Source organism: Nonomuraea salmonea, from assembly GCF_042428605.1.
GTDB classification, from domain to species: domain Bacteria; phylum Actinomycetota; class Actinomycetes; order Streptosporangiales; family Streptosporangiaceae; genus Nonomuraea; species Nonomuraea salmonea.
The window spans coordinates 112,451-223,715 of the sequence record NZ_JBHMCF010000034.1; the positions used below are offsets into that span (position 1 = coordinate 112,451).

The window sequence follows — 111,265 nt, forward strand, 5'->3', positions numbered from 1 at the left end:
CCGAGCCTGGAGAAGATCATCGCGCTCAAGCCCGACCTGATCGTCTCGGCGAAGGTCAGGCACGAGGCTCTGTACGACCGGCTCTCGAAGATCGCCCCCACGGTGTTCAGCGAGACGACCGGGGCCATCTGGAAGGACAACCTCCGGCTCATGGGCCAGGCCCTGGGCAAGGAGGACCTCGCCGAGACGCGGATCAAGGCGTACGAGGAGCGCGCCGCCACGATCGGCGAGGAGATCAAGGAGAAGGAGGGCGAGCTGCCCACCATCTCGATCGTGCGCTTCGCCGGCGAGCCCACGACCCGCCTGTACGTCGAGAACTCCTACTCGGGCCTGGTCATGAAGGACGTCGGCTTCCCGCGCCCCGAGGGCCAGCCCACCGCCCAGGACGCCATCGCGGTGAACGTCAGCCAGGAACGCATCAGCGACCTCGACGCCGACCACATCTTCGTGGCGACCTACCCCGACCCGGCCTCCGACGGGCCGAAGGAGAAGTTCACCACCAACCCGCTGTGGGCCAAGCTCAAGGGGAAGAAGCACGAGGTCAGCGACCTCACCTGGATGACCGCGGTGGGCATCCAGGGGGCGCAGGCGATGCTGGACGACGTTGCCGAACTGTTCGGCGTCGACGCTAGCCGTTGATGAACCGGCGCAGCTCCTCAAGGTGTGGCTCGATGTCCATGCCCTGGGAGGCCAGCCAGCCGGGGTTGCCGTAGGTGCCCTTGTAGCGGTCGCCGCTGTCGCACACCAGCGTCACGATGCTGCCCTGCTCGCCGGCCGCCCGCATCTCCTCGATGAGCTGCACGCAGGCCGCCATGTTGGTGCCGGTGGAGCCGCCGACGTCGAGCCCGGTCACCTCGCGGGTCCAGTGCATGGCGGCGATCGAGCGGGCGTCCGGCACTGCGATCATCCGGTCGATGACCGTGGGGAGGAACGACGGCTCCACCCGGGGCCGTCCGATGCCCTCGATGCGCGAGCCGGGGGCCGTGACCGTGGTGTCGCCGGAGACCCAGCTCGGGTAGAACGCCGAGCCCTCGGGATCGACGACGGCCAGGCGGGTGGGGTGGCGGCGGTAGCGGATGTAGCGGCCGATGGTCGAGGAGGTGCCGCCGGTGCCGGCGCCCACCACGATCCAGGACGGCTCGGGGTGGGGCTCCATGGACATCTGTGAATAGATCGATTCAGCGATGTTGTTGTTGCCCCGCCAGTCGGTGGCCCGTTCGGCGTAGGTGAACTGATCCATGAAGTGGCCGCCGGTCTCGGCGGCCAGACGGTGAGATTCGTCATAGATCGCACCCGGATCGTCAACCAAATGACATTTCCCGCCGTAGAACTCTATGAGGTGACACTTCTCCGGCGACGTGGAGGCGGGCATGACCGCGATGAACGGAAGACCGAGCAACCGGGCGAAGTACGCCTCGCTGACGGCGGTGGACCCGCTCGACGCCTCGACGATCGTGGTGGTGGGACCGATCCAGCCGTTGGCCAGGCCGTACAGGAAGAGGGAGCGGGCCAGCCGGTGCTTCAGTGAACCGGTAGGGTGCACCGACTCGTCTTTAAGATAAAGGTTTACGCCCCACTGCGGGGGCAGCGGAAAGACGTGCAGATGTGTGTCGCAACTACGGTTGGCGTCGGCCTCGACCTTGCGTATGGCCTCAGCCACCCAGTGGCGTGTACCCGTCTCATGCCGGTCCACGAATCTCATGGCCATACGCTATCCCATGTGAGACTCGCCACTATTCCTGTGGAATTGGGTGGGTAGTGTTATGATAATGAGACTTGTCCGGCCGTGGACGTGACCACGCACGCCGCGAGCAGATGGACGTAACCCCTACTGACCACAGGCGGACCTCGCTAACGCGCCCCTTACCAGGGTCTTGCGATGATGGAACCGCCGTCAGGCGGCTTGTGCCGAAACGGGGGATAGCGCAAGGGGGAATGAATTGATCACCATGACCGATGAGCAGCGACAGGATTGGTTCGAGCGGGACGTCGTGCCCGTGACGTCGCAGCTGTTCGCCTCCGCCATGCGCCTGACCCGCAACACCGCGGACGCGGAGGACCTGGTGCAGGAGACGGTGGCGAAGGCGTACACGTCGTACCACCAGTTCCGCGAGGGCACCAACCTCAAGGCCTGGCTGCACCGCATCCTCACCAACAACTTCATCAACGACTACCGCAAGAAGCAGCGCTCGCCCAAGCTGTCCGCCGCCGAGGACATCGAGGACTGGCAGCTGCACGCCGCCGAGTCGCACAGCTCCACCGGTCTGCGGTCGGCCGAGACCGAGGCGCTCGACCGGCTGCCCGACAACGTCGTCATGAACGCCCTGCGCTCCCTCCCCGAGGACTTCCGCGTGGCCGTCTACCTGGCCGACGTCGAGGGCTTCGCGTACAAGGAGATCGCCGAGCGCATGGGCACGCCCATCGGCACCGTGATGTCGCGGCTGCACCGCGGCCGCCGCCAGCTTCGGGGGATGCTGGAGGAGTACGCCCGCGAGGAGGGCGCCGTGCGCCTGCCCGCGCAGCGGGCCGCCTGACTCACCTCTCCGTCCTCAGATGGAGGCGGACCCGTAACAGACCGTCCTCCGCGCGCAGATCCACCAAGTCGCACAACTGCCTGCTGATCCAGAGCCCGTATCCCCGAGGGGATTCGGGCTCTGGTGGTATGTAGCCGGGCAACGGGTCGTCCAGCGCGCCTCCCGGGTCGGCGATCTCGCAGATCAGCTCGCCCTCACGCAGCCACATCGCGACCGTGCCGTGGCCGGCGCCGTGCTCGACGCTGTTGGCGGCGATCTCGGAGACGCTGATCACCAGCGAGGTGATGAGGTCGTGGTCCATGCCCGCCGCCCTGGCGTAGTCGCCGACGCTCTGGCGCAGGCGTTTCAGCTCGCGTCCCGTGAAGCGGACGATCCGGGCGTCGGGTGCGGGTGCGGGCAGGGGCGCGTGGTCGTCGTCGAACGCCAGGTCCTGAGGGTGGACGAAGCGGGTGCTCGTCACCTCGCCGTCGGACCCGAGCAGCACCGGGTGGATGACCGGGCCGTACTCCACGACGGGCTCGGGGACCCGGCGCACGTCGTACGGGCACATCACGATCGCGGGCGCGCGGTGCAGGGCGGCGTTGAGCACCGAGTCGCACCGGATCAGCTCTCTGACGTCGCGCTCGCTCCTGTCCGTCCAGGCCGGCTCGCCGATCACCAGCGTGGGCCGGCCGCGGGTGTAGTCGTGATAGGCGGCCAGCATCCGGTACGGATGGGCGTACCAGGCGGCGGGGGCGCGGCTGTCGATGCGGCCGGCGTCGGGCCCGAGCGCCGCGGCCAGCAGGCCGAGCTTGGCGGCGCCGGTGACGACCAGCACGCGCCTGCCTTCGTCCAGCGCGGAACGCACGCGCGGCACGGTCAGAGTCACGAAGGACTCCTCCGAGTCGTACGGCACCGCGACGTGCTTCAACGACCCACCATCGGAACGTGCCCGGTCAGGGCGCACGGGCGAAACGTAACAAGGCTAGAGGTGCTGTGCAACGGCTATGAGCGCCACCGCGGCCAGTGCGCAGACCACGCCGGTGATCTGGACGGTGCGCAACCGCTCGCCGAGCACCCGGTTGGCGAGCAGCAGCGTGCTGGCGGGATAGAGCGAGACGAGCACCGCGACCAGGCTGAGCAGGCCGTCGCGCTGGGCGAGCAGATAGAGCACGTTGGCCGCCATGTCGAGCACGCCGGCCGCCGCGATGACGCCCAGCGAGCCCGGCACCGGCCTGAGCCCGCGCCTGGTCAGCAGGGCCAGCAGGGCGACGACCGACACCGACGACAGGCGGGCGCCGACCAGCGGCCACATGCCGGCGTCGTCGGGCGCCATGGCGAGCAGGATGAAGAAGCCGCCGAAGCCCGCGCCGGCGGCCAGCGAGATCAGCACCGAGCGCGGCGTGACCTTCCCGCCGCCCGAGCCGTCCTGGCTGACCAGCAGCACCGCGCCGAGCGCGATCACCACGCCGGCCAGCGCCCACGGGCCGGGACGGTCGCCGGTGGCCAGGCCGAACACGACCGGCAGCGCGGCCGAGGTGACCGCGGTCGTGGGGGCCACCACGGACATCACGCCGGTGGCCAGCGCCCGGTAGAACAGCACCAGCCCGGCCGCCCCCGCGAGGCCGGAGGCGAGGCCCCAGGAGAGCGCCTGGGCGCTGTACGTGCCGGGCAGCAGCGGCAGCAGGGCGAGGACCAGCGCCAGACCCGCCGTCTGGGAGAGCACGACGACGGAGAGCACCTGCGAGCGCCGGGTGGCCAGGCCGCCGAAGAAGTCGGCGGTGCCGTAGACGATGGCGCAGGCCGTTGCCAGGATGACGGTCACCAGAGGGAGTCCTCTCTGTTGCACTAATAGTGCAACGTACAGAGTACAGTGCGCTGCACGAGACATTCACTACACTGCACTGACATGGAAGACCCCGAGCTGATCACCCAGGCCATCGCCAACAACGTGCGCGCCCAGCGGGCCCACCGCGGGCTCACCCTCGACGCGCTGGCCGCCAGGTCGGGCGTGAGCCGGGGCATGCTCGTCCAGGTCGAGCAGGGCCGTACCAACCCCAGCGTGTCCACCCTCACCCGCATCGCCTCCGCGCTCGGCGTCACCGTGGCCCGGCTGGTGGAGGTCGCCGACGTCCCCATGGTGCGGGTCGTCCAGAAGAGCGACGTGGTCACCTTCGACCAGGGCGACGTCCAGGCGCGGCTGCTGGTCGGCGCCGACATGCCGCTGATCCTGGAGCTGTGGGACTGGCGCCTCGCCCCCGGCGAGCACCACGACGGCGACGCCCATCCGCCCGGCACCCGCGAGATGCTCACCGTCCTGCAGGGCGAGCTGACGCTGATCGTGGCCGGCAAGAGCCACGTGGTCGGCGAGGACGCCGCCGTGCTCTTCACCGCCGACCGCCCCCACCGCTACGCCAACCAGGGCGATGCGGCCCTCAGGTTCGTCATGGCCGTGGCCGAGCCGCGCGCCGCGAACGACGCCTGAGATCCCTGATCAATAAGCGCGAAAGCCCTCCGGATGACCCGGTGGAGTTTCATGATTACTCCATGCTTTGGACGGCTGAGGCCCGTGGCTGGGTACATCCCCAGTGTGCGCCGACCGTGCTCCGCGGCCCGGTGGGCGCGACGTCGGCAGGGGGTGACGTGTGAGTGAGGCTCGAGCGGCGACGGAGAAGCTCCAGGCGGAGCTTCATGGCCTGGGCGTCACCAGCGCTTACGAGGTGGGGGACGGCGAGACCATCTCGGTGTGGATAGGGCTGGTCGTACGTTATAGAGATGGTTTTTACCGTTGGCAGGAAGGACCGGTGAAACGTCGGCATCTGGGTACGGATCCGCTTGGATGTGCCATGCGCGTGGCGCGCCGCTTCCAGGAATTGCAGGCCGATATCCCACTCTGGTGGGACGACCTGGCCAGGGAACTGCGGGGGGTGCCGGTCCAGGACTATCCATAGGCCCCCGCATGCGGCGTTCCGGGGGGAAGCATGCGCGTTTGGGCCTTGCCGCTGGCCCTGCTCGCGCTGGCCGTCTGCGTCACCCACGCGGTGCCGCGACGCCAGCACCAGCACATGAAGGTCACACCCATCAAGCCCGCCACCATTGATCCCGTGACGTTCGCCAAAAGGCTGGTGTCGATGCAGGCGGGCTGGCCGCGCAGCCGGAACTTCGACTGCTCCAAGCTCAAGTGCGTGGCACTCACCTTCGACGACGGGCCGGGCGAGCACACCTGGCGGCTGCTCGACCTGCTGCGCAGCCGTGACGTCAGAGCCACCTTCTTCGTCATCGGCCAGATGGTGGCGGCCGACAAGGGCGGCCACACCGTACGCCGCATCGTGGACGACGGTCACGAGATCGGCAACCACTCCTGGAGCCATCCGCCGCTCGCCGAGCTGCCGCCGCACCGGGTCAAGCAGGAGCTGCGGCACACCGAGCACATCGTGCGGCAGCTCACCGGGGTGCGGATGCGGGTGATGCGGCCGCCGTACGGGTCGACCGACGAGCAGGTCGCGGCCGAGACCAGGCGCGAGGGCCTGGCCCAGATCCTGTGGAACCTCGACACCCTCGACTGGCGTGACCGCGTCACCGAGACCGTCGCCAAACGGGCGTCGCACGCCAAGCCCGGCTCGATCGTGCTGCTGCACGACATTCACCGCACCACCGTGGACGCCATGCCGAAGGTGCTCGACACCCTCGCGAGGAGGGGCTTCACCTTCGTCACCGTCTCGGAGCTGTACGGCAGGACACCGTCACCGGGGAAGATGTACACCGAACGCTGAGTTGTCGGTGCCGCATGGCACCCTTGACCTCATGGGATTCACCGGCTTCCCCGACGAGGCGTTCCTGTTCTACGAGGGGCTCGAGGCTGACAACTCCAAGACCTACTTCGCCCAGCACAAGCAGCTCTACGAGGAGGCCGTACGCGCGCCCATGCTGGCGCTGGCCGACGAGCTGGGCCCGGAGTTCGGTGAGGTCCACCTGTTCCGGCCCTACCGCGACGTGCGCTTCGCCAAGGACAAGTCGCCCTACAAGACCCACCAGGGCGCCTTCGTCGGCCTGATGCCCGGCATCGGCTACTACGTCGAGCTGAGCGCGGCCGGCATCTTCGCCGCGGGCGGCGTCTACACCGGCGCGTCCGACCAGGTGGCCCGCTATCGCGCCGCGGTCGACGAAGACGTCTCGGGCAAGCCGCTGGCGGCGCTCACCGAGCGGCTGGTGACCGCGGGCTACGAGCTGATGGGCGACCGCCTCAAGACCAGGCCCAGGGGCTTCGACGACGACCATCCGCGCATCGGCCTGCTGCGCCACCGCTCGATCTACGCCGGGGTGCGGTGGGAGCCGGAGCCGTGGGTGCACACGCCCGAGGTGCGTGCGCGGGTCGAGCGCTCGTGGCGCGCCTTCGGGCCGCTGGTGGAGTGGCTGTGCACGCACGTACGCGGGAGCGAGCTGTCCCGCCGCTGAAGGGTCAGCGGGGAGCGGTGATGGTCACCTGGTCGCCTTTCAGTATCCGGTCCACGGTCTGACCGGCGGCCGACGACGCGGCGGTCGTGCCGGCGGCCAGCACCAGGGCCAGCGCGGGGGCGGCGAGGCTGCGCACACTGCGCAGCGTGCGCACCCGCGCCCACGGCTCGCCCGCCAGGTGCATGATCCGCCACTCCCAGAACAACCCGAGGCCGACGCAGACCAGCATCACCTGGCCCACCACGATCCCCACCACCTGCATCTTGTCGAAGGCGCCGATGTCGGGCTCGGCCAGCGTCGGCAGATAGCCCGACAGCTCGGTGAGCAGCGCGGCGGCGGCCAGGTGCAGGGCCTTGGTCATGGGCTGGGTGCCGCGTACGCGCGGGTAGAAGTAGCCGTACAGGAAGCCGAACGCCGGCAGGGTGAGCAGATAGCGGCTGTCGAAGACGAAGCTGGTCAGGTCGGCGCCCTCCGGCCAGCCGTACACGATGGCGAAGGGCAGGCTGAGCAGCAGGCTGACGGTGAACGCGGGCACCGCGTTGTGCCAGGGCGGGCAGCCGGCCGAGGTGGCGAACGCGGTCTCGGGGTGTCTCCCGTGCTCGTTCATGGCCCCCTCCAGGGCGCTGCGCTGCTGCTCGAACGCGGGGATCGACAGCTCGCCCGCGCCGATGCGGGTGCGTCCCGTGCGATAGAGCTCCTGCTCGGAGACCAGCAGCAGCCGCCGGTGCAGCGCGGCCCTGACGAGCCGGCGGTGCTCGTCCTGGTCGGCGGGCTCGGGTACGGCCGGGCACGGGCCGGTGAGCAGCCAGCGGGCGGTGGCCCAGGCGACGAGCGAGGTGATCGCGAGCAGCGGCAGCGGCACGTCGATGTCGGCCAGCGTGATGCTGCCGCCCGGCGTGATGTAGAGCACCATCAGCACCGCGATCATGGTGGACTCGGCCACCGGGTCACCGACGGCCGAGCCCTGCCTGCCGAGCCGCCACAGCCGCAGCACCAGCATCACGAACCCGAGCAGCAGCAGGCCCAGCACGCCGCGCACGATCGGGGTGAGCACGAGGCTGCCGATCCGCGGCTCGGGTTGCGAGACGGCGAGGCTCCACGACCCGGCGTCCAGCCACTCGGTGGGCCAGCCCTGCACGAGCAGGCTGATGAGCACGGCCCCGACGACGACCTGGCGGCTCCACCGCTTGGTCGCCACGGCCATCGCCGCCACCGGGATCATCGCCCAGCCGAGTGCCAGCACCAGCCGGATGCTGTCGGGCGGGTAGACCCCGCCGAGCAGCGCGCGCAGCCACAACGCCAGCGCCAGCAGCCCGATCGCGGCTTCGGCCGACAGCATCGCCAGCCGGATTATCACCGGCCGCACCCCGAGGTCCACGCTGAACGCGACCGCCGAGCCGGCCGCCGCGAGCGCCGCCACCGCGCCGCCGGCCAGCAGGGCCTGCCCGGGGAGCTGGCCGTGCAGCCACGACCAGCTCAGCATGCCGAGCCCGATCAGCACGCCCGCGCCGGTGATCACGAGCAGGTCGCGGGTGGTCCACGGCGGGCTGGTCGGGATCACCCGGCCGGCGTGCCGCAGCGCGAGCAGGGGCACGGCGACGAAGAGGATCACGTACGCGAGTGCCGACCAGTCCTCGGCGGCCAGCGGGATCAGCAGCGCGGGCGCGGCCAGCGCCAGCCCGGCGCCCAGCTCCCTGTTGTGGATGCGCGACCACCAGCCCTCGCCCAGCGAGCGCAGCAGCACCGCGGCCAGCGCGATCGCGGTCAGCACGCCGAGCGCGGTGGCCCACGAGAAGTCGTCGGGCGCGGCCACGTCGGCGAAGCCGTACGAGGCGGGCGCCAGCGTCATGCTCACCGGGTAGGCCCCGACGGTGAACGCCAGCCGCTCCCGCCGCTCCTGCTCCGGCGTGATGCCTTCCAGCCGCAGCACGGCCCACTCGCCGGGCAGCACCGCGATGGAGCGGCCCGTGACGATGAGGGGGAACGCGTTCGGCGCCGCGAAGTGCAGCCTCAGCAGCGCGTCGGTGCCGAGCTGGCGCAGCAGCGTCACGGTGAACGTGGCGGTGGTGCCCCGCTGGTCCGAGCCGAGCAGCGGCGCGAGGCGGGTGGTGGGCGCGAGGGCGGCTCCGTCCACCTTGATCGCGCCGAACGCGGCGTCGGTGACCTGCTGCAACGTCGCAGGGAAGCCGGCGCCGTGGCGCAGCGTCTCGATGAGCGGGTCGTCGCGGACCATCGTGAGCCGGTGCACGACGGTCACCTTCACCTGCCGCTGGCGGGGGTCGATGCGCCCTTCGGGCACCTCGTTCAGGTCGGCCTCGGCGGCCGCGGCGATCGTGACCTCGGTCGCGGCCGTACGTGCCCAGCCCACCTCGGGGTCGGCGCGGGCGGCGGCGGCCACCCATGGGTTGGGCGCCGCGGTGCCCTGGGGCGGTGCGGGCCCCGCTACGGGTCTGGCTGCCACGGTGCACCACACGATCGCCCCGAACGACACCAGAGCCAGCCCGAACGCGATAGCAGTCCGGAGCTTTCCCACAAATGGATGATTCTCCGGCGAACGCGAATGTTCTATGTCATGTGGTCACGGTGTGATTACAGCTGTTCCCATGACAACATTTCTTGACGACGCGACCCGGAAGGGCGTTTTCATCGCAGGTGGCCGAGCCGCCACGTTGACTGCCGTCACTAACCAGCAAGCCGCGCTTTGCCGGCATAAAGCAAACGAAACGCGGCTTGCAGGGAATCGTGCGTCAGGCGCGCTTGGCGCGGGCCGCGGCCCGGCCGCGCGTGGCGGCGTCGAGCACGACCTTGCGGATGCGTACGTGGTCGGGCGTTATCTCCACGCACTCGTCCTCGCGGATGAACTCCAGCGCCTGCTCCAGCGACAACACCCGCGGCGGAATCACCTTCTCCGTCTCCTCGCTCGTGGAGGAGCGCATGTTGGTGAGCTTCTTCTCCTTGGTGATGTTGACGTCCATGTCGTCGGAGCGGGAGTTCTCGCCGATGATCATGCCCTCGTAGACCTCGGTGCCGGGCGAGACGAACAGCGTGCCGCGCTCCTGGAGGTTGAGCATCGCGAACGCGGTGACCGGGCCCGACCTGTCGGCGACCAGCGAGCCGTTGTTGCGGGTGCGCAGCTCGCCGAACCACGGCTCGTAGGAGTCGAACACGTGGTGCACCAGGCCCGTGCCACGGGTCTCGGTGAGGAACTCGGTGCGGAAGCCGATCAGCCCGCGGGCCGGCACCACGAACTCCATGCGGATCCAGCCGGTGCCGTGGTTGGTCATGTGCTCCATGCGGCCCTTGCGCACGGCCAGCAGCTGGGTGACCGCGCCCAGGTATTCCTCGGGGCAGTCGACCGTCAGCCGCTCGACCGGCTCGTGCACCTTGCCGTCGATGACCTTGGTGACCACCTGCGGCTTGCCGACCGTCAGCTCGTAGCCCTCGCGGCGCATCTGCTCGACCAGGATGGCCAGCGCCAGCTCGCCGCGGCCCTGCACCTCCCAGGCGTCGGGGCGGTCGGTGGGCAGCACGCGCAGTGAGACGTTGCCGACCAGCTCCTTCTCCAGCCGGTCCTTCACCATGCGGGCGGTCACCTTCGAGCCCTTGACCTTGCCGACCAGCGGCGAGGTGTTGGTGCCGATGGTCATCGAGATGGCCGGCTCGTCGACGGTGATCAGCGGCAGCGGGCGCGGGTCGTCGGGGTCGGCCAGCGTCTCGCCGATCATGATCTCGGGGATGCCGGCGATCGCGATGATGTCGCCGGGGCCCGCCTCCTCGGCCGGCTTGCGCTCCAGCGCCTGCGTCATCAGCAGCTCGGTGATCTTCACCCGCTGGATCGACCCGTCGGTGCGGCACCACGCCACCTGCTGGCCCTTGCGCATGACCCCCTGGTGGATGCGGCACAGCGCGATGCGGCCGAGGTAGGAGGAGGCGTCGAGGTTGGTGACGTGGGCCTGCAGCGGCGCGCTCGGGTCGTAGGTGGGCGCCGGGATCGTCGACTTGATGATGTCGAACAGCGGCTCGAGGTCCTCGGAGTCGGGCATGCCGCCGTCGTCGGGACGCTCCATCGAGGCCCGCCCGGCCTTGGCCGAGGCGTAGACGATCGGGAAGTCGATCTGCTCCTCGGTGGCGTCGAGGTCCATGAACAGCTCGTAGACCTCGTCGACGACCTCTTTGATGCGGGCGTCGGGCCGGTCGACCTTGTTGATGCACAGGATGACCGGCATCTTCGCGGCCAGCGCCTTGCGCAGCACGAACCGCGTCTGCGGCAGCGGCCCCTCGGACGCGTCGACCAGCAGCACCACCCCGTCGACCATCGACAGCCCCCGCTCGACCTCGCCGCCGAAGTCGGCGTGGCCCGGCGTGTCGATGATGTTGATGGTCATGCCGCCGTGCTGGACGGCGGTGTTCTTCGCGAGAATGGTGATGCCCTTCTCGCGCTCGAGGTCGTTGGAGTCCATGACGCGGTCGTCGACGTCCTGGTTGGCGCGGAAGGCCCCGGACTGCCAGAGCATGGCGTCGACCAGCGTGGTCTTGCCATGGTCGACGTGCGCGATGATCGCGATGTTCCGCAGGTCGTCGCGGCTGTTCAAAGGCATGATGACGTCTCGCTCTGTGTCGTGGGGGCGGCCGCGCGAAGTCGCGACCTCATAAGTCTAGTTGATCCCCTCGGCTGGCAGGCGCGAGCCGGGAACCTCCGCGACGGCCCGCGACTACATAGCGGCCTGCACAATCCTGCGCATGGCAAGTGCGGCCCGGATCCCTAGATTGGCGGCATGACCTGGACAGAGCTCGTGATGGCGGCGGCACCGATGCAGGGCGATCAGCCGGCGGTGAGCGACGTCAGGACCGGCGAGGTGCTGTCCTACGCGGCCTTCTCCAGACGGGTGACCAGAGCGGCGGCCGGGCTGCAGGCGCAGGGCCTGCGTTACGGCGAGCGGGTGCTCGTCGACGTCCCGCTGGGCGCGGCCCTGCCGGTGGCGGTGCACGCGGTGGCCTGGGCGGGCGGCATCGCCGTGCTCGGCAGCCACGGCGAGTCGCGCATCTCGATCACCTACGACCGCTACGACCCGGCCGCGGTCAAGGCCGACCTCGTCTTCTCCTTCCGTCCCGTCCCGGGGGCCCGGCCGTTCAGCGAGCTGGTGGGGCCGGCGGCGGTCGAGTTCGGCCCGCTGGCCGGGCCCGCGCTCACGCTCGACGGCTCCCGGCTGCTCGACAACGCCGAGCTGGCGACCGACCTGCGCAGGCTCGCCACCCGTCTGGTCGTCGGCAAGGACGACGTGCTGATCAGCGCGGTCAGCGAGCCGTTCCGCGGCCTGCGCACGATCGATTTAGCGATGACGGCGGGCGCCCACGTCGTGGTCGCCCACGAGCCGAGCCTGGTGGGCTGCCGGGTGCTGGCGCAGGAACGGCGGGCCACGGTGGTCGTCGCCCCCTACGACCTGGCCAGGAGGCTGCTGGGCGACCCCACCCTGCGGGTCGTCGACGAAAGGGCGGTCGTCAGTTCGCTTGGCCTGTGAAAAGTGCGACACTGTGCGAGAGTGTGATCCTTCCGCGACGCAGGGTGAGCACATGCCAGATTCCCCCCAGCACAACCTGCCGGTCGAGCCCAACCGGTTCGTCGGACGTGAGCGTGACCTCGACGACCTGCGCGAGCTGATCGGCGAGACGCGCGTGGTGACGCTGTGCGGGGTGGGCGGCATCGGCAAGACCCGGCTGGCCCTGCGGGTCGCGGCCGGGCTCGTGCCGTCCTTCCCCGGTGGCGTCTGGCTGGTCGAGCTGGCCAGGATCGCCCGGCCCGAGCTGGTCGAGCGGGAGATCGCCCAGGTGCTCGGCGTGGCGGAGGAGCAGGGCGCCCCGCTCCTCGACACCGTCACCGCCCGGCTGCGCGACCAGCGCTGCCTGCTGCTGCTCGACAACTGCGAGCACCTCGTCGACAGGTCGGCGCAGGTCGCGGCGGCGCTGGTGTCGGCCTGCCCGTCGCTGCGCGTGCTGGCCACCAGCAGAGAGCCGCTGCGCATCGCCAGCGAGCTGATCTGGCGGGTGCCGCCGCTCGACGTGCCGGAGGAGGCCACCGCCGACGCCGAGTCCGTGCGGCTGTTCCTCGACCGGGCGGCGGCGGCCGGCACCCGGCTGGGGCCCGAGAGCCTGCCCGACGTGGTGCGCCTGTGCCGGGCGCTCGACGGGCTGCCGCTGGCGATCGAGCTGGCCGCGGCCCGTACGACCGTGCTGAGCCCCGCCCGCATCGCGGGCCGCCTCGACGACCGCTTCTCGCTGCTGACCACCGGCGGGCGCACGGCCCCCGCCCGGCAGCGCACGCTGCTCGCGACCGTCGAGTGGAGCTACGACCTGCTCTCGCCCGGGGAGCAGGTGCTGCTGCGGCGGCTGTCGGTGTTCGCCGGCGACTTCGACCTGGAGCTGGCCGAGCGGGTGTGCGCGGCGCCGCCCATCGCGGCCGACGAGATCCTCGACCTGCTCGGCGGCCTGGTGGACAAGTCACTGGTGCTCTGCGACGGCGCCCGCGGCCGCTACTGGATGCTGGAGACCATCAAGCGGTACGCGCTCGAACGCCTCGACCGGGCGGGCGAGCGCGGCGCGCTGCGCGAGCGGCACCTGCACGTGCTCTGCGACCTGATGGAGCGCCACTTCGCCGTCGAGATGGTGGAGCCCAGGCAGCCGTGGTCGCGCAGGCTGGCGGCGGCCAGGGCGAGCCGCGGCCTGATGGACGACCAGCGGCTGGCGCTCGACTGGGCCGCCGAGTCCAGCAACGTGGTCATGGGGCTGCGGCTGTGCCGCACGAGCACGGGCCTGCTGCCGCTGGGCGGCAACGTGACGGAGATCGTCGGCTGGGTCGAGCGGCTGCTCTCGCTCGACCCCGGTGACGTGCCGGCCGAGGAGGTCGCCCACTCGCAGGCGTACCTCGCCTATGGTCTCGAAGCGCGCGACGAGCTGAGCAGGTCGCTGGAGATGGCCGGGCGCAGCCTGGCCGGGCTGCCTCCCGACCAGGTGTTCCCGCGCTGCGTCATGCACAGCCTCATGGTCGTGGTGCTGCTGCGCATGGGGCGGGCGGAGGCGGCGCTGCACCACGCCGAGGAGGGCCTCGCGCTGGCCATCCGCTCGGGCGACACATGGAACCAGGCGGCGGGCCTCGCGGGGCTGTCGGCGGTGGCGCTGGTCCGCGGCCGGCTGCGCGAGGCGCAGCGGCTCGGCGAGGACGCGCTGGCGCGGGCGCGCGAGCACGGCCACCGCTGGATCATGGCGCGCACCGCCGCCCAGCTCGGCTCCGTGGCCGAGGCCAGGGGCGACCTGGTGACCGCCAAGAAGCAGTACGAGCGGGCCGTGCCGTGGCTGCGCGAGCTGGGCGGCGACCTGGAGCTGGCGCGCTGCCTGGCCAGGATCGGCCGGGTGGCGGCGCTGCTGCACGAGTTCGGCGTGGCCCGCGAGCGGCTGGCCGCCAGTCTCGCCCTGGGCCGGGCGACCGGGCAGCGCCAGGGGGTGGCCCGTTGCCTGGTGGGGCTGTCGGTGCTGGCCGAGTGCGAGGGCGACCTGGAGGGCGCGGTGCTGGCGGCAGCGGCGGCGGCCGTCCTGCGCGAGTCGATCGGCCAGCACGCGGCCACGAGGAGGATCGAAGAGCTGCTCGGCCGGGCGAGGACGAAGCTGGGCGAGGGCCGCACCACCGCGTTGTGGTCGCGGGGGCGGGCGACGCGCCCGTACGACGCGGCGCGCCACGTGCTGGAGGGCGCGCGGCCACCGGCGGCGGCGCCCGCGCCGGCCGAGCCGGTCAGGCGCTCGCTGCTGACCGCCCGCGAGCTGGAGATCGCCGGCCTGCTCACCCGGGGTCTGTCCAACCGGGCGATCGCCGAGGAGCTGGTGATCAGCCCGGCCACGGTGGCCCGCCACATCGCCAACATCATGGAGAAACTGGGCTACACCTCGCGGGCGCAGATCGCGGTGTGGGCGGCGGAACAGCCCAGGTCCGCCCAGTAACGGAGCGGCCGCTTCTGCATACGGATCTGCATATTCCGCCCCATGTGTGCACAGGTCACCCTCCTTACGGTGTTCCCCATGGATGAGCGCATCGTGATGGTGGATTCCGGCACCGGCCTGAAGCTCACCGAGGAGCAGCTGGACGAGCGGTCCGCGGTCGCGGCCGTCCAGCTGCGGCGCAGCGGGGTGCGCGCGGGTGACACCGTGCTCATCTGCCTGCCGGTCGGGCCCGACCTGCTGGTGGCGACCGATGCGGTGATCGCCGCGGGCGGCGTGGTGTGGCCGCTGCCCGCCCATCTCGACGCGGCCGAGCTGCGCCGGCGCATCCTGGACAGCGGCGCCCGGGTGATGATCTCCAACGTCCGCGAGGCGCTCGACGCGGCCGAGGAGTCGCGGGTGCGGATCGTGGTGAGCATGGCCGATCTGGTGCCGCGGCACCCCTGAGCTGGAGGGTCGCGCGAGGACCGGGGGGCGGCGAATCTAAGCTCGTGTCATGCCGTTCGCGCCCAGCTTCCCCGTCATGCTCAGAACCGAGGACGGCGTCCGCATCGACGCCGCGCACACCCCCTCTATCAGCACCGATCTCGGCATCGTCGTGGCGCACGGCTTCACCGGCTCGTGGCGGGAGCGCAGCGCCCGCCGCATCGTCCACGTGCTGAGCCGCTACGGCGGCGTGGTGGCCTTCGACTTCAGGGGCCACGGCCGCTCCGGCGGCGAGACCACGGTCGGCGACCTGGAGATCCTCGACGTGGAGGCGGCGGTCAGGCACGCCAGGGTGATCGGCTACCGGCGGGTCGCGGTGGTGGGCTTCTCCATGGGCGCGGCGGTGGCCGTGCGGCACGCGGGGCTGCGCGGCGGCGTGGACGCGGTGGTCGCGGTGAGCGGCCCGGCCCGCTGGTACTACCGGGGCACCCGGCCGATGCGGCAGGTGCACTGGGCGATCGAGCAGCCGGTCGGCCGGTGGGCGGCCAGGGTGGCCAAGCGCACCCGCATCGCGCGCGGGCAGTGGGACCCGATCCCGATGCCGCCGCACGAGGCGGCCGGGCTCATCTCGCCGGTGCCGCTGCTGATCGTGCACGGCGACGCCGACCACTTCTTCCCGCTGGATCACGCCCAGCAGCTGTACGCGGGCGCCAAGGAGCCGAAGGAGCTGTGGGTGGAGCCCGGCTTCGGGCACGCGGAGTCGGCGGCGACCCCCGATCTCATCCGCCGGATCGGCAAGTGGCTGACAACTCACCCTTCCTGAGTAATACCCGTCATCCTGCGGCGTACGGATGGAAACCGCCGGGAGAAAGTCTCCGGGGGAGCAAAGTGTCGTTGCTCTTGCCGTGGGACATACTGCTGTGGTCGGTCCGTAGCGGTCGCGTCACGCATGGTGCTCCGCCGCCGGCGGGACCTAGCGTCGCGGGGGCGCGCTAGGTCCGCCCGAGAGGGGCCTCCGGGGGGGAGGCCCCTCTCAGGCACGGCCTCAGCCCAGGCGGGCGATCGTCTTGTACTCCAGGTAGCCGTTGAGCCCCTCGGGACCCAGCTCGCGGCCTATGCCGCTGGCCTTGTAGCCCCCGAAGGGGGCGTTGGTCTCCAGCATGAAGCAGTTCACCCCGTACGTCCCCGTACGCACCTGGCGGGCCACCTCCATGCCGTGCTCGGAGTCGGCCGTCCACACCGTGCCGGCCAGGCCGTAGTCGCTGTCGTTGGCGATGCGTACGGCGTCGGCCTCGTCCTCGTACGGGATGACCGCGAGCACCGGCCCGAAGATCTCCTCCCTGGCGATGCGCATGTCGTTGGAGACGCCGGCGAAGACGGTGGGGGAGACGTACCAGCCCTTGTCGCGCGGCCGGTCGAGGCCGCCGACGACGACCTTGGCGCCCTCCTCCATGCCGATCCTGATGTAGCCCTCGACGCGGTCCTGCTGCCGTTTGGCGACGAGCGGGCCGATGCCGGTGGCGGGGTCGGCGGGGTCGCCGACGGGCTGCGAGGTGACCATGCCGGCGATGGCGTCCACGACCTCGTCGTAGCGCTGCCGGGAGGCGAGGATGCGGGTCTGGGCCACGCACGCCTGTCCGTTGTTCATCAGCGAGGCCATCGACAGGAAGCCCATGCTGGCGTTCAGGTCGGCGTCGTCGAGGATGATCGCGGCGGATTTGCCGCCCAGCTCCAGGCTGACCCGCTTGAGCTGCTCGCCGCAGATGGCGGCGATGCGCCGGCCCGCGGCGGTGGAGCCGGTGAAGGCGACCTTGTCCACGCCGGGGTGCGAGACGAGGTGCTCGCCGGCCTCGCGGCCGGCCGCCACGATGTTGAGCACGCCGGCCGGCACCCCGGCCTCGGCCGCCCACTCGGCCAGCAGGTACGCGTCGAGCGGCGTCTCGGGCGCGGGCTTGAGCACGATCGTGCACCCGGCGAGCAGCGCGGGCGCGACCTTGGTCATGGTGACGAACTGGGGCACGTTCCACGGCACCACGGCCGCCACGACGCCGACGGGCTCCCTGCGCACGGTGATCGGCCCGAAGATGCCGGGCCGCTGCTCCTCCTGCTCGAACGTCTTGCCCAGCTCGGCGTAGAACTGCAGCATGCCGAGCGGCTGCGGCGCCTGGGCGAGGTTGGAGAAGGTGATCGGCGAGCCCATCTCCTCGGTGATGAGCTGGGCCATCTCGCCCTGCCGCTCGTTGTAGATCGCGGCCAGCCGGCCGATCACCTCGGCCCGCTCGGCGAACGTCATGCGCGGCCACGGCCCGTGGTCGAACGCCTGGCGGGCGGCGGCGACGGCGCGGTCCATGTCCTGGGGGGTGCCGTCGGGCACCCGGCCGACGACCTCCTCGGTGTGGGGGGAGATGACGTCGATCGTCCCGGTGCCCGCTGGGGCCACCCATTCGCCCCCGATGAACAGCGTGTCGTGCTGGCGCATGACGTGGACCTCCTGCTTGACCGAATGCTTGCTTGCTCCAGGTGTGCCTCAAGGTGACCGAACCATGTTCTGTCCGTGCACGCAAGAGGGGCGCGGCGCGGGGCCGCACCCCTCGATGGGCTCTAGCGCGAGGGGCCGAGCAGGTGCCGCATGGACCTCTTGAGCAGGTCCGTACCCGCCGCCTGACCGGTCACGCTCTCCACGCCGAAGCCGAGGTAGACGGTGTCCTCCGTGGTGATGCCGCCGCCCTCCTCGAAGACCTGGTCCGTACGGAACCAGTCGTTGATCGACGGCGAGGTGCCCTCGGGCGGCGCGCCCACCGCCCAGCCGCCGAGGTCGCTCTCGAACGAGGTCGTCATGGCCGCCGCGCCGTCCAGGGTCACCGTGACGTCGTCGAGGAAGACGCCCGCGCCCTGGGTGGCCCAGTCGCTGATGTACGAGATCGACACCTCGACCTGCCTGCCCGCGTACGGGGTCAGGTCGACGCGCCACTGCTGCCAGCCCGCCGAGTTGCCCGACGCCGCGTGCCAGGCGCCCGAGCTGCCGGTCGGCTCGCAGTCCACGCCCTGGTAGCGCTGCGTGAACGGGTGGATCGTGCGCCAGCCGCCACTGTTCTCGACCAGGCAGCTGTCGCCGGCCTCCTGGGTGGTGTGACCGTTGGCGTCCGGCAGCGTGGTCCAGTCGTCGCCGCCCGCCGTCCTGGCCTCGACGGTCAGGAAGTCCCAGTGGAACTCGGTGTCGTACGACGTCCAGAACGACAGCTCACCACTGGTCCTGCCGGTGAGGTCGATCGTCCTGGTCAGCCGCTTCCAGGAGACGTCCGCGATGCCGCTGTAGACGTCCCAGGAGCCGGTGTGCGGGTCGAACGGACCACCTGGCCTGCCCCACTTCACCGGGGCCGAGCCGGCGAACCTGGGGAACCGCGCGGCGGGCAGCACCGCGGAGGTGGCCACGAACGAGTTGGTGTGGGTCTGTTCCAGCGTGGCGGCGAAGCCGTCGAACGCGCCGCCCACCCCGGTCAGCGGGTACGGCTGCCCGGTCGCCTGGTCGGTGCCCGCGTCGTCGAAGAACACGTACGCGCCCAGCCAGTACTGCTGGAAGTCGTTGAACACCGGGATGCAGGGCGGGTCGTCCGGCACCGTGCACTCCGGGTTGCCCGGCTGGTCGGGCTCGTAGTAGTAGGAGCCGTTGAAGTTGGCCGCGTACGACGGGTACTTCCCGGCGTGCAGCAGCTTGCCGCCCTCGTTGAGGTAGTCGCGCACGGCCAGCTCGGTGTCCACGCCGGCCTTCGACGTGGTGCCCGGCACCTGGCCCTCCGACCTCGGGATGATGTCGTCGCCGGTCTCCCAGACCACCGCCTTGTAGTGGCTGAGCACGCCGAGCGGGTGCGGGGCCTGGCGGCCCATCTTGTCCATGTCGTACACGTCGGTGCTGTAGCCGGCGGCCTGGAGGGCTGCGGTGTAGACGCCGGCGTATCTGGCCTCGGCGCCCTCCTGGGCGGGGCTGGGGCCGGTGACGTCCTCGGCGGCGAGCACCAGCACCTTGCCGCCGATGTCGGAGGCGACCGTGTAGGTGAAGCCGCCGCTCTTCCTGCCGATCGAGGTGAACCAGACCTTCACCTTGTCGCCCGGCTTGGTGCCGGTGATCGTGCCGCGCAGGCGGTGGTAGTAGCGGTCGTAGCCCTTGCCGTACCGCTCGCCGCCCTTCCACTCCTTGGTCGGGACGGTCTTCGTGCGGCCGTTGCCGACCTGGTAGTTGAGGAGGACCGGGCCGAGCTTGCGCTTGGCGTTGACCTGGACGACCTGGCTCCTGCCGTGGCTGACCTCGAACGGGTCGAGCACGAAGTCGGGCGTCCTGTTGCCCAGGTGGGTGACCGGCTCGACGGGGTTGACCGCCGACTTCGCGACGTCGAGCGCGAACGGCAGGTTCTTCTCGAACTCGGCCTGTACCAGCGCCTCGTCGTCGGGGAAGACGAAGCCGCAGCCGTCGCAGCCCTCGTTCAGCTCGGGCGTCCACGACAGCGTCCCGTACTTGGCGTGGGCGTGGTCGTTGGTGTCGCCGTTGGTGGTGTAGAGCTCGGCGCCCAGGTCGGGGTCGAAGCCGGGGACGGCCGGCCGGGCGTCGTCGCCGGTCAGCGCCTCGTAGATGGGGTTGTCCGCGGTCTCCGTGGCGATCTGGAAGCCGCTCGGGTAGAGCAGCAGCGGCCCGTAGGAGTGGTAGTTGAGCTGCGTCTCGAACCCGATCCGGCGCAGCAGGCCGTCCATGGCCCTGGTCTCGGGCTCGCTGGCCGGTCCCGCGCCGCGGTAGGTCTCGCTGCTCGGGATGCTCGACGAGCCCTCCTCGTCGTAGTGGAAGTTCGTCGGGAAGTTGCGGTTGGGGTCGACGCCGTCGCCCGTCGTGATCTGGCCGTCGCCGTTCACGTCGCGCAGGTTCTTGCGCCACAGGCGGTTGCCCTCGGTGAAGGTGAAGTCGTAGCCGTCGGGGTTGGCGACGGGGACGAACCACAGCTCGACCCTGTTGAGCAGGTCGCGCAGCTTCGACTTGTTCGCGACCACGTACTTGAGCAGCCGCATGTCGACCTCGGTCGCGATCCACTCGCGGGCGTGCTGGGTGGCCGAGTAGAGCGTCGAGGGCTTGAGGCCGTCGGGCAGCAATCGGGCTCCCGTGGTGACCTTGGCGGCGAGGATGTCCTGGCCGCGCAGGGTCTTGCCGATCGACTGGACCTTGACGACGTCCTTGTGGGCCTGGGCGATGGCCTTGAGCTGGTCGGCGATGCCGCCGCGCTCGGAGTAGGACCGGAAGACGGTGTGGCCGCCGGCGGCCTGCGCCCGCGCGGCCTCCAGCTGGGTCTGGCCCTGAGCGTTGCGCACGGGCTCGGGGCGGTGGCCGAGCTTGGCCAGGGCGTCCAGGTCCGTACGGTCGGCGGTCAGCTCGATGTGCTCCTTGCCGTCCGCGTTCTCCTGCTGGACGACGTCGAAGCCCTTCTCTCTGAGTTGCTGCGCGGTGCCCGGCGGGCTGTCGAGCTCGTAGAGCTCGATGCGGTCGCGGGGCGGCAGGGGGGCCACGGCCGCGTGCGCGGGCGGTGTGACCACCACGACGGACGTGCCCAGGCCGAGGGTGACGGCCGCGGTGAGCTTCAGTAATCGAGACACGGTCTGCCCCTTCGCAGAGACGGGAATCGATCGCCATCTCAGACCTTTGGAGCGCTCCCGGGAAGGCCCAACTTTTAGGTCGGGCTTATGTCGGACAAAAGCCAAAAAACCCCATCAAAGGTGCAGCAGTTCGGTCGTTCGGATGACAGGAATCAAGATCATCTTCTATAGTTTCGGTCCGTCTATGAGGGGAGGGGACGGGTGTGAGAATCTGGCGGCTCGCCGTTCTCGTCGCCGTGCTCGCCGGGCTGCTCGGACTCCCCACCCCGCCTTCCGCCGCAGCCGATCCCTCACCCGCTGAGCTGCGCAGGCTCACCAAGCAGGCGGCCCAGCTCGAAAAGCTCTACCGCGGCCAGCTCCAGAGCCTGGAGGACATCAAGCTCCAGGTGAAGCGCGCCAGCGCCACGTCCGGCACGCTGCAGGCCCAGCTCAAGGCCGCCCAGGAGGAGGTCAGCCGGATCGCCCAGACCTCCTACATGGTCGGGCCACTCGACGGCCTCCAGCTCATCACGCCGTCCGGCGACCCGTACAAGGTGCTCGGGCAGGCGGCGAACATGGCGTACATGGCCAACGAGCGGGCCAGGCGCGTCGAGAGCATCAAGAAGCTCATCGAGAAGTCCAAGCAGGCCAAGCTCAACGCCAACAAGAAGGTCGAGAAGATGGCCAAGGAGATCAAGCGGCTCCAGGCCAAGCGCACCGACATCGAGAAGCTGCTCGCCAAATATGGCTTCCAGCAGCCCGGCGGCGCCGAGGGCCTGACCCAGCGCATGATCCAGGTCCGCGCGGAGATCATGGCCAACTTCCCCATGAAGTACGGCGTCGGCTGCCTGCGCCCCGGCGACCCCGGCGAACACGGCAAGGGCCGGGCCTGCGACTTCATGATGTCCAGAGGCGGCACCATGGCCGCCGGCTCCGACGCGGCCAACGGCGACGCGCTGGCCGCCTGGCTGATCAAGAACGGCGCCCGCATCGGCGTCATGTACATCATCTGGAAGCAGCGCTACTACGACATCCGCTCAGGCGGCGGCTGGGACCCGATGTCCAACCGCGGCGGCGTGACGGCCAACCACTACGACCACGTTCACGTGTCGGTGTTCTGAGCCCGCAGGAAGTCCCGGTACCAGTGGTACGAGCGCTTCGGCGTGCGCCGCTGCGTCGCGTGGTCCACGTGCACGAGGCCGAAGCGCTGGTGGTAGCCCTCGGCCCACTCGAAGTTGTCGATCAGCGACCAGACGAAGTAGCCGCGCACGTCCACGCCCTCGTCCATGGCCCGGCGCAGCGCGGCGATGTGACCGTCGAGGAAGGCGATCCGGCCGGCGTCGTCGATCGTGCCGTCCGGGCCGGGGACGTCGGGCTGCGAGCAGCCGTTCTCGGTGACGAGGATCGGCGGGAGCGCGGCGCCGTAGCGTGACTTCAGGCCGGTGAGCAGCTCGCGCAGGCCGTCGGGGACGACCGGCCAGCCGAAGGCGGTCGTGGGGTGGCCGGTGATGCCCGCGTCGGTGAACGGCAGGCCCTCGTCCGTGGGGGCGGCGATGCGGGTGGGGTTGTAGTAGTTGACGCCCAGCGCGTCGATGGGGGCCGAGACGGTCTCCAGGTCGCCGTCCCTGACGAAGTCGAGGTCGCCGGTGTAGGCCGACAGGTCGGGGTAGGCGCCGGTCAGCACCGGGTCGGTGAACAGGCGGTTGTGCAGGATGTCGTACGCCTCGGCGGCCCGTACGTCCTGCTCCCGCGACGAGGCGGGCCAGACCGGGGTGCAGTTGTTGGTCAGCGCCACCTGGCGCGCGCCGGCCGCCCTGAGCGCCGCCACCGCGCGGCCGTGGGCGAGCAACTGGTGGTGCGCGGCGGGCAGGGCGCCGGTCATCAGGGCGTGGCCGGGGGCGTGCAGACCCATGGCGTAGCCGAAGGCCATGTGCACGAACGGCTCGTTGAGCGTGATCCACAGCGGCACCCGGTCGGCGAGGCGGGCGGCGACGACGCCGGCGTAGTCGGCGAACAGCTCCGCCACGTCGCGGTTCAGCCAGCCGCCCCGGTCCTCCAGGGCCTGCGGCAGGTCCCAGTGGAACAGCGTCGGCACCGGTTGCACGCCCGCCGCCAGCAGCGCGTCCACCAGCCGGTCGTAGAAGTCGAGGCCCCGCCCGTTGACCTGGCCCGCGCCGTCGGGCAGCACGCGCGGCCAGGCGATCGAGAAGCGGTAGGCGTTGACGCCGAGGTCCGCCATGAGCGCGACGTCCTCGCGCCAGCGGTGGTAGTGGTCGCAGGCCACGTCGCCGGTGTGCCCGTCGCGGGTGCGGCCCGGCTCGCGGGCGAAGGTGTCCCAGATGGAGGGGCCCCTGCCGTCCTCGCCGGTCGCGCCCTCGATCTGATAGGCCGCCGTGGCCGTACCCCACAGAAACATCCCTGGGCCTCCACTGCTACCCGAGTGGGGCTCATGTTATCTGAGGTCGGAGATCCTGACTCGGCCTCACCGGAATACGTCAGGATGGGGACATGACCAGTACCTTGCGCCGCCGCCCCGCCCAGCGCCGGAGCGTCGAGCGCGTCGAACGCATGCTCGACGAGTGCGCGCTGCTGCTCGACGAGGTCGGCTACGACGCGCTGACCACCAAGGAGGTCGCCCGCCGCGCCGAGGTGCCGATCGGCACCTTCTACCAGTTCTTCCACGACAAGCAGGGCCTGGTGCGTGCGCTGGCGCGACGCAACCTGGAGGCGTTCCTCCAGCGCGTCGTCCAGCGCATCCAGGAGACCGGCCCAGGCCACTGGACCGACCTCGTCGACCTGGCCATCGACGTGTTCGTGGACATGAAACGCACCACGCCCGGGTTCGGGGTCGTCGACTTCGGCGAGGTGCTGCTCACCCCGGGCGGGCCCGCCGTCGGGGGCAGCAAGCGGGCGCTCGACGAGACCCAGGAGAACGGCGTCGTGGTGGCCGAGCGCCTGCGCGACCTGATGCTCGGCCTCCTCCACGCCCCCGCGGGCCCGGGGCTCGACCGGGCCCTGCTCGTCGCCATCGAGGCCACCGACGCGGTGCTCAAGCTGGCCTTCAGAGCCGACCCGGCCGGCGACCCCGGCCTGATCGCCGAGTGCAAGCAGCTCGTCCGCCGCTACCTCACCGACCACCTGCCCTCATGAGCCGGCAGGAGAGCTAGCAGGCCGCGTCCAGGCGGGCGCGCAGCTCCGCGTCCAGCGTGAGCCGCGCCCCGCCGATCGCCTCCTCCAGCTGCTCCATCGTGGAGACCCCGACGATGGGCACCACGCCGCCGCCGATCAGCCAGGCCAGCACCACCTGGTTCGGGGTGGCGCCCAGCTCGCCCGCCACCTCGCGCAGCGCGGCCAGCCGCCGCGTCGTGCCGGGGTGGTGGTAGATGTCGGGGATCGGCCGGTCCTGCCGCGTGTACGCCCCGAACATCAGCGTGTTGTACGCCCACAACGTGATCCCGGACTCGGCGGCCAGGTAGTCGAGCGTGTCGTCGTTCACCAGCCGGTGACCGGACTCGGCCGGCCTGGCGCCCGGCCGCGGCCGCAGGTAGGTGTGGCGGAGCTGCAGATAGGTGTACGGCGTCCAGCCGTGCCCCGCCGAGATGTTCCTGGCCCGCTCCAGCCGCCAGGCGGCCATGTTGCTCGCCCCGATCGCCCGCGCCTTCCCGGCCCGTACGACCGCGTCGAACGCCCCCAGCGTCTCCTCCAGCGGCGTGTCCCGGTCGTCCACGTGCGCCCAGTACACGTCGATCCGGTCCGTCCCGAGGCGCTGCAGGCTGCCCTCCACCCCCTTGGCGACCACCTCGGCCGACAAGCCCTCGGCCGAGTCGAGCGTCACGTCGCCCGGCACGGTCGGCCGCGCCCCCACCTTCGTGCTGATCACCATCTCGTCGCGGGTGCCGCGCGCGGCCAGCCACGCGCCGATGGCCAGCTCGCTCTCGTCGCCCGAGCAGCCCTCCACCCAGAACGGGTAGTTGTTGGCCGTGTCGATCCTGGTGCCGCCGGCCTCGTGGTAGCGGTCGAGGATGGCGAAGGTCTCGTCCATGCCGACGGACGTGCCGAACGGAATGGTGCCCAATGCGATGTCCATGGCCCATGACTGTGGAAGCTGGAGTGCACTCCATGTCAACAGCGCCCTTATCCGGTTGACCTGGAGTGCACTCCAGGTGGGATCCTGATACCCGTGAGCGTGTACACCCCCGCGGAGGTCGTCGAAGAGACCGGCTTCAGCATCGACACCCTCCGCTACTACGAGAAGATCGGCCTGCTCGAACGCGTCGATCGCAACGCGGCGGGCCAGCGCAGGTTCAGCGAAGAGGACATCGGCTGGCTCGGCATGCTCCGGTGCCTGCGCGACACCGGCATGCCCATCGCCACGATGCTGCGCTTCGCCGAGCTCGTCCGCGCCGGCGACCACACCATCCCCGAGCGCATCGAGCTGCTGGAGGAGCACGACCGCACGGTGCAGGCGCAGATCGGCAACCTCGTCGAGCGCCAGCGCTACATCCACCACAAGATTTCCTACTACCGCAGCGTCCTCTAGCTCCCGCTTTGCGGGGCGGTTGGTACACCTCGAACCATGGCCGGTTCGAGGGCGAGGTGGATCAACGTGCCCCTGGCCCGCGTAGCCATGCTGTGCGCGGTGATGCTGTTCGTGCTGCTCGCGCACATCACGCTGGTGCAGTCGTTCGGCTCGCGCGTGCTCGACGCCGACCCCAGGAACGAGCGCACGCTGATCCTCAGGTACGCCCACCCGCGCGGCGACATCCGCACCTACGACGGCACCACCATCGCCACCAGCCGCCCCACCACCGGCGGCCCCTACCGCTACCAGCGGGTCTACCCCTTCGGCGAGCGGTACGCGGCCGTCACGGGGCACGTGTCGCTGCGCCGGGCGACCGGCGTCGAGCAGGCCCAGGAGGCCGTGCTGACCGGCGACGACCCCAGGGTCAAGGTGCGCTCGATGGTCAGCGCGGGCAGCGGGGCGGGCGCCCACGTCCGGCTGACGATCAGGGACCGCGTGCAGCGGGCCGCCCACGACGGGCTCGCCGCCGCGGGGGTGCCCGGCGCGGCGGTCGCCATCCACCCGGCGACCGGCGCCGTGCTGGCGCTGGCCAGCCATCCGACGTACGACCCCAACGCGCTGGCCACCTTCGACCGGCTCAGGCTCGCGCTGACCTCGCGGCGGCTGCGCGAGTCGCCCGATCGGCCGCTGCTCAACCGGGCGCTCAACCGGCTCTATCCGCTCGGGGCCACGTTCAAGCTGGTGACCGCCGCGGCGGCGCTGGCCTCCGGCGAGTACACGCCGACGGCCCTGGTGGACGCGCCGCCCCGGCTGCGGCTGCCCGGCTCGTCCGCGTACGTCCGCGACACCGGCTGCGGCTCCGCCCACCCGACGCTCGTGTACGCCTTCCAGTCGCCCTGCGACACCGCCTTCGCAGGCATCGGGCTGCGGCTGGGGCACGACCTGCTGCGGGACCAGGCGGAGGCGTTCGGCTTCAACGCGGGCGTGCTGCGGATCCCGCTGGCCGCGACCGGCAGCCGCTACCCGGTCACCGCCGACAGGTCGCAGACCGCGCTCGCGGCCATCGGGCGGTACGAGACCCTGGCCACGCCGCTCATGGTGGCCATGCTGTCGGCGGCGGTGGCCAACGACGGGGTGCTGATGCGGCCGTACCTGGTGGAGGACGTCCGGCTCCCCGACCGGTCGGTGGTGAGCCGGGCGGCGCCCGCGCCGTACCGCACGGTGATGTCCCCGGCGCTGGCCCGCTACCTCGCGGCCATGATGGCGACCACCCCCCGCCGCGGCGGCACCCGGTCGGCGGCCCCCGGCGTCCGCGCGGCGATGACGAGCGTCCCCCTCACGGAGGACCACGCCCTGGTCACGGCCTTCGCCCCCGCCGGCGCCCCGGAGGTCGCGGTAGGCGTCGTCCTGGAACGCCCCGGCCCTCAGGCCACCGCCGTCACCACGATCGCCCGCTCGATCATCCAGGCCGCCCTCTCCTGACCGCGGCGTCCGCTCTTGGGGTGGGCGGGGCCCTGGGCGCGAACCGTAGTTGGTGTCACACTCACAGTGATGCTGCGAACCGCCGACCCCAGCAACCTGCCGGCCGAGCCCAATCCTTTCGTGGGCCGGGAGTCCGATCTCGACGAGCTCGTCCATCTGCTCGGTGTCTCCCGGTGCGTGACCCTGTGCGGGGCGGGCGGGATCGGCAAGACGCGGCTGGCGCTGCGGCTGGCCTCCCGCCTGGGCACCGCACATCCGGCGACTCGATCCGGGGGCGTCTGCCTGATCGAGCTGGCCGATCTCGACAAGGGGGAGCTGCGCGGGCACGTGGCGGCGGCGCTCGGGATCGCCGGCGACCTCGCGGAGACGATCGGCGACCGCCGGCTGCTCCTGCTGCTCGACAACTGCGAGCCGGTGATCGGGGAGTGCGCGGAGCTGTGCAGGGACCTGCTGAGCGCCTGCAAGGGGCTGACCGTGCTGGCCACCAGCCGTGAGCCGCTGCGCGTCCCTGGCGAGACCGTGTGGCGGGTGCCGCCGCTGTCCGTCAGCAGGCCGGACGGCGGTGAGAGCGAGGCGGTGCGGCTGTTCGTGACGAGGGCGACGGCGGCGCGGCCCGAGTTCGAGCTGACCGACGAGACCAGGCCGCTGGCCGAGAAGCTGTGCCGGGCGCTCGACGGGCTGCCGCTGGCGATCGAGCTGGCCGCCGCCATGGTCAGGGTCCTGTCCGTACGCCAGCTCGTCGAGCGCCTCGACGACCGGTTCAGACTGCTGGCGGGCGGCGCGCGCACGGCCCCTGCCCGCCACCGCACACTCAGGGCGGCGGTCGACTGGAGCTACCGGCTGCTCAGTTCCCAGGAGCGCCTGCTGCTGCGCAGGACCGCCGTCTTCCGCTCGTCCTGGACCCTCGACCTGGCCGAGTGGGTCTGCGCGGGCCCGGGGCTGGCCGAGGAGGAGGTGCTGGCGCGGCTGTGCGACCTGGTGGACAAGTCGCTGGTCGTCCTCGACGGCGAGATCGCCGGGCAGGCCCGCTACCGCCTGCTGGAGACCGTCCGCGAATACGCGCTCGAGCAGCTGGCCGAGTCGGGCGAGGAGGCCGAGCTGCGCGGGCGGCACCTGGCCGCGCTGGCGAGGCTGGGGGAGCGGTTCAAGCACGCGCTGGCCCCGGGCGTACGCACGTCGTGGCCGGTGGTCGAGCGCTTCATCAACCTGTTCGACGGCCTCAAGGCGGAGGTGGGCGCGGCCTGCGACTGGTCGATCGCGACCGGTGCGGCGCGGACGACGCTCGCCCTGCTGGCCGACACCCGCTACCTGCTGATCGGCAGTGGCAGGAAGCTCGACATGGCCGAGCGGCTCGACCGGCTGCTCGCCCTCGACGACGCGCAGGTGCCGGAGGCGCTGCGCGGCCAGGCCACGATCCTGCGCGGCGAGCTGGCGCTGGCGGCGGGCGACGTCGAGCCGGCGCTGCGGCACGTACGGGCGGGTCACGAGCAGTGCGCGGCGGCCGGCGACGAGTACGGCGAGACGATAGGGGCGATCGTGCTGTCCCAGCTCACCGGCGACCAGGCCCTGCTGGACCGCGCCCTTGAGCTGACCGGACGCTCGGGCGACCTGGTGCTGGAGTCGCTGGCCAAGGCCGTCAGAGCGCGCTCGGGGCTGCACCACGGGCGGCTGAAGGAGGCCAGGCGGGACTTCCGCGACGTGCTGAGCGTCCACGAGGAGCTGGACAACCACTACGGGCAGAGCCTGGCGCACATCGGCCTGGCCCAGGTGGCGCGGCGCTCCGGCGACCTCGCGGCGGCCAGGCGGCACTACGACGCGGGGCTGCGCCTGCTGCGCCACATCGACGCCCGCCAGCACATCGTGAGCTGCCTGGCCGGCCTCGGCAGGGTGGCGCTGGACGAGGGCGACCTGACCGAGGCGCGGGCCAGGCTGACGGAGGCGCTGACGCTCAGCCGCGACGCCGGCCTGCGCGCGGGCATCGCGCGGCGGCTGGAGGCGTGGGCGGTGCTGGTGGCGGCGGAGGGCGACCACCGGCGGGCGGTGCTGCTGGCGGCGGCCGCGGTGACGCTGGGCGGGCGGCAGCCGGACGCGCGTACCGAGGACGTGCTGCGACCGGCCCGCGACCGGCTGGGCGAGGCCGTGGTCGGCGTGCTGTGGGCCGAGGGCGCCGCCATGACGGCCGAGCAGGCGGTGGCCTGCGCGCTCGACGGCGAGCTGCCCGAGCCGCCGGCCCGTCCCGTCGTGCCGGTCAGCCGCGACAGCAGGCTCACGGCCAGGGAGCGGGAGATCGCCGAGCTGGTCGCGCGCGGGCTGAGCAACAGGGCGATCGCCGAGGAGCTGGTGATCAGTCCGGCGACCGTCGCCAGGCACGTCGCCAACATGCTCGCGAAGCTGGGCTTCTCCACACGTACACAGATCGCCGCATGGGTGATCGGCGGCCGGTGACGTCTCTACACATCCCGGCGCCCGTCGGCTTACATCGTCGAATGGCCATGTCAGCGCATGTGCGGGGGCATTGTGCACGCCTACCGTTCTTCGTGTGATCGGCCGTGCCGCGCGATCCCCGTCTCATCCCAACGGGGAGCCGCGCAGCCGTTCGGTCGATGACGTCACGCACCCACACGGGGAGCGGCCTTCTCGGAGGGGTGGGGGCCGGGCCCCGGGCGCGTGACAGCGGGCCCGGGTCGCGCAGGGCTCGGGCCCGCCCACACGTTCCTCCCCATCGCCGAATGCACATCCGCCTACATAGATCGGTGGATGCTCGCCCGCCTGACCCCGCCGTACGTTGGCGGGCATGAGACCCACCGCCCCGGCCACCGGCACCGTGATCCACGAAGTGTTCCGCCGGGCCTACGAGCGTGGCGACCGGCCCGCGCTGGTCGACCTGCGGGGCGGTCACGTCTACGGCTACCGGCGGCTGGTGACCGAGGTGACCAGGGCCGCCTCGGGGCTCGTGCGCAGGGGCGCCCGGCGTGACCAGGTGGTGGGCGTACATGTCTCCACGGCGGGGGCGCAGACGCTGGCGGTGCACACCGTGGTGGCCGCGGGCGGGGTGGCGGCGCCGGTCGAGGCGGGGGCGGGGGCGTACGAGCTGGCCGAGCGGCTGCGCGAGTGCGACGCCCGCGCTCTGATCACCACGCCTGACCTGGCCGAGTCGGCGATCCAGGCGGCCGAGCTGTCGCGGGTGCGTCAGATCTACTCGCTGGGCCGCGCGCTCGACACGATCGACTTCCGCTGCCTGCTCACGCTGGAGCCGACCGCGCTGCCCGCGCTCGACGCGGCGAGCCAGCCCGCGCTGCTGCTGGCCGACGGCCGCCGCCTGTCCCACGCGGAGCTGCTGGCCCGGATGGCGGAGCTCGATGTGCGCCTTCACCTGGCCGAGTCCGACGTGGTGCTGACCACGTGGCGGCCCGACGGCGGCTGCGACCTGCTCGCCCTGGTGGCGCTCGGGGTGTCGAAGGGCGCTCTGGTGGTGGCGGCGGGCGGCGGTGACCTGGCGGGCACCCGGCACGACTTCGGCGTCACCGTGCTCGCGGGCCCTGGCGGCACGATGGAGCGCGTCTGACGGCCCGAATATGCGGAGCTGTTACCGCCCATCCCTTGACGAGGCGCGGCACGAAGTGGGTTGATAGCCACACGTTGACAACGTTGTCAAGTGTCAAACCTTCGGGGGGATCGAAGGGATGGTGTGGGCATGCGACGGTGGTTAGCAGCCGTATCGATCACGATGGTCAGCGTGCTGGGTCTGGCGGCCTGCGGAGGCGACGGCGGCGGACAGACGGCGCAGACACCCGCGGCGGAAGGCGGCGGGAAACAGCAGGTTGAGGTCTTCTCCTGGTGGACAGGGCCGGGTGAGGCCGACGGCCTGCAGGCGATGAAGAAGATCTTCGAGGAGAAGAACCCGAACTACACCTTCTTCGACGCCGCGGTGGCGGGCGGCTCCGGCGACAAGGCCAAGGCGCTGCTGCAGTCGAAGCTCCAGGCCAGCACGCCGCCCGACACGTTCCAGGGTCACGCGGGCGCCGAGCTGCAGGGCTACATCAAGGCCGGCAACCTGGAGGACCTGACCCCGCTCTACGACGAGCTGAAGCTGAAGGACGTCTTCCCCGAGCAGCTCGTGGAGCAGATCAGCGTCGACGGCAAGATCTACTCCGTGCCGGTGAACATCCACCGCTCGAACGTCCTGTGGTTCAACCCGGCCGTGCTGAAGGAGGCCGGTGTCGCGGGCGCGCCCAAGACGATCGAGGAGTTCGTCGCGGCGCTGGAGAAGGTCAAGGCCAAGGGCAAGATCCCGCTGTCCATCGGGTCGGAGTGGACGGTCACCCACCTGCTGGAAAGCGTGCTGCTCGGCACGCTCGGCGCCGACGCCTACAACGCGCTGTTCAAGCCGGGCGCCGACTGGAACAGCCCGCAGGTGACGACCGCCCTGCAGAGCTTCGCCAAGATCATGGAGTACGCGGGCGACCCGCAGGACGACTGGCAGCCGGCCGCCAAGCAGGTGGCCGACGGCGAGGCGGCGTTCAACATCATGGGCGACTGGGCCTACGGCTACTTCCACAACCCGCCGGAGGGCGGCCTCGGCAAGACGTCGAAGACGGACTTCGACTGGGCGCCGTCGCCCGGCACCGAGGGCACGTACCTGTGGCTGTCCGACAGCTTCACGCTCCCCAAGGGCGCGAAGAACCGCGAGGGCGCCACGGCGTGGCTGAAGGTGGCCGCCAGCAAGGAGGGCCAGGACGCCTTCAACCCGAAGAAGGGCTCCATCCCCGCCCGCAAGGACGCCGACCAGTCGCTCTACACCGACTACCTGGCGGACGCGCTGAAGGACTGGTCGAGCAACAAGCTCGCCGGCTCCATCCAGCACGGCGTGGCGGTGAACCAGCCCTGGCTGGCCGCGATCAACGAGGCGGTCGGCCTGTTCATCGGCACCAAGGACGTCAAGGCGCTGCAGCAGGCGCTGGCCGACGCGGCCACGGCCAACGCGCAGTAACAGCCGCTCGACAACGGCACGGTGCGGCGGGCCCGGATCGCGGGCCCGCCGCACCCGTGGGAGGTCATTCTTGTGAGGCGGGCACGCTCGTGGCTGCCCGGGCTCCTCCTCGTGACACCGTCGATCATCCTGATCGGCGTCTTCGTGTACGGCATGCTGGGCTGGAACTTCCGCCTGGCGATGACCGACAAGCACGATGAGGTGTCCGAGGGGAAGTTCGTGGGGCTGCAGAACTTCGTGGACATCTGGGACCAGCCCCGCTGGCACCTTTCCGTGAACCACGCGATCGTCTTCACGATCGTCTTCGTGCTGGGGGCGCTGCTGCTCGGCTGGCTCCTGGCGTTCCTGATGGAGAAGGGGATCAGGGGCGAGGGCACGTTCCGCGCGATCTACCTGTTCCCGATGGCGATCTCGTTCGTCGCGACCGGCATCGTGTGGCGGTGGCTGATGAACTCCGGGACGGGGGAGCGGGCGGTCGGTCTGAACCGGCTGTTCGACTGGATCGGGCTGCCGCAGTGGCAGTGGTTCCGTGACCCCGACTGGGGGATGGCCGCGATGGCGCTGCCAGCGATCTGGCAGATGTCCGGATATATCATGGCGCTTTTCCTGGCCGGGTTCCGCGGCGTCCCCGAGGAGCTGCGCGAGGCCGCCCGCGTGGACGGCTGCAACGAGTGGGGCGTCTACCGGCACGTGGTGCTGCCCATGCTCAGGCCGGTCACGCTCTCGGCGCTGATCATCCTCGGGCACATCTCGCTCAAGGTCTTCGACCTGATCGTGGCGGTGTCCGGCAAGCAGATCATCACGGACGTGCCCGCGGTGTTCATGTGGGTCGCGGTCTTCGACTCGCACGACCCGGCCAAGGGGGCCACGATCGCGTCCTACATCGTGCTCAGCGTGGCGATCTTCGTGATCCCGTACCTGATCTGGTCGGTGCGTAAGGAGAGGCGTTCATGACGGCGGTGGCCGGGCGCAGGGCGACGGGCTTCCAGTACGCGCGGCTCGTCGTGCTGATCCTGTTCGTCCTGATCTTCCTCATCCCGATCTACGTCCTGCTGGTCACCAGCTTCAAGCCGCTCACCGAGGCCGACCCCGGGCAGGCGTGGAACCTGCCGCAGACGTGGACGACCGAGGCATGGCGGGTGGCCTGGGAGAAGCTGGCCCCCGGCCTGTGGAACAGCGTGCTGCTCGCGGTGCCAGGATCGCTGCTGTCGTGCGCGCTCGGCTCCATGAACGGCTACGTGCTGTCCAAATGGCGCTTCCCCGGGGCCGACGTGCTGTTCACGCTGTTCCTGTTCGGCATGTTCATCCCCTACCAGGGCGTGATGATCCCGCTCGTGCAGCTCCTCGTCGGGCTCAACGACCTCACCGGGCTCCAGGGCGTCTTCTACGGCGGCATCCCCGGCCTGGTGCTGGCGCACGTCGTGTACGGCATCCCGATCTGCACGCTGATCTTCCGCAACTACTACGTGACGATCCCCGACGAGCTGATCGAGGCGTCACGGGTGGACGGGGCCGGCATGCTGCGGGCGTACTGGTCGGTCATCCTGCCGGTGTCGGGGCCCGCGATCGCCGTGGTGATCATCTGGCAGTTCACCTCGATGTGGAACGACTTCCTGTTCGCGGTGTTCCTCACCGGGCCGACGAGCTGGCCCACGACCGTGATGCTGAACAACATCGCGGGCGCGCAGGCCACCCCGTACAGCCAGCAGATGGCCGCCGCCATCCTGGCGTCGATCCCGACGATGCTGATCTACGTGCTGCTCGGCCGGTTCTTCATGCGCGGGCTCATGGCGGGCGCACTCAAGGGTTAGCTCGGATTGGCGAGGTGGGCGACGGGCTCGCCGCGTACGTAGCGGGCCACGTCGGCGGCCACGATCGCGGCCGCCTTCATCGCCGTCTCCTTGCTGGCCCCGGCCAGGTGCGGGGTCATCACCAGGTTCGGCGTCGTGAGCAGGCGTGAGCCCGGCGGGATCGGCTCGTCGGGGAAGACGTCGCACGCGGCGCCGAACAGGTGGCCGGAGTCGAGCGCGTCGCACAGCGCGTCGTAGTCGAGCAGCGCGCCCCTCGCGCAGTTGACCAGCACCGAGCCGGCCGGCATGGCGGCGATCTCGGCCTTGCCGATCATCCCGGTGGTCTCGGGGGTGGCGCGGGCGTGCAGGGAGACGAACAGCGAGCGTTCGAGCAGCTCGGGCAGGCCGACGTTGCCGGGCACGTCCACGTAGGGGTCGTGGACGAGCACGGTCGCGCCGAACCCTTCGAGCATGCGGGCCACCCTGCTGCCGATCGCGCCGTAGCCGACCAGGCCGACCGTGTTGCCCTCCAGCTCGGGCCCGACCCGGTCGTAGGTGTAGTAGTCGCCCCGCCACACCCCGGCGGCCAGCTCAGCGTGGGTCTGCGGGATGCGCCGGGTGGCGGCGAGCAGCATGGCGAGCGTGTGCTCGGCGGTGGCCACCGCGTTGCGGCCCGGCGCGAACGTCACCTTCACCCCGGCCTCGGACGCCGCCTCCAGGTTGGCGTTGACCGGACCTCCCCTGCTCACGCAGAACAGCCGCAGCTCCGGCGAGGCGTCCAGGACCCGCTTGGTCAGCGGCGCCATCTGGGTGACGCACACCTCCACCCCGCGCAGCGCCTCGATCAGCTCGTCCTCCACGTCGGACGCCTCGTCCACCTCGCCCACCCGGCCGAACGGCTCGACCGGCCAGGGCAGCGTCAGCTCGCGGACGTCCAGCTCACCGGGCACCGCGCTCTTCAGCGCGTCGATGAGCAGGCTGTTCCTGACGAAGTGGTCGCCTGCGGCAAGGACTTTGAGTGTCAACGAACGGCTCCAATCGGGGAGTTGTACTGCAGCATCGCCACCCGTCCCGTACGGGCGTCGCACAGGCGCAGCTCGGTCAGTGCGCAGTTGTCGAGCCGGGGGAACAACCGCCGGTACTCGCCGAGCGGCACTCCCAGCAGCCCGCACAGGGCGAGCCTGATGGCGGTCGTGTGCGCGACCACCAGCACTCGGCCTCCGGAGTGCGCGGCGGCGATGTCGTCGAGCGCGGCGGTGAAGCGGCCCGCGGCCTCGTACGGGTCCTCGCCACCCGGCAGCGGGTTCCCGGCCGGGTCGGCCTCGAACGCGGCCCTGGCCTCGGGGAATCGGGCCTTCATCTCGGCCGAGGTGAGCCCTTCGCCCTGACCGAAGTCCAGCTCGCGCAGCCGCTCGTCGGTCCGCACGGGCAGTCCGGCCTGGTCGGCGGCGGCCTGGGCGGTGATCCTGGCCCGGCTCAGCGTGGACGCCCACACGGCGGTGAGTCCCGCTCCCGCCGCCCAGGACGCCAGCTCGGCGGCCTGTTCGCGGCCGCGTGGGGTCAGCTCGACGTCGCTGATCCCGGCGTAGCGGTTCTCGGCGTGCCAGACGGTCTCGCCGTGGCGGACGAGAACGAGGTCGGTCATCGGGTGGTCCTCTCACGGGCGTGTGCGGCGGCCCGGCCGTCGAGCCAGCCGCGTTGTTCGAGCTCGGCCACGAACCGCAGGTACGGCCCGCGCACGCCGGCGTCCGACGGCTCGACGACGGCGCTCGTCCTGATCATGGCGGCCGGGTCGCCGCCCGCCAGGACGGCCATGCCCAGGGCGGGCTCGGCGTTCTCGCGCAGCGTCACCGGGCGTTCCAGCACGTCGGCGCGCAGTCGTGTCCAGTAGGCGCTCCTGGTGGCGCCGCCGGTCAGGATGATCTCCCCGTCCACGGGCGCGCCGAGCAGGTCGAGGTAGTCGAAGCAGAGCCGCTCGACGAAGGCCGCGCCGAGCAGGATGGCGGCGTAGCGCTCGACGTCGTCGGCCGGCTCCCCGAGCGTGAAGCCCTCGGCGGCGGGCGCCGCGAACGGGAAGCGCTCGCCCCGCGACACCAGCGGATACGTGACGACCGGCGGCAGGCGGCGGCCGTACCGCTCGGCGGCCCGCCGGCTGAGCGCGTCGAGGTCGGCGCCCGGCAGGTCGCGGGAGAGCACGCCGGCGCCCGTGCTTGAGGCGCCGCCGGGCAGCCAGGAGCCGTCGGGCGCGCGGTGGGAGTAGACCACGCCGAGCGGGTCGTGGATCAGCTCCTTGGTGACGCCCTTGAGCACCAGCGTCGTGCCGATCACCGAGTTCCAGCTGCCCGGCTGCCGGGCGCCCGCGCCGAGCTGGGCGGCGCAGCCGTCGGTGGTGCCGGCGATCACCGGGGTGCCCTCGGGCAGGCCGGTCTCCTCCGCCGCCGCCGCGCACACCGTGCCGAGCCGGGCGCCGGGGCGTACGACGGCGGGCAGCATGCCCTCGGGCACGCCCAGCACGTCGAACACGTCGGAAGGCCAGCGCTCGTCGATCAGGTCCACGCCGGTCTTGAGCGCGTTGCTCAGGTCGGTGGCCACCTCGTGGCCGACCAGGCGGCGGTTGACGAAGTCGCTCTGGTGGGCGGCGCGGGCGCCTGGAGGGGCGTCGCGCAGCAGCCACAGCAGCTTCGGCAGGGCCCAGTTCGGCTGCATGCGGCGGTAGCCGAGCCGTTCCCACACCGCGGCGCCCGCCTCGTTGGCGCGGGTGGCGTCGGCGCGGCGGTCGTCGTACATGAGGGCGGGCGTCACGGCGCGGCCCTCGGCGTCGGTCAGCAGGATCGTTCCAGAGGTGGCGTCCACGGCGACGCCTTCGACCCGCTCACCGGCGGGCACGCCGCGCAGCGCCTCGCGGGTGGCCGCGGCCAGCTCCCGCCACCACTGCTCGGGGTCCTGCTCGTGCCGCGGCCCGTCGCGGTGGCTGGTCAGCGGGCGGCTGCCGGTGCCGAGCACCCGGCCGTCGCCCGCCACGGCCAGCGCGCGCACGCTCTGGGTTCCGAGGTCGATGCCGATCCACACGCTCATGTACGGTCCCTCAGCTCGGCCAGCAGCGGCCAGTTCTCGGCGGTGCCGCCGCGCAGGGTCAGGAAGGCGGCGAAGAGGTCGTCGTAGAGTGCCCTGCGGCCGGGGCCGGGCTCGACGGCCTGGCGCAGCCGTACGTGCTGCGTTGCCGCCTCGGCGACCGACGGCGCCCCGCCCGTGGCCGCCATCCCCACCAGCGCCGCCCCGCGCGCGCCCACCTCGGTGTCGGTGGAGCGGCGCACCGGCAGCCCGGTGACGTCGGCGATGAGCTGCAGCCAGACCGCGCTGTTCGCGCCGCCGCCGCACACCCGCAGCTCGGTCGGCGCCGCCCCGGTCGCCGCCAGGCAGTCGCGGATCACCATGGTCAGCCCCTCGAGCACGGCCCGCGCGACGTGGCCCCTGCCGTGCTCGAACGACATGCCGAGCAGCGCGCCCCTGGCCAGCGGGTCGGAGAACGGCGCCCGCTCACCGGCCGGCGACAGGTACGGCAGGAACGCCAGCCCGCCCGCGCCCGGCTCGCTCGTCATGGCCAGCTCGCCCAGCTCGTCGGGGGCCGACAGCCCCAGCAGGCGGCACGTCCACTGCACCACCTCGGTGCCCGCGAACGTGGGGAAGGCCCGCAGGTAGCCGCCGGGCAGGGCGATCGTGATGCCGGTCGGCGGGCCGTCGAGGTCGGGCGCGGCGGCGATGACCTCGGTGCACAGCGTGGTGCCGAGGATGCCGCACGCCTGCCCTGGGCGGACCGCGCCGGAGCCGAGTGCCGTGGCGGCGATGTCGTACGGGGCCATGACCACCGGCGTGCCCGGCGCGAGCCCCAGCGTCTCGGCGGCCCGCGCGGTGAGCCCGGCGACCGGCGTCGGCCTGATCGGCGGCAGCAGCCGCTCGGCCCACTCCAGGCCGAACAGGCGCAGCAGCTCGGGCGAGTACGCCCGTTCCCGCAGGTCCATGAACGGTGCCGAGGCGTCGGACTCGTCGGCGGCGATCTCCCCGGTCATCCGGGAGAAGATCCAGCCGCCGCAGGTCAGCATGGCGCTGGAGCGGCCGAGGCGATCGGGGTCGTGGGCGCGCAGCCAGGTGAGGATGGCGTGCGGCAGCCCGGACGCGGCCGACGAGCCGTTGCGGCGGAACGCGGTCTCGGCCAGGCCGTCGCGCGTCCAGGCGGCCACGGCTGCGGCGGCCCTGGCGTCGTTCCACAGGATGGCGGGGCCGGTGGGCTCGCCCGCGGCGTCGACCAGCCAGCAGCCGTCGCCCTGGGCGGTGACCGCGACGAACTCGGCCCCACCCGTCTGGGCGGCGACCTCGCGCACGGTCTCGGCCACCGCGTCCCAGACGGCGTGCATGTCCTGCTCGGTGTGGCCGGGCGCGGGCCTGGTGACCACGGTCGCGCGGCGGGCCACGGCCGCCTCGGCGCCGGCGTCGTCGTACCCGACGGCCTTGATGACCGTGGTGCCGGCGTCCACGCAGATGATCGCCATCATGCCCTGCCGTGCGAGGTCCTGGACCGGCGCGAGACCGAGTCGACGATCACGGCGAGCAGCAGCACCGCGCCGGTCACCACGAACCGGATCGAGGAGTCGAGGTTGAGCAGTGTCAGGCCGCTGGAGATGGACTGGATGACGATGATGCCGAGCAGCGCGCCGAACGCGGTGCCGCGCCCGCCGAACAGGCTGGTGCCGCCGATCACCGCCGCGGCGATCGCGTTGAGGTTGACGTCGCCCGCGCCGCTGCTCTGGTTGGCCGCCGCCAGCCTGGCCGCGGCGAGGATGCCGCCGACCGCGGCGAACGTCGAGCAGAGCACGAACACCGAGGTGTAGACGGCCCGGACGTTGATGCCGGCGCGGCGTGCGGCCTCGACGTTGCCGCCGACGGCGTACACGGATCTGCCCCACTTCGTCCGTGACAGCAGGTAGTGCATGATCAGCACCAGCGCCACGAAGAAGACGAACATCCAGCCCACGCCGCGCGTCTGCCCGAGGTACCAGACCACGAACGCGAGCACCGCGAGCAGCGCCACGCTCCGCACGACCAGCGTCGTCGTGCTGCGGGCCGACAGCCCGGCCTTGCGCCGCTGCCTGGCGTGCAGGTAGCCGCCGGCGAACAGCCAGCCGGCCGCGATCACCGCGAACGTGTACGAGAGCCACGCGGGCACGAAGTCGAGCTGCGCGAAGTTCACCAGGCCCGAGTCGAACGGCAGGTTGATCGACCCCTTGGTGCCCAGCACGTAGAGCTGGAAGCCGAGGAAGGCGAGCAGCCCGGCCAGCGTGATGACGAAGCTGGGCACCCCGAACCGGTTGAACAGCTGCCCGTACACCCAGCCGATGACCGCGCCCATGAGCACCGACGCGGCGATCGCCACCCACACGGGCAGGCCCTGGCCGACGAAGAGCACCGCGAGCACCGCGCCCGACAGGCCGCTGACCGAGCCGACGGACAGGTCGATCTGGCCGACGAGCAGCACGCACACGATGCCGAGCGCGATGACGCCGACGGCGGCCGACTCCAGCGTGAGGTTCACCAGGTTCGCGCTGGACAGGAAGATCGGGTTGAGCGCCTGGAAGACCGACCAGATGACGATCAGGCCCACCACGACGGGGATGACGCCGAGGTCGCCGCCGCGGGCCCGCTCCACCACGTCGGAGAGCGCGCCCCGCAGGCCCTCGCTCTGCCGCAGCCGCTCGTCCTGGCGGTCGGTGGTCACGGCGGTCATGACACCTGTCCTCCTTGTGCTCCCTGGCCGCGCTGGGCCCGGCGGGACACCGCGTTGTCGGTGGCGCCGGTGATGGCCGAGATGATGTCCTCGGTGGTGACCTCGTCCACGGCGAACACGCCGTTGTTGCGGCCGAGCCGCAGCACCGCGACGGTGTCGGCGACGGCCTTCACGTCGGCCATGTTGTGGCTGATCATGATCACGCCGAGGCCGTTCTCGCGCAGCCGCTCGACCAGGTTGAGCACCTCGGCGGTCTGGGCCACGCCGAGCGCGGCCGTGGGCTCGTCCAGGATGATCACCTTGGGGTCGCCGAGCAGCGACCGCGCGATGGCGACGGTCTGCCGCTGGCCGCCCGACAGGGCCGCGACCGGCACCCGCACGCTCGGGATCTTGGCCGAGAGCTGGCGCAGCAGCTCCCACGAGCGGGTCTCCATGGCCACGTCGTTGAGCCGCAGCGGGCGGATCTCCTGGCCGAGGAAGAGGTTCTGGATGACGTTGAGGTTCTCGCACAGCGCGAGGTCCTGGAAGACCGTGGCGATGCCGAGCCGGTGCGCGGCGGCCGGGGTGGGGATGTGCACCTCGCGGCCCTCGAACGTGATCGTGCCCGCGTCCGGCGGGTGCACCCCCGACAGGATCTTGACCAGCGTGGACTTGCCCGCGCCGTTGTCGCCGACGACCGCCACGACCTGGCCGGCGTCCACGTCGAGCTCGATGTCGGTGAGCGCGGCGACCGCGCCGAACGTCTTGCTGATCCCCCGGAGGGACAGAACGCTCATCACTTGATTCCGAGCTCGTCGCAGCCCTTGGCGTACTCGCCGGTGCACACCTCGGACGCCTTCATGATGCCGCTGTCGAACAGCACCTCCTTGACGTTCTCCTTGGTGACGACCGTGGGGACGAACAGCTCGGACGGTGTGTCGTACAGCGTGGTCTTGCCGGCGGGCTTCTTGCCCTGCATGAACTCCCAGGCCACGTTCGCCGACGCCTCGGCCACGATCTTGATGGGCTTGGAGATCGTGTTGTACTGGTCACCGTTGATGATGCGCTGGGCGGCGGCGATCTCGGCGTCGTTGCCGGTGACCGGCGGCACCTTCACGCCGGCGGCCTTGAACGCGGCGATCGCGCCGCCGCCGGTGCCGTCGTTGGCCGCGACCACGCCGACGATCTGGTCCTTGAACTGGGTGATCTGGCCGCTGACCCAGGTCTGGGCCTTCTCCGGCTGCCAGTCGGGGGTGTCGTACTCGGCCAGCAGCTTGAAGCCGCTGGGGTCGACCGCGCTGTGGATGCCCTTCTTGATCAGCCCGGCCGCCGCGTCGGTGGGGGAGCCGTTGACCTGGAGGATGCCGCCCTCGGCCTTCTCCTCCTTGAGGTGGTCGACGAGGGACTGCGCGATCAGCTGGCCGATCTTCTCGTTGTCGAACGAGATGTAGTAGTCGGCGGGGGTGGCCGGGATGGGCCGGTCGTAGGCGATGATCGGCACCTGCTGCGACTGCGCCGACTTGACGATGGTGGCCGCGGCGGCGGAGTCGACCGGGTCGATCACGATGGCCTTGACGCCCTGCGCGAGCGCGGAGTTGGCCTGTTGCTGCTGCTTGGAGGCGTCGGAGTCGGCGTTCTGGTAGATGACCTCGCAGGTCGGGCAGAGCTGCTTCATCTTCGCCTCGAACAGCGGCTTGTCCTGCAGCTCGTAGCGCGTGGACGCGAGGTCGGGCATGAGGAAGGCGACCTTGGCGTTCTGCGGGTCGCCGCCTCCCCCGGTGTCCCCGCCGGTCGAGCCGGCGCCGGAGCCGCAGGCGGCCAGCACGGAGGCGGCGAGCACGGCCGCCGCGGCGAACGCGGAGGTCCGCATCTGAGCTCTGTTCACGGGTTGTTACCTCACTTACGCCAGGTTTCTGAACGCACGCCGTCCCCGAGACAGGGACGCCCGCGCAGGAGCGCACAGCCTGTGGTGCGGCTCACGTTAGCGCGCTGTCAGAAACTTTGTCCAGCAAAGATGTTCAGAGCTGGTGGGCGGCGGCGACGAGCCCTTCCGCCGTGGGCGTGTCCGTGACGAGCTGGTTGAAGTAGCCGCCCCTGGCGCCGGCCACGATCGAGAGCACCTTCTCGGCTCCGACCGCGACCGCGATCGTGTGCGGGATGCGCCGCAGGTCCTCCTGCTCGGCCGCGACCAGCCGCTCGCTGCCCGGGTACGTCACCGGAGCCCCGTCGCGGTCGTAGATCCGCATGCACACGTCGCCCACCGCCTGGCGCAGGCTGTCGGCGTCGCGGGGCATGAGCGAGGGCACCATCTGCCGCATCAGCGGCGCGGAGCCGACGCCGACGAGCGCGCACTTGGCCCGCCCCCACAGGTCCATCACCCGGCGCACCGACGGTTCGTGCTGCAGCGAGTAGAACAGCTCGGGGCCCGGCAGGGCGGGCGCGTAGAGGTAGGCGGGCACGCCGCCGACGCGTTCGGCCAGGATGCGGGTGGTCTCGTTGGTCTGGTACCAGGGCTGCGGCTCCTCCTGGCCGCCCACCGCGGGGGCGATGGTCACGCCGGGATGGCGGCCGAGGTCCTCGCGGGCGCACTCGTAGACGGTGGTGCCGGAGGAGACCAGCACGACGTCGCCCGACACCAGCCCGGCACCGGCCAGCGCACGGGCCACGCCGGGCGCGAGCCAGGGGCCGAGGGCCGGGCCGTTGGCCTTGGGCACCAGGTGGACGCGGTCGAGGCCGAGCGCCTCTGCCACCTCGGCGGCCAGCGGGCCGTCCGCCAGCGCGGCCGGGCGGTGCACCCTGATCTCGACGATGCCCTGCCTGCGGGCCTCGGTGAGCAGCCGGCTCACGGTGGCCCTGCTGACGCCGAGCCGCTTGGCGATGTCGCCCTGGGTGGCGTCCTCCAGGTAGTACTGCTGGGCCGCGGTGTACATCAGCTCCTGGGGAAATCTGGCCTGCGCCTCGGGTGCGACGTCGGCGGCATTCATGCACGCGCTCCTCGGTGAACAGATTTGCAGAACTGATGCGCAACCACTATAGCCACGTGCTTCCTGCACGTCCCGGGGGACAGGCTAGCCGCCGATCAGGGCGTCGCCGAGCGGGGTGCGCGCGTACACGACACTGCGGCCGGTGCGGGTGCCCGCGATCAGGCCCGCGCCGCGCAGCGCCGCCACGTGCTCGCCGACCGTGCCGACGCTCTGCCCGAGCAGCGCGGCGAGCTGCGTGGTCGTCGCCGGCTCGGCCAGCTCGGCGAGGATGCGGGCCCTGCTGCGGCCGATCAGCGCCGCCAGCCGCCGGTCGGGCGCGGCGGGAACGGCGGCGATGCCCCTGGCCGGATAGACCAGCGCGTACGGCCAGCCCTCCTCCAGGTACGCCCCCACGCTCTCCATGAACGCCGACGGCAGGAACAGCAGCCCCCTGCCGCCCAGCCGCCGTTCCTCGCCTTGCATGCTGCGCAGCTTCACCTCGATCCGCCCGCCCCGCCAGCGCACCTGCTGCGGGCTCAGGTCCTCAAGGGCCGCCTGCCACCCGTACGCCGCGAGGCGCCCCGCCCGGTAGGCCACGTCCCGCTGGAGCACCGCCCGCAGCCGCGGCCACTCGTGCACCAGGATCTCCGACCACAGCGCCTCGTACGCCCGCGCGACCAGCGCCACCACGTCGGGCCCGAACAGCAGCACCCTGACCCAGGGCGCCACCGGGGGCCGCACGGCCAGCACCCGCTCGATGTCCGCGTGCGCCCGGGCCACCGGCGTGGCCCGCACGGCGGCCAGCTCCGCCTCGAACGGCACGTCCACGGCCGTCGGCGGCGGGGCGATGAAGTCGACGTTCGCACTGCCCTTGTTGCCGGTGATCGCGCCGGCCGCGCGGAGGGCGGGCAGCTCCCGCGTCAGCCGCAGGTACGTCTCCCGCCATCGCGCCACCCACGCCTGGTGGGGGCCCGCCCGGTAGTGTCCGGCCAGCACCCACTGCGCGTGCATGGTCTCGATCAGCGGCGAGATGGCGAACCTGCTGGCCATCACGTCCTGCGGGCCCACTGCGATCGCCACCACCTTTCGGTTATATCCGAAGAAGTCGCCCGGGGCTCGGGGCGGGCCGCAGCATCGTGACCGTGAAGGGTGCGACGTTCGGCGAGGTGTTCGCCGTCAAGGAGTTCCGGGTGCTGTTCGGCAGCTTCGCGCTGCTGATCGCCGGTGACTCGATCAAGATGCTGGCCCTGTCCGTGCTCGTCTACGCCAGGACGGGATCCGCCGGGCTGTCGGCGGCGGCGTACATGGCGGGGTGGCTGCCGTACATCTTCGGCGGGCTCTTCCTGCTCTCCCTGGCCGACCGGCTGCCGGCGCGGGCCCTGATGATCGCCGGCGAGCTGCTCAGGGCCGTCACCTGCCTGCTGCTCGCCTACGCCGGGCTGCCCGTGTGGGCGATGCTGGCGCTGGTCGTCGGGTCCGGGCTGCTGTCGCCGGTGTTCTTCGCGGCGCGGGCCGCGATGCTGCCCGAGGTGCTGCCAGGCGACGCGTTCGTGCTCGGGCGCTCGCTGCTCAACGTGGCCTCGGCGAGCGCGCAGGTCGTCGGGCTGGCCGCGGGTGGCACGTTCCTCGCCGTCGCGGGGCCCTCCGGGGCGCTCGCCGTCACCGCCGGGCTGTCCGTCGTGGCGGCTCTCGTCCTGCGGTACGGGCTGCCGTACACGCCGGCGCGCAAGGCCGGTGAGTCGGGCGCGGTCCGCCAGACGCTGCGGGTCAACCGGCGGCTGCTGGCCGATCGCCGGGTACGGGGACTGCTGCTGGCCGGGTGGCTGCCGTGCGTGTGCATGGCGGGGGCGGAGGCCATGGTGGTGCCGTACCTCGGCGGGCAGGGGCAGGCCGGGATGGTGCTCGCGGCGGCGGCCGTCGGCATGGCGGCGGGGGAGTTCGCTGTGGGCCGGTTCGCGGCGCCCGCCCTGCGTGAGCGGCTGTCGTTCCCGCTCGCCGTGCTGATCGCGGTGCCGTGGATCGCCTTCGCCCTTCAGCCCGGCATCGGGTGGGCGGCGCTGCTCGCCGCGCTCGGGGCGGCGGGGCTGTCCTACCAGCTCGGGCTGCAGCGGCGGTTCGTGGACGCGGTGCCGGAGGAGGCGCGCGGGCAGGCGTTCGGGCTGCAGTCGGCCGGGCTGATGACCGGGCAGGCGGCCGGCGCGGCGCTGATCGGCGCCCTCGGCGAGGTGGTCGCCCCCGGGTACGCCATGGCCGCGTCGGGGGTGGCCGGGGTGCTGGTCGCGCTCGCGCTGGTCCGCGTGCTCCGCCCGCCGGCCGTCCCCGTCGCCGTCCCGTCGCCTTGAGAGGGAAGCTCCCCCCGATTCAAGGGGGAAGCTCGCCCGAGCCGCGCACGATCAGGCGTACCGGCAGCTCGACGTGCTCGGAGTGGCCCGTGTCGCCGCCCAGGCGGCGGAACAGCAGCTCGGCGGCCACCCGCCCCATCCAGGCGGGCTCCTGCGCCACCACGGTCACCCCTGGGTCGAGCAGGTCGGCCAGCTCGAAGTCGTCGAACCCGACCAGCGCCACCCGCCGCCGCTCCAGCGCCCGCAGCGTCGTCACCGTGTAGCGGCCGTTGCCGGTGAACAGCGCCGTCGGGGGCTCGTCCAGGGCGAACATCCGCTCCAGATCCGCATGCACCGCCTCGGCCGACGGCGCCCGCATGGCCACCAGCCGCTCGTCGTACAGCTCGCCCAGCTCGTCCCGGTAGCCGCGCAGCCGCTCGGCGGCGGTGAAGATGGCCGGGTCGTCACCGAGGAAGGCGATCCTGCGGTGCCCGTGCGCCATCAGGTGACGTACGGCCTGCCGCGCCCCGCCCGCGTTGTCGGCCAGCACGGTGTCCACGTCGAGCCCCGCGCCAGGCGGCCGGTCGGCGAACACCACCGGCGTCCCCGCCTCCAGCTCGGGTCGCAGGTAGGTGTGGTCGTCACCGGCCGGCACCACGATCAGCCCGTCCACCCGCCGCGCGCAGAACGTCTCGACCAGCTCGCGCTCCCTGCCCGGCTCCTCGCCTGACGAGCCGCTGAGCAGCAGGCAGCCGTGCTCGATCACGACGTCCTCCACCGCCCTGCTCAGCCCCGAGTAGAACGGGTCGGCCACGTCCTCGATGACCAGCCCGATCGTGGCGGTCCTGCCCCTGCGCAGCACGCGCGCGCTCTCGTTGCGGCTGTAGCCGAGCCGCTCGATGGCCGCCCGCACCCGCTCCGCGGTCGCCGGGTGGACGCCTGGCTCGCCGTTCACGACCCGCGAGACGGTCTTGAGCGCCACGCCGGCCGCCGAGGCGACGTCCTTCATCGTCGGTCTCACGCCTGGATCATTTCCTACTCGGGAGGGGCGGACAACGTTGTCAAGCGCTTATGCGAGAGTGGTCGTCTATGTCGCTGAGATCCGCCTTGCTCGTGGCCGGGGTCGCCCTGGCCGCGCTCAACCTGCGCCCGGCCATCGCGGGCGTCTCCCCGCTGCTCGACGAGATCATGGGGGACGTGGGTCTCAGCCCGGCGGGCGGCGGCGCCATCACCACGGTCATGGTGGTCTGCCTGGGCGTGTTCGGGCCGGTCACGCCGCTGCTGGCGCGCCGGATCGGCCTCGACCGCACGCTGCTCGCCGGCCTGCTCGTCATCGCGGCGGGCGTCGCCGTACGCGGCCTCGGCGGCGCCCCGCTGCTCTACCTCGGCTCCGCCCTGGCCGCGACGGCCATCGCCGTCATGAACGTCTCCATGCCCGGCGTCGTCAAGCAGCACTTCCCCGACCGGGTCAACCTCATGACCGGCGTCTACGTCTCCTGCGTGGTCGCCGGCGCCGCGCTCTCCTCCGCGCTGGTGATCCCGATCGAGCACGGCACCGGGTTCTCCTGGCGCGGCGTCACGGCGCTGCTGGCCGTGCCCGCGCTGCTGGCGGCGCTGCTCTGGCTGCCGCAGGCGCTGCGCAGACCGGAGGCGGCCGCCAACGGCCCCCGCCCCTTCGGCGCCGTCCTGCGCAGCCGCGTCACCTGGTACGTCACCGCCCTCATGGGCCTGCAGTCCCTCACCTTCTACGTGATGCTGGCCTGGCTGCCCACGATCTTCCTGGAGGCCGGGCTGCCCGCCGACCAGGCCGGATACCTGCTCAGCCTGACGAACCTGGTGCAGGTCGGCACCTCGCTCGCGGTGCCCGTGCTGGCGGGCCGGCGCGCCTCGCAGGTCCCGTACGTGGTGGGCGCGTGCCTGCTGACCGTGCTCGGCTACCTGGGCGTGCTGCTGGCCCCCACGACGCTGCCATGGGCGTGGATGATCGTGCTGGGCGTCGGCCAGGGCGCCGCGTTCGCGCTGGCCCTGCTGATCATCGCGCTGCGCCCCGCCGACCCGGCGGCGGTGACCGCGCTGTCGGCCGTCGCCCAGTCCGTCGGCTACGTGGTGGCGGCGCTGGGCCCGCTGCTGTTCGGCTTCCTGCGGGAGGTGTCGGGCGGCTGGACGGTGCCGCTGACCGTCGGACTCGGCGTGCTGGTGGTGCAGCTCGTGGCCGGTTGGCTGGCCGGCCGCCCTGCTACGTTGGAGACACGATGACTTCCACGAAAGGCCTCGCGTGCTGACCGACACCCTTCGTCGGCTGGCGGACGAGCGCGGCGGGGTGCTCGGGGTGGTGCCCGAGCTCGTCATCGAGCCCGACGAGTCGTGGACCCCGGTCACCGAGCTGGTGCGCGAGCCGTACACGCCGCTGGCGCGGCTGGTGGACGACACCGCCGCGCGCTGGAACGCCCCGCGCCACGTCGGCGCGGCGCTGTTCTGGAAGACCTACGGCTACTGGCACGCGCTGCCCATGGCGCTCGGGTGGGCGCTCGACGGGCGGGTGCCGGTCATGCCGTTCGGGGAGACGTACGTCAAGGTGTCGGACGCCGGGGTGACGCTGGCCGCCACGAGCGTGCGGTGGGAGACCGGCGAAGGCGCCATCCGGGAGGCGCTGGAGGAGTCGCAGCGCCCGCTGGTCGCGGCGATCGGCGCGCTGGCCAAGGTGGGGGAGCGCACGCTGTGGGGCTCGACGGCCGAGGCGTTCGCCCACCCGCTGACCTCGATCGTGGCGGGCGACTACATGGAGCTGCTGCGCCGCATCGGGCCGCCGCTCGACGGGCTCATCGAGCCCGCCGGCGACGGCTACTTCCGCAGGACCTGCTGTCTGTGGATCACCCTGCCCGACGTCGAACCCTGCGCGAGCTGCTGCGTGCTCCTGCCCGCCGCGCGGGCCCGCGCGTCCTCAGGCCACTGATCCGACCGGTTGCGCGGCGGCGGGCTCGTCGATGGGACGCAGCTCGTCGGCGTAGCTGACCGAGACGCGGCGCATGACGCCCGTGCGGTCGATGGAGTACTGGCCGAGCCGCCACAGCGGCGGCGAGTACGCGTGGATGGACACGCTCTGGTCCACCGCGCCGGTCAGCCGGTGGATGTGGTCGGGACCGAACGAGAACGACCGACCCTCCGTCACCACCGTCTCCAGGTGCTCGCCGCCGATGCGCGGGTTGCATTCGAGGAGCGCGCCCTGCACCACGTGCACCGCCCCTGAGGAGGTGTCGTGGTCGTGCCAGCCCGTGTCGTCCTCGGGACGCCAGCACAGCAGCCAGACGTCCACGTAGGCGTCGCGGTAGAGGGAGGCGTAGTGGCGCCCGCCGTCGGCGGGGAAGTCCACCTGGTCGCGCCACTCCTCCGGATGGGCGGCCAGCTCGTTCACCAGGTCGCGCAACTCACGCCGGTCGAGAGTGCGCTCGGGGAGGCCGGCACAGGTGCCCCCGTCCTGGATCTGGTCAGTGCTCACGTACGAGTCTCCTTTCTGTTCAGCAGACGACGGGGGTTGACGACCCGGACGGCGTGACCGGCGGCCGCGCCGAGCCCGGGGTCGGGTGCGGTGGCGTAGGGGGCGTCGGATCCGTTGACCACGACGTCGATGCCGAGCTCGCGGACGATCGCGTCGATCGCGCGCGGGCCGTAGGAGGAGGTCTCCACGAAGAAGTCGCGGTCGACCTGGCCGCGCCCGCCGCCGCCCCTGGCGATCAGGCGCTCGGAGTGCAGCGGCGCGAGGCCGGCGAGCAGCGCGAAGCAGACCCGCAGCCGCGGGTGCCGGGGCCGGACGACCGCGTGGAAGTGGTGCCACGCGGCGTGCATCTGCTGGACGTACGGCACCAGCGCGGGCCACCACGGCGGCGTGCCGGGAGCCGGCGCGGCCGGGCCTGGGTGCACGAACAGCGGCAGGTCTCTGGCGGTCAGCACTTCCAGCAGCCGGTCGTCGGGGACGGCGGTGGCCGGGATCTGCAGGCCGGCGAAGCCGCGGTCGAGGTCCTTGGCCAGGCGGCCGGGGTCGAGCTCGCTGTGGCAGGTGGCGGCCCACGCGCCGAACGGCTCGCCCAGCGCGAGCGCGCCGTCGTGGTAGGCGTCGATCAGCGGCCAGGCGTCCTCGGGCGGCAGGAACTCGATGCCGAGCGGGCTCGACAGCGACACCAGGGCCAGCTCCAGGCCGGTCGTGTCGCGCCGTTCGTGGTCGGCCGGGTTCACCTCGTACGGCGGCTCGCCGTCGAGGATCAGCGTCCAGCCGTCGAGGTACGGCGGGCTCGTACGGGCGCGCAGGGCATCGATGAACGCCGGTGTCCACAGGTGCTGGTGCACGTCGATGCTCATCGTCCGCGGCCCTCCTTCCGCTATTTCCTACTCACAATACATGTAAACCGTCCGGCCTGCGCAACCGGTGGAGTGAACCGTTTCAGTGATACGGTTCAGTGAACCGCTTCACCAGAGGGCTGTCAATGGGCGCCCCCGCCACAAGACCGACAAGCGCTGGCGGGAAAACGGCTTCTGTCGGTGACACGCAATAGGCTGGCCTAATGCCTCGGAAGAGAGCCACGATCCGTGAGGTGGCACAGGCCACGGGTCTGTCACCGGCGGCCGTCTCCTACGCGCTGCGCGGCCTCCAGGTGTCGGAGGAGACCATGGAGCGGGTCCGCGCCGCCGCCGCCGAGCTCGGCTACGAGGCCGACCCCATCGCCAGAGCCCTGGCCAGCGGGCGCACCGGCATGATCGGCCTGCTCTGCGGCTCGCTGGAGGACCTGTGGCAGCAGTCGCTGGCCGTGGGCATCAGCAGGGGCCTGCGGGAGAAAGACCGCTACGCCCTGATCCTCGACGCGGTCGGCGACCCCGCCCGCGAGCGCGCCCTGGGCCGGCAGCTGCGCGACCAGCGCGTCGATGGCATGATCGTGCAGCCCGTCGATCCCGCCGCCGCGTTCTGGGCCGAGCTGTGCGAGTCGGTGCCGGTGGTGGCCATCGGCGACTCCATCGCCGGCACGGCGGGCGAGGTCGTCTTCGACAACCGGCGCGGCGTCACGCTCGCCCTTGAGCACCTGCGCGCCCTCGGCCACCGCCGCATCGCCGTGCTCACGCCCACCCGGCCCAGCACGCCAGACCGGCCCGCCGACGTCCACGTCACGGCCGAGGCCGAGCGGCTCGGGCTCGACATCGAGCTCACCACCGCGCCCCACGACCTGGCCGGCGCCACCGCGACCGCCCACCGCGTGCTGTCGGGCGAGCAGCCGAGCGCCGTCTTCTGCTTCAGCGACTCCATCGCCTACGGCGTCTACGCGGCGGCGGCCGACCTCGGGCTGTCGATCCCCGGTGACGTGTCCGTCATGGGCTACGACGACCATCCGATGTCGGGCCTGCTCAGCCCGGGACTCACCACCGTCGACTGGGACATCGACGGCATCGTCAGGGCCGCCGTGCGGCTCATCTCGGCGGCGGCCGACGGCGGCGCGCGCCGGCGGCGCGTCGTCCAGAAGCCGACGCTGCGCGAGCGCGGCTCGGTGGCTCAGCGCTCCTGACGTTCAGGCTCCTGACGTTCAGGCTCCCGTCAGGGCCCGGCGCGACTCCTCCAGGTCCGCGGTGAGCGGGCGGTCGGGAGCGGGGGCGTCGAGCGCGCGAGCGGCGGCCGTACGCTCGCAGGCCAGCACGATCTCCAGCGGCTCAAGGCAGCGCAGGGTGTGGCGGGCCGCCTGGGTGGCGAACCCGGCGTGATCCTCGGCGCCGCGCGAGACCACCGCCGTGCCCGTCGTCACCGGCTGGGCGAGATGGCGCAGCTCGGCGACGGCGTCCTGGGCGACGTACTCCAGGATCAGCATGCCCGACGCGCCGGGACGGTCGGCGAGGAAGGGCAGCCGGCCGGTGTAGGCCGGGTCCATGAGCGTGGCCAGGCGGGCGGCGCTGAGCTGCGCCGCCTGCACGAGCGCCGGGCGCAGCGCGTCCAGCGCCAGCGCCACGGGCGCGGAGTGGAAGTTGCCGTTGTGCCAGGCGAGTGAGCCGGCGAAGAGCGGGTTCTCGGCGGCGGCGTTGAGGTCGGTCTCGATCGCGGTGACCGCCCTGCCGAGCGCGTCCACGGCGGCGCCGTGCACCTGGGCGAAGGCGCGGAAACCGTACGGGTCCTGGACGCGGGTGCTCGGCTCGTGCGACACCAGCCCGCGCAGCGCCGCGGCGACCGCCGCCTGGCCGGGATGCGGGCGCGCCTCCTGCACGACGGCGGCCAGCGGCTCGGCCGAGGCGTCCACGGCGGCGAACGACATGGCGGCCACCCCGATGGCGGCCTCCATGAGCGTGCGCAGGCGGTGCACCGCGAGGGCGGCGTCGGCCAGCGTGGCCGCGCCCGAGCTGATGAACGGCAGCGCGTCGCTGGAGGCGAGCGGGTAGCGCGGTGGTTCCTCGTCCGCCGGCTCCGCGCTGTCCCAGGGCAGCTCGCCGAGCAGGCAGAGCGCCGTCGTGGACAGCGCGGTCAGATCACCGGTGCCGATCGCCCCGTACGTGCGCAGCGGCGGCGTGAAGCCGTGGTTGATCGCGTACGCCAGCGCCTCGCACACCCCCGGGTCCACGCCCGAGCCGCCCGCGAGCAGCTGGTTGAGCCGCACCACCAGCATCGCCCTGGCCCGGCCAGGATCGACGCGCGGACCCGCGCCGCACGCGTGGCTGCGCAGCAGGTCGAGGCCGCCGCCCTCCAGCAGGACGTCCCGGTTCGCGCCCACGCCCGTGCTCCTGCCGTACACCGGCCTGGTCAGCTCCTGGGCGGTGGCCCACGCGGCCCGGGCCCGATCGAGGGAGACGATCGCGACCCGGGCTCCTCCGTAGGCGGCCTCGTGCACCCGCGCGCACGTCAGGCCGGCACCGTCGAGCTCCATGAACGTGGGGATCAGTCTCCGTCGGGGATGAACGCGCTGAGCACCCAGCTCACCACGCTGACGATGATCGCGCCCCAGAAGGCGGCCGGGTAGAAGTTGTCGACATGGAAGGGGATGCCGAGCTCGCCCGCGATCCAGCTCGTCAGCAGCAGCATCGCCGCGTTGATGATGAGCAGGAACAGGCCTAGTGTCAGGACGATGATCGCGCAGCCGAGCGCCTTCACGATCGGCTTGACGATGGCGTTGACGACACCGAAGATCAACGCCACCAGGAGCAGGACGCCCCAGTATCGGGCCGAGTTCGTGGGGGCGTCGACGGAGATGCCGTCGAGGAACTGGATGGCCACCCACAGCGCCACTGCCGCTGCGAGCGTTCTGATGATGAATCTCACGCTGCTTGATCCTCCCACTTGAGATCAGTGCTCGATAGGGGCGCCGTCAGAACGATGCCCGCCGATCACTTTCCGTAGTCGCCGGGTGGTCACCGGTTATCGCCGGACGACGCGGGGAAGAGGCGTGCAGGGGAGGAACCGACATGGACACGAACGGGCTCGAGTCGTTGCCGGCCGCCGAATTGCACGATCGGGCGGTGCGCTACGCCGTACGCCACGGGGACCTGGGGTTCCTATGGGAGTTGCTGAAAGTGATCCCGGCCGCCGAGGCCGCCAGCGGACACTCGACGGAGTCCGCCAACGACCTCAGCCAGGTCTCCGCGCTGCTCAGCGACGCCCTCGCGGCGGGCGAGGGCAAGCTGGGCGAAGCGCTGCGCCCGGTCTACCTCGACTATCTGCGCAAACATCCTGACGCCTGAACGCGTGGGAGGTGCGGCTCAGCCGGCGAGGCGTTCCCTCGGGCCGCCGTACGTCGCGAAGCCCGGCGTGGTGAGCTCCTGGCCGTCGTGCAGCACGATCAGCGTCTCGTACGGACCCTTCCCGGCCAGCTCGGTCGCGTAGCGGCGGGCCCGCACGGGGCCCATGGCGTACATGGCGGTGGCGTACGCGTCGGCGAGCCCCAGGTCGGGGCCGATGACCGTGACCGCCCCCAGCGCGTCGCGCACCTCGCCGGTGTGCGGGTCGACCACGCGGGACCCGCCCGAGGTGGCGATGCCGAGATCGTGGGCCCGCACCATCCTGCGGACCTCGCCCGTACGCGGGTCACGCACCGGCACCCGCCAGCGCCTGCCCGGAGCGGCCGAGCCGCGCACCCGCACGTCGTAGCCCGCCGTGATGCGGTGGTCACCCGCGCCCGCCTGCACCAGCGCGCGCGACAGGCGCTCCAGCGCCCAGCCCTTGACGTAGCCGGAGGGGTCGGTGACGCCGTTGATGCGGGCGTCGAACCAGCCGCCGGTGGCCTCGCTCAGCTCCTCGCAGCGGTGCAGCACCTCGATCAGCTCGGGGACCTGCTTGATGGTGCCGCCCCTGTTGAGGCGGCTGATCTGGCTGTCCTCCTTGCCGGGGCTGAAGGTGTCCTCGACCCAGCGCAGCCAGGCGAACGCGTCGTCCAGCAGCGGGGTCAGCTCGCGAGCGGGAAGGGGGGTGCGGATGTCGATGGTGACCGGCCGGCCCATGACCGTCTCGACCCGGCTGCTGCCGGGGAACGCCGTCGGGGCTTCTGCAATATGGGAAGTCGTGTCGGACTCGGTGACCTTGGAAGTCGTCACGGACCCGGTGACATTGGAAGTCGTCACGGACCCGGTGACCTTGGAAGTCGTCATCTTGCCTCCTTGTCCGTCGCCCACGTTGTCAGATCGCTCGTATGCTCAGCCTAAGCCTTGAGCTCAGATCTGAAATGAACCTGTGACCTGGGCACCGCCAGGCGGGACAGCGCGCCACCGACGTACCGCTGGAAGCGGCGCGGACCGGCCACCACCACCTCGCGCTCGGCGATGTCGGGGACCTCGCGCCCGAGCCCGGACGCGCTCACCCGCTCCTTGACGCGCGGATCGTGCTCGGCGCCCACCACGAGGATGACGCCGTGGCGAGACTGCAGCTCGCGCAGCTCGTCGGTGACCCGCTCGGTCCGATAGACCGCGACGGTGTCCGGCTCGCCGGCCAGGCGCTCGCCCAGCTCGCGGGGGTCGAGGCCGGTCGCGATGAGCAGGATCGGCCGCCTGGGGCCGGGGACGCGGTGGCTCAGGACGGCCGTCACGGCGGCGGCCGCGTACAGGAGCAGGGAGGCCACCCGGGCGAAGCCCGTGGCCTGGGTGGTGACGCTGAACTGGTGGGCCACCAGCAGCGCGCCCGCGAGATAGCCGCCGAGCCGCAGGCGCTGCCTGGCCTCCTCGGTGGGGAGGTGGTCGGTGGCCACGACGGTGAGGAAGCCGACCGCGACGAGCAGCGCCGCGGCGGTGTAGGCAGGAGCCGGCGGATGGCCGGAACCCGGATGGATCGCCCCGAACTCGGCGACCGCGACGCCGCTCCAGAAGAGGATCGGCCCCTGATGAGCATTCGCCTCGCTAGCCATGTCATCAACCTTGCGGATCGAACATGAAAGCATTCTGAGTAGGGTCTAGAAACATGGCTAACGTGCGCGTGGAGCGGACTGAAGAGGGCGGATTCCGGGCGACCAACGCCCGCGGCGCCGAGGTGTCGATAGGCGGCGGAGACCAGGAGGGCGTGTTCACTCCGGTCGAGCTGCTGCTGGCGGCGGTGGGCGGGTGCAACATCGTGACCGTCGAGCCGCTCACCGCCAAGCGCGGTCACCGGCTCGTGCGCCTGGCGATGACCGTCGAGTCGGAGAAGATCGAGCCCAACAAGCTGGGGTCGGTGACGGTCACGTACGACGTCGAGCTCCCGTCGGAGGAGGCCGGCGAGGTGTTCGAGGCGGTCGCCCACCGGGTGCACGAGAAGTACTGCACGGTGAGCAGATCACTGCAGGACGGCACCGAAGTTCGGTTGGAGCTTCCGTAGGTGGATTAAACAGATATTCGACCCCGTTATGACGCGACCGTTGCATTCGTCTCGGTAGCGTAGGAGCAGGTCAGGAGCACTGGCGACTGACCACGAGGACCTTCACCGATGCGAGCGCGGAGGGGGACCGCGGTTCGCAAAGTGCGGGACCGCCGGCGTTTTTGGGGGAAAGCGCCGGCCTGGACCGCAACCGATCGGGCCGGGCAGATTTGGGGGAACTGCCCGGCCCGATCCATGCGTAAGCTCCGATGAGTGAAGAAAGTTCTCATCGACTGCGACCCGGGCATAGACGACGCACTCGCCCTCGCGCTGGCCGCCGGCTCGGCGGACGACATCGACCTGGTGGGCATCACCACCGTCGGCGGGAACGTCGACGTGGAGTTCACCACCGCCAACGCCCTCGCCCTGCGCGAGTTCCTGCGGCTCGGCGACGTGCCGGTGACGCCCGGCAGCGCGGGCGCCCTGCTGCGGCGCACGGTCAGGGCCACCGACGTGCACGGGCCGACCGGGCTCGGCGACGTGGTGCTGCCCGCCCCCTCGCGGGGGCCGTCGGAGGGGCACGCGGTCGACTTCATCGTGGAGACGCTGCGGGCCGCGCCCGGCGAGATCACGCTGGTCGCGGTCGGGCCGCTGACGAACATCGCTCTCGCCGTACGCCGCGAGCCCCGCATCGTCGAGTGGGCCCGCGACTTCGTCATCATGGGCGGCTCGTACACCCGTGGCAACCACAACCCGGCCGCCGAGTTCAACATGCTGGCCGACCCCGAGGCCGCCGCGATCGTGTTCGAGGCCGGGTGGACGGTCAAGATGTTCGGCCTGGACGTCACGCTGACCGCCGCCGTGACCTCGCAGGTGCTCGACCGGATGCGCCCGCTCGGCCGGCTGTCGGACCTGCTGGTGCCGGCCGCCCAGTACTACGGGGTGGTCTCGGCCGAGGGCGGCCCGGCGATCCACGACGCCGTCGCGGTGGCGTACGTGCTGCGCCCGAGCCTGTTCACCTGCGTGCCCGCCGTGGTGAAGGTGGAGACGGCAGGGGAGTACACCAGGGGCATGACGGTCACCGACTTCCGCGTCGACGCACGCCAGGCGAACGCCCTGGTGGCCACGGCGATGGACGTCCCGGCCTTCTGGGACCTGGTGCTGGGGACGTACGAGAAGCTCTCGGCCCGCCTGACGTAGGGAAGAGCGCCTGGGCGGCGCGGACACTGTCTGGCGGCTGATACAGTTATCCCTGTTGCGCCGCTAGCTCAGTTGGTCAGAGCAGCTGACTCTTAATCAGCGGGTCCGGGGTTCGAGTCCCTGGCGGCGCACCACGGAGAAACCCCAGTTCAGTGCGCTGAGCTGGGGTTTCTTGGTTCTCGGAGCGGCTCGGGCGAGGTCGATCCACCTGCTGCGCAGGCCGAGCACATCGTCGCCGTCCACTTCCTACGTCGACACCATCAACCTCAACCCACAGGCTCGGCCGCGACCGACGCGGTGGAAACCTTCAAGGGCTGGGCTTGGTCGGCCTCGGCGGTTTGTGCGTTGCCGTGAAGCGGCTCCCAGCCGGGCTGTGGCTCGCGGATCACGTTCCGCAGCGGGCCGCCGGGGCCTTCTTGACGGGAGGACAGGCGGTGTTTCAGATCACGCAGCCGTCCTTGCCGAGGTTGTGGAGTCCGGCCGTGCTCTCCGCCATCCGCCGGTAGACAGGACATCGGGTGAAGTCGTCTGCGGTGCACTGCATCAGGTGCTCGATCAGCGCCTTGGAGGCCGATATCTCCTGTAGCCGGCGTTCCAGTTCCGCGTGGTGCTGCTGGAGGAGGGCCTGGCGCTCGACCTGTCCGGAGACGCTGAGGATCTCCCGGATTTGCTCCAAGCTCATCCCCGCTGCCTTGGCGCGAACGATCGTCAGGACGCGGACGACGTGGTCGCGGGTGTAGCGGCGGCGGCCGTTGACTCTGGTGGCGGGGGCCAGAAGACCCATGGCCTCCCAGTGGCGCAGGACATGTGGGGCGAGGTTGAACTGCTCCGCGAGTTCCCCGATCCGCATCCAGTCACTTGACTTCATGTTGACATTAACTTGCAGACTTGCCTTCACGTCAAGCGATCGCGCTTTATGGAGGCAAGAGATGTTCGACGTCGTCATTGTCGGGGGAGGCCCGGCCGGCATGGCCGCCGCGCTGGCCCTGGGACGGGTTCACCGGACGGTGCTACTGGTCGACGCCGGAGAAGGCCGCAACATCGCCGCCGAGAACGTACACAACTTCCTCACCCGGGACGGCACGCCACCCGCCGAGTTGCGCAAGCTCGGCCGCGAGGAACTGGCCGGATACCCGGCGCTACAGACAAGGACGGGGACGGTCACCGACGTCCGCGTGCTGGACGGGAACGACTTCCGACTGGACCTGTCCGGAGGTGAAACGGCGCAGGCACGGCGGCTGCTGTTGGCCACCGGGCTGACCGATGAGCTTCCCGGCCCGCGCGGGGTGCAAGCGCTGTGGGGCCGTTCCGCCTTCCACTGCCCCTACTGCCACGGCTACGAATGCACCGGCCAGCAGGTCGCCGTGCTCGGCACGGACCCGGCCCGAGTACGGCTGGCGCTGCAGCTGAGCCGGTTCGCCGCCGACGTCACACTCTGCACCGGCGGCTGGCCGCTCGATCCCGCGGCGCAGGCCACGCTGGACAGGCACGGTATCGGCGTGCGTTGCGAGGCCGTCGCCCGCCTGGAGGGCACGGACGGACGGCTGGAACAGATCGTGTTCGAGACCGGCCCATCCCTGGCCCGAGACGCGGTGTTCGTCGTCAGCGTGCCGCGCCAGCGCTCCGACCTCGCCGCCCGCCTGGGCTGCGCGACCTTCGCCGACGGGTGCGTGGAGGTGAACGAGTTCGGCCAGACCAGTGTGCCCGGCGTGTACGCCGCAGGTGACATGGCGCGCCGGGCCAGCATGCCGGTGCCGATGGCCGCGGTCATCGCCGCGGCTGCCGGCGGCACCCTCGCCGCAGCGGTCATCGACCAGGACCTGCTGAGCGCCGACTTCGACCTGCCCAGCCCGTTCGCGCAGGCAAGGGGCTGATCACGGTGTCCGCGGATCTCACGCAGACCGCCACCGGCCTCCCGTCGAAGGACGGCAGCAATGTGCCGCTCGCCACGGCCGGCCTGCTGATCGGCATGCTGCTGTCGGTGCTGGACCAGACGGTGGTGGCCATCGCCCTGCCCGACATCGCCGCCGACCTGGGCGGCATGGAGGCGATCGGCTGGGTCGTCACCTCGTACGTGCTGGCCTCGACCGCGACCGGAGCCCTGTACGGCCGCCTCAGCGACCGGTTCGGCCGACGTACGGTGTTCCTCACCGCGGTCGCCGTCTTCGTCGCCGGCTCCGCACTGTGCGGCCTGACCCAGACGATGCCCCAGCTGATCGCGGCCAGGACCGTGCAGGGCATAGGCGCAGGAGCGCTGTTCGTGCTGCCCACGATCGCGCTGTCCGAGCTGTACCCACCCCGCCTGCGCAGCCGGATCCAGGGTTTCACCGGCGGCGTCTTCGCTCTCGCCAGCGTGGGCGGCCCGCTCGCCGGCGGCGCGATCACCGACGCCTGGGGCTGGCGCTGGATCTTCTACATCAACCTGCCGCTCGGCCTGCTCGCCATGGCGCTGGTGGCGTTCGCGCTGCGGCTGCCCAGGACCGGCGGGGACGGCAGGATCGACTTCGCCGGGGCCGTGCTGATCGCCGGCGCGACCGTGAGCCTGCTGCTGGTGGCCGAATGGGGCGGCCGCACGTACGCGTGGAACTCCGGCGTCATCCTCACACTGATCGCTGCCCTGGTAGTGCTGGGAGCGCTGTTCGTGTGGCGGGAACGACGCGCGGCCAACCCGCTGCTGCCGCTACGGCTGTTCGCCGACCCCACCTTGCGCGTCGCGCTGCCCGCCACCGCGCTGCTCGGCGCGCTGCTCGGCGGATCGATCGTCTACCTGCCCACCTACCTGCAGGCCACCTACGGCATGGGAGCCACCCAGGCGGGGCTGGCGCTCAACCCGTACGTCCTGACGTTCATGGTGGTCTCCTCGCTGGCCGGCGCCCGCATCGGCGCCAGCGGCCGGTTCAAGCCCTACCTGCTCGCCGGCTCACTGATCGCGGTCCTGGGATTCGCCCTGCTCAGCCTGCTTCAGCCCGACACCCCCTACGCCCTGCTCGCCGTAGAGATCGGCGTGCTCGGCGTCGGCTTCGGGCTGCTGATGCAGAACCTCGTGGTGGTCGCGCAGAACGCCGTCTCCGCTGCGGACCTGGCCGCCACCACCTCCGCCGCGGTGTCCGTCCGCGGCCTGGGTCTCTCGCTCGGCGTGGCCCTCTTCGGCAGCCTCCTCACCCGCGAACTCCAAGGGCAGGCCCCGGCCCCCCAGGCGACCGCCGGTGCCATCCCGGACGTGTTGTTCTGGGGCGCGCCAGCCGGCCTCGTCCTGGTGGCGTTGCTGGCGCTGCTGCCCCGAACCGTCAACCGCCCCAAGGCACGAGAGGCAACGGCATGAGCACCGACAGACAGACCGTCGTGATCGAGGGATACAAGACCATACGCACTCTGCTGACCGATGCCAGGCTGTCCAGTGCACCCCCTGACGGCCAGGCGGGTTTCGGCGGCCGGCACATGCTCAACACCGACCCCCCGGACCACACCAGACTCCGCAAACTCGCGCAGAAGGCCTTCACCGCACGGCAGGTGGCCGCCCTCCGGCCGCGCATCCAGCAGATCACCGACGCGCTGATCGCCGGCATCTGCCCCCAGGGAAAGGCGGACCTGATCGGCGACGTGGCCTTCCCCCTGGCCACCACCGTCATCTGCGAGCTTCTCGGCGTGCCGGCGACCGGCCGCACCACGTTCAGCGACTGGTTCACCGCCGCCCTCACCCCGGCCGAGGCCCCAGACGCGGACGTCATCGTGGGCCGGGCGCTCAAAACGCTCAACGACTACATCCAGACGCTGATCGACACCAAACGAGGCTCAGGCGAGGACACCGGCGGCGACCTGCTGACCGCCCTCATCCACGCCAGAGACGGCGATGACGCGCTGAGCGAGGAAGAACTCGTGGCCACGGTGTTCCTGCTGCTCGGGGCCGGACACGAGACCACCGTCAACCTGATCGGCAACGCCATGCTGGCGCTGCTCGCCAACCCCGACGAGTACCGGTTCCTGCGGGACCGGCCCGACCTGCTGCCCTCCGCCGTCGAGGAGTTCCTGCGCCTGGACGGGCCGGTCCAGCATGCCACTCCCCGCATCGCACTCGAAGACATCAACATCGACGGCATGACGATCCCTGCGGGTAGCCGGGTCATCTTGAAGATCGCCGCAGCGAACCGGGACCCGGAGATCTTCGCCGAACCCCACCGTCTCATCCTTGACCGGACGGGCCCCACTCACCTGGCGTTCGGGCACGGCATCCACCATTGCCTGGGCGCTCCGCTCGGCCGTCTCGAGGCACGCATCGCCATCAACACCATGCTCACGCGGCTGCCCGACCTCCAATTGACCGGTCCGACCGTCGGCCTGCACTGGAAGCCAGGCGACTTCCTACGCGGCCTCACGACGCTACCCGTACGATTCACCCCCATGTAGAAATGGCGGTGGCGCCGGCCGGACACGAATCGGTCGGCACCCAGCGGCGGTATTCCTGTCGCAGGCAAGATCGCGCTCCGGCCGGCGCGCACCGCCCGCTCGCGGCGGTGGCGTCATCCCCAAGGAGATGCTGCCTGTCGCGGACCAGCCGCGGCACGTGGCACACGTCAGTACGTGGTGGCATTCTGGGGCACAGAGAAACTTCAGATCAGCACGCTGAGCTGGGGTTTTCGGTTGGGAGGTTCTCGGGCGGTGCCGAGACGGCCCCTTGGTCGCTCGCCGGTTGCTCGGAGGCCATCCGGGCGAACGGGCCGCCGGCACTGGCCCGGCCTGGGTGGAGGAGAGGCGAAGAGCCGGTTGCGGCCATGCCGAGGCAGGCGTCGGCTGCAGGCACCTGCAGCCGACGCTGCAACTTTTCCCTCTCCCAGCCGGGCGAACGAGGCCGACATTCTTGGACGCATGGAACGACTCGACGTCATCGACACCTGCGTCAAGATGGCCTGGCATGCCGACCAGCGGCAGTGGGCCGAGCTGGCCGAGGTGTTCGCGGACCAGGTGACCCTCGACTATACGAGCCTTGACGGGGGCGAGCCGGCCACGCTCACCCCGGCGCAGATCGTCGGCGGCTGGCAGGCCGTGCTCGGCGGCTACGCGGCCACCCAGCACCTGCTGAGCCACCCCTTGGTCGTCGTCGACGGCGACACCGCGTTGTGCACCGCCCCCTTCCAGGCCACCCATCGCAAGAGCGATGACACCTCGTGGACGCTGGGCGGCACGTACCGCTTCGAGCTGGCGCGCACCGGCAGCGGCTGGCGGATCACCGCGGTCGTGATGACCGCGGCCTGGAACGACGGCCTGCGGTGAGGACGGGTCCCGTCATCGCCGGTACGGCGGTGGCCGTCCTCGTCGTCGTCGGCGTCGCAGCCGTGGCCGGCAGCGACTTCCTGCGCGCGGGTGCCGCCGGCTCCGCCCAATCTCCGGCCGCGCCGGCCGCCTCACCCGGTCGGCCGGACCCGGCCGCCTCACCCGGTCGGCCGGACCCGGCCGCCTCACCCGGTCGGCCGGACCCGGCCGCCTCACCCGGCCGGTCGGACCCGGCGGAACGGCGTGAGCTGAACCCGGCGGCGCGGCGTTACCTGGACGCGGTGGCCGCGCGGGACGCCGACGCGCTGGCCGCCGCCTTCGCGCCCGACGGCCTGGTCGTCGACGTCGGCCGGGAGATCCGCGGCCGCGACGCCATCCGCCGATGGGCGGCCGACGAGGTCATCGGCGGCGTGTACGAGCTGCTCGGCAGCACGCCGCGCGCGGGCGGGGTGAGCATGCTGGTCCGCTTCCAGCCCGGAGGCGTGGGCGGCTTCCGCGCGAACTACCACTTCGACATCACCGATGGATTGATCACCCAAGCGACCTTGGAGTACGCGTGAACGTGAGTTTCGACAGCGACGGCGTCACCCTGGCCGGCAACCTGTTCCTGCCCGAAGGGGTGGAACGGGCTCCGGGCGTGGTGGTGGCGGGCACCTGGACCAGCGTCAAGGAGCTGATGGCCGACCGTTACGCGCAGCGCCTGGCCGAGCGCGGCTTCGCGGCGCTGTCGTTCGACTTCACCGGCTTCGGCGCCTCAGGCGGTGAGCCGCGGGAGGTGGAGAACCCGGCACGCAAGGTCCGCGACATCCGCCACGCGGCCGGTTTCCTGACCGCCCACCCGGCGGTCGAGGGCGACGGGGTGGGTGCTCTGGGCATCTGCGCGGCGGCGATGTACATGGCCGACGCCGCCGCGCACGATCCCCGCGTCACCTCGCTGGCGCTGGTGGCGCCCTGGCTGCATGACGCCGCCATCTGCGAGGCCGCCTACGGGGGCGCGGCGGCGGTGGCCGAGAAGATCAAGGCCGGGCGGGAAGCCCGTTCACGCTACGACGAGACCGGTGAGATCGACTACGTGCCGGTGGTCAGCGCCACGGACCCGCGGGCGGCCATGCCGTACGCCATCGACTTCTACCTCGATCCCGCCCGCGGCGGCATCCCGGCCTGGCCCAACCGGTTCGCGGTGATGGCGTGGCCGGACTGGCTCACCTACGACTCCATCGCATTGGCCTCGCGGATCACCCAGCCCACCCTGCTCGTGCACAGCCAGGACGCCGCGATCCCCGACGGTGCGCGCCGCTTCCACACCGGGCTGGCCGGGCCCAAGGACATCCTGTGGACCCAGGGCACCCAGTTCGACTTCTACGACCAGGAACCGCAGGTGACGGTCTCGGCCGACACCGTGGCCGCGCACTTCCGCAGGACGCTGCGATGATCTTCGTCACCGGAGCCACCGGCAACGTCGGCCGTGAGGTGCTCGCCCAGCTCACCGCGGCCGGCGTCCCGGTGCGCGGCCTGTCGCGGACCGCCGGGGCCGACCTGGACGACCCCGCCTCGCTGCGTCCCGCGCTGGAAGGGGTGCGGGCGGTGTTCCTGCTACCGGGCTATCGCGACATGCGCGGGCTGGCCGCCGAGTTCGCCGCCGCCGGGGTCGAGCGGGTGGTGCTGCTGTCCAGCCAGGCCGCCGTGGCCACCGACTCCGCCAACGCCGTCTCGGCCTACATGATCGACTCCGAGACGGCCGTCCGCGAGTCCGGTCTGGCCTGGACGTTCCTGAGGCCGGCCGCCTTCATGTCCAACACCCTGCGCTGGCTGCCCCAACTGCGAGCGGGCGACGTCGTGAGCGACGCCTTCGGCGACGTGCCGATCGCCAGTATCGACCCGGCCGACATCGCGGCGGTGGCCGTCAAGGCGCTGCTGGAGCCGGCACACGAGGGACGCGCCTACTCCCTCAGCGGTCCCGAGGCCCTGCTACCCGCCGAGCGCCTCCATATCCTCGGTCGGGCACTCGACCGCGATCTGCGCTTCGAGGCGCTGACCGACGAGGAAGCCTGGACGCGGATGAGCGCCACCACACCGATCGCATACGTGCAGGCGTTCTTCAGCTTCTACCGCGGCCACATCATCGACGAGACCACCGTCCACCCCACCGTGGAGAACCTCACCGGCCGCCCGCCCCGCACCTTCACACAGTGGGCTACCACCCACGCCCCCGCATTCAGAGCGCAACCTTCGTGATCAGGACGCTCGCCGGACGGCCGCTGCCGTCATCATCGCCCCACCCGGTACGGCAGGCGTCTCGGCCACCACGTCCGGCAGCGCACACATCGACAACCCGGCACCCGGCCGCTTCCACGAAGCCCTGGGGCCGGCCCTGATCACGGCCGGCCCCGCCCCTACAGCCAGCCACGTTCCTTGGCGCGCAGGGCCGCCTGGAAGCGGGTGGCCGCGTCCAGGCGGGCCATCAGCTCCGCCACGTGCGCGCGGAACTTGCGCACCGACACGCTGATCGACCGGGCGGCGGCCTCGTCGTTGTCGTGCCGGGTCAGCGCGTGCAGGACCTGCTGCTCGATCGGTGACAGCGGCAGGTCATCCAGGTCACGGGCTCGCGCCCACATGCCGTCGAAGACGTCCGCCAGCATCATCACCACGCCCGGCTGCCGGATCTGCAGCGCCCCCGCACTCGCCCGTGCGGGGTCGGCCTGGACGAAGGCGATCGTGCGGTTGACGATGGCCAGGTGCCGCACCGGCTCGGTGGTCACCCGGTGCAGGTCGCCCAGGGCGTGCAAGGTCCGCGCGTGCGACTCCTCGTCCCGGTTCTCCAAGGTGTCCGCGGGGAACAGGGTGCGACTGCGTAACCCGCGCGCCAGCAGCCGTCGGAACGGCCGGTCGTCGTAGCCGGGCGAGGCGTTGATGGCGCTGATCTTCAGGTGCGCGAACTCGCCGGGGTCGGCGGCCAGCATCGTACGCATGCGACGGGTGACAGCCGCGCCCTCAGGGATGTGCTCGACCAGTTGGACCGGCCGGCCGCTACGGTGCTCCTCCGTCAGCTCGGTGAGCACGTCCCAGGCGAGGGTCAGCTCAGTGAGCTGGCGCTGTGTCTGCTCGATGCGCCGCCGTACCAGTACGTCGATTGCGGCGGCCGGAGGGAGCGCGGTCAGCGTGCCGTCCACCAGCTCAAGCGAACGCAGCTCCGCCAGCACCAGCCGCACGCCGGGCATCACCAGCTCGGCCCCGGCCGCCTCTGGGTCCGCACGGGGATGGCGCAGCAGGTAGCGATAGAGACGCTCCTGCTCGGCGGTCAACCCCAGGCTCGCCATGCTCATCGTCACTCCGGATCTCGTACGCGTGCCCCCTCGCGGCCACGAGGTCTGTCATGCGTTCGCATATTGCTTGTTCAGCTGCGTTCGGGCAGGCCGGCCAGTGGGAGTGTCGGCGGTTCGTGCTCACCGTTCGGCCGTCGGCGCGGTGGCGAGCCGTGCGGTTGTCGCGGTGAGCCACAGCAGGCCCAGCGCCGCCCCCGTGGAGAAGGCCAGCACGCTGGTCGCGGATCCGGCGAAGCCGGCCAGGACCGCCAACGGAACGATCCGACAGGCCGCCGCCCAGCCGCGTCGGCCCTGGCCCGAGAAGCGGCGGGCCAGCACGAAGAACGCCGCGCACAGCGCCAGGTAGCCGACCATGCCGCCGAGCATGTGGACGATGCCGCTGGTGCTGATTGAGACGCCGGGGCCTTCAGGGGCGTCGGTGGGGAAGCCCGCGCCAGGGTCAGCGGGGAACACCGCGCTGACCAGGAACGAGGTCCCGAACACCGCGATGAGCCTGGGCGCCCAGGTGCTGCCGGGCCCGCCGTCCAGCGTCCGCCGCATCCCCATCGCGCCGGCGATGATCAGCGCTGCGGTGAGTACGAAGCTGGTCTCCTGGATCCAGCCCAGATCACCGAGGCTGAGCTGGCTGATGGCGTTGCGGGTGAAGTCGAAGCCGTCGCGGAACACGCCCTGAAGGACGCCGACCGTGAGGAACAGGGGACCCGCGGCGATACCGCACGCGAGCAAGAGGCGGGCTGCCGGACGAGTTGTCCGCGCGGGACGGATGGGGGCGGCTGAGGACGGGATCGTGTGCGTCATGAGGGCTACGTGCTCCATGGATTACGGGCGGGCCGGTCCGGCCGGCTGGCCGAACGAGCAGTAAGCTTGTCTTTTGCAAGTACAGTTTGTCAACTGAAGTTCCATGGAGATCGTGCGGCATGATGGCTCGTGAGTACGGACGGTCCCTGGCGGCGCACCACGGAAAGCCCCAGCTCAGCACACTGAGCTGGGGCTTTTGCTGTGGAGATCTCGCCGGTGCGGGCTGTGCTGTGCTCTCGCCTCTTCGTCCGTCAGGCCGGGCGTTCGTCGACGCCCACTGCGCCGACGCCGCTGGTGAAGATGCCGCCGCAGTAGCCCTGGGACTGGCCCGATGCGCCGGGGGTGAGGCGGACCCATTCGCCGACCACGTCGGGGGCGCGGCCGCAGACCACCACGGCGCGGAAGATCCAGGTGCCGCCCGTCGGGTTGGAGCAGGAGGCGATGCCGAGGTCGCGGTCGTTCTCGTGGACGAAGGTGTGGCAGTTGAGGTGAGTGGCCGCGGCGGCCGGTGACGCGGTGAGTCCCGTCGTCAGCAGTGCGAGCGCGCCGGCCGCCGCCATCCACATCCTTTTGGACATTGCCCCTCCTGGACGAACGATCGAACGTTACTTTGCGTAGTCGATCGTAAGCGAAGGGTCGTCTCCTGCCTAGCGGTAATAGCCCTCGACGGGGATGCGGGCCTCGTCGTACAGGGCGGGGCCGGAGGCGGGCGGGTCGGTGAAGGCGGTGCCCGGGGGCTTGAGGCCGTCGAGCTGCTCGCCCGACAGGGCGTAGACCACCCGGCCGAGGCCCGAGCGGGCGATGGCGCCGGCGCACATGCCACAGGGCTGGCAGCTGGTGAACATCGTGGTGGCCGCGGCCGTCCCGGGGTCGAGCTCGCGGGCGGCCCAGCGGGCCAGCTTCAGCTCGGGGTGGGCGGTGATGTCGTGGTCGGTCAGCGAGCTGTTGCGCTCTTCGGCCAGGATCGTGCCGTCGGCGGCGGCCAGCAGCGAGCCGAACGGCGGGTTGCCGCCCTCCCGTGCCTCGGCGGCCAGCTCGATCGCGCGGCGCAGCAGGCGCTCCTCGTCAGGTGTCACCATGACCAGCTCCTCATCGGTATGTCGGGGTCACCGCAGCCTCTCATGCCACCGCTACGACTCCTGGAGGCGGCGGATCATGGCCTGCTTGGCGGCGGCGAACTCGTCGTCCGTCAGCACGCCCGACTGGTGGAGCCGGCCCAGCTCGGCCAGGCGGCGCAGCACCGCGTCGTGGACGTCGTCGTCGGGGGCCGGCGCGGGCGGCAGCTCGGGCAGCTCGCGGGGCAGGCGGGCCAGGACGGCCGCGGCCACCAGCGCGGTGGTGCCGCCGAAGCGCTGCACGCTCCACGCCACACACCGCGGGTCCTTCTGCGGCGGCAGGGACGGCCCGCCGCCCTTGACCCGGAAGCGCAGCGTGCCGTAGCCCATGCCGGACTGCGGCTTCCACTCCACGCTCGCCACGTCGGTCAGCGGGAACTCCTGCGTGCCCATCTTCTCTTTGTCGCTGCTCGCCCAGCCGGTCCACTCGAGGCGGATGCGCTCGCCGTCGAAGAACACCTGGCCGTCGCCGGCCGTTGCGGTGATGGGGACGTCGGGGACGCGCAGGAGGTAGGCGTCGCAGGGGCCGCTGGGCGTCTCGAAGACCCGCAGGGTGTCGCGGACCTCGTCGGCGAAGTACTCGGCCGCGCCGGCCCGCGCCTTGGGCACGGCCAGCCGGTACGGATCGGCCGGCGCCGCCAGCGCCCCCGCCACCACGTCGGACAGCGCGTCGGCCCCCTTGCGCAGCCGCAACCGGAGGTGGCCGCCCTTGCGCCCTGGCTCGAACGCCGCTCCCGCGATGGCCTCCAGCGGCACCTCGACCTCGCCGAGCGTCCTGCGCAGTTCATCGACGCGTTTGTCGCTGCCAGGGACGATCCGCAGTAATTCCCCATTGAACGTCCACTGCCCGTCGGGCACCGCGATCTCGGCCATATTCTCACCCTAGGACACGCTCGCGGCACGATCACAGACGAAGGAGCGGGATGGAGATCTTCACGAGCTGGCCGTCCTGGGCGCACGCGGAGGGCCCGCTGGCCGCGGCGCTCCCGGAGCGCACCGTGGACGCCCTGCGTGACGCGGTCGCCTTCGCCCGGCGCCGGCACGGGGTGCAGCAGCGGCCCACGGGGCGGCCGTACCTCGAGCATCTGCTGGAGGCGCTGGAGGTGGCGGTGCGCGGCGCGGGGCTGAGCGACAGGGACGTGCTGGTGTCGATCGTGCTGCACGACGTCCTGGAGGACACGCCCTGCACCGAGGCGGAGGTGGCGCGCAGGTTCGGGCCCGAGGTGGGAGCGCTGGTGCGGTGGGTGACGAAGCCGCCGGGCGGCGCGAAGGCCGACTATCTCGCCTCGCTGGTGAAGGCGCCGCCCAAGGCCGTGCTGGTCAAGCTGGCCGACCGGGTGAGCAACGTGCAGGAGTTGCAGCGGATGCCGTGGCGGTTCCAGCGGCGCTACTACCTGGAGACGGTGGCGTACGTCATGCCGCTGGCGGGGGCGCATCCGTGGTTCGCGCAGTGGTTCGGCGACTGGCGCGGGCGGTGGCGGCGGGTGGAGCGCTGGCCGGCCTGACGCGCGGGCAGCGGGCCCCCGCACCGAGGGCCCGCTCGCACCTGGTGAGCTACGACTCCGCGTGCACCGCCCGCTCGTCGGGCACGCAGTGGGTCATCTTCAGGTTCTCGACGTCGCGAGGGCCGTTCCTGCCCAGCTTGGCGAGCCGGTTGCGGTCCTCGTCGGTGAGGTCCTGGCTCTGCAGCGGCTCCAGGTGGGCCACGTCGTCCGGCGTGATGCCGAGGCCCTCGCCGACGCGCAGGCCGAGGTCGTCCTCGGCGAGCAGGAAGTGCCAGACCATGCGCTCCTGGATGGCGCGGTCGCACTGCTTGAGGTTGGTGACGAAGTTGCGGACGAGGTCGTCGCGCTCCCACTCCTCCATGAGCAGATACCGCTGCCCGGCCTGCGTGTAGTCGTTGGTCCGCGGGATCCGCTTGCGGGTCAGCCGGCCGGAGACGACCGGGCCCACCTCGTCGGGGTGCGGATAGTGCGCCTCGCGCAGCCCGTCGCGCAGTGACGGCTCGTAGTTGATGTGCGGGTCCTCGCCGCCGGTGTCCACGAAGTACGTCATCTGGCCGTCGCGCTGGTTGGTCCGGCACTCGGCCCTGGTCTGGTTGACCGGGAGCTGCAGGTAGTTCGGCCCGACCCGGTAGCGCTGGGTGTCGCTGTAGGAGAACGTCCGGCCGATGAGCATCTTGTCGTCGGAGAAGTCGAGGCCGTCCACCAGCACGCCGGTGCCGAACGCGGACTGCTCGTTCTCGGCGAACTGGTTGTCCACGTTGCGGTTCAGCACCATGCGGCCGACGGGCAGCGCGGGGAACTCGTTCTCCGGCCAGACCTTCGTGTCGTCGAGCGGGTCGAAGTCCAGCTCGGCGTGCTCGTCGTCGGTCATGATCTGCACGAGCAGCTCCCACTCGGGGAACTCGCCGCGCTCGATCGCGTCGTGCAGGTCCTTGGTGGCGTGGCCGAGGTCGTGCGCCTGGACGGCGGCGGCGTCGGCCTCGGTCATGCTGCGTACGCCCTGCTTGGGCATCCAGTGGTACTTGACCAGCCGCGACTCGCCCTGCGCGTTGACCCACTTGTAGGTGTTCACCCCGAAGCCCTGCATGTGCCGGTAGTCGGCCGGGATGCCGCGCGGGCTGAACAGGTTGACGAGCATGTGCAGGCTCTCCGGCGTCTGCGACATGAAGTCGAAGATCCGGTTCGGGTCCTGGCGGAACGTCACGGGATCCGGCTTGAGCGCGTGGATCACGTCGGGGAACTTGATGGCGTCCCTGATGAAGAAGACGGCCAGGTTGTTGCCCACGAGGTCCCAGTTGCCGTCCTCGGTGTAGAACTTGACGGCGAAGCCGCGCGGGTCGCGGGCCGTCTCGGCGGAGTCACGGCCGCCGATCACCGTGGAGAAGCGCACGGCCACGTCGGTGCGCTTGCCCTCTTCCTGGAAGAGCTTGGCCCTGGTGTAGCGGGCGATGGGTTCGTCGCCGATCTTCCCGTACGACTCGAAGTAGCCGTAGCTGAGCGTGCCCCTCGCGTGCACGACGCGCTCGGGGATGCGTTCGCGGTCGAAGTGGCTGATCTTCTCCAGGAACTGGTAGTTCTCCAGCGTCGCCGGGCCGCGCGGGCCGACCGTCCGCTGGTTCTGGTTGTCGTAGACCGGATGCCCCTGCCGGTTGGTGAGGATGGGGCGCTGGTCTTCCGGCTGTGAGCCTTGGCCCGAAACGTCGGTCATCGTGCCGTTTCCTTCCCCGTTGCGTAGTCCAGTCCGCCTGCCCGCGAGGCAGGGACGAAAACAGGGGAGGATCGGCTAGGCGCGGCGACTGCCGGGCGGCACGACCTGGAGCGCCGTCTCCAGCGCGGTCGCCTCCTCGGGAGTGAGCCGTTCGAGGAAGTGGACCAGCGTGGCGGCCTGGTTGCCGCTGGCCGCCAGGGCGTGGCGCATCAGCTCGGCGGTGTAGGCCTCTTTGGTGGCGATCGGCTCGTACACGTAGGCCCGCCCGACCGGCTCGCGCCGCAGCAGGCCCTTGGTGTGCAGCTTGTCCATCACGGTCATGACCGTGGTGTAGGCGATCTCGCGCTCCTTGCGGAGGTCTTCGAGCACGTCGCGGACGGAGGCGGGCCTGCGGTAGGCCCACATCCTGTCCATGATCGTGGACTCGAGGTCTCCCAGGGGGCGTCTCATGCCCCACATGTTAAGGCTTGGTCACGTACGCACTAACGACTCACACCGTCCGCCGGCTTGCGGAGCAGGTCGAGGTCGGACCGGCGGGGCAGGCTCTCCCAGTCGCCCTGCGAGGTGACCGCGAACGCCCCCGCCGCGCACGCCGTGGCCAGCCGGTCGGCGGGCTTGGCCCCGGCCAGCCAGTCGGCCAGCCAGCCCGCCGCGAACGCGTCGCCCGCGCCGACCGAGTCGACCTCGGTCACCTGGTACGGCTCCGCCCGCAGCACCGCCCCGCCGGACAGCTCCATAGCCCCTTCGGCACCGAACTTGATCAGCACGTGCTTCGGCCCCCGGCCCGCCAGCTCGGCGGCCAGCTCATCGGCGCCCTCGACGTCGGCGATCAGCCGGCCCTCGGCCTCGGTGGCGAACAGCACGTCCACCTCGCCGATCACCTCGCGCAGCCACACCCCGGCCTCCTCGGGACTCCACAACGCCCGCCGGTAGTTGACGTCCAGCGAGATCGGCACCCCGGCGTCCCTGGCGACGGCCATGGCGTGGCGTACGGCCTCGCGCGCCGACGCCGACAGGGCGGGAGTGATCGCGGAGACGTGCAGGATTCTGGCCGACCTGATGAGGGCGGGGTCGAGGTCGCCGGCGCGCAGCCGCGAGCCCGCGCTGTCCCTGCGGTAGTAGCGCACGTCGATGAGGTCGGCGGTGCGCCTGCCCTTGATCATCAGCCCGGTGGGCGCGTCGGGATCGGGGATGGCCCGCACGTCGACGCCCTCGCCGGCGAGCGTGAACCTGATCAGGTCGCCGAACTCGTCGGCGCCCACCCGGCCCACCCACGTGGCCGCGTGACCGAGCCGGGACACGCCGATCGCGACGTTCGACTCCGCGCCGCCCAAGCCGAGGTCGAAGTCGCGGGCGAAGCGCAGTGGCCCCGTGCGGCGCGCCGCGAACAGCGCCATGGTCTCACCGAAGGTCACCAGCTCAGTCATCGGATCGTGCTCCCCAGCCCTTCCTCGAACCAGCGCCGGCGCCGGCGCGCCCCCCACCCTAGCGGGGCGCGCCTTCCCTGTTCCGAGGGGTCAGCTCTGGGGGCGCTCGCCCAGTTCGTCGGTCCAGCCGGACTCCTCGAAGGTCACCTTCGTGGTGTCCTCGCCCTGCTCCGCCACCGAGTACTCCAGCAGCTCCGCCGTGTCCTCATCCACGACCAGCCGGAACTCGTAGCCGTCGTCGCCATCCACCTCCAGGCCGACACCCTCGCGGCCGGCGGCGTCCTCGACCTCGCCGGCCGAGCGGATGCCCGGCTGGTCGGCGAGGATGCGGAAGATCGCGGCGCGGGTGCCGGGGGTGGTCGGGGCGGTCATCAGGTCGACGGTGGTCTGCCACAGGTAGAGGTCGAACTCCTTGCCGTCCTCGGGCAAGCGCTTGAACTGCGCCTTCAGCTGGGCGGCCAGCGCCTTCTTCGACTGGGGGAGGTCGCCGACGTTCTGCATGGTGATGTCCATGTTCTCGATGGACAGCGGCCTGGGCAGGGTGTCGTCGACGTTCTCAGGGCGGTCCTGGAGGAGCTTGGGCGAGCCCTCCTTGCGCCAGGCGGCCTCGTCCTGCGGCGTGGGGAAGACGACCTCGCGGTCGGTGCGCCTGGTGCGGTGGGTGCCGCCCGCCTTCTTGGGCCGCCAGCGCTCCTCGGACTCGACGACGTACGCCTTGAACGGGGGGCCGTCGGGGTAGACGCGCTCGCGCAGGTCCGCCAGTTTCTTGTTGTACTTCTCGTTGATCGCGATCAGCTCGTCGTCCTCGGCGCCGGTTCTGTCGATCTCGGCCTGCTCCTGGCGCTGGAGCTTGCTCACCCCGTCCCAGAACTCCTTGGGCCAGTAGCCGGTGGGGGAGGTCGTGCGCTGGCGGACGTACCAGTAGGCGCCGGACGTGGGCCGCTCGCGCAGCGCGGTGTCGGCGGCGGCGAGCAGGAAGGCGCGGGCGTCGATCCTGGTGGCCGGCGACGCCCCCGGGCCGCCGGACGGGACCTGCCGGGCGGCCGGGGTATTCAAGGGCGGCGTGCCGGCGGGCGGGGCGGCCGGGGGCGGAGTGACGACGAGCACGCCGGTCGCGACGACGGCGGCGCCCGCGGCGATCGCGACGACGGCGGCGCCCGCGGCGATCGCGCCGGCCGCCGGCAGGAACACGGGACGGCGGGCCGGGCGCCGGTCGTCGGCGAACGCGCGGGCCAGGTCTGCGCCGCGGCGCCGCTCGTAGCTGTCCTCGGCGAGTTCGTCGAGCTTGTCGGGCTTGAGCCGGGCGAACGTACGATCGGTCATGTTCTCCCCCTATGAATGGTCTTGCGCACGTCAGCTCTCCTCGGCGAATCGGCTGCGCGGCGGTCGTGCCGGAGGTGGCGCTGGTGACCGGGCGGCCTGGCGGCTGAGGGCGCCGCTGAGCCGCTTGCGCGCCCGGTGCAGCCGGACGTTGAACGTCCGCGCCGAGCAGCCCAGGACGGTCGCTGCCTGGTCGGGCGTCAGGCCGTACCAGGTGGCCAGGATCATCGCCTCCACGTCCTTCTCCGGAAGGGCGCGCAGGGCGGAGACGGCCTGCTCCCGGTCCACCACGTGCTCGGCGACGTCCCAGGCGAGGTGCTCGTGCTCGCTGGTCAGCGCCGCGATCCGCTCGACCAGGTCCTGCCGCCGGTGCCGTACCTGACGTTGCTTGGCGAGTTTGTTGCGGGCGACGCCTAGCAGCCAGGGCAGCACCTGCTCGGGCAGCTCGTCGAGCCGCCGCCAGGCCACGAGGAACGTCTCGCTGCACACGTCCTCCGCCACGGTCTGCTCGACGCGGAGCAGCACGTAGCCCAGCACGTTCCGGTAGTACCGGTCGTACAGCGCGGTGAATCGCTCTTTGGGATCGTCCACACCCAGTAGTCCCGGCGGCGGTCTCTCGATTACCACGGGACGCGAAAATTTCTCAGTGACCGGCGAGGAGTGCCGCGGTCTCCTGCTGCTCCGGCACGCCGATGCCGGTGAACAGGGCGTGGGCCTGCGACCAGAGGCGGGCCGCGCGGCCGTCGTCGCCCGCCCTGCTGCGGGCGTGCCCGAGCGTGGTCAGGGCGCGGGCGTGCTGCAGCGGCTGTCCCGACCTGCGGGCGTGCCGCAGCGCCCGCTCGCACTCACGTACGCACGACTCGGTGTCGCCGGACGCGAGGTGGCCGGCGGCGCGCAGGATGTGCGCGCGGGGCAGGTCGAGCGGGTTGGCGGTGCGCGCCAGCTCCAGCGCGTGGCCCGCGTCCAGCATGGCGTCGGCGTGCCTGCCCTGGCGCAGCCGGACCTCCGCGCGTTCCAGCAGCACCTGGTCGAGGTCGGTGCCGGTGTCCTCGGCGAGCCTGGCCGCCGCGTCGAGACGCGCCAGCGCGGCCTCCATCCGGCCGAGCCCGGTCTCGGCGGCGGCGGCGCCGGCGAGCGAGGCGATCTGGCAGCGCCGGTTCTCGACCTCCTGCGCGAGGCCGAGCGCGCGGGCGAAGGCGTCGATCGCGCGTACGTGGTCGCCGGCGTCGCGGTGCACCCAGCCGTACGTCTCGTACGTGACCGCCTCGGCGTAGAGCAGGCCCGCCCCCTGGGCCAGGGCCAGCGCCTCGTCCAGGTGGCCGAGCGCGTCGGCGAACCTGGCCTGCCGTTGCCGGACCAGCGCCAGGTTGACCAGTGTCAGCGTCCGCAGGTGCGCGTTCTCGGGCTCGCCCGTGAGCGCGAGGCAGGCCAGCAGCGACTCCTCCGCCTGGTCGAGGTGGGCGAGCTTGAGGTGGGCCGAGGCCAGGTTGTTGAGCACCCGCGCCTCGCCGCGTACCAGGCCGAGCGAGCGGTTGATCTCCGCCGCCCGCCGGTAGAGCGGGATGGCCCGGCGCGGCTCGCCGAGCTGCTTGCGCGCCACGCCGAGTGCCTGCAGCACCGCCGCCTCCTGCTGCGGCCAGTCCGTGCGGCGGCACAGCTCCTGCGCCCGCCCGAGGTAGCCGAGCGCGCCCTTGAGGTCGGCGACGAGCAGGCGGGCCCGGCCGATCGAGTGGCACATCGCCGCCTGCCCGCGCAGGTCGCCGGCGCGTTCCGCGGCGGCGAGCGCGGTCTCGGCCAGGCGCAGCCACTCCACGCGGCTGCGCCGGTACTGCAGCAGCACGTCGGTCAGCGCCTCGACCAGCAGCCAGGCGTACGGCGGCGTGCCGGAGGCGATCACCCCGGCCAGGTTGTCCCACTCGACGTCCAGCCAGGCGAGCGCCTCCTCCCGCCCGGCGAAGGCCACGGGTTCGCCGCCGGGCGTCTCTGGCACCTCGAAGCCGGCCGCCGTGAGCGCCCCCGCGGCCGTGCGCAGGTAGTGGTCGTACAGGCGCCGGAGAGCGGCCTCCCGGTCGGCGGCGGCGTCCTCGGCGAGGCCGAGCTGGGCCGCGTACTCCCACACCAGGTCGTGCGCGGCGAACCGGTCGTGGCCGACCTCCTCGATCAGGTGGATGCGCGCCGCCATGCCGAGCAGCACCGCCGCCTGCTCACGCGTGGTGCCCGCCAGCGCGGCGACCGCCGCGGCCGACACGCCGGCCCCCTGCGCCAGGCCGAGCAGGCGGAACACCCGCTGCGCCGGCGCGGGCAGCGCCCGGTACGACAGGTCGAGCGCCGCCCGCACCGCCACGCTCTCGTCGCCGTCCACCCGCAGGCGCACCAGCCGCCCCCGGTCGGCGAGCTCGCGCACGTAGTCGCCGATCCTGCGGTGTTCGTGGTCGCCGATCCAGGACATGGCGATGGACAGCGCGAGCGGCAGGCGGCCGCAGAGCGCCACCAGCTCCCGCGACGCCTCCGACTCGCGCGACAGCCGCTCCTCGCCGACGCCCGCCGAGATCAGCCGCAGCGCCTCGTCCTGCTCCAGCACGCCGAGCGTGACGCGTTCGACGCCGTCCAGGGCGACCAGGCCGCCCAGCCGGTTCCTGCTGGTGATGACGACGCGGCAGCCGGGGTCGCCGGGCAGCAGCGGGCGTACCTGGTCGGGCTCCGCGACGTCGTCCAGCACCAGCAGCACGCGCCGGCCGGCGAGCAGCGAGCGGTAGAGCGCGACCTGCGCGTCCAGCTCGACGGGGATGTCCTTGGCCGCCTGGCCCAGCCCCTGCAGCAGCAGCGGCAGCGCCTCGGCGGGCGTCATCGGCGCGCGCCGGTCGAAGCCCCGCAGGTCGAGGAAGAGCTGCCCGTCGGGGAACCGGTCCGCCCGCCGGTGCGCCCACCGCAGCGCCAGCGCCGTCTTGCCGACGCCCGCCGGCCCGGCCACGAGCGTCACCCGGCCGTCGTCCATGCGCCGCAGCTCCGCCTCGCGGCCGACGAAGTGGCCGGTGACGGGCGGGAGCTGGCGGGGGACCGGCGCGGCGGGCTCGTCCGCCGGCTCTCCTGGCGGCTCTTCCGGCGGAGCGGCCTCGGCGGTCTCGGCCAGCAGGCGCTGGTGCAGCGACTGCAGGTCCTTGCCCGGTTCCACGCCGAGCTCGCGGACGAGCCGGTCGCGGAACTCCCGGTAGACGCGCAGCGCCTCGGGCAGGCGTCCGTCGCGGTGCAGCGCCAGCATGAGCAGCCCGTACGGCCGCTCCCGCAGCGGCTGCTCGGCCACCAGCCTGGTCAGCCCGGCCACGACCGCCTGATGGCGCCCCAGCTCCAGCTGGGCCTGCGCGCGGCCCTCGATCGCCTGGATGCGCAGCTCGTCGAGCCGGTGCCGCTCCGCCTCCGCGACGGGCCCGCCCAGATCCGGGTACGGGTCGCCGCGCCACAGCTCGAGCGCCCTGTCGTACGCGGCGACGGCCTCCTCGGGCTCCGCGCCGCCCGCCTGCCCGACCAGGGCGCCGAACGCGTCGGCGTCCACCTCGACGGCGCCCTCGGGGATCAGGTAACCGGGACTCCGGGTGACGATCGCCGCGCCGAGCGCCCTGCGCAGCTCCGTGACCAGCGCCCGCACCCGGGGGGCCGCAGACGGCGGCGGCTCGGCGCCCCAGAGCCGCTCGGCCAGCCGCTCCACCGAGACCACGCACCCGGCGTCGAGCAGCAGGGCGGCGAGCAAGGCGCGCTGCCGGCCCGTCAGACGCACCGCCTCGCCGTCCACGACGGCCTCCAGGGGACCGAGGAGGAGGACGCGGACAGCCTTACGCACAACCGCAGACGCTAGTGCAGTGCCCATTGAGGGATCAATCGGACCCACCGCCGTTCGTTGCGGGATCCATGCGGCGTCCATACAGCCTCCATGCGGCCGGCTGTCAATGTCTGTCCAGCACTCCCGTCAAGATTGGGCGCTGTACAACCGATGAGGCCGCGACTGAAGACCCTCGCCCGCGAGCGCGTCGGGCACGAGCTCAGACTCGTGTACGACCCCCGCGACCGGCTGGTCCTCACCGACCCTGACGGGACGGTGGAGAAACTCCTCGACCTCCTGGAAGAGGGCGGCAGGACGGTCGAGGAACTCGCCGCCGAGCTGTCCCTGCCGGTCTCCGACGTCTCCGCCGCCGTCAAGGCCCTGGACGCGGAGCGGCTGCTGGAGGACGGCGACCACCTCGGCCTGCTCGGCCAGGAAGACGCCGAGCGCCACTTCAGCAACCTGGCCTTCTTCGAGTCGTTCGGCACCCTGGACCGCAGCCGCGAGGACGTGCTGCGCCGGCTGCGCGAGTCGCACGTGCTGGTGCTCGGCACCGGCGGCCTCAACTCCAACACCATCCCCCACCTCGCCGGGCTCGGCGTCGGCAAGATGACCCTGCTCGACCGCGACACCGTGGACCCGCGCAACTTCGCCCGCCAGTACCTCTACCGGTGGGACGACGTCGGCGCGCGCAAGGTGGAGCGCGCCGCCGACTGGGTGCGCGCGTTCGACCCCTCCATCGAGGTCGAGACCGTCGACATGGGCGTGGAGAGCCCCGAGCAGCTCGACGAGCTCGTCGGCCGCACCCGCCCCGACGTGGTGGCCTCCGGCATCGACCGGCCGACCCAGATCGACCTGTGGGTGAACGCGGCCTGCGTGCGGCACGGGGTGCCGTTCGTGCGGGGCGGCATGTGGGTCACCTCGGGGACCGTGTGGTCCGTCCAGCCGGGCGTCAGCGCCTGCCGGGCCTGCGTGCCGCCGAGCGCCGACCCCGACACGCCCGACCTCGCCGCGATCCGCCTCTACCGGGACGGGCCCCGCCCGAACCGCGGCATCGGGCCCGTCGCCGGGCTGCTCGGCGCGTACGGGGCGTTCGAGGTCCTGCGCTACCTCACCGGTTTCGAGCCGCCGGCCTACGCGGGCCGGCCGCTCATCATCGACTTCGCGGGCGGGTGCGCCACCAGTCGCACCGAATGGACCCGCGATCCCGGCTGTGAAGTGTGCGGAGGGAGGTGACCCATGAAGATCGAGATCGTGCGCATCGAGAACACCCGTCTGACCGTCGACGCGGACCCGGGTTCCGACAGCTGAAGTATCGGGGCCGCGCCTCTCTCCGGTGTGCGGCGCGGCCCCCCACTCACGTTCTGAGGTGGTGAAGACCGATGACCGCGGCCACGGACGCCGGCCTGCGCGAGCGAGCCGCGCGGCTGACCGTCACCTTCGACGGCGAGGCCTGGGTGCTGGGCCGGCCGGACCTGGGAGTGTTCGTCGCGGTGCCGGAACCAGGCGCGATCTTCATCACCACCCTGCAGCAGACGGGCTCGGTCACCCAGGCCACCGAGCGGGCGAGCGAGAAGGCGGGCGAGCCGGTCGACGGCGGCGACTTCATCGAGGGGCTCACCGCAGCGGGCCTCCTCGACCCGGCCGCCGCCCAGGACGATGACACCGCGGAGCGCGGCCGCCGGATCAGGTGGATCGAGGGCGTCAGCCCCCGGGCCGCCGCCCGCCTGTTCGGGCGTATCGGCTGGTCGGTGTACGCGGCGGCGCTGGTCTTCGCGCTCGCCGTCCTCGTGGCCCGCCCCGACCTGCGGCCCTCCTGGCAGGACGCGTGGTTCCTGCCCAGCATGGGCCTGTCCGTGCTCGGCTGGCTCGTGCTGGGGATCGCGTTCGGCGCGCTGCACGAGGCGTGGCACTGGCTCGCCGGGCGGGCCGTCGGGGTGCCCGCCACGTTCCGCGTCAGCTACCGGGGCATGTACATCGTCTACGAGACCGACCTGACCCAGATCGTCGCGGTGCCGCGGGACCGCCGGCACGGCGTCTATCTGGCCGGGATGGCCGTCGAGGTCGTGGTCGTCGCCGTCGCGCTGGGCCTGCGGATGATCGTCCCGCCCGGCCTGCTGGACGACCTGCTCGCCGCCGTCATCCTGTTCAGGGTCGTCGCCATCGTGTGGCAGTGGGCCGCGCTGCCGCTGCGCAGCGACTCGTACGCGCTGCTCGCCAACGCGCTGCGCTGCCACAATCTCTACCGGACGACCTGGCTGACCGTGAAGAACCGGATCTTCCGCCTCACCGAGGCGGAGGCCGCCGAGCTCGCCGCGTCAGGGGCGCGCGACCGCGACATGGCCCGCTGGTTCGCGCTCCTGTACGTGGCGGGCATGGCGGTCATGGTCTGGCTCTTCCTCACCGTCATGCTGCCCCTCATGGTGTCGCTGGCCCAGTGGGGCGTGGAGCGGCTGCTGTCCGGGCAGGTCGGGTCGGCCGCGTTCTGGGAGGCGATCGCGGTCACCGCGTACGTGGCGCTGCGGATCGGCCTGCCCCCGCTGCTGGCCTTCCGCGAACGGCGGCTCCGCCGCGCCGGCGCACTCCTTTAGCCCCTGGAAGGGCCGTCCGAGACCCCGATCGCGTGCTCGTCGCCCGGCGCCAGGAACGCCGGCAGGCGGCGGCCCGCCGGGTGATGAGGGGATGCATGGTGACCAGGTAGGGGCTATTGCGGCCGGTCCCGGGCCGCAATAGCCCCAGCGACGCCGGCGAAGCCGCCGGCATGTGGTCTCCTCACGCCCGATCGTACGCGCTTGTGAGTTCATTCTTGAGAGATTCGTGCCACTCCGTCGGGGCCGGCGATCTTCGGGAAGTGAGGGGCATTCGTCCACGTTGGAGGCTATGAACGCCCCGGGCGGAAAGCATCAGGGAGCTCGCCGTGCTGCACGCCCAGCTCGGCCGGGCCGCCGAGGGCCGGTCCTGCCTCGTCGTGCTGGAAAGGCCGGCGGGGATCGGCAAGACGGCGTCGAATACCACCCGAGCCACATCTGCACCAAGCCCGGCATCACCTCCCGTACGGCGCTGATCGGCCGCCTGAGCGACCTACGCGAATGACCCCGGGCGAACCGTCGTCATCGCCGTCGTTATGATCAAGAGCGACCGCAGCGCATCGGGGGAGCACGAATGACGGATTCCCGGCCGAAGACCCTGCTCGCGATGGGCGCCGACACCGCCGCCCGGCTCATCACCGGCCCCGTGCGCGACCGGCTGCTCGCCGTCGCCGACATCGACCCCGGCCTCATCGCCACCGACTTCGCCGACCCCGCCGTGGCCCCCGCGCTGGCCGAGGCCGAGGTGCTGCTCACGAGCTGGTGGTGCCCGCCGATCACGGCCGACGTGCTGACCGCGGCGCCCAGGCTGCGCGCGATCGTGCACGCCGCCGGGTCCGTCAAGCACCACGTCACCGAGGCGTGCTGGGAGCGCGGGCTGCTGGTGTCGTCGGCGGCGGCGGCCAACGCGGAGCCGGTCGCCGAGTACACGCTGGCCGCGATCCTGTTCGCGGGCAAGCGGGTGCTCGACAGCGCCAGGCTCTACCGGGAGCGGCAGGACCGGCCCGACCTCGACGCGATGTTCCCCGGGTTCGGCAACTACCGGCGCACGGTGGGCGTCGTGGGGGCGTCCAGGATCGGGCGGCGGGTGATCGAGCTGCTGCGGCCGTTCGCGCTGGACGTGCTGGTCGCGGACCCGTACCTGAACGAGGACCTCGGCGTCGCGCACGTCGGGTTCGACGAGCTGTTCGAGCGCTCCGACGTGGTCACCGTGCACGCGCCCGACCTGCCCGAGACCCGCCACCTCGTCAGCGCGGCCCGCCTGGCGAGCATGCGCGACGGCGCCACGCTCATCAACACCGCGAGGGGCGCGCTCGTCGACCAGGACGCGCTCATCGCCGAGCTGACCTCCGGCCGCCTGTACGCCGTGCTCGACGTCACAGACCCCGACCCGCTGCCGCCCGGCTCACCCCTGTACGACCTGCCGAACGTGCTGCTCACCCCGCACGTCGCCGGCTCGCTCGGCGGCGAGCTGGCCCGCATCGCCGACCTGGCCGTGGACGAGGTCGCGAGGTACGCGCGCGGGCTGCCGTTCGCGCACGGCGTGGCGGCCGAGGAGCTCGCGACCAGCGCCTGATGACGGCGGCGGGGGCTCGGCCCTAATCTGCTGCGCATGCAGAAACGGGTTATCGACGGCCGCTTCGAGCTGCTGGAGCGCCTCGGCGGCGGCGGCATGGGCCTGGTCTGGCGGGCCTGGGACGTCGCCCTGCACCGCGAGGTCGCGCTCAAAGAGGTACGCCCGCCCGACCCCACGATCGACGAGCAGGACCCGACGCACGCCCGCGAGCTGCGCGCCAGGATGCTGCGCGAGGCGCGAGCCCTGGCCCAGCTCAACCACCCGCACGTGGTGACCATCCACCACATCGTGGACCCCGGCGAGCAGGGTTACCCGTGGATCGTCATGGAGCTGGCCACCGGCGGCTCGCTTCAAGACCGCATCCAGAGCGGCCCCGTGCACCCGGCGGAGGCGGCGCGGACCGGCCGCGAGGTGCTGTCGGCGTTACGCGCGGCCCACGCGGTCGGCATCCACCACCGCGACGTCAAACCCGCCAACGTGCTGCTGCACGCCGACGGCCGCTCGGTGCTCACCGACTTCGGCATCGCGGCCATGCGCGAGTCCACCAGCCTGACGTCCACGGGCGCGTTCATCGGCTCGCCCGAGTACATGGCCCCCGAGCGCATCAACGGCGTCGAGGGCGACCCCGCCTCCGACCTGTGGTCGCTCGGCATGATGCTGTACGTCGCCGTCGAGGGCCGCCACCCGCTGCGCAGGAGCACGGCGCTGGCCACGCTGGCGGCGGTGCTCAACCAGGAGGTGCCGCCGCCCGTACGGGCCGGGGCGCTGACGCCCGTACTGACCGCGCTGCTCGCCCGCGACCCCGCCGCCAGGCCGGACGCCGAGACGCTCGACCGCATGCTCGCCGTGGCGATGGACCCGAACGCCGCGCCTCCACCCCCGCCCGTGATGCAGGCGCCGCCGCCTCCGGGTCCTTCGCACACCGTGCCGCCCGGGTACCCGCGGCCCTGGAGCGGCGGGCCGGTGCCGCAGGCCGACACGCTCAACCCCCGGCCCAAGCGTGGCGGCAGGGGAGCGGCCGCGGCCGTGTCGCTCTCGGCCGTCGTCGTGGCCGGCGTGCTGGTGTGGCGGCTGCTGCCGAGCACGTCCGACGCGACCGTGCCCGACCCCGAGCCGAGCCACCTGGCCATGACCGCCACGCCGTCCAGGACGCCGACCATCCCCCGCGTGACCATCCCCAGCCTCACACCGAGCACCAAGCAGCCCGTGCGGGAGAAGCTGCTGACCCCCGACGGGATCCGCGCCATGCTTCGCGTGGTCAAGCCGGTCATCGGCACCAGCAAGGTCATCGGGATGTCCGTGCACGAGACGCACGCCAGCCTGGACGTCCCGCTCAAGCGCGACAAAAAGGTCTACAACACCTACGACTACCGCGACGGCCAGGTCGACGAGCCCCGCATCGGCGGCCAGGTCAGAACCTCGCCGGCCGACCTCGACACCTTCAACTGGGACCGGCTGCCCGCCCTGTTCAAGCGGGCCGACAAGGACCTCGGCGTGCCCAAGCCGACCTCGCGCTACATCATCGTCGACACCGACTACGCCTTCACCTCGGTCAATCCGGTGCTGCTCGTCTACGTCAGCGACGACTACCACCGCACCGGCTACCTCGTGGCGAGCCCTCAGGGCAAGGTGCTCAAACTGATCCGCAACGAATAGGCGCTCGCGGCCCCTCCGCGGCGGCGCCTGACCGGGCGCGGTGGCGCGTGCCGGGCGGTGGCGCGTGGCCGCGGGTGGTGGCGCGTGCCGGGCGGTGGCGCGTGGCCGGGCGTGGTGGTCAGCAGACCTCGCGGTAGTCGGCCTCCGGGATGAGCCGGGCCCACTCCTCCCTGGTCAGCGAACCGCCCGCGCGCTCGCACACCGCCTGCGCCGTCAGCGCGGGATCGACGGGGAACTCGCGTACGGAGCCGTCCAGCGCCACGCCGCGCAGCCGGGTGCCGTCCTGGCTGAACGCCGGCCCCGCCGCCCACGACCCGGCCTGGCCGACCTCGCGCAGCGTCCTGACGTCCCACAGCGACGTACGGCCCGCGTCGATCGCCATCAGGCCGCCGTCCGGCGAGAACCGCACCTCGTCCACGGGGCCGCTGCCGGTCCTGATCGTGCCGATGGGGGCCCGCTCGTGCACGCCCCACAGCAGCACCCGGCCGCCCTCCAGCCCGAACGCCAGCCGGTCGCCGTCCGGCGAGAACGCCAGCGCCGTCGCCGCCGCGCCCCCGCTGGCCCTGGCCGCCAGGTCGAGCGGGGTCACCTGGCCGGTGCGCAGGTCGAGCAGGCGGGTGCCCGCGGCCAGCGTCATGCCGTCGGGGCTGAAGGCCAGCGCCAGGTCGCCGACGCCCTCGTACGCCTTGATCCGGCGGCCCGAGCGCACGTCCCACGTCTCCAGGAGCGTGCCGCGCGCCGTCGCCAGCGTGCCGCCGTCGGGGGAGAGCGCCACGGCCGGTACGTCGCCGCCCGCCTCGATCGACGTCACCTGCCGGCCGCTCGCCACCTCCCACACCGTCACCGGGTCGCCCGCCACGGCCAGCAGCCGGCCTGTCGCGTCGAACGCCAGGTCGCCGGCTGCGGCGATGCGGCCCAGCGTCCTGCGGCTCTCGGCGTCCGTCAGCTCGATCGCGTCGCCCACCTCCTTGGCCGCGACCCGCCCGTTGCCCGAGAACGCCGCCACCTGGCCCTCGCCAGCCGGGGCCGGCAGGCCGGAGACGTCGAGCGAGACGACCGAGCCGATGCCGCTCAGGTAACGCAGGGTGCGGCCGTCCGCCGAGAACGCCAGCCCCCGGCCAGGATCCTTGAGCGGGTACGAGCCGGCCAGGCGGCGCTCGGCCACGTTCCACACCCGCACCTCACCGTCGCCGGGCAGCGCCAGCAGGCGTCCGTCGGGACTGAACACCAGCGGCCCCGCCGCCGTGGCAGGCGTCACCTCCAGCCCGTCCACGATCTCCACTCCCCAGGCCCTCTCCGCCCCGGAGCCCGGATCCCCACTCTTCACCCGCACCCTCTTGGCCCGCACCGCCTGCGCCACCACCCGCGCCACTTCAGCCTTGATCCTGCGGGCAGAGCCGGCATCACGCCCGGCCCCCGGATCCGCCCCCGCACCCCCATCCCGCACCACCGCCGCCTCGGCGTCGCGCGCGGCCCTGACGTTGGGGGTGTTAGGGGTGCCGGGCGTGGCCTCGGCGTTGAGGGTGTTGGGGGTGCTGGGCGTGGCCTCGGCGTCGCTCCCGCTGTCGGCATCGCGCGTGGCCTTGGCGTCAGGGTTGCTGGGCGCGGCCGCGGCATCGCTCCCGCTCTCGGCGTTGCGCGCGGTCTTGGCGTTGGTGGTGTTGGTGGTGTTGGTGGTGTTGGGGGTGCTGGGCGTGGCCGCGGCATTGCGCCCGTCCTTGGCGGTGCGCGCCGCCTCGGCGTCGCTCGCGGTCTTGGCCTCGCGCTCACCCTTGGCCTTGTGCTCACCCTTGGTGTCGCGGGTCGCCTCGGCGTCGCGGGCGGAGTCGGCGTCGCGGGCGGAGTCCGTGTCGCGGGCGGCGTCCTGATCCGGCGCGCCCGCGTGGCCGTCCGGCGCTCCCTTGCCGCCGGGACCCGCCGTGGCGGTGCCCTTGGAGGCGGGGGTTTTGGAGGGGGTCGGGCCGGCCGTGGCTCGGGGGCCCGGGGTGCGGGACGGGGACACGGCCTGCGGACGACCGGTAGTGCCGGCGCGCGTCCCCGAGGCGGCCGGCTTGGGGGACGCGGCCTCGGCGCGCGACGGGAGGGCCGACGCGCGGGTGTGCGGTGCGAAGCCGAACGTCTCGGCCTGCCGGGAAGGACCCGATCCGGGTGTGGCAGGCGCCCCGGCCGTGCCCGGCGACGCAGGGGCGGCGGCCGTGCCGCGTGAGGCGGGGGCCCCGGCCGGGGCGGGTGATGTAGGGGCGGTGGTCGTTCCGGGGGCCTGGGCCGGGCCGGGGGACGTGGGGGCGGCTGCCACGCCCGGCAAGGGCGGTGAGCCGGTCGTGCCGGGGGACGTCGGGATTGCGGCGGTGAAGGGTTGGGCGGGGGAGGGGTCCGCGAGGGTCGAGGGGAGGGCGAGGAGGCCGGGGCCGGGGGAAGGAGGTGTGGTGGGGGTGGGGAGGCCGGGGTGGTGGGTGGCGAGGGTTTCCGGGGCGCCGGTGTGCCGGGCGCCGGCGCCCACCAGCGTGACGCCGTCGCGGCCCGCGACCGCGAGCGTGCCGCCGTCCGGGCTGAAGGCGAGGGCGGGGGCGGCGGCCACGGAGCCGGTGAGCGGCTCGACCTTCACCACCCCGGTACGCACCCGCCGCGGCGCCAGCTCCCACAGCTCGACCCGCCCGTCCAGCCCGGACAGCGCGGCCCTGTTGCCGTCGGGCGACAGCGCCACCTTGCGGTCGATGACGTCGAACAGCACCCGCGTCCCCTGGTAGACCCGCGTGCGGTTGCCCCGGCTGATCGTGAAGACCCCGTCGGCGGGCGCCTGCCCGGTCGCCACCTCGACGGGCCCTGAGGCGCCCTCGGCGAACCGCCCGTCGTCGCTCAGCCCGATGCTCCCCGGCGGCAGCGGGTACGACGCCACCTCCCGCCCGCCGGACACCTCGTACATGGTCACGGCCCCGGCGTCCCACCGGACCAGCTCGTCGCCGCGCAGCAGGTAGCGGGCCCGCCCGTCGGCCCCGGGGTCGGTGAAGACGCCCAGCTCGGGCTGTACGAGCGAGGACTGCAGGGCGGCCCGCGCCTCGAAGATCGGCGACATCCGCCAGGCGGCCACGCTGAGCCGCATCGCGGCCCGCGGATCGGTGGTGCGCAGCGCCTCGGCCCGCGCGGCGACGGCTCGCGCGCCGGCCTCGAGGAGGCGTCCGCGCAGGTCGTTCTGTCCCTGGACGGTCACCACCGTCATGGTGACGGCGACCGCGACCACGGCGGCGACGGCCGACAGGGCGGGCACGAGGAGCTTCCTGCGCTGCTTGGCGAGGGCCACGCTGTCGCTGATGAAGTCGCGTTCGAGCTGGCTGAGCCGGACGTGCCGGCGCTTGGCCGCGGCCCAGCCGAGCGCGGTGGCGAGCTCGTCGCCGCGCAGCAGGTGGCCGCGCCCGCGCCGGTGCTCCGACCACTGCCGGGCGGACTGGCGCAGGTGCCGGTGCACGGTCATGCCGTCGCGCTCGTCGGCCACCCAGCCGCGTAGCCGGGGCCAGGCGCGGTAGAGGGCGGCGCTGGCGGGGGCGACCTTGTCGTCGCTGACGGCGACGAGCTTGCCGATGGAGGTCTCGGCGGACGGTACGCGGATGCTGCGCCGTACGAGCAGGCCGGCCGCCATGAGCGGGGCGAGCACGTCGCCCTCGTCGTGCGGCCGGTCACCGTCGAGCAGCCGCAGCAGCAGCCCGGGCACCTCCTCCTGCTGGCGGGGGGTGAGCGACAGGTACGCCTGCTCGGCCGCCTCCCCGAGCGACGGCGTGCGCACGTACGCGTCGGGCGGGCGCAGCTCGGTCGCGCTCTCGATGAGCAGTTCGGCCGCGGCGGGCCGGTCGGCGGGGCTCTTGGCCAGCGCCCGCTCGACGAGCCCGGCCAGCGGCTCGGGCAGGCAGCTCAGGTCGGGGTCGACGGTCAGCAGCCGGTGCATGACGGCGCCGGGGCTGTCGCCGCCGAACGGGTCGTCGCCGGTGGCCGCGAACAGCACGACGGCGCCCCACGCGAAGACGTCGGCGGCGGCCCCGGCCTCCTGCCCGGTCAGCACCTCGGGCGCCTGGTACGGGCACGCGCCATCGGTCGTACGCGCGCCGGCCAGCCCCAGCTCGATGACCCGGGGGCCGTCGTCGGCCAGCAGCACGCACTCGGGGTTGAGCCCGGAGTGGGTCAGCCCGGCCGCGTGCAGCGACCGCAGCGCCGCGGCCAGGGCCGCGGCCAGCGCGACCAGCTCGTCACCTGAGTAGGGGCCGCCGTGCAGTCCCACGGCCTGGCGCAGGTCGGGCCCGCTGACGTATTCGCTGACGACGTAGGGGACGCCGGCGTCGGACCCGACGGCCACCACCCGCGCGAGATGGCGGCAGGTCACCTGCTCGTAGCGCTGACCGACCTCGCCCAGGGGCACGGTGACGGCGTAGCGGCGACCTTCGTCGTCGTAGGAGTCGTAGACGACACCGCGCCCGCCCGCGCCGAGCCTGGCGGCCAGCCAGTAGCCGCCAAGCCTCTCGGGGTCACCGGGCACCAAGCGCATCGTCACTGATGCTTAGATGCACGACACCGCCCATTGGTTGCCTCGAAGACGCCACAGGTCCCCCGCGCGCCTCGGGGGACCCATGCGTCATGATCATTATGCCAGGGTTCCCGTTCGCGCCTGCCACTCGGGCCGCAGGACGGCCATCACCACGGCGTCGTGCCATTCGCCCTCCCACAGCAGCGCGTCGCGCTCGACGCCCTCGGCGACGAACCCGGCCTTCTCGTAGACGTGCCTGGCCCGCTCGTTGAAAGCGTAGACCTCCAGCCGCACCCGGTGCAGCGGCGTGGTGCGGAAGACGTGGTCGAGCACCAGCTCGATGGCCTCGCTGCCGTAGCCCCTGCCGAAGGCGCGCGCGCCGACCAGCGCGATGCGCAGGTTGCAGGACAGGTTGTCGGTGTCGAGCTGGTTGATCACCACCTCGCCGACGAACGCGCCGTCCGCCGTGATCGCGAGGTCGAGCCGGTCGGAGTGGCCGGCGCGGGTGGCGTACCAGGTGCGCAGGCTCTCCAGGTCGGCGCGGGCGTGCGAGCCGGTGAGCCGGCGCACCTCCGGGTCGGACACCAGCTCGAACAGGCCCTCGGCGTGCTCGGGCCCGACCGGGCACAGCGTCACGCGCTCGCCACTCAGCGTGGGTTTCTCAGCGAACATCCTCGTTGGCTATCAGTCGCGATCATCGCCGGGCAAGCCCATTTTGCTCAGTACGGCGTCGCGCACCTGCTCGGGGGCCATCACGCCGACGTCGCAGACCAGGTCGGCCACCTCGCGGAAGTACCGCTCGCGGCGGGCCCGCATGGCGGCGGGGTCGTAGTCGGGGCGGTGGTCGCTGGTGTGCATGCGTTCGCGCAGCACCGCGTCGTCGGCATCCACCCAGACCACGAACGCCCGGCCCAGCGCCGCCCGCACCTCGGGGATCTCCAGCGTGCTGGCCGCCGCCGCGATCACCTTGGGCGGCCCGGCCAGCTCGTCCAGCACGTGCTGGGCCTCGTACCTGTGCAAGGTCTCCTTGCCCTCGCGGGCCGCGATCGGCGCGGAGGTGGCGCCGTGCTTGTCAAGGAGGTACTGGTCGCTGTCGGACAGCAGGAGCCCGAGCGCCTCGGCGATCAGCCGCCCTGAGGTCGACTTGCCCGAGCCCATGAGCCCGATCATTACGACGTGTTTGTTTTTCGACATGTGGATAGAGGTTCCTTCGTGTCAAGGAGGTAAATCTGATGACCATCGCCGGAAGCATCATCCTCATCATGCTCGGTGCGATCCTCACCTGGGCCGTCGAGTTCGACCTCGCCGGCCTCGACATCAACGTAGTGGGCGTCGTGCTCATGCTCGGTGGCCTGGTCGGGCTCGGGTTCGGTCTCTACCGGATCAGGGTCGCGCGGCGGGCGGTCGGGCCGATCGACGAGCCGGTGCACCGCCACGAGATCTACGAGGAGCCGCAGGCCCGTCGTACCACCGTGTACGAGGACCGCCGCCACTACGACGAACCGCCCCTCTGACCTCACCGCTGTAGGAGGTGAAGCGACATGCCAGGTGTCGAAGAGCTGCCGTCGACCGTCAAGCGTTCTCCCAAGAAGGCGCAGAACACGTGGATCAAGGCGCACGACTCGGCCGTCAAGGAGTACGGCGAGGGGCGCCGCGCCCACATGACGGCGTTCGCCGCGCTCAAGCACTCCTTCGAGAAGGTCGGCGACCACTGGGAGCCGAAGGACAAGAAGGGCCCTTCCGACAAGGGCGCGACCGATCGCTCCGGGCGTACGGCCGAGGGCGTGGACGCCAACGCCAGCAAGGAGCACCTGCAGAGCCTGGCCGCCAGGCTGGGCGTGCGCGGCCGGTCGAAGATGACCAAGCAGGAGCTCGTCACGGCCATCAAGAAGGCCAACAGGAAGGCCACGGCGAAGTCCCGCTGAGCGTCCCCCGCGCGAGCTTCCCGCCCCCGGGCCGGGCCCGTCAGACGAGAGGCCCGACCAGAGCCCGACGAAAGGGCCGACGAGAGGGCCGACGAGGAGCGGCGGTCACCCACCGCCGCGAATCGCCGGCCCTTTCGCATGTCCCCACTCGTCCCGTCCAGCCGCGTGCCAGGACAGCGAGCGGGGCGGGTGGTGACACCCGCCCCGGCCGCACTGCATGGAAGCCTCCCGAACCCGCAAGGCCGGCTCACAGCAGGCGCTTGACGGCGTCGGCGATGGCGTGGCGGTCGATGCCGGCGTCGGCGAGCTGCTCCTGCGGCGTCGCAGAGCCGGGCAGGCCGGTGACGGCCAGCTTGATGACGCGCGGCCCCAGCTCGCTCACCGCGTCCGTGACGGCGTCGCCCAGCCCGCCCTCGATCCGGTGGTCCTCGACCGTGATGAGGTTTCCCGTGGTGGTGGCCGCCTCGATGAGGGCGGCGGTGTCCACGGGCTTGATGGAGTACAGGTCGATGACGCCGACCGGGATGCCGGCCTCGCGCAGGTCGTCGGCCGCCGCGAGCGCCTCGTGCACGGTCACCCCGGCCGCCACGATCGTGGCCCGGTCGCCGGGTGAGTGCCGCAGCACGCGCGAGCCGCCCACGGGGAAGCGCTCGCCGGGCTGGTAGATCACCGGCGTGGCCCCGCGCGTCGTGCGCAGGTAGGACACGCCGTCCAGGTCGGCCATCTCGGCCAGCAGGGCCGCCGTCTGGTTGGCGTCGCAGGGGTAGAGCACGGTGCTGCCGTGCACGGTGCGCAGCATGGCGAGGTCCTCCAGGCCCATCTGCGACGGCCCGTCCTCGCCGATCGCCACCCCGGCGTGCGAGCCGACGAGCCGGATGGACGACCCGCTCACCCCGGCCATCCTGATGAAGTCGTGCGCCCTGGTCAGGAACGCCGCGAAGGTGGCCGCGTACGGCTTCCACCCGCGCACCTGCAGCCCGATGGCGGCGGCGACGAGCTGCTGCTCGGCGATGTACATCTCGAAGAAGCGCTCGGGGAACGCCTCGGCGAACGTCTCGGTCTTGGTGGAGTCGGCGACCTCGCCGTCCAGCGCCACCACGTCGCCCCTGGCCGCGCCGAGCGCCGCCAGCGCCTCCCCGTACGCGGCCCGCGTCGCGACCTGCTCGCCCACCGGCCACACGGGCGGCTCCAGCTCGCCCGCGTCGAAGCGGAACGGCTCCGCCGCCGTGTCCGCCCCCGTGTCCGGCGCGTGCACCTCGACGCGCACGTCCCGCACGCCGCCCAGCTCCGCCACGGCCTTGTCCGGGTCCTTCAGAGCCTTGCCGTGGGCGCCCTCGCGGTTCTCGACCTCCAGCACGCCCTCGCCCTTGCGGGTCTTGGCGAGGATCACGGTCGGCCGGCGCCGGGTGTTGGAGGCGTCGGTGAACGCGAAGTCGATCTGCCCGGGATCGTGGCCGTCGATCTCGATCGTGTGCCAGCCGAACGCGCCGAACCTGCGGGCGTACGCGCCGGTGTCCCAGCCGTGCCGGGTGGGCCCGCGCTGGCCGAGGCGGTTGACGTCCACGATGACCGTCAGGTTCGCGAGGCCCTCGCTGCCCGCGTGCTCGGCGGCCTCCCAGATGGAGCCCTCGGCCAGCTCGCTGTCGCCGCACAGGACCCACACCCGGTACGGCAGGCGCTCCAGCCGCGCGGCCATCGCCACGCCGACGCCGACGGGCAGGCCCTGGCCGAGCGAGCCGGTGGCGACGTCCACCCAGGGCAGGCGCGGGGTCGGATGCCCCTCCAGGCGGCTGTCCCGCTTGCGGAACGTCAGCAGCTCCTCGTCGGTGATCGCGCCGGCGGCCTTGTAGAGGGAGTAGAGCAGGGGAGAGGCGTGTCCCTTGGAGAAGATCAGGTGGTCGTTGGCCGGGTTGTCCGGCCGGTCGAAGTCGTAGCGCAGGTGACAGGCGAACAGCACGGCCATCAGGTCGGCGGCCGACATCGACGAGGTGGGGTGGCCGGAGCCGGCCGCGGCGGCGGCGCGTACGGAGTCGACGCGCAGTTGCGCCGCGAGCCCGGCCAGATACTGAAGATCGCGCTCAGGCACGGTGGAGCCTCCTCGTAGACGGTGTTTCCGCCCCGTCTACCCGGGCGGGAGCGCTTAAGTCGGCTCCCGCCCCGAGCGCTCTAGAGCCGTCCCGCCCGGCGCAGCGCCGCGTACGCGGCCGCCGCCGCGCCACCGCCGGCCAGCGCGAGGAGCACGGGCCCGCGGCGCTGGGCGAGCCAGAGCTGGGGGCTGCGCTTGTGCGAGCGGCGGTCGAACGTGCCGTGCGCGCCGTAGTCGGTGTCCTCGTCGGCGGGCTCCCACAGGTTGGACACGCCGCTGGGCGTCTCCTCCTCGGTCTGCTGCGACTCGACGCCGGTCCGCGCGAGGTAGCGGTCCACCAGGGCGGGCGCGACCTTCTGCGCGAGGAGGGTGGCGACCGTGCTGGTGCCGACCCAGTACTCCTTGCGTTCGGGGTGCTCGGCCGCGTACACGATGGCCCGCGCGGCCACCTCGGGCTGGTAGATCGGGGGTACGGGCTGGGGGTGCTTGCGCAGCTTGGACAGCACCCACTGGAACTGCGGCGTGTTGAGCGCCGGCAGCTGCACCAGAGTGATCTTGACCTCGCTGCCGTCGGCCATCAGCTCGGTGCGCACCGACTCGGTGAAGCCCTTGATGGCGTGCTTCGCGCCGCAGTAGGCCGACTGCAGGGGGATGCCGCGGTGCGCCAGGGCCGAGCCGGCCTGGACGATCGCGCCGGCGTTGCGCGGGCGCATCAGGTCGAGCGCCACCTTGGTGCCCCAGACGTAGCCGAGGTACGTCACGGCGGTGGTGCGTTCGAACTCCTCCGGGGAGATGTCGGCGAATTTCGCGAAAACGGAGGAGAAAGCGGTGTTGATCCAGATGTTGATCGGGCCGAGCTCCTTCTCGATCCGCTCGGCCGCCTGCCGTACCTGCTCGTAGTCCGCCACGTCGGCCTCGTAGACCTGGGCCGTGCCGCCCTCGGTGCCGACGTCCACGGCCGCCGCGCCCAGCCCGGTGGTGCCACGGGCGATCAGGGCCACCTTGGCTCCCTGAGCGCCCAGCTCGCGGACGACCGCCCGCCCCACCCCGCCGCTCGCGCCCGTCACCACGACAACTCGTCCTCGAAGTGGTGCCATGTCAGGATCAGCCCGCCTCTCCGTCGTGTCCGGCACGTTGCTTCTGCCGGCGTACGGCCACCAGCAGGTCGATCACCGCGACCACCGCGAGCACGATCGCGATGACGGCCAGCACCCACGCCCGCGTCATGATCCCCAGCACCGTGAACGCGAAAAGGAACACCAGCATGAAGGACACCACTCTGATGTGCACCACGTCGCGGGGGGTCGAGGGCACCATGGCGTGACCTCTGCTGTCCCGTTCCTCGTGCCACTCTCCGTTGTCAGACATGCGGCTCACCTGCCCGTGCTGTTTGTCGCCTAACGTCGGGGGTAGCCGCACCGCGTGCCCGAGACAGCTCCCCCCACGCAGCCGCCCGACGCCGAAGCCCTGGCGGCGGCGTTCGCCGGCGGGCCTGACGTCGAGCTGCGCCCGAGCGACCAGAACGAGCCGGGCTTCACCCGGCGCAGGTGCGGCCGCGGGTTCCGCTATCTCGACTGCGACGGGCGGCCGGTGCGCGACCCCGAGGTGCTCGCCCGCATCAAGACGCTGGCCATCCCGCCGGCCTGGCAGGACGTGTGGATCTGCGCCTCGCCCGACGGGCACCTGCAGGCCGTGGGCACCGACGCGGCGGGGCGGCGGCAGTACCGCTACCACGACGTGTGGCGCGAGCAGCAGGACCGCGCGAAGTTCGACCGGGTGCTGGAGGTGGCCGAGCGGCTGCCGGCGTTCAGGAAGATCGTGGACGAGCAGCTCCAGGGGCGCGGGCTGACCAGGCAGCGGGTGCTGGCCGCCGCCGCCCGCCTGCTCGACATCGGCTTCTTCCGCATCGGCGGCGAGAGCTACGACACCTACGGCCTGGCCACGCTCAGGATGGAGCACGTCACCTGCTCGCGCGGCATCGTCGTCTGCGCCTACCAGGCCAAGGGCGACATCCTGCGCGAGGTCGAGGTGGCCGACCCCGGCGCGTGCAAGGTGCTGCGCTCGCTGAAGGCGCTGCGGGTGGAGGGCGAGCTGCTGCGCTACCGGCGCGCGGACGGCTGGGGCGACATCAAGAGCGAGGACATCAACGAGTACCTGCGCGAGACCATCGGGTACGAGGTCACCGCCAAGGACTTCCGCACCTGGCACGCCACCGTGCTGGCGGCGGTGGGGCTGGCGGTGTCGCGGCCGGCCGGGCGCGAGGGGGTCACGCGCAAGAAGCGGGCCGTCACGCGGGTGATGCGCGAGGTGTCCGAGTACCTGGGCAACACACCGACCGTGGCCAGGGCGTCGTACGTGGACCCGCGGGTGATCGAGGCGTACGAGCAGGACAGGACGATCGGCGCGGCACTGACCGAGCTGGGCGCGGACGTCGACTTCGGCCAGCTCGCCACGGCAGGCCCGGTGGAACGGGCGGTCATCGACCTGATTCGTACTGTTTGAGCGATTGACGCTCGGGCATGCGGCGACAGAGAAGGAGGACGAGCGATGGAAGCTCCGCAGTACGTCGCGGCCCGTGTCCAGCAGGCGCTGGCCGAGGACGGTCGTACGACTGAGCTGGGAATTCGCGTCGACATCCGAGGCGACCAGCTCTTCCTGCGCGGTCAGGTGAGCGGGTGCGAGCAGCGCGACCGGCTCGGGCAGGTGGCCCACGAGGTCGCGCCCGACCTGCACCTGCACAACGAGATCAACGTCGTCGATGCCGGCGAGCCGGGGGAGGATGAGCGTCTTGACTGACCTGCGCATAGCCGCGGTGGGTGACATCCACCTGGGCGAGGACGTCAGAGGCCAGTACAGGAAGCGGCTGCACGACATCGAGGACCGCGCCGACGTGTTCATGCTCGCGGGCGACCTGACCAGGCACGGCACCCTGGAGGAAGGGCGGATCGTGGCCGATGAGCTGCGCGACCTGCCCATCCCGACGGTCGCGGTGCTCGGCAACCACGACTACCACTCCGACCTGGAGCGCGAGATCGCCGACGAGCTGCGCGACGCGGGCGTCATCGTGCTCGACGACGACGGCGTGGTGCTGCAGTGCGGCGACACGAAGCTGGGCGTCGTCGGCGGCAAGGGGTTCGGCGGCGGGTTCGCGGGCAAGTGCGCCAGCGAGTTCGGCGAGCGCGAGATCAAGAACTTCGTCTCCCATACCCGCCACATCGCCGAGTCGTGGAAGATGGCGCTCAAGGAGATGACCGCCGACTACCGCGTCGTGCTCTCCCACTACTCGCCGATCAAGGAGACGCTGGAGGGCGAGCCGCCGGAGATCTACCCGTTCCTCGGCAGCTACCTGCTGGCAGAGGCCGTCGACACGGCCGGCGCCGACCTCGTCCTGCACGGTCACGCGCACAAGGGCAGCGAGAAGGGCATGACGCCGGGCGGCATCCGGGTGCGCAACGTGGCGCTGCCGGTGCTCGGCCGGGCCTACTGCGTCTACTGCGTCAGTTGCGAGGAAGCGCACGCATAGCCCGAAAAGAAAAACGCTCCCCGTCGGCGGGGAGCGTTTTTCTTTTCGTGGGTGGCGGACAGGGAACCGGAGAAACGGTTCCCCTAGACATTGAAGATGCTGACCCCGCCGGGCCCGACCAGGAATCCGAGAACGATGAGCACGATACCCCAGAGGATGTCGCGCCGGGCCAGGAGCACGTAGATCCCGGCGATGACGAGAATGACGGCGATGATCCAGAGCAATGTAGCCATGGGTCTGCTACTGCCCTGGCCGGGCGCTCATTAACATTTTTCCTCCGCGGCGCGGCGCAGGGAAAATCATGGCGTCACTCGGCGGTCTTCATCAGTTTCGCGTACGCGAACTGCAGCCAGTCCGAGATGGCGACGGCGGTCATGGTCGCGCCCACCAGCCGGGTCGCCCGAGGCGCCAGCACGAGGCCGGCCGCGTAGCCGGTGGCCACCCACTGCGCGAGGCAGAACGGGCAGGCCAGCAGCTCGCCGATCGCGCCGCGCGGCTTCTCCTGCACCTCCGAGGGGCCGCCCTGACCCTCGTACTGGGTGAACGGGGCGCGCAGCGGGCTCGTGACGGGGTCCTTCGCCAGCCGCCTGGACACCTTGTGCGTGCAGGCCGCCATGAGCAGGATGTCCAGCACCCCGACCTGCTCGGGCACCCGCCGCCCCGCGAGCGCCACCGCGGCCGCGGCCACGCCGACCGTCCCGCCGTACGCGGCGAGCAGCCCGGCGTAGCGCGCAAGCGGTCGATCGTGCCCGTTCGCGTAGGTCCGTTCGGTCTTTTCCAGGATGTCGCTCATGGCTCATCGGGCTACCCTGACGGCCCTATTTTCAACGCCTACTTGACGATCGTTTGGGTAGCCGATCGGCATGAGCAGCCACGGCCACGCGGTCACCGACGCGATCCTCGACACGCTCAAGCGAGCCAGCACGGGGCTGAAGGACGCCGGAGTGAAGTTCGCGCTGGCCGGCGGCTGTGCCGCGTACGCGCGCGGCGCCGCGCCCTCGCTCCACGACGTGGACTTCGTGCTCACCGAGCACGACGTGCCCGCCGCGCTGGAGGCGCTGCGCGGCATCGGTTTCCAGACCGCCAAGCCGCCGGAGGACTGGCTCGTCAAGGCGTACGACGAGGGCCGGCTGGTCGACCTGATCTTCCGGGTCTCCGACATGGCGATCACCGACGAGCTGCTCGACCGGGCCGAGCCGCTGAAGGCGTCGGCGGTGATCGTCCCCGTGCTGCAGGCCACCGACCTGGTGATCTCGTGGTTGCTGCCGCTGTCGGAGCACGCCTGCGACTACGGCGCGCTGCTGGCGCAGGTGCGCGCGCTGCGCGAGCAGGTGGACTGGCCGCGGGTGGCCGCCGTCACGGCGACCTCGCCGTACGCGACCACGTTCATCACCCTGCTGGAACGCCTGGGCGTGCTCGACGGGCCCGTGGTGCCGTCGGGCGACCCCACCTGGCCCTAGAACATCAGCCCCTGCGGGTCGCGGCCGTCACGCGCTTGAGGATGCGGTCCCACTCGGTGCCGAACGGGTTGTCCTGCACGAGGTAGGTCCACGTCGCCGTCGGCCGCTTCAGATCGGGCTCGGGCGCCTCGAACGAGGCCAGCGAGCGCTTCTCCACCTCGGCCATCAGCGCTTTGTACTCGGCCACGGCCTCGCGGTGGAACTCGTCGATCGGGCTCATCCGGCCCAGCGCCCGCAGGTGGATCCCCTCGCGCAGGTCGGTCAGGAACGCCAGGTGCTCGGTCCAGCACTGGTCGATGGCGTGCAGCACGATCTGCCGCGCCGTCTCGTCGCGGGTGTCCTCGGGCAGCTCGGCCCACCGCTCGGGGTCGGCCTCGGCCAGCGCCTTGGCGGCGGCGTCGCCGTGGAGCACCTTGTCGCGCCACTCCAGAATGAGCTCGCGCTGGTGCTCCAGCAGCCGCGTGAAGCGCCACGTGTTGCGGTGGATCTCCAGGTTGACGCCCTCGGCGACGCGCTGCGCGTGACCCACGAGGTACGCCCCGCGCCGGTGCCTGACGATGCCGTCGGGGTCGGCGGCCGGCGGCCGCTCGTCGGGCACGAACTGGGTGATCAGGTCGTCCTTCATGCTGACGAAGAACACCGAGCCGCCGGGGTCGCCCTGACGCCCGGCCCGCCCGCGCAGCTGGTCGTCCAGCCGGCTGCTGGCGTGGCGGCCGGAGCCGATGACGTAGAGGCCGCCCAGCTCCGCGACGTCGTCGCCGAGCCTGATGTCGGTGCCGCGCCCGGCCATCTGGGTGGAGACGGTGATCGCGCCGCGCTCGCCGGCCCGCGCGATGATCGCCGCCTCCTCCGCGTCGTTCTTGGCGTTGAGGACGACCGGCTCAAGCCCGCGCCGCTGCAGCAGCTTGGCGAGGTTCTCCGACTCGGCGACGTCGAGCGTGCCGATGAGGATCGGCCGGCCGGTCTCGTGGACCGCCTGGATCTCCTCGACCAGCGCCGCGTCCTTGTCGGGCACCGTCGGGTAGATGCGGTCGGGCTCGTCGACCCGCACGCACGGCCGGTTGGGCGGAATGACCGCGACCTTCAGCCCGTAGAACTCGCCGAGCTGCTCGCTGACCGCCACCGCCGTGCCCGTCATGCCGCAGATCTGCGGATAACGCCGGATCAGCCCCTGGACGGTGATCGAGTCGAGGATCTCGCCCTTCTCGCTCGGCGGCAGCGCCTCCTTGGCCTCGACCGCCGCCTGCAGCCCGTCGGGCCAGCGCTGCAGCAGCGCCACCCGGCCGCGCGAGGGGTTGATGAGCTGCACCTTGCCGTCGCGCACGATGTAGTCGACGTCGCGGGTCAGCAGCGCGTGGGCGTGCAGCGCCAGGTTGAGCTCGATCAGCGAGCCGGGCTCGTGCTCGTCGTAGAGGTCGACGCCGAGGATGTTCTCGACGCTGTCGGCGCCCTTGGGCGTCAGATAGACGTTGCGGGCCTGCTCGTCGATCTCGTAGTGGTAGCCGCGGACGAGCTGCCTGACCAGCGCCGCCATCTCCGGCACCGCGTTGCCCACCTCGGACGCCCCGGCCATCACCAGCGGCACCCTGGCCTCGTCGACCAGCACGGAGTCCGCCTCGTCGATCAGCGCCACCTCGGGCGCGGGCACGATCAGCTCGCTCGCGTCGGTGCGCAACCGGTCGCGCAGCACGTCGAAGCCGATCTCGCTGACCGGCCCGTACGTGACGTCCTTCGCGTACGCCTCGCGCCGCTCCTCGAACGTGGAGTTCTGGTCGATCCAGCCCACGCTCACGCCCAGCGCCTCGTAGAACGGGCCCATCCACTCGGCGTCGCGCCGGGCGAGATAGTCGTTGACGGAGATCACGTGGACGTGCTTGCCCTGCAAGGCGTAACCCGCCGCGGCCATCGCTCCCGACAGGGTCTTGCCCTCACCGGTGGCCATCTCGGCCACCTTGCCGTCGAGCAACGCCAGCGTGCCGAGCAACTGCACGTCATAGGGGCGCAGGCCGAGCGTGCGGTCGGCGGCCTCGCGGGCCACCGCGCAGAACTCCGCGAGGTCGCTCATGAGGTCGCTCTTGTCGGGCGCCGGCAACTCGTCGAGACCGCGCACCCGGTCGGCCCGCGACTCGGCCGCCTTGACGATCTTCTGGTAGGGCGCGAGGGGGACGCCTCCCGGTCGGTCCAGGAGGTTCCTCAGTATTCCCTTGAACGAGGCCACAGTTCCTCCAACGCGCGCCACGCCGACACCGTTCCCCCTGCCGCTGTGGGGGAACGGAGCGACGATCCGGCAAGCGCCGCCGTACCGGACCTTAACTCATCCGGCCGCCTGCGCCGTCACATCACGCCGCATCGGCTCGTGCGGCGAGCACGGCCACCGCGGCGAGCAGCAGCACGCACCCCGCCCAGGCCAAGGGGGTGAGCCGCTCGCCGAACAGCGCCACCCCCAGCAGCGCCGCGCCGACCGCCTCGCCGAGCGAGATGATCGACACGGTGGTGGCGCGCAGGGCGGTCAGCGCACGGAAGAACAGCCCGTACGCGAGCGCCGTCGGCACCGCGCCCAGATACACGAGCAGCGTCGCCGACGTCCAGCTCACCTCGGGCAGCACGCCCTCGGCCAGCGCGAACGGCGCCAGGCACAGCGCGGCCACGACGAACCCGCCGATCGCCGCCGCCTCGGGACCGCCGTCGTCGCGGTGCCGCCTGGACACGAGGGTCACCCCGGCGTACCCGGCGGCGGAGGCCAGCGCGAGCAGCACCCCGAGCACCGGGGTGCCCGCTCCCTGGGTGCCCGCTCCCTGGGTGTTCAGGACCGACTCGCCGGTGAGCAGGACGAGGCCGGCCAGCGCCGCCGCCAGGGCGAGTAGCGCCGTACGGCCGAGGCGCTCCTTGAGCAGGAAGCGGCTGCCCAGCGCGGTGAAGATCGGGGTGGCGCCCATCGTCACCACGGTCGCCACCGCGACGCCGGAGTGGGCGATGGCGGCGAAGTAGGCGGTCTGGTAGACGGCCATCCCGGCGCCGACCACCAGCGTGCGGCCCGTGAGCGTGGGGCGGCCCGCCGGGCGGATGAGCAGGACGAGGAAGGTGGCGCCGATCACATACCGCCACAGGGACACGCCGACGGGGCCCAGCCCGCCGGTCTGGAAGAGCAGCGACCCGGCGGCGCCGCCGGTGCCCCAGGCGGTCGCGGCCACGGACACGTAAAGGGCGCCCCGCCGGGCGGAGACATGCGTCATCTGAAGGGTTCTCCGGAGGTGAAGGTCGATCATGGCCCGGTGTGCGGGCAGCGACCACCCCCGGATCAGTGTGACCCGGCGAGCTTCAGAGGATGCCGCCCGCTAGCGGGCGGGGGGCGGAGAACAGATGAAGCGCCGATGCATGCGCCCCACGATAGCCGGTCAGGGGTGGGGCTTGCGGGCGACGCCGCCCAGCAGGAGCTCCTCCCAGGGGGCGAGGGGGCCGGGGAGGCGCTCGTCGGGGTGCCATTCGGGGAAGTGCACGACCCCGGGCTCGACCGGCACCAGGCCGTCGAAGAAGCGGGTGATGGCGGCGCGGTCGCGGAAGTGGCCGGTGCCCATGGTGGCCTGGAGCATCACCTCCAGCGCCTTGGCCTTGGGGTTGCCGGAGGCGAGGAACCCCGAGGCGGCCAGGTGACCGCCGGGCGGGAGCGCGGCGACGTACCTGCGGACGACGCCGTGCGGGTCCTCGTGGTCGGCGAGCAGGTGCAGCACGCCGATGACGAGGACGGCGGTGGGCTGGGACAGGTCGATGAGGCGGCGCAGCGCGGGGTGCCCGAGCACGGCGTCCACGTCGCGCAGGTCGGCGGTGATGGCGTCGGCGTTCGCGTTGCCGCCGAGAATGGCCTTGGCGTGCGGCTCGACCATGGGGTCGTTGTCGACGTAGACGACCCGGCAGGTGGGGTCGGCGAACTGGGCGACCTCGTGGGTGTTCTCGACCGTGGGCAGCCCGGCGCCGAGGTCGATGATCTGCCGGATGCCGGCCTCACGGACGAGGTAGTCGACGACCCGGCCGACGAAGGCCCGGTCGCACCACACCAGGTTCACCACCTCGGGCACGACGTCCTTGAGCTTGCGGGCGACGGCGCGGTCGGAGGCGAAGTTCTCGGTGCCGCCGAGCAGGGCGTCGTGGACGCGGGCGACCGTGGGCCGCTCCGGGTCGACGCCGGGCGGGGCCCACTCGTGTTCGCCGAGACTCATCCGGCCCCCTCTCGCCGTTCAGCGACGCCGCTTCGGTGACGCGGATCGTATCCGGCCCCGGGATCTCCGCGCCCGCCCTGACAACGGGTTGTCGGCAGAGTCGACTCACCCCGTGGGGCTGCCGGCCGGGACCGCGGCGTGCGCCGGAGGCTCCCGCTTGGACAGCAGCCGCTTGAGCACGGGCGCGAGCGGCCGTTCCACGAACCGGTGCACCGCGTACGCGGCCACCAGCATGACCACGATCATCCCGGCGAGCAGCACGTACTTGTTGAACGCCCCTTCGAGCCTGGCGAACAGGATGAACCCGACGTGCGCGTGCAGCAGGTACAGCGGATAGGTCAGCGCCCCCGCCGTCACCAGCCACGGCCGGGCGAGCGCTCTGGTCACCCGCAGCGCGATGAACGTCATCACGAGGAAGATGAGCACGACGACGGCGGTGATGACGACCGGCGAGTACGTGACGTGATACCGCTCGCCGACGGCCTCGGCGTACCCGATGGCCCGGTAGACGGCGTTGCCCAGGCAGATGGGCACCAGCAGCGCGATCTGCCAGTCGAGCCCGAACCGGTAGAGCATGAACAGCGCCATGCCGGCGATGAAGTAGTGCGAGAACTCCGACTGGACGACCAGGTCGGCGATGCCCGGCAGCACGCCCAGCTCGACGAGGAACGTCAAGGCGAGCCACCCCCACAGCCCGGCCATGATCCGCCCCCGGGTGATCCCGATCACGGTGGCGATCAGCATGAGGATGTAGAAGCGCATCTCGGCCCAGAGGGTCCAGTAGACGACGTCCACGTTCTCGATGTTCGGCACCGACTGGAACATCGTCAGGTTGGCCAGCACCTGCGGCACCGACACCTGGAACAGGCCCCACCCGAGCAGCACGGTGACGGTCGCCGTGACCGCGATGCCCACCCAATAGGCCGGGTAGAGCCGCACCACCCGCGAGACCACGAACTGCCGTGGCGTCCTTCCCCACGCGCTCATCAGCACGACGAACCCGCTGATCAAGAAGAACAGGTCGACGCCGAGGTAGCCGTACTTGGCCCAGGCGCTCTCGGTGACGAACGTCACAGTGGTCTTGCCGCCTGCCCAGCCGGAGAACACGTAGTGGAACAGCACGACGCACAACGCCGCAAGCAGCCGGAGCCCGTCGATCTCGTAGAGCCGTTCTGGCCTGGTACGCACGGCGTCTCCTTTCTGATGGGGGAAGGGTGGCGGCATCAGCTTGCGGAATGGTTAAAGGACAGCAAAGGCATTCTTACGGGTTTACACGAGTACCGACCGGTAGTTAGCGCGTTGCCCGACAAGAGGGATGTTGCGGGTAGCGCGTACGTACCTGACAGGAGATGGCAGGTATGGCTGGAACGCTGGGCGCCATGACGACGAAAGCGAACCTTCTGGCCTTCAGCCTCGACTGCGCCGACCCCAAGGCGCTGGCCGAGTTCTACCACCAGGTGACCGGCATGGAGATCACCTACGCGGAGGACGAGTACGCCGCCATCACCGACGGCACGGTCTCGATCTACTTCGGCCGGGTGGCCGACCGCAAGCCGGTCACGTGGCCCAGCCCCGACAAGCAGTTCCACCTCGACTTCCGGGTGCCGGACGTGGCGCAGGCGGTCGAGGACTACCTGAAGCTGGGGGCGACCAGGCCCGAGTTCCAGCCGGGCGTCACCGAGGAGGGCACCCGGTGGGTGGTGCTGCAGGACCCGCAGGGCCACCTCTTCTGCGTCTGCCCGCAGCCGGCGTAACGGGGCAAAAGGGGGCGGCCGGCGGCCAGGCGGGGCCCAAAGATGAGCCACAAGTTCGTGCAGGCCGAGGCCGGTTTGTATGGACTTTTCCGACCAAAGGGTGATTCTCCCCCTCGCCCGGCCTCATAAGCTGGGGCAATGCTCCTGAGAGGATCCCTGCTTCTGCGCGGGCCGCGATGACCTGGGTCGGCATGCTGATCGCGCTGGCGGGGGCGCTGGGCTACGCGCTGGGCGCCGCACTGCAGCAGTACGAGGTCGTGGCCGAGGGCGCCTCGCTCAGCCTGGTGCGGCGACCCCGCTGGTGGGTGGGCGGCGTCATCTCCTTCACCGGCGCCTGCCTGCACGCCGTCGCGCTCAGCTTCGCGCCCCTGGTCGCCGTCCAGCCGATCAGCGTGGCCACCCTGGTCTTCGCCGTGCCGCTGGCCGCGTTCATGTACGGGCGGCGGCCGTACCGCGCCGAGATCTTCGGCTCGATCGCCGTCGCCGTCGGCCTGCTCTGGCTCATGCTGCTGGTGCCCGCGCACGACGTGACGCCCCGGCTCGGCGACGGCGCCGCGCTCGCCTTCATCGCCGTGATCGGCGCCGTCACGCTGGTCAGCCAGCTGTTCGCCCGGCGGGTGCACGGGGCGAACAAGGCGCTGCTGCTGTCGGTGGGCGCGGGCGTCATGACGGCGAGCGTGTCCACGTTCGTCCGGGTGGTCGGCGGCGGGATGCAGGGCGACTGGGGCCGGCTGATCCACTGGTTCAGCCTGGTCGTGCCGGTGCTGCTGATCTGCGCCGTGGTGCTGCTGCAACGCTCGTACGCGGTCGGCTACTTCGGCATCGCCTACGCCGGCGTCCAGGTCATCGACCCCATCACGTCCGTGCTCGCCGGGGCGATCCTGCTGGGCGAGCCGCTGCCCACCTCGCCCAGCACCGCGGTGCCCGCCCTGCTGGCCGCCGCGCTGACCATCGGCGGCACGATCACGCTGGGCCGGCTGGCCCCCGACCACACCGCCAAGCCGGTCGCCGCACCTCCCGCCAAGCCGGCCGCCGCCCCGTCTCCCGCCGAGCAGGCGGTCACGCCCGCGCCGGTGGACGCCAGCGCAGCACCTCGTCCATCGACCGCAACATCAGATCTGGGCTGAGCCGGCTCGCCGCCGCCACCCCGGCGTCCCGCAGCCACACGGCCGCCGGGTTGCGCCACTTGGTCAGCCGGCACAGCGTCATCGATCGCCGGACGACCCGCGCCGTCCGCCGCGTCCGCGCCGCGCTGTAGGCGGCCAGGCCGTCACCCGAGGCGCCGTCACCCGGGGCGCCGGGATCGGCCAGGTGGGCCAGCACGACCGCGTCCTCGATCGCCTGGCAGGCGCCCTGCCCGAGGTTGGGCGTCATCGCGTGGGCCGCGTCGCCGACCAGCGCCACCCTGCCCCGGTGGAAGGCGGGCAGCGGCGTGGCGTGGTAGTAGACGTCGTTACGGGTGATCCGCGCCGGGTCGGCGGCCCGCAGCAGCGCCGGGATGGGCTCGTGCCAGTCGCCGAACCTGCGCAGCAGCTCTTCGCGCTCGTCCGCGGCCGTGCCGCCGGGCGGCGCGACGTCGGTGGCGTAGACGTAGACGAGGTCGCCGGCCAGCTGGTGGATGCCGAACACGGTGCCCCGCCCCCAGCTCTCCGACCTCGGCACCCGCAAGGCGTCGCGACCGTCCCGGCTCCCCGCCTCAGGCGACCGTGAGGGAGCGCGGGTGTCCTGGCTCTCCTTCAGGTCGGCGAGCGGGATGAGGCCGCGCCAGGCGGTCACGCCCGCGTAGACCGGGGCCGGGTGGCCGGGGAAGAGGGCGCGGCGGGTGGCCGAGTGGATGCCGTCGGCGGCCACCACCAGGTCGGCCTCCAGGTCGCCCGCCAGGTCGCCCGCCAGGTCGCCCGCCTCCGTCCGTACGACGCCGCGCTCGGCGTCCACCTCCGTGACCCTCGTGTCGAGGCGCAGGCGGCCGGGCCCGCCCGCCTCGGCGAGGGCGCCGGTGAGCACGTCGAGCAGCGTGGCCCGCAGCATCACCACCACCGAGTCGCCGTACGCGTCGTCCGCCTCCTCCTCCGTGGCCCGCGCCAGCCAGCGCCCGTCGGCCCTGCGCAGGCCCATCGGCCCCTCCGCGTGGGCGAGGGCGCGGATCCTGTCGCCGAGGCCGATGACGTCGAGCGCCTTCAGCGCGTTGGCGGCGATCGCGAGGCCCGAGCCGACGGGCTCGATGGCGGGCGCCCGCTCCAGCACGGTCACGTCCCACCCCTTGCGCAGCAGCGCTACTCCCGCGCTCAGCCCGCCGATCCCGCCACCGATCACCACAGCCCTGGCCATCCGCGCCTCCTCCGGTCACTACGTCCGTAGTTGAACCGTACTACGCCCGTAGTCCGGTCCCACTACCGCAGTAGTATCGGCTTCCGTGAAGCGCTCAGACGTCGTCGCCGACACGGCCATCGCGCTGCTCGCCGAGCGAGGCATGCGCGGCCTGACCCACCGGGCCGTGGACGAGGCCGCCGGCCTGCCGCCTGGTTCCACCTCCAACCTGGCCCGCACCAGGGCGGCGCTGCTGGAGCTGACCCTGGCCAGGCTCACCGAGCGGGAGGCGGAGGCGCTGTCGGGCGCGTACGAGGGCGACCACGAGGGCGACCACGAGGGCGGCCACGAGGGCGGCTACGAGGGCGGCTACGACCCGGAAAGGCTGCCCGCCCGGCTGGCCGAGGCGCTGCACATCCAGCTCAGCGACAGCGCCCGCACGCTGGCCCGCTACGAGCTGGCGCTGGAGGCCACCAGGCGGCCCGAGCTGCGCGCCATCTACGACCGGGCGGGCCGCCGCTTCCGCGACCCCGCCGTGGCGATGCTGGCCGCCCTGGGCTCCCGCGACCCGGTGCGGCACGGACGCGCGATGGTGGCCTTCGCCGAGGGCCTGCTGTTCGACGCGATCGCCGGCGCCGGCGCCGTGCCCACGCGGGAGGAGCTCGAACAGCTCGTCCGCGAGCTGCTCGCGGGCATGCTCGGTCAGGAGGCCGCCAGGCGGACCTGAAGGTTGGGAGGGCGCCGGGCGGGCTTGAAGGCCGGGAGGGCGCGGGGCGGGCTTGAAGGCTAGGACGCCGCCAGGCGGGCCTGGAGTCGGGCGCGGTGCGGCGGCCACTCGTCGTCGAGGATGCCGAAGCAGACCGTGTCGCGCCAGGTGCCGTCGGCCCTGCGGCGGTGCCGGCGCAGCGTGCCCTCGTGCACGCCGCCGATGCGCCTGATCGCGTTCTGCGAGCGTTCGTTGCGGATGTCGGTCTTGAGCAGCACCCTGTTGTGGCCCAGCTCGAAGGCGTGGTCCACGAGCAGCAGCTTGCACGCGGTGTTGACCGCCGTACGCCAGGACGCGCGGCCGTACCACGTCCAGCCGATCTCCACGCTGGCCTCGAAACCCGGCACGTCGGCGTACGTCGTCCAGCCTACGGCCCGCCCGCTCGCCCTCACCACCACGGCGAACGGCACGTGCTTGTCGTCGTCGATCAGCATGCGCGCGACCTTGCCCAGCTCCTCCTCGGTCCGCGGCGCGGCGGCCGGCATCCAGCGCCAGACCTCCTCGTCGCCGCCCCCCGCGGCGAACAGGTCGGGCACGTGGTCCATGGTGAGCGGCTCAAGCCGGACGACGTCGTTCTCGAGCACGGTGGGGGTAGGCAGCTTCGCGGTCATGGCGGTCACTGTAGGGGCATGAGAACGTGCAGGTAGATGTCCACCTGGGGGTATTTACGGGAAACCACCTGTCGACACGCATACCGGCCGGTCGGTAGGGTCGCGTCATGGACTTCGCCTTCGACACCGTCACCGAGGACCTGCGCGAGCGACTGCTCCGCTTCATGGACGAATGCGTCTACCCCGCAGAGCCGGCCTTCGAGGAACAGGCGCAGACCAGCGGCTGGAGCCCGCCGCCGCTGATCGAGGACCTGAAGGACGAGGCCAGGAAGCGCGGCCTGTGGAACCTGTTCCTGCCCGGCGAGCACGGCGCCGGGCTGACGAACCTGCAGTACGCCCCGCTGGCGGAGATCATGGGCAGGAGCCCGGCCCTGGCCCCCGTCGCCACCAACTGCGCGGCCCCCGACACGGGCAACATGGAAGTCCTGTCCATGTTCGGCAGCGAGTGGCAGCGCAAGGAGTGGCTGCAGCCCCTGCTCGACGGCGAGATCCGCTCGGCCTTCGCCATGACCGAGCCCGACGTGGCCTCCTCCGACGCCACGAACATCGCGACCTCGATCGTGCGCGACGGCGACGAGTACGTCATCAACGGCCGCAAGTGGTTCATCTCCGGCGCGATGAACCCCCACTGCAAGATCTTCATCGTCATGGGCCAGACGAACCCCGAGGCGCCCAAGCACCGCAGGCAGAGCATGATCCTCGTGCCGCGTGACACGCCCGGCGTCCAGGTCAAGCGCGGCATGCACGTCTTCGGCTACACCGACGCCGACCACGGCGGCCACGCCGAGGTCGTCTTCGAGGACGTCCGCGTGCCCGCCGCGAACCTCATCGGCGAGGAGGGCGGCGGCTTCGCCATCGCGCAGGCGCGGCTCGGCCCCGGCCGCATCCACCACTGCATGCGGCTGATCGGCATGGCCGAGCGCGCGGTCGAGCTGATGTGCCGGCGGGCGCTGTCGCGGACCACCTTCGGCAAGCCGGTCGCGCAGCAGGGCGTCGTCCAGGACTGGATCGCCGAGTCCCGCGTGAAGATCGAGGAGGCCCGCCTGCTCGTGCTCAAGACGGCCTGGCTCATGGACACGGTGGGCAACCAGGGCGCCCACACCGAGATCCAGGCCATCAAGATCTCCACCCCGATCACGGTGGAGTGGATCCTCGACAAGGCCGTCCAGGTCCACGGCGCCGGCGGCGTCTCCCAGGACTTCCCCCTGGCCGGGCTCTGGGCGCACGCCCGTACGCTGCGCCTGGCCGACGGCCCCGACGAGGTGCACAAGCGGTCCCTGGCCTATCGCGAGCTGAAGAGGTACATGTGAACGAGGCGCAGATCAAGGAGCGCGTGGCCGCGTTCCTCGGCGAGCACGATCCGAGCGGGGACCGCCTTGAGTTCCTGCGCGCCCGGTTCGACGCCGGGCTGGCCTGGGTGTGGTTCCCAGAAGGGCTCGGCGGCCTCGGTGCGCCGCGCGAGCTGCAGCAGGTCGTGGACAGGGAACTCGCCGACACCCCGCAGCTCAACGCCGGGCTGCAGGCCATCGGGCTGGGCATGGCGGCGCCGACGATCCTGGCGTTCGGCACCGAGGAGCAGAAGCGCCGCTTCCTCAGGCCGCTGTGGACCGGCGAGGAGATCTGGTGCCAGCTCTTCAGCGAGCCGGGCGCCGGGTCCGACCTCGCCACGCTGGCCACCAGGGCGGTCAGGGACGGCGACGAATGGGTGGTCGACGGGCAGAAGGTGTGGACGTCGGGCGCCCATCACGCGCGGTGGGCGATCCTCGTCGCCCGTACCGACCCCGAGGTGCCCAAGCATCGCGGGCTGACGTACTTCGTGTGCGACATGCACGCGCCGGGCGTCGAGGTGCGGCCGCTGCGCCAGATCACCGGCGAGGCCGAGTTCAACGAGGTGTTCCTGACCGGCGTGCGGCTCTCCGACGACCTGCGGCTCGGCGCGGTCGGCGACGGCTGGCGGGTCGCCCAGACCACGCTGATGAACGAGCGCGTGGCCATCGGCGGCGCGCCCACCCGGCGCGGCGGCGGCGTCATGGCGTCCGTGCTGGCCTCCTGGCGCGAGCAGCCCGAGCTGCGCACCCACGACCTGCACCAGCGGCTGCTGTCGCTGTGGGTGGAGGCCGAGGTGACCCGCCTGTCGGGCGCGCGGCTGCGCGAGCAGCTCGCCGCCGGCCAGCCGGGGCCCGAGGGCTCGGGCATGAAGCTCTCCTTCGCCCGGCTCAACCAGGCGCTGACCGGGCTGGAGATGGAGTTCAGGCGCGAGCTGGGCTACGACGACTGGACGTTCCGCCGCTCGGAGGAGGTCGACTTCTACGGCCGCGGCCCCGGCTACCGCTATCTGCGGGCCAAGGGCAACTCGATCGAGGGCGGCACCTCCGAGATCCTGCGCAACATCATCTCCGAGCGGGTGCTCGGCCTGCCGTCGGAGCCCCGTGTCGACAAGGACGTGCCGTGGAAGGACCTGCCGCGATGAGCCTGCTGTACTCCGAGGTCGAAGAGGAGCTGCGCGCCGCCGTACGCGGGCTGCTGGCCGACCGCTGCCCGCCGTCCGCGGTGCTGCAGCGCGTCGAGTCGCAGCCGTACGACCTGGACCTGTGGAAGACGCTGGCCGGCGAGATCGGGGTGGCGGGACTGCTGGTGCCCGAGGAGCTGGGCGGGGCGGGCGCGTCGGCCAGCGAGGCGGCCGTGGTGCTGGAGGAGCTGGGCAGGGCGGTCGCGCCGGTGCCGTTCTTCACCAGCTCGGTGCTGGCCACGCGGGCGCTGCTGCCGACCCGCGACGCGCTGCTCGGCGAGCTGGCCGAGGGGCGCAGGACCGCGGCGCTGGTGGTGTCGTTCGGGGCGTCGGCGTACCGGCCTGACCGGGGCGCGTCGGTGCGGGTGGACGGCGGAGGACGGCTGTCCGGCTCGGTGACCGGCGTGGCCGGAGCCGAGGTGGCGGACGTGCTGCTGGTGCCGGTGGACGGCGACCTGTACGCGGTCGAGGGCGACGCGATCGAGGCCGGCGTGGTGCGCGTCGTGTCGTCGCTGGACCTCACCAGGCCGGTGGCCACGGTCACGTTCACCAGGACCAGGGCCCGCCGGGTCGGGGCCTGCGACCTGGCCGCGGTGCTGCGGTTCGGAGCCGGGCTGCTCGCCTCGGAACAGCTCGGGGTGGCCGAGTGGTGCCTGCAGACGACGCTCGCGTACGTCAAGGAGCGCCACCAGTTCGCCCGCCCGGTCGGCTCGTTCCAGGCGCTCAAGCACCGCCTCGCGGACCTCTGGCTGGACGTCGTCAGGGCCAGGGCGGCGGCCAGGAACGCGGTCGCGGACGCCTCGTCGATCTCCGTGGCGGTGGCCCAGTCGTGGAACGCCGGCGTGGCCGTGCACGCGGCCGAGGAGGCCCTGCAGCTGCACGGCGGTATCGGGATGACCTGGGAGCACCCCGTGCATCTCTATCTCAAGCGCGCCAAGGCCACCGAGGTCGCGCTCGGCACGCCGGGCGACCACCGGGAGGCGCTGGCCTCACTCGTCGACGTCCCCGGCCCCGAGTGAGGCGAGCAGCAGGTCGGCGAAGTGCTGACCCACCTGGGCTCCGGTGAGCGGCCCCCGCGTGCTGAACCACGTGCCCAGGTGGTGCACCGAGCCGAAGAAGTAGTCGACGACCAGCTCGGCCGGCACGCGGTCGCTGAAGACGCCGGTGCGCTGCCCTTCGGCCACGAGCGCGCGGAAGCGCTCGTGGTAGCGGCGGCGCTCGGCGCGCACGGTCTTCTGCGTCTCGGGGGCGAGCAGGTGGATCGACCTGAAGAAGATCTTGGAGTCGTCGAGGTTGGCGGCCGTCGTCTCCACGACGTCGGCCGCGGCGCGGTGGAGACGCTGCCTGATCGTGCCGGGCCCGTCGGCGATATGGGTGAGCCGGTCCATCTGCATGCGCAGCACCCGGGCGTAGATCTCGTGGAGGAGATCGTCCTTGGAGTCGAAGTAGTGGTACATCGCGCCCTTGGTCACGCCCGCCGCGACCACGATCTCCTGCACCGAGGTGCTCTCGAAGCCGCGCTCGGCGAACAGCCGGGTCGCCTCGGCGAGCAGGCGCTGCCTGACCGGTTCGTCTTTCACTCGGTCCCCCTTGGTCACCGGCTTAGCATACCGACTGGTCGGTTGATGGTCTTGCGGGTACTAATTCCGTCACCTTAGGCTCGCCTTGGTTGGGGAACGGGTATCCCTTGACCGGCGAGGGATCTTCGGCGTGGCAGATCCTGCACAACATCTACATTCGGGGAGTTTGCCGTGCCCGGTGGCTCTATCTACGTGCAGCCCAACGAGAAGTACACAGGCTCATCCCCGCAGTGGTGGTACGAGAAATTCTGGCGCGAGGACGCTCCGAACCGGCGCAAGTACAGGTACGCCAAGGCCGCTGTGGGTTTCGTCATCGGCATCGCCCTGGGGATCAGGTTCGGGCTCGCGGGCGGATCCGCGATCACCGGCCTGCTGCTCGGAGCGCTCACGTTCGGTGGCGACTGGTTGCTCGACTGGTACTCCTTCCACAAGACCGCGGTGTGGCGCGGCGCCAAGAGGGGCGAGCTCATCACGGGGCGCCTGCTGCGCCGCTCGCTCAGCCGCCAGAGCTACCACGTGCTCGACGGCCGGGCGATCCGCGGCCAGGCCTCCATCGACCACCTCGTGATCGGTCCGGGCGGCGTCTGGATCATCGACAACGAGTCGTGGAGCCCCGACACCGAGATCGCCTGCTACGCGGGCCGGCTGTTCTTCGGCGAGAAGTACGGCAGCAAGACCGCCAAGCCGCTGGTCGAGCAGGCCGAGGCGTTCGCCGAGCTGCTGACCCGCGAGACCGGCGTCCAGGTGCGCATCACGCCGATGCTCGCGGTCCACTGCGGGCTGCTGCCCAAGAGCGGCGTCGTCGTGGCCGAGGGCCTGACGCTGGCCAAGCCGCGCGCGATGGCCAAGCTCATCAAGGCCGCCGACCGCGACGTGCTCAGCCCGTCGCAGATCGAGCTGCTCTCCCGCACGGCGGCCCGCGAGCTGCAGCGCGTCTGACCCCGGCCTACGCCAGGGTCTCGATGAACGCGGTGAGCTGGGCGACGTTGCGGCACTCGTGCATGGGCACGACCGTGCCGTAGTCGCCCGCCACCGAGTCACCCGTGTCCCACTGCTGCGTGGGCTCAGGGTTGAGCCAGTACGCGTGCCTGCACCGCGACACCAGCGACTTGAGCGTGTCGAGGGCGGGCGGCTGGTAGTTGGAGCGGGCGTCGCCGAGGATCAGCAGCGACGTCTTCGGGCCGATGGCGTCGCCGTAGCGTTCGGCGAAGCGCTCCAGCGCGTGCCCGTAGTTGGTCCGCCCGAACCGCACCATGTCGGCCTCGTCCGCCAGCCTGGCCATGGCCTCCACCACGTCGGAGCCCGGCTGGAAGAACCGGGTGATCTCATCCACGGTGTCGACGAACCCGAACGCCCGCACCTTCGTGAACTGCTCGCGCAGCGCGTACGTGAGCAGCAGCGTGAAGTGCGCGAACGACGAGACCGAGTCGCTGGTGTCGCAGAGCACGACCAGCTCGGGCTTGTGCGGGCGGGGCGGCCTGAAGTGGGTGGTGAGCGGCACGCCGCCGCTCTGCAGCGAGGCCCGCATGGTCCTGCGGAAGTCGAGCCTGCCGCGCTTGCCCCTGCGCTGCCTGATCGTCAGCCGGGCGGCCAGCCGGCGGGCCAGCGGATGCACCTCCCTGCGCAGCCTGGCCAGGTCGGCTCTGGTGATGCGCAGGAAGTCGATCTGGTCGAGCGGCGGGCGCACGGCCGAGCGGGCGATGCGCTCGATCCCCGAGTCCTCGGCGATGCGGCGGCGCACGTCGGTGGCCACCGCCTCCTCGAAGCGCCTGATGTTGGACGTGACCCGCTGCCGCACGGTCTTCTCCGCCAGCCCGCCGCGCTCCTGCCCCTGGAGCACGGCGCGCAGGATGCCGGCCATCAGCGTCGCGGGCGACAGGGCGCGCAGCACGCTGTAGGAGAACCAGTTCTGCCGCCCGGGAGCGGCCTCCTGCCGGCCGAACCGCGCCACCATGGCCTCGGCGAACGCGCGCATCTCCTGGTCGGTCGAGCCGCTCAGCAGCTCCGCCAGGTGCGCGCGCAGCTCCTTGACGTCGGCCGTCTCGAAGTCGGTACGGGATCGCGCCCGCAGTGCGGACGTGGACGCCGGGAACCACAGGTCGAACAGCACGTCGAACCCCGGTCGGTAGGCGGG

104 protein-coding genes and 1 tRNA gene (2 of these 105 cut by a window edge) are annotated in these 111,265 nt (G+C 71.9%); 52 read left to right on the forward strand and 53 right to left on the reverse strand.

Annotation, left to right across the window (positions count from 1 at the left end; translation table 11 throughout):
• Nucleotides 1-639, forward strand: the 3' portion of a protein-coding gene (locus ACFFR3_RS28295) for an ABC transporter substrate-binding protein (protein ID WP_379484127.1). The gene continues 327 nt to the left of window position 1, outside the view; the window shows 639 of its 966 coding nt (coding positions 328-966); its start codon lies off the left edge, out of view; the stop codon is at nt 637-639.
• On the opposite strand, the gene ACFFR3_RS28300 is transcribed toward ACFFR3_RS28295, so the two are convergent.
• Nucleotides 629-1,702: a PLP-dependent cysteine synthase family protein gene (locus ACFFR3_RS28300; RefSeq protein WP_379484128.1), complete on the reverse strand. Its 1,074-nt coding sequence runs from the start codon at nt 1,700-1,702 to the stop codon at nt 629-631. The two genes, ACFFR3_RS28295 and ACFFR3_RS28300, sit on opposite strands and share 11 nt — an antisense overlap.
• Before the next feature lie 247 nt (nt 1,703-1,949).
• Here ACFFR3_RS28300 and ACFFR3_RS28305 point away from each other — a divergent pair, with 247 nt between their 5' ends.
• Nucleotides 1,950-2,534 (forward strand): sigma-70 family RNA polymerase sigma factor, encoded by a 585-nt coding sequence (locus tag ACFFR3_RS28305; RefSeq protein ID WP_345389138.1) that lies wholly within the window; start codon nt 1,950-1,952, stop codon nt 2,532-2,534.
• Nucleotide 2,535: 1 nt separating this feature from the next.
• Here ACFFR3_RS28305 and ACFFR3_RS28310 read toward each other — a convergent pair whose 3' ends face one another.
• Nucleotides 2,536-3,444, reverse strand: a complete 909-nt coding sequence (locus ACFFR3_RS28310) for an anti-sigma factor RsbA family regulatory protein (RefSeq protein ID WP_345389136.1) — start codon at nt 3,442-3,444, stop codon at nt 2,536-2,538.
• Nucleotides 3,445-3,498: 54 nt separating this feature from the next.
• Nucleotides 3,499-4,338: an EamA family transporter gene (locus ACFFR3_RS28315; RefSeq protein ID WP_379484129.1), complete on the reverse strand. Its 840-nt coding sequence runs from the start codon at nt 4,336-4,338 to the stop codon at nt 3,499-3,501.
• A gap of 84 nt (nt 4,339-4,422) precedes the next feature.
• On the opposite strand from ACFFR3_RS28315, the gene ACFFR3_RS28320 reads away from it, so the two are divergent.
• The 4 genes from ACFFR3_RS28320 (at nt 4,423) to ACFFR3_RS28335 (ending at nt 6,968) form a co-directional block, all read left to right on the forward strand.
• Nucleotides 4,423-4,998 carry a helix-turn-helix domain-containing protein gene (locus ACFFR3_RS28320; RefSeq protein WP_364369768.1) on the forward strand — a complete coding sequence of 192 codons (576 nt, stop codon included), beginning with the start codon at nt 4,423-4,425 and terminating at the stop codon, nt 4,996-4,998.
• 160 nt (nt 4,999-5,158) lie between these two features.
• The gene (locus ACFFR3_RS28325) at nt 5,159-5,464 is read left to right on the forward strand and encodes a hypothetical protein (RefSeq protein WP_355426970.1); all 306 of its coding nucleotides are present in this window, start codon (nt 5,159-5,161) and stop codon (nt 5,462-5,464) included.
• A gap of 30 nt (nt 5,465-5,494) precedes the next feature.
• Nucleotides 5,495-6,286 carry a polysaccharide deacetylase family protein gene (locus ACFFR3_RS28330; protein WP_364369770.1) on the forward strand — a complete coding sequence of 264 codons (792 nt, stop codon included), beginning with the start codon at nt 5,495-5,497 and terminating at the stop codon, nt 6,284-6,286.
• Between the two features lie 31 nt (nt 6,287-6,317).
• Nucleotides 6,318-6,968, forward strand: a complete 651-nt coding sequence (locus tag ACFFR3_RS28335) for a DUF2461 domain-containing protein (RefSeq protein ID WP_345389126.1) — start codon at nt 6,318-6,320, stop codon at nt 6,966-6,968.
• 4 nt (nt 6,969-6,972) lie between these two features.
• Here the strand turns inward: ACFFR3_RS28335 and ACFFR3_RS28340 are convergent, their stop codons facing one another.
• Both ACFFR3_RS28340 and typA read right to left on the reverse strand, forming a co-directional pair.
• Nucleotides 6,973-9,501, reverse strand: a complete 2,529-nt coding sequence (locus ACFFR3_RS28340) for a hypothetical protein (RefSeq protein WP_379484130.1) — start codon at nt 9,499-9,501, stop codon at nt 6,973-6,975.
• A gap of 214 nt (nt 9,502-9,715) precedes the next feature.
• Nucleotides 9,716-11,566, reverse strand: coding sequence for a translational GTPase TypA (gene typA, locus ACFFR3_RS28345; RefSeq protein WP_345389122.1), 1,851 nt, complete (start codon nt 11,564-11,566; stop codon nt 9,716-9,718).
• A gap of 177 nt (nt 11,567-11,743) precedes the next feature.
• On the opposite strand from typA, the gene ACFFR3_RS28350 reads away from it, so the two are divergent.
• The 4 genes from ACFFR3_RS28350 (at nt 11,744) to ACFFR3_RS28365 (ending at nt 16,200) form a co-directional block, all read left to right on the forward strand.
• The gene (locus tag ACFFR3_RS28350) at nt 11,744-12,487 is read left to right on the forward strand and encodes an AMP-binding protein (RefSeq protein ID WP_379484131.1); all 744 of its coding nucleotides are present in this window, start codon (nt 11,744-11,746) and stop codon (nt 12,485-12,487) included.
• Nucleotides 12,488-12,539: 52 nt separating this feature from the next.
• Entirely contained in the window at nt 12,540-14,954 is a 2,415-nt protein-coding gene (locus ACFFR3_RS28355; RefSeq protein ID WP_379484132.1) for a LuxR C-terminal-related transcriptional regulator, read from the forward strand.
• 78 nt (nt 14,955-15,032) lie between these two features.
• Nucleotides 15,033-15,398, forward strand: a complete 366-nt coding sequence (locus ACFFR3_RS28360; RefSeq protein ID WP_345389116.1) for an AMP-binding protein — start codon at nt 15,033-15,035, stop codon at nt 15,396-15,398.
• Nucleotides 15,399-15,447: 49 nt separating this feature from the next.
• Nucleotides 15,448-16,200: an alpha/beta hydrolase gene (locus tag ACFFR3_RS28365; protein ID WP_364369784.1), complete on the forward strand. Its 753-nt coding sequence runs from the start codon at nt 15,448-15,450 to the stop codon at nt 16,198-16,200.
• Between the two features lie 222 nt (nt 16,201-16,422).
• Here ACFFR3_RS28365 and ACFFR3_RS28370 read toward each other — a convergent pair whose 3' ends face one another.
• Complete coding sequence (locus ACFFR3_RS28370) at nt 16,423-17,856, reverse strand: aldehyde dehydrogenase (RefSeq protein ID WP_364369787.1); 1,434 nt, start codon at nt 17,854-17,856, stop codon at nt 16,423-16,425.
• 122 nt (nt 17,857-17,978) lie between these two features.
• Nucleotides 17,979-21,008 carry a M14 family metallopeptidase gene (locus tag ACFFR3_RS28375; RefSeq protein ID WP_379484133.1) on the reverse strand — a complete coding sequence of 1,010 codons (3,030 nt, stop codon included), beginning with the start codon at nt 21,006-21,008 and terminating at the stop codon, nt 17,979-17,981.
• Nucleotides 21,009-21,211: 203 nt separating this feature from the next.
• Between ACFFR3_RS28375 and ACFFR3_RS28380 the strand changes: the two genes are divergently transcribed.
• Nucleotides 21,212-22,108 carry a VldE C-terminal domain-containing protein gene (locus ACFFR3_RS28380; RefSeq protein WP_379484134.1) on the forward strand — a complete coding sequence of 299 codons (897 nt, stop codon included), beginning with the start codon at nt 21,212-21,214 and terminating at the stop codon, nt 22,106-22,108.
• Here ACFFR3_RS28380 and ACFFR3_RS28385 read toward each other — a convergent pair.
• Complete coding sequence (locus ACFFR3_RS28385) at nt 22,090-23,403, reverse strand: GH1 family beta-glucosidase (RefSeq protein WP_379484135.1); 1,314 nt, start codon at nt 23,401-23,403, stop codon at nt 22,090-22,092. The genes ACFFR3_RS28380 and ACFFR3_RS28385 overlap by 19 nt on opposite strands.
• 92 nt (nt 23,404-23,495) lie before the next feature.
• Here ACFFR3_RS28385 and ACFFR3_RS28390 point away from each other — a divergent pair, with 92 nt between their 5' ends.
• Entirely contained in the window at nt 23,496-24,137 is a 642-nt protein-coding gene (locus ACFFR3_RS28390; RefSeq protein WP_364369799.1) for a TetR/AcrR family transcriptional regulator, read from the forward strand.
• 13 nt (nt 24,138-24,150) lie between these two features.
• Here the strand turns inward: ACFFR3_RS28390 and ACFFR3_RS28395 are convergent, their stop codons facing one another.
• Nucleotides 24,151-25,074 (reverse strand): aldo/keto reductase, encoded by a 924-nt coding sequence (locus ACFFR3_RS28395; protein ID WP_345389104.1) that lies wholly within the window; start codon nt 25,072-25,074, stop codon nt 24,151-24,153.
• 93 nt (nt 25,075-25,167) lie between these two features.
• Here ACFFR3_RS28395 and ACFFR3_RS28400 point away from each other — a divergent pair, with 93 nt between their 5' ends.
• The 7 genes from ACFFR3_RS28400 (at nt 25,168) to ACFFR3_RS28430 (ending at nt 33,792) form a co-directional block, all read left to right on the forward strand.
• Nucleotides 25,168-25,527 (forward strand): MerR family transcriptional regulator, encoded by a 360-nt coding sequence (locus ACFFR3_RS28400; RefSeq protein ID WP_364369802.1) that lies wholly within the window; start codon nt 25,168-25,170, stop codon nt 25,525-25,527.
• A gap of 36 nt (nt 25,528-25,563) precedes the next feature.
• Nucleotides 25,564-26,991, forward strand: coding sequence for a penicillin-binding transpeptidase domain-containing protein (locus ACFFR3_RS28405; RefSeq protein WP_379484136.1), 1,428 nt, complete (start codon nt 25,564-25,566; stop codon nt 26,989-26,991).
• A 69-nt stretch (nt 26,992-27,060) separates the two neighbouring features.
• Entirely contained in the window at nt 27,061-29,436 is a 2,376-nt protein-coding gene (locus tag ACFFR3_RS28410) for an ATP-binding protein (protein ID WP_379484137.1), read from the forward strand.
• 349 nt (nt 29,437-29,785) lie between these two features.
• On the forward strand, nt 29,786-30,556 hold the full coding sequence (locus ACFFR3_RS28415) for an AMP-binding protein (protein WP_379484138.1): 771 nt from the start codon (nt 29,786-29,788) through the stop codon (nt 30,554-30,556).
• 129 nt (nt 30,557-30,685) lie between these two features.
• Nucleotides 30,686-31,981, forward strand: a complete 1,296-nt coding sequence (locus tag ACFFR3_RS28420; RefSeq protein ID WP_364369814.1) for an ABC transporter substrate-binding protein — start codon at nt 30,686-30,688, stop codon at nt 31,979-31,981.
• A gap of 72 nt (nt 31,982-32,053) precedes the next feature.
• Nucleotides 32,054-32,935, forward strand: a complete 882-nt coding sequence (locus ACFFR3_RS28425) for a carbohydrate ABC transporter permease (protein WP_379484139.1) — start codon at nt 32,054-32,056, stop codon at nt 32,933-32,935.
• Entirely contained in the window at nt 32,932-33,792 is an 861-nt protein-coding gene (locus ACFFR3_RS28430) for a carbohydrate ABC transporter permease (RefSeq protein WP_364369820.1), read from the forward strand. Before ACFFR3_RS28425 ends, ACFFR3_RS28430 begins: the two co-directional genes overlap by 4 nt.
• Here the strand turns inward: ACFFR3_RS28430 and ACFFR3_RS28435 are convergent.
• The 9 genes from ACFFR3_RS28435 to ACFFR3_RS28475 all read right to left on the reverse strand — a co-directional run bounded on the left by ACFFR3_RS28435 (nt 33,789) and on the right by ACFFR3_RS28475 (nt 43,575).
• Nucleotides 33,789-34,796, reverse strand: coding sequence for a 2-hydroxyacid dehydrogenase (locus ACFFR3_RS28435; protein WP_364369823.1), 1,008 nt, complete (start codon nt 34,794-34,796; stop codon nt 33,789-33,791). The two genes, ACFFR3_RS28430 and ACFFR3_RS28435, sit on opposite strands and share 4 nt — an antisense overlap.
• Nucleotides 34,793-35,416, reverse strand: coding sequence for a histidine phosphatase family protein (locus ACFFR3_RS28440; protein ID WP_345389086.1), 624 nt, complete (start codon nt 35,414-35,416; stop codon nt 34,793-34,795). The genes ACFFR3_RS28435 and ACFFR3_RS28440 overlap by 4 nt, the downstream gene beginning before the upstream one ends.
• Nucleotides 35,413-36,846 carry an FGGY-family carbohydrate kinase gene (locus tag ACFFR3_RS28445; protein ID WP_379484140.1) on the reverse strand — a complete coding sequence of 478 codons (1,434 nt, stop codon included), beginning with the start codon at nt 36,844-36,846 and terminating at the stop codon, nt 35,413-35,415. Before ACFFR3_RS28445 ends, ACFFR3_RS28440 begins: the two co-directional genes overlap by 4 nt.
• Nucleotides 36,843-38,321 carry an FGGY family carbohydrate kinase gene (locus ACFFR3_RS28450; RefSeq protein WP_379484141.1) on the reverse strand — a complete coding sequence of 493 codons (1,479 nt, stop codon included), beginning with the start codon at nt 38,319-38,321 and terminating at the stop codon, nt 36,843-36,845. Before ACFFR3_RS28450 ends, ACFFR3_RS28445 begins: the two co-directional genes overlap by 4 nt.
• Nucleotides 38,318-39,550: a sugar ABC transporter permease gene (locus tag ACFFR3_RS28455; protein ID WP_345389078.1), complete on the reverse strand. Its 1,233-nt coding sequence runs from the start codon at nt 39,548-39,550 to the stop codon at nt 38,318-38,320. Before ACFFR3_RS28455 ends, ACFFR3_RS28450 begins: the two co-directional genes overlap by 4 nt.
• Entirely contained in the window at nt 39,547-40,326 is a 780-nt protein-coding gene (locus ACFFR3_RS28460) for an ATP-binding cassette domain-containing protein (protein WP_364369835.1), read from the reverse strand. The genes ACFFR3_RS28455 and ACFFR3_RS28460 overlap by 4 nt, the downstream gene beginning before the upstream one ends.
• Nucleotides 40,326-41,414 carry an ABC transporter substrate-binding protein gene (locus ACFFR3_RS28465; RefSeq protein WP_364369838.1) on the reverse strand — a complete coding sequence of 363 codons (1,089 nt, stop codon included), beginning with the start codon at nt 41,412-41,414 and terminating at the stop codon, nt 40,326-40,328. The genes ACFFR3_RS28460 and ACFFR3_RS28465 overlap by 1 nt, the downstream gene beginning before the upstream one ends.
• Before the next feature lie 133 nt (nt 41,415-41,547).
• Complete coding sequence (locus ACFFR3_RS28470; RefSeq protein ID WP_345389074.1) at nt 41,548-42,513, reverse strand: sugar-binding transcriptional regulator; 966 nt, start codon at nt 42,511-42,513, stop codon at nt 41,548-41,550.
• A gap of 84 nt (nt 42,514-42,597) precedes the next feature.
• On the reverse strand, nt 42,598-43,575 hold the full coding sequence (locus tag ACFFR3_RS28475) for a helix-turn-helix domain-containing protein (RefSeq protein WP_379484142.1): 978 nt from the start codon (nt 43,573-43,575) through the stop codon (nt 42,598-42,600).
• A 59-nt stretch (nt 43,576-43,634) separates the two neighbouring features.
• Between ACFFR3_RS28475 and ACFFR3_RS28480 the strand changes: the two genes are divergently transcribed.
• Nucleotides 43,635-44,834 carry an MFS transporter gene (locus ACFFR3_RS28480; protein ID WP_379484143.1) on the forward strand — a complete coding sequence of 400 codons (1,200 nt, stop codon included), beginning with the start codon at nt 43,635-43,637 and terminating at the stop codon, nt 44,832-44,834.
• A 19-nt stretch (nt 44,835-44,853) separates the two neighbouring features.
• Here the strand turns inward: ACFFR3_RS28480 and ACFFR3_RS28485 are convergent, their stop codons facing one another.
• On the reverse strand, nt 44,854-45,834 hold the full coding sequence (locus ACFFR3_RS28485) for a LacI family DNA-binding transcriptional regulator (protein WP_379484144.1): 981 nt from the start codon (nt 45,832-45,834) through the stop codon (nt 44,854-44,856).
• A gap of 68 nt (nt 45,835-45,902) precedes the next feature.
• Between ACFFR3_RS28485 and ACFFR3_RS28490 the strand changes: the two genes are divergently transcribed.
• The gene (locus tag ACFFR3_RS28490) at nt 45,903-47,069 is read left to right on the forward strand and encodes a CynX/NimT family MFS transporter (protein ID WP_364369847.1); all 1,167 of its coding nucleotides are present in this window, start codon (nt 45,903-45,905) and stop codon (nt 47,067-47,069) included.
• 19 nt (nt 47,070-47,088) lie between these two features.
• Nucleotides 47,089-47,766, forward strand: a complete 678-nt coding sequence (locus ACFFR3_RS28495; protein WP_345389062.1) for a (2Fe-2S)-binding protein — start codon at nt 47,089-47,091, stop codon at nt 47,764-47,766.
• On the opposite strand, the gene ACFFR3_RS28500 is transcribed toward ACFFR3_RS28495, so the two are convergent.
• On the reverse strand, nt 47,755-48,309 hold the full coding sequence (locus tag ACFFR3_RS28500; RefSeq protein ID WP_345389060.1) for a cysteine dioxygenase: 555 nt from the start codon (nt 48,307-48,309) through the stop codon (nt 47,755-47,757). The genes ACFFR3_RS28495 and ACFFR3_RS28500 overlap by 12 nt on opposite strands.
• Entirely contained in the window at nt 48,306-49,166 is an 861-nt protein-coding gene (locus ACFFR3_RS28505) for an amidohydrolase family protein (RefSeq protein ID WP_345389058.1), read from the reverse strand. Before ACFFR3_RS28505 ends, ACFFR3_RS28500 begins: the two co-directional genes overlap by 4 nt.
• Before the next feature lie 233 nt (nt 49,167-49,399).
• On the opposite strand from ACFFR3_RS28505, the gene ACFFR3_RS28510 reads away from it, so the two are divergent.
• The gene (locus ACFFR3_RS28510) at nt 49,400-50,359 is read left to right on the forward strand and encodes a LacI family DNA-binding transcriptional regulator (RefSeq protein ID WP_345389056.1); all 960 of its coding nucleotides are present in this window, start codon (nt 49,400-49,402) and stop codon (nt 50,357-50,359) included.
• Between the two features lie 18 nt (nt 50,360-50,377).
• Here ACFFR3_RS28510 and ACFFR3_RS28515 read toward each other — a convergent pair whose 3' ends face one another.
• Entirely contained in the window at nt 50,378-51,700 is a 1,323-nt protein-coding gene (locus ACFFR3_RS28515) for an aromatic amino acid ammonia-lyase (protein ID WP_345389054.1), read from the reverse strand.
• An 11-nt stretch (nt 51,701-51,711) separates the two neighbouring features.
• A complete protein-coding gene (locus tag ACFFR3_RS28520) occupies nt 51,712-52,092 on the reverse strand; it encodes a phage holin family protein (protein ID WP_364369855.1) in 381 nt (126 codons plus the stop codon).
• Nucleotides 52,093-52,235: 143 nt separating this feature from the next.
• On the opposite strand from ACFFR3_RS28520, the gene ACFFR3_RS28525 reads away from it, so the two are divergent.
• Nucleotides 52,236-52,511 (forward strand): hypothetical protein, encoded by a 276-nt coding sequence (locus ACFFR3_RS28525; protein ID WP_345389051.1) that lies wholly within the window; start codon nt 52,236-52,238, stop codon nt 52,509-52,511.
• A gap of 18 nt (nt 52,512-52,529) precedes the next feature.
• Here the strand turns inward: ACFFR3_RS28525 and ACFFR3_RS28530 are convergent, their stop codons facing one another.
• Nucleotides 52,530-53,414: an FAD:protein FMN transferase gene (locus ACFFR3_RS28530; protein ID WP_379484145.1), complete on the reverse strand. Its 885-nt coding sequence runs from the start codon at nt 53,412-53,414 to the stop codon at nt 52,530-52,532.
• Between the two features lie 50 nt (nt 53,415-53,464).
• On the reverse strand, nt 53,465-54,163 hold the full coding sequence (locus ACFFR3_RS28535) for a ferredoxin reductase domain-containing protein (RefSeq protein WP_364369861.1): 699 nt from the start codon (nt 54,161-54,163) through the stop codon (nt 53,465-53,467).
• Between the two features lie 53 nt (nt 54,164-54,216).
• On the opposite strand from ACFFR3_RS28535, the gene ACFFR3_RS28540 reads away from it, so the two are divergent.
• From ACFFR3_RS28540 to ACFFR3_RS28550, 3 genes are all read left to right on the forward strand, one after another.
• Nucleotides 54,217-54,609 (forward strand): OsmC family protein, encoded by a 393-nt coding sequence (locus ACFFR3_RS28540; protein ID WP_345389046.1) that lies wholly within the window; start codon nt 54,217-54,219, stop codon nt 54,607-54,609.
• Nucleotides 54,610-54,861: 252 nt separating this feature from the next.
• The gene (locus tag ACFFR3_RS28545; RefSeq protein ID WP_364369864.1) at nt 54,862-55,788 is read left to right on the forward strand and encodes a nucleoside hydrolase; all 927 of its coding nucleotides are present in this window, start codon (nt 54,862-54,864) and stop codon (nt 55,786-55,788) included.
• Nucleotides 55,789-55,845: 57 nt separating this feature from the next.
• A tRNA-Lys gene (locus tag ACFFR3_RS28550) sits at nt 55,846-55,922 on the forward strand.
• Between the two features lie 305 nt (nt 55,923-56,227).
• Here the strand turns inward: ACFFR3_RS28550 and ACFFR3_RS28555 are convergent.
• Complete coding sequence (locus ACFFR3_RS28555; protein ID WP_379484146.1) at nt 56,228-56,656, reverse strand: MerR family transcriptional regulator; 429 nt, start codon at nt 56,654-56,656, stop codon at nt 56,228-56,230.
• A 61-nt stretch (nt 56,657-56,717) separates the two neighbouring features.
• Between ACFFR3_RS28555 and ACFFR3_RS28560 the strand changes: the two genes are divergently transcribed.
• From ACFFR3_RS28560 to ACFFR3_RS28590, 7 genes are all read left to right on the forward strand, one after another.
• A complete protein-coding gene (locus ACFFR3_RS28560) occupies nt 56,718-57,662 on the forward strand; it encodes an NAD(P)/FAD-dependent oxidoreductase (protein WP_345389040.1) in 945 nt (314 codons plus the stop codon).
• A 5-nt stretch (nt 57,663-57,667) separates the two neighbouring features.
• Nucleotides 57,668-59,110, forward strand: coding sequence for an MDR family MFS transporter (locus tag ACFFR3_RS28565; RefSeq protein WP_379484147.1), 1,443 nt, complete (start codon nt 57,668-57,670; stop codon nt 59,108-59,110).
• Nucleotides 59,107-60,192, forward strand: a complete 1,086-nt coding sequence (locus ACFFR3_RS28570) for a cytochrome P450 family protein (protein ID WP_364369875.1) — start codon at nt 59,107-59,109, stop codon at nt 60,190-60,192. Before ACFFR3_RS28565 ends, ACFFR3_RS28570 begins: the two co-directional genes overlap by 4 nt.
• 459 nt (nt 60,193-60,651) lie before the next feature.
• On the forward strand, nt 60,652-61,056 hold the full coding sequence (locus tag ACFFR3_RS28575; RefSeq protein ID WP_345389034.1) for a nuclear transport factor 2 family protein: 405 nt from the start codon (nt 60,652-60,654) through the stop codon (nt 61,054-61,056).
• Nucleotides 61,053-61,616: a nuclear transport factor 2 family protein gene (locus ACFFR3_RS28580; RefSeq protein WP_345389032.1), complete on the forward strand. Its 564-nt coding sequence runs from the start codon at nt 61,053-61,055 to the stop codon at nt 61,614-61,616. Before ACFFR3_RS28575 ends, ACFFR3_RS28580 begins: the two co-directional genes overlap by 4 nt.
• Nucleotides 61,613-62,488 carry an alpha/beta hydrolase gene (locus ACFFR3_RS28585; protein ID WP_345389030.1) on the forward strand — a complete coding sequence of 292 codons (876 nt, stop codon included), beginning with the start codon at nt 61,613-61,615 and terminating at the stop codon, nt 62,486-62,488. The genes ACFFR3_RS28580 and ACFFR3_RS28585 overlap by 4 nt, the downstream gene beginning before the upstream one ends.
• Entirely contained in the window at nt 62,485-63,291 is an 807-nt protein-coding gene (locus tag ACFFR3_RS28590) for an NAD(P)H-binding protein (RefSeq protein WP_364369884.1), read from the forward strand. The genes ACFFR3_RS28585 and ACFFR3_RS28590 overlap by 4 nt, the downstream gene beginning before the upstream one ends.
• Nucleotides 63,292-63,449: 158 nt before the next feature.
• Here ACFFR3_RS28590 and ACFFR3_RS28595 read toward each other — a convergent pair whose 3' ends face one another.
• The 5 genes from ACFFR3_RS28595 to ACFFR3_RS28615 form a co-directional block, all read right to left on the reverse strand.
• Nucleotides 63,450-64,379 (reverse strand): hypothetical protein, encoded by a 930-nt coding sequence (locus ACFFR3_RS28595; RefSeq protein WP_364369887.1) that lies wholly within the window; start codon nt 64,377-64,379, stop codon nt 63,450-63,452.
• A gap of 120 nt (nt 64,380-64,499) precedes the next feature.
• Nucleotides 64,500-65,105, reverse strand: coding sequence for a DUF998 domain-containing protein (locus tag ACFFR3_RS28600; protein ID WP_379484148.1), 606 nt, complete (start codon nt 65,103-65,105; stop codon nt 64,500-64,502).
• Nucleotides 65,106-65,428: 323 nt separating this feature from the next.
• Nucleotides 65,429-65,755, reverse strand: coding sequence for a hypothetical protein (locus ACFFR3_RS28605; protein WP_364369893.1), 327 nt, complete (start codon nt 65,753-65,755; stop codon nt 65,429-65,431).
• 69 nt (nt 65,756-65,824) lie between these two features.
• Entirely contained in the window at nt 65,825-66,256 is a 432-nt protein-coding gene (locus ACFFR3_RS28610; RefSeq protein WP_364369895.1) for a nucleoside deaminase, read from the reverse strand.
• Between the two features lie 51 nt (nt 66,257-66,307).
• Nucleotides 66,308-67,165: a DUF4429 domain-containing protein gene (locus ACFFR3_RS28615; protein ID WP_364369898.1), complete on the reverse strand. Its 858-nt coding sequence runs from the start codon at nt 67,163-67,165 to the stop codon at nt 66,308-66,310.
• Between the two features lie 50 nt (nt 67,166-67,215).
• On the opposite strand from ACFFR3_RS28615, the gene ACFFR3_RS28620 reads away from it, so the two are divergent.
• Nucleotides 67,216-67,797 (forward strand): HD domain-containing protein, encoded by a 582-nt coding sequence (locus tag ACFFR3_RS28620; RefSeq protein WP_364369901.1) that lies wholly within the window; start codon nt 67,216-67,218, stop codon nt 67,795-67,797.
• 49 nt (nt 67,798-67,846) lie between these two features.
• Here the strand turns inward: ACFFR3_RS28620 and ACFFR3_RS28625 are convergent, their stop codons facing one another.
• The 6 genes from ACFFR3_RS28625 to ACFFR3_RS28650 all read right to left on the reverse strand — a co-directional run bounded on the left by ACFFR3_RS28625 (nt 67,847) and on the right by ACFFR3_RS28650 (nt 76,087).
• Nucleotides 67,847-69,505 carry a catalase gene (locus tag ACFFR3_RS28625; RefSeq protein ID WP_345389016.1) on the reverse strand — a complete coding sequence of 553 codons (1,659 nt, stop codon included), beginning with the start codon at nt 69,503-69,505 and terminating at the stop codon, nt 67,847-67,849.
• Between the two features lie 75 nt (nt 69,506-69,580).
• Nucleotides 69,581-69,955 (reverse strand): BlaI/MecI/CopY family transcriptional regulator, encoded by a 375-nt coding sequence (locus ACFFR3_RS28630; RefSeq protein WP_355426844.1) that lies wholly within the window; start codon nt 69,953-69,955, stop codon nt 69,581-69,583.
• Between the two features lie 32 nt (nt 69,956-69,987).
• Nucleotides 69,988-70,932: a sugar kinase gene (locus ACFFR3_RS28635; protein WP_379484149.1), complete on the reverse strand. Its 945-nt coding sequence runs from the start codon at nt 70,930-70,932 to the stop codon at nt 69,988-69,990.
• A 90-nt stretch (nt 70,933-71,022) separates the two neighbouring features.
• Complete coding sequence (locus ACFFR3_RS28640) at nt 71,023-72,255, reverse strand: hypothetical protein (protein WP_345389010.1); 1,233 nt, start codon at nt 72,253-72,255, stop codon at nt 71,023-71,025.
• Nucleotides 72,256-72,285: 30 nt separating this feature from the next.
• Entirely contained in the window at nt 72,286-72,843 is a 558-nt protein-coding gene (locus ACFFR3_RS28645; protein WP_345389008.1) for an RNA polymerase sigma factor, read from the reverse strand.
• A 52-nt stretch (nt 72,844-72,895) separates the two neighbouring features.
• Nucleotides 72,896-76,087 (reverse strand): AfsR/SARP family transcriptional regulator, encoded by a 3,192-nt coding sequence (locus ACFFR3_RS28650; RefSeq protein ID WP_379484150.1) that lies wholly within the window; start codon nt 76,085-76,087, stop codon nt 72,896-72,898.
• Nucleotides 76,088-76,237: 150 nt separating this feature from the next.
• Between ACFFR3_RS28650 and ACFFR3_RS28655 the strand changes: the two genes are divergently transcribed.
• From ACFFR3_RS28655 to ACFFR3_RS28670, 4 genes are all read left to right on the forward strand, one after another.
• The gene (locus ACFFR3_RS28655) at nt 76,238-77,302 is read left to right on the forward strand and encodes a ThiF family adenylyltransferase (protein ID WP_379484151.1); all 1,065 of its coding nucleotides are present in this window, start codon (nt 76,238-76,240) and stop codon (nt 77,300-77,302) included.
• Nucleotides 77,303-77,448: 146 nt separating this feature from the next.
• A complete protein-coding gene (locus ACFFR3_RS28660; RefSeq protein ID WP_364369923.1) occupies nt 77,449-78,657 on the forward strand; it encodes a hypothetical protein in 1,209 nt (402 codons plus the stop codon).
• A 571-nt stretch (nt 78,658-79,228) separates the two neighbouring features.
• On the forward strand, nt 79,229-80,230 hold the full coding sequence (locus ACFFR3_RS28665; protein ID WP_364369926.1) for a hydroxyacid dehydrogenase: 1,002 nt from the start codon (nt 79,229-79,231) through the stop codon (nt 80,228-80,230).
• Between the two features lie 36 nt (nt 80,231-80,266).
• A complete protein-coding gene (locus tag ACFFR3_RS28670; RefSeq protein WP_364369929.1) occupies nt 80,267-81,886 on the forward strand; it encodes a serine/threonine-protein kinase in 1,620 nt (539 codons plus the stop codon).
• Between the two features lie 118 nt (nt 81,887-82,004).
• On the opposite strand, the gene ACFFR3_RS28675 is transcribed toward ACFFR3_RS28670, so the two are convergent.
• The 3 genes from ACFFR3_RS28675 to ACFFR3_RS28685 all read right to left on the reverse strand — a co-directional run bounded on the left by ACFFR3_RS28675 (nt 82,005) and on the right by ACFFR3_RS28685 (nt 87,590).
• Nucleotides 82,005-86,417, reverse strand: a complete 4,413-nt coding sequence (locus tag ACFFR3_RS28675; protein ID WP_379484152.1) for a protein kinase family protein — start codon at nt 86,415-86,417, stop codon at nt 82,005-82,007.
• A gap of 96 nt (nt 86,418-86,513) precedes the next feature.
• Nucleotides 86,514-87,068: a GNAT family N-acetyltransferase gene (locus ACFFR3_RS28680; RefSeq protein WP_364369935.1), complete on the reverse strand. Its 555-nt coding sequence runs from the start codon at nt 87,066-87,068 to the stop codon at nt 86,514-86,516.
• A gap of 12 nt (nt 87,069-87,080) precedes the next feature.
• Nucleotides 87,081-87,590, reverse strand: coding sequence for a shikimate kinase (locus ACFFR3_RS28685; protein ID WP_364369938.1), 510 nt, complete (start codon nt 87,588-87,590; stop codon nt 87,081-87,083).
• A 38-nt stretch (nt 87,591-87,628) separates the two neighbouring features.
• Here ACFFR3_RS28685 and ACFFR3_RS28690 point away from each other — a divergent pair, with 38 nt between their 5' ends.
• Together ACFFR3_RS28690 and ACFFR3_RS28695 are read left to right on the forward strand one after the other, a co-directional pair.
• Entirely contained in the window at nt 87,629-87,910 is a 282-nt protein-coding gene (locus ACFFR3_RS28690) for a hypothetical protein (protein ID WP_345388977.1), read from the forward strand.
• Nucleotides 87,911-87,937: 27 nt separating this feature from the next.
• On the forward strand, nt 87,938-88,321 hold the full coding sequence (locus ACFFR3_RS28695; RefSeq protein ID WP_345388975.1) for a ChaB family protein: 384 nt from the start codon (nt 87,938-87,940) through the stop codon (nt 88,319-88,321).
• A 247-nt stretch (nt 88,322-88,568) separates the two neighbouring features.
• Here ACFFR3_RS28695 and ACFFR3_RS28700 read toward each other — a convergent pair whose 3' ends face one another.
• The 3 genes from ACFFR3_RS28700 to ACFFR3_RS28710 all read right to left on the reverse strand — a co-directional run bounded on the left by ACFFR3_RS28700 (nt 88,569) and on the right by ACFFR3_RS28710 (nt 91,775).
• The gene (locus tag ACFFR3_RS28700; protein WP_364369941.1) at nt 88,569-90,407 is read right to left on the reverse strand and encodes a transketolase; all 1,839 of its coding nucleotides are present in this window, start codon (nt 90,405-90,407) and stop codon (nt 88,569-88,571) included.
• Nucleotides 90,408-90,487: 80 nt separating this feature from the next.
• Entirely contained in the window at nt 90,488-91,504 is a 1,017-nt protein-coding gene (locus ACFFR3_RS28705; RefSeq protein ID WP_364369944.1) for an SDR family oxidoreductase, read from the reverse strand.
• Nucleotides 91,505-91,511: 7 nt separating this feature from the next.
• The gene (locus ACFFR3_RS28710; protein WP_345388969.1) at nt 91,512-91,775 is read right to left on the reverse strand and encodes a hypothetical protein; all 264 of its coding nucleotides are present in this window, start codon (nt 91,773-91,775) and stop codon (nt 91,512-91,514) included.
• A gap of 54 nt (nt 91,776-91,829) precedes the next feature.
• Here ACFFR3_RS28710 and ACFFR3_RS28715 point away from each other — a divergent pair, with 54 nt between their 5' ends.
• Genes ACFFR3_RS28715 through ACFFR3_RS28725 form a run of 3 tightly spaced genes read left to right on the forward strand, consistent with a single transcriptional unit; the run spans nt 91,830 to nt 93,930 of the window.
• Complete coding sequence (locus tag ACFFR3_RS28715; protein WP_379484153.1) at nt 91,830-92,909, forward strand: DNA topoisomerase IB; 1,080 nt, start codon at nt 91,830-91,832, stop codon at nt 92,907-92,909.
• A gap of 45 nt (nt 92,910-92,954) precedes the next feature.
• Nucleotides 92,955-93,203, forward strand: a complete 249-nt coding sequence (locus tag ACFFR3_RS28720; RefSeq protein ID WP_345388963.1) for a BON domain-containing protein — start codon at nt 92,955-92,957, stop codon at nt 93,201-93,203.
• Nucleotides 93,187-93,930 carry a metallophosphoesterase family protein gene (locus ACFFR3_RS28725; protein WP_379484154.1) on the forward strand — a complete coding sequence of 248 codons (744 nt, stop codon included), beginning with the start codon at nt 93,187-93,189 and terminating at the stop codon, nt 93,928-93,930. The genes ACFFR3_RS28720 and ACFFR3_RS28725 overlap by 17 nt, the downstream gene beginning before the upstream one ends.
• Before the next feature lie 83 nt (nt 93,931-94,013).
• Here the strand turns inward: ACFFR3_RS28725 and ACFFR3_RS28730 are convergent, their stop codons facing one another.
• Both ACFFR3_RS28730 and ACFFR3_RS28735 read right to left on the reverse strand, forming a co-directional pair.
• Nucleotides 94,014-94,163 carry a GPGG-motif small membrane protein gene (locus ACFFR3_RS28730; RefSeq protein ID WP_345388959.1) on the reverse strand — a complete coding sequence of 50 codons (150 nt, stop codon included), beginning with the start codon at nt 94,161-94,163 and terminating at the stop codon, nt 94,014-94,016.
• A 74-nt stretch (nt 94,164-94,237) separates the two neighbouring features.
• The gene (locus tag ACFFR3_RS28735) at nt 94,238-94,723 is read right to left on the reverse strand and encodes a DUF1360 domain-containing protein (RefSeq protein WP_345388957.1); all 486 of its coding nucleotides are present in this window, start codon (nt 94,721-94,723) and stop codon (nt 94,238-94,240) included.
• A gap of 70 nt (nt 94,724-94,793) precedes the next feature.
• On the opposite strand from ACFFR3_RS28735, the gene ACFFR3_RS28740 reads away from it, so the two are divergent.
• Nucleotides 94,794-95,390, forward strand: coding sequence for a nucleotidyltransferase (locus ACFFR3_RS28740; RefSeq protein WP_345388955.1), 597 nt, complete (start codon nt 94,794-94,796; stop codon nt 95,388-95,390).
• 4 nt (nt 95,391-95,394) lie between these two features.
• Here the strand turns inward: ACFFR3_RS28740 and secA2 are convergent, their stop codons facing one another.
• The 4 genes from secA2 to ACFFR3_RS28760 all read right to left on the reverse strand — a co-directional run bounded on the left by secA2 (nt 95,395) and on the right by ACFFR3_RS28760 (nt 100,792).
• The gene (gene secA2 / locus ACFFR3_RS28745) at nt 95,395-97,608 is read right to left on the reverse strand and encodes an accessory Sec system translocase SecA2 (protein WP_345388953.1); all 2,214 of its coding nucleotides are present in this window, start codon (nt 97,606-97,608) and stop codon (nt 95,395-95,397) included.
• Nucleotides 97,609-97,729: 121 nt separating this feature from the next.
• Complete coding sequence (locus tag ACFFR3_RS28750; RefSeq protein WP_345388951.1) at nt 97,730-98,623, reverse strand: DMT family transporter; 894 nt, start codon at nt 98,621-98,623, stop codon at nt 97,730-97,732.
• 162 nt (nt 98,624-98,785) lie between these two features.
• The gene (locus tag ACFFR3_RS28755) at nt 98,786-99,604 is read right to left on the reverse strand and encodes an SAM-dependent methyltransferase (protein WP_364369956.1); all 819 of its coding nucleotides are present in this window, start codon (nt 99,602-99,604) and stop codon (nt 98,786-98,788) included.
• Between the two features lie 105 nt (nt 99,605-99,709).
• Nucleotides 99,710-100,792, reverse strand: a complete 1,083-nt coding sequence (locus tag ACFFR3_RS28760) for an acyltransferase family protein (RefSeq protein ID WP_364369959.1) — start codon at nt 100,790-100,792, stop codon at nt 99,710-99,712.
• A 191-nt stretch (nt 100,793-100,983) separates the two neighbouring features.
• Between ACFFR3_RS28760 and ACFFR3_RS28765 the strand changes: the two genes are divergently transcribed.
• Both ACFFR3_RS28765 and ACFFR3_RS28770 read left to right on the forward strand, forming a co-directional pair.
• Nucleotides 100,984-101,358 (forward strand): VOC family protein, encoded by a 375-nt coding sequence (locus tag ACFFR3_RS28765; protein WP_364369962.1) that lies wholly within the window; start codon nt 100,984-100,986, stop codon nt 101,356-101,358.
• A gap of 176 nt (nt 101,359-101,534) precedes the next feature.
• Nucleotides 101,535-102,485 (forward strand): DMT family transporter, encoded by a 951-nt coding sequence (locus tag ACFFR3_RS28770; protein ID WP_379484155.1) that lies wholly within the window; start codon nt 101,535-101,537, stop codon nt 102,483-102,485.
• Here ACFFR3_RS28770 and ACFFR3_RS28775 read toward each other — a convergent pair.
• Nucleotides 102,418-103,686, reverse strand: coding sequence for an FAD-dependent monooxygenase (locus ACFFR3_RS28775; protein WP_345388945.1), 1,269 nt, complete (start codon nt 103,684-103,686; stop codon nt 102,418-102,420). The genes ACFFR3_RS28770 and ACFFR3_RS28775 overlap by 68 nt on opposite strands.
• 85 nt (nt 103,687-103,771) lie before the next feature.
• Here ACFFR3_RS28775 and ACFFR3_RS28780 point away from each other — a divergent pair, with 85 nt between their 5' ends.
• Nucleotides 103,772-104,392, forward strand: a complete 621-nt coding sequence (locus ACFFR3_RS28780; RefSeq protein ID WP_345388943.1) for a TetR/AcrR family transcriptional regulator — start codon at nt 103,772-103,774, stop codon at nt 104,390-104,392.
• A 59-nt stretch (nt 104,393-104,451) separates the two neighbouring features.
• On the opposite strand, the gene ACFFR3_RS28785 is transcribed toward ACFFR3_RS28780, so the two are convergent.
• Nucleotides 104,452-105,042: a GNAT family N-acetyltransferase gene (locus ACFFR3_RS28785; protein WP_364369974.1), complete on the reverse strand. Its 591-nt coding sequence runs from the start codon at nt 105,040-105,042 to the stop codon at nt 104,452-104,454.
• A gap of 107 nt (nt 105,043-105,149) precedes the next feature.
• Here ACFFR3_RS28785 and ACFFR3_RS28790 point away from each other — a divergent pair, with 107 nt between their 5' ends.
• Genes ACFFR3_RS28790 through ACFFR3_RS28800 form a run of 3 tightly spaced genes read left to right on the forward strand, consistent with a single transcriptional unit; the run spans nt 105,150 to nt 108,570 of the window.
• Nucleotides 105,150-106,352, forward strand: coding sequence for an acyl-CoA dehydrogenase family protein (locus tag ACFFR3_RS28790; protein WP_364369977.1), 1,203 nt, complete (start codon nt 105,150-105,152; stop codon nt 106,350-106,352).
• Nucleotides 106,349-107,512 carry an acyl-CoA dehydrogenase family protein gene (locus tag ACFFR3_RS28795; protein WP_345388939.1) on the forward strand — a complete coding sequence of 388 codons (1,164 nt, stop codon included), beginning with the start codon at nt 106,349-106,351 and terminating at the stop codon, nt 107,510-107,512. The genes ACFFR3_RS28790 and ACFFR3_RS28795 overlap by 4 nt, the downstream gene beginning before the upstream one ends.
• A complete protein-coding gene (locus ACFFR3_RS28800; protein WP_345388937.1) occupies nt 107,509-108,570 on the forward strand; it encodes an acyl-CoA dehydrogenase family protein in 1,062 nt (353 codons plus the stop codon). The genes ACFFR3_RS28795 and ACFFR3_RS28800 overlap by 4 nt, the downstream gene beginning before the upstream one ends.
• Here ACFFR3_RS28800 and ACFFR3_RS28805 read toward each other — a convergent pair.
• Nucleotides 108,541-109,131, reverse strand: a complete 591-nt coding sequence (locus ACFFR3_RS28805; protein ID WP_345388935.1) for a TetR/AcrR family transcriptional regulator — start codon at nt 109,129-109,131, stop codon at nt 108,541-108,543. The genes ACFFR3_RS28800 and ACFFR3_RS28805 overlap by 30 nt on opposite strands.
• A 171-nt stretch (nt 109,132-109,302) precedes the next feature.
• Between ACFFR3_RS28805 and ACFFR3_RS28810 the strand changes: the two genes are divergently transcribed.
• Nucleotides 109,303-110,070 (forward strand): nuclease-related domain-containing protein, encoded by a 768-nt coding sequence (locus ACFFR3_RS28810; RefSeq protein ID WP_345388933.1) that lies wholly within the window; start codon nt 109,303-109,305, stop codon nt 110,068-110,070.
• A gap of 7 nt (nt 110,071-110,077) precedes the next feature.
• On the opposite strand, the gene ACFFR3_RS28815 is transcribed toward ACFFR3_RS28810, so the two are convergent.
• Nucleotides 110,078-111,265 carry the 3' portion of a vWA domain-containing protein gene (locus ACFFR3_RS28815; protein ID WP_345388931.1) on the reverse strand. It continues 177 nt past the right edge of the window, so the window shows 1,188 of its 1,365 coding nt (coding positions 178-1,365); its start codon lies off the right edge, out of view; it ends in the stop codon at nt 110,078-110,080.

What these genes read in the sequence shown, in the direction of transcription:
- ACFFR3_RS28705 (WP_364369944.1), bottom strand. Translation starts at nt 91,504, where the DNA reads ATGGCACCACTTCGAGGACGAGTTGTCGTGGTGACGGGCGCGAGCGGC.
- ACFFR3_RS28630 (WP_355426844.1), bottom strand. Translation starts at nt 69,955, where the DNA reads ATGAGACGCCCCCTGGGAGACCTCGAGTCCACGATCATGGACAGGATG.
- ACFFR3_RS28735 (WP_345388957.1), bottom strand. Translation starts at nt 94,723, where the DNA reads ATGAGCGACATCCTGGAAAAGACCGAACGGACCTACGCGAACGGGCAC.
- ACFFR3_RS28440 (WP_345389086.1), bottom strand. Translation starts at nt 35,416, where the DNA reads ATGACCGACCTCGTTCTCGTCCGCCACGGCGAGACCGTCTGGCACGCC.
- ACFFR3_RS28725 (WP_379484154.1), top strand. Translation starts at nt 93,187, where the DNA reads ATGAGCGTCTTGACTGACCTGCGCATAGCCGCGGTGGGTGACATCCAC.
- ACFFR3_RS28330 (WP_364369770.1), top strand. Translation starts at nt 5,495, where the DNA reads ATGCGCGTTTGGGCCTTGCCGCTGGCCCTGCTCGCGCTGGCCGTCTGC.
- ACFFR3_RS28680 (WP_364369935.1), bottom strand. Translation starts at nt 87,068, where the DNA reads ATGTTCGCTGAGAAACCCACGCTGAGTGGCGAGCGCGTGACGCTGTGC.
- ACFFR3_RS28445 (WP_379484140.1), bottom strand. Translation starts at nt 36,846, where the DNA reads ATGAGCGTGTGGATCGGCATCGACCTCGGAACCCAGAGCGTGCGCGCG.
- ACFFR3_RS28710 (WP_345388969.1), bottom strand. Translation starts at nt 91,775, where the DNA reads ATGTCTGACAACGGAGAGTGGCACGAGGAACGGGACAGCAGAGGTCAC.
- ACFFR3_RS28350 (WP_379484131.1), top strand. Translation starts at nt 11,744, where the DNA reads ATGACCTGGACAGAGCTCGTGATGGCGGCGGCACCGATGCAGGGCGAT.
- ACFFR3_RS28675 (WP_379484152.1), bottom strand. Translation starts at nt 86,417, where the DNA reads ATGCGCTTGGTGCCCGGTGACCCCGAGAGGCTTGGCGGCTACTGGCTG.
- ACFFR3_RS28420 (WP_364369814.1), top strand. Translation starts at nt 30,686, where the DNA reads ATGCGACGGTGGTTAGCAGCCGTATCGATCACGATGGTCAGCGTGCTG.
- ACFFR3_RS28455 (WP_345389078.1), bottom strand. Translation starts at nt 39,550, where the DNA reads ATGACCGCCGTGACCACCGACCGCCAGGACGAGCGGCTGCGGCAGAGC.
- ACFFR3_RS28790 (WP_364369977.1), top strand. Translation starts at nt 105,150, where the DNA reads ATGGACTTCGCCTTCGACACCGTCACCGAGGACCTGCGCGAGCGACTG.
- ACFFR3_RS28755 (WP_364369956.1), bottom strand. Translation starts at nt 99,604, where the DNA reads ATGAGTCTCGGCGAACACGAGTGGGCCCCGCCCGGCGTCGACCCGGAG.
- ACFFR3_RS28530 (WP_379484145.1), bottom strand. Translation starts at nt 53,414, where the DNA reads ATGACGACTTCCAAGGTCACCGGGTCCGTGACGACTTCCAATGTCACC.
- ACFFR3_RS28765 (WP_364369962.1), top strand. Translation starts at nt 100,984, where the DNA reads ATGACGACGAAAGCGAACCTTCTGGCCTTCAGCCTCGACTGCGCCGAC.
- ACFFR3_RS28605 (WP_364369893.1), bottom strand. Translation starts at nt 65,755, where the DNA reads ATGTCCAAAAGGATGTGGATGGCGGCGGCCGGCGCGCTCGCACTGCTG.
- ACFFR3_RS28665 (WP_364369926.1), top strand. Translation starts at nt 79,229, where the DNA reads ATGACGGATTCCCGGCCGAAGACCCTGCTCGCGATGGGCGCCGACACC.
- ACFFR3_RS28360 (WP_345389116.1), top strand. Translation starts at nt 15,033, where the DNA reads ATGGATGAGCGCATCGTGATGGTGGATTCCGGCACCGGCCTGAAGCTC.
- ACFFR3_RS28390 (WP_364369799.1), top strand. Translation starts at nt 23,496, where the DNA reads ATGACCAGTACCTTGCGCCGCCGCCCCGCCCAGCGCCGGAGCGTCGAG.
- ACFFR3_RS28750 (WP_345388951.1), bottom strand. Translation starts at nt 98,623, where the DNA reads ATGACGCATGTCTCCGCCCGGCGGGGCGCCCTTTACGTGTCCGTGGCC.
- ACFFR3_RS28785 (WP_364369974.1), bottom strand. Translation starts at nt 105,042, where the DNA reads ATGACCGCGAAGCTGCCTACCCCCACCGTGCTCGAGAACGACGTCGTC.
- ACFFR3_RS28335 (WP_345389126.1), top strand. Translation starts at nt 6,318, where the DNA reads ATGGGATTCACCGGCTTCCCCGACGAGGCGTTCCTGTTCTACGAGGGG.
- ACFFR3_RS28555 (WP_379484146.1), bottom strand. Translation starts at nt 56,656, where the DNA reads ATGAAGTCAAGTGACTGGATGCGGATCGGGGAACTCGCGGAGCAGTTC.
- ACFFR3_RS28450 (WP_379484141.1), bottom strand. Translation starts at nt 38,321, where the DNA reads ATGATGGCGATCATCTGCGTGGACGCCGGCACCACGGTCATCAAGGCC.
- ACFFR3_RS28635 (WP_379484149.1), bottom strand. Translation starts at nt 70,932, where the DNA reads ATGACTGAGCTGGTGACCTTCGGTGAGACCATGGCGCTGTTCGCGGCG.
- ACFFR3_RS28355 (WP_379484132.1), top strand. Translation starts at nt 12,540, where the DNA reads ATGCCAGATTCCCCCCAGCACAACCTGCCGGTCGAGCCCAACCGGTTC.
- ACFFR3_RS28695 (WP_345388975.1), top strand. Translation starts at nt 87,938, where the DNA reads ATGCCAGGTGTCGAAGAGCTGCCGTCGACCGTCAAGCGTTCTCCCAAG.
- ACFFR3_RS28670 (WP_364369929.1), top strand. Translation starts at nt 80,267, where the DNA reads ATGCAGAAACGGGTTATCGACGGCCGCTTCGAGCTGCTGGAGCGCCTC.
- ACFFR3_RS28535 (WP_364369861.1), bottom strand. Translation starts at nt 54,163, where the DNA reads ATGGCTAGCGAGGCGAATGCTCATCAGGGGCCGATCCTCTTCTGGAGC.
- ACFFR3_RS28625 (WP_345389016.1), bottom strand. Translation starts at nt 69,505, where the DNA reads ATGACCGACGTTTCGGGCCAAGGCTCACAGCCGGAAGACCAGCGCCCC.
- ACFFR3_RS28640 (WP_345389010.1), bottom strand. Translation starts at nt 72,255, where the DNA reads ATGACCGATCGTACGTTCGCCCGGCTCAAGCCCGACAAGCTCGACGAA.
- ACFFR3_RS28490 (WP_364369847.1), top strand. Translation starts at nt 45,903, where the DNA reads ATGTCGCTGAGATCCGCCTTGCTCGTGGCCGGGGTCGCCCTGGCCGCG.
- ACFFR3_RS28655 (WP_379484151.1), top strand. Translation starts at nt 76,238, where the DNA reads ATGAGGCCGCGACTGAAGACCCTCGCCCGCGAGCGCGTCGGGCACGAG.
- ACFFR3_RS28430 (WP_364369820.1), top strand. Translation starts at nt 32,932, where the DNA reads ATGACGGCGGTGGCCGGGCGCAGGGCGACGGGCTTCCAGTACGCGCGG.
- ACFFR3_RS28320 (WP_364369768.1), top strand. Translation starts at nt 4,423, where the DNA reads ATGGAAGACCCCGAGCTGATCACCCAGGCCATCGCCAACAACGTGCGC.
- ACFFR3_RS28385 (WP_379484135.1), bottom strand. Translation starts at nt 23,403, where the DNA reads ATGTTTCTGTGGGGTACGGCCACGGCGGCCTATCAGATCGAGGGCGCG.
- ACFFR3_RS28365 (WP_364369784.1), top strand. Translation starts at nt 15,448, where the DNA reads ATGCCGTTCGCGCCCAGCTTCCCCGTCATGCTCAGAACCGAGGACGGC.
- ACFFR3_RS28730 (WP_345388959.1), bottom strand. Translation starts at nt 94,163, where the DNA reads ATGGCTACATTGCTCTGGATCATCGCCGTCATTCTCGTCATCGCCGGG.
- ACFFR3_RS28615 (WP_364369898.1), bottom strand. Translation starts at nt 67,165, where the DNA reads ATGGCCGAGATCGCGGTGCCCGACGGGCAGTGGACGTTCAATGGGGAA.
- ACFFR3_RS28620 (WP_364369901.1), top strand. Translation starts at nt 67,216, where the DNA reads ATGGAGATCTTCACGAGCTGGCCGTCCTGGGCGCACGCGGAGGGCCCG.
- ACFFR3_RS28690 (WP_345388977.1), top strand. Translation starts at nt 87,629, where the DNA reads ATGACCATCGCCGGAAGCATCATCCTCATCATGCTCGGTGCGATCCTC.
- ACFFR3_RS28525 (WP_345389051.1), top strand. Translation starts at nt 52,236, where the DNA reads ATGGACACGAACGGGCTCGAGTCGTTGCCGGCCGCCGAATTGCACGAT.
- ACFFR3_RS28570 (WP_364369875.1), top strand. Translation starts at nt 59,107, where the DNA reads ATGAGCACCGACAGACAGACCGTCGTGATCGAGGGATACAAGACCATA.
- ACFFR3_RS28660 (WP_364369923.1), top strand. Translation starts at nt 77,449, where the DNA reads ATGACCGCGGCCACGGACGCCGGCCTGCGCGAGCGAGCCGCGCGGCTG.
- ACFFR3_RS28300 (WP_379484128.1), bottom strand. Translation starts at nt 1,702, where the DNA reads ATGAGATTCGTGGACCGGCATGAGACGGGTACACGCCACTGGGTGGCT.
- ACFFR3_RS28740 (WP_345388955.1), top strand. Translation starts at nt 94,794, where the DNA reads ATGAGCAGCCACGGCCACGCGGTCACCGACGCGATCCTCGACACGCTC.
- ACFFR3_RS28590 (WP_364369884.1), top strand. Translation starts at nt 62,485, where the DNA reads ATGATCTTCGTCACCGGAGCCACCGGCAACGTCGGCCGTGAGGTGCTC.
- ACFFR3_RS28540 (WP_345389046.1), top strand. Translation starts at nt 54,217, where the DNA reads ATGGCTAACGTGCGCGTGGAGCGGACTGAAGAGGGCGGATTCCGGGCG.
- ACFFR3_RS28720 (WP_345388963.1), top strand. Translation starts at nt 92,955, where the DNA reads ATGGAAGCTCCGCAGTACGTCGCGGCCCGTGTCCAGCAGGCGCTGGCC.
- ACFFR3_RS28305 (WP_345389138.1), top strand. Translation starts at nt 1,950, where the DNA reads ATGACCGATGAGCAGCGACAGGATTGGTTCGAGCGGGACGTCGTGCCC.
- ACFFR3_RS28410 (WP_379484137.1), top strand. Translation starts at nt 27,061, where the DNA reads ATGCTGCGAACCGCCGACCCCAGCAACCTGCCGGCCGAGCCCAATCCT.
- typA (WP_345389122.1), bottom strand. Translation starts at nt 11,566, where the DNA reads ATGCCTTTGAACAGCCGCGACGACCTGCGGAACATCGCGATCATCGCG.
- ACFFR3_RS28460 (WP_364369835.1), bottom strand. Translation starts at nt 40,326, where the DNA reads ATGAGCGTTCTGTCCCTCCGGGGGATCAGCAAGACGTTCGGCGCGGTC.
- ACFFR3_RS28405 (WP_379484136.1), top strand. Translation starts at nt 25,564, where the DNA reads ATGGCCGGTTCGAGGGCGAGGTGGATCAACGTGCCCCTGGCCCGCGTA.
- ACFFR3_RS28415 (WP_379484138.1), top strand. Translation starts at nt 29,786, where the DNA reads ATGAGACCCACCGCCCCGGCCACCGGCACCGTGATCCACGAAGTGTTC.
- ACFFR3_RS28775 (WP_345388945.1), bottom strand. Translation starts at nt 103,686, where the DNA reads ATGGCCAGGGCTGTGGTGATCGGTGGCGGGATCGGCGGGCTGAGCGCG.
- ACFFR3_RS28395 (WP_345389104.1), bottom strand. Translation starts at nt 25,074, where the DNA reads ATGGACATCGCATTGGGCACCATTCCGTTCGGCACGTCCGTCGGCATG.
- ACFFR3_RS28800 (WP_345388937.1), top strand. Translation starts at nt 107,509, where the DNA reads ATGAGCCTGCTGTACTCCGAGGTCGAAGAGGAGCTGCGCGCCGCCGTA.
- ACFFR3_RS28515 (WP_345389054.1), bottom strand. Translation starts at nt 51,700, where the DNA reads ATGGAGCTCGACGGTGCCGGCCTGACGTGCGCGCGGGTGCACGAGGCC.
- ACFFR3_RS28505 (WP_345389058.1), bottom strand. Translation starts at nt 49,166, where the DNA reads ATGAGCATCGACGTGCACCAGCACCTGTGGACACCGGCGTTCATCGAT.
- ACFFR3_RS28610 (WP_364369895.1), bottom strand. Translation starts at nt 66,256, where the DNA reads ATGGTGACACCTGACGAGGAGCGCCTGCTGCGCCGCGCGATCGAGCTG.
- ACFFR3_RS28770 (WP_379484155.1), top strand. Translation starts at nt 101,535, where the DNA reads ATGACCTGGGTCGGCATGCTGATCGCGCTGGCGGGGGCGCTGGGCTAC.
- ACFFR3_RS28370 (WP_364369787.1), bottom strand. Translation starts at nt 17,856, where the DNA reads ATGCGCCAGCACGACACGCTGTTCATCGGGGGCGAATGGGTGGCCCCA.
- ACFFR3_RS28595 (WP_364369887.1), bottom strand. Translation starts at nt 64,379, where the DNA reads ATGAGCATGGCGAGCCTGGGGTTGACCGCCGAGCAGGAGCGTCTCTAT.
- ACFFR3_RS28575 (WP_345389034.1), top strand. Translation starts at nt 60,652, where the DNA reads ATGGAACGACTCGACGTCATCGACACCTGCGTCAAGATGGCCTGGCAT.
- ACFFR3_RS28685 (WP_364369938.1), bottom strand. Translation starts at nt 87,590, where the DNA reads ATGTCGAAAAACAAACACGTCGTAATGATCGGGCTCATGGGCTCGGGC.
- ACFFR3_RS28560 (WP_345389040.1), top strand. Translation starts at nt 56,718, where the DNA reads ATGTTCGACGTCGTCATTGTCGGGGGAGGCCCGGCCGGCATGGCCGCC.
- ACFFR3_RS28470 (WP_345389074.1), bottom strand. Translation starts at nt 42,513, where the DNA reads ATGAATGCCGCCGACGTCGCACCCGAGGCGCAGGCCAGATTTCCCCAG.